This window comes from Teredinibacter sp. KSP-S5-2, assembly GCF_032773895.1.
Taxonomy (GTDB): domain Bacteria; phylum Pseudomonadota; class Gammaproteobacteria; order Pseudomonadales; family Cellvibrionaceae.
This window is the reverse complement of the sequence record NZ_CP120416.1, coordinates 485,343-600,685: the sequence shown is the minus strand read 5'-3', so window position 1 is coordinate 600,685 and position 115,343 is coordinate 485,343. Positions and strand designations below refer to the sequence as shown.

At 43.3% G+C, this 115,343-nt stretch carries 102 protein-coding genes, 1 tRNA gene and 1 pseudogene (2 of these 104 cut by a window edge); 53 read left to right on the top strand and 51 right to left on the bottom strand.

What is annotated here, in order from left to right; all coding sequences use genetic code 11:
- Positions 1-324, top strand: partial view of an SCP2 domain-containing protein gene (locus P5V12_RS02805; RefSeq protein ID WP_316955714.1) — the 3' portion only. Its footprint begins 177 nt before the window's first position; 324 of the gene's 501 nt are visible here — the last part of the coding sequence; the start codon falls outside the window, past its left edge; its stop codon occupies positions 322-324.
- Between the two features lie 113 nt (positions 325-437).
- Here the strand turns inward: P5V12_RS02805 and P5V12_RS02800 are convergent, their stop codons facing one another.
- The 5 genes from P5V12_RS02800 to P5V12_RS02780 form a co-directional block, all read right to left on the bottom strand.
- Positions 438-2,039 (bottom strand): peroxidase family protein, encoded by a 1,602-nt coding sequence (locus tag P5V12_RS02800; protein WP_316955713.1) that lies wholly within the window; start codon positions 2,037-2,039, stop codon positions 438-440.
- Between the two features lie 470 nt (positions 2,040-2,509).
- Positions 2,510-3,970, bottom strand: a complete 1,461-nt coding sequence (pyk, locus tag P5V12_RS02795) for a pyruvate kinase (protein ID WP_316955712.1) — start codon at positions 3,968-3,970, stop codon at positions 2,510-2,512.
- Between the two features lie 229 nt (positions 3,971-4,199).
- Complete coding sequence (locus P5V12_RS02790) at positions 4,200-5,513, bottom strand: sodium ion-translocating decarboxylase subunit beta (RefSeq protein ID WP_316957403.1); 1,314 nt, start codon at positions 5,511-5,513, stop codon at positions 4,200-4,202.
- 10 nt (positions 5,514-5,523) lie between these two features.
- Positions 5,524-7,314 carry a sodium-extruding oxaloacetate decarboxylase subunit alpha gene (gene oadA, locus P5V12_RS02785; RefSeq protein WP_316955711.1) on the bottom strand — a complete coding sequence of 597 codons (1,791 nt, stop codon included), beginning with the start codon at positions 7,312-7,314 and terminating at the stop codon, positions 5,524-5,526.
- Positions 7,315-7,367: 53 nt separating this feature from the next.
- On the bottom strand, positions 7,368-7,616 hold the full coding sequence (locus P5V12_RS02780; protein WP_316955710.1) for an OadG family protein: 249 nt from the start codon (positions 7,614-7,616) through the stop codon (positions 7,368-7,370).
- Between the two features lie 315 nt (positions 7,617-7,931).
- Between P5V12_RS02780 and P5V12_RS02775 the strand changes: the two genes are divergently transcribed.
- Complete coding sequence (locus tag P5V12_RS02775; protein ID WP_316955709.1) at positions 7,932-8,873, top strand: tRNA-dihydrouridine synthase family protein; 942 nt, start codon at positions 7,932-7,934, stop codon at positions 8,871-8,873.
- Here the strand turns inward: P5V12_RS02775 and ggt are convergent.
- The 4 genes from ggt to P5V12_RS02755 form a co-directional block, all read right to left on the bottom strand.
- A complete protein-coding gene (ggt, locus tag P5V12_RS02770; RefSeq protein ID WP_316955708.1) occupies positions 8,864-10,555 on the bottom strand; it encodes a gamma-glutamyltransferase in 1,692 nt (563 codons plus the stop codon). The two genes, P5V12_RS02775 and ggt, sit on opposite strands and share 10 nt — an antisense overlap.
- Before the next feature lie 429 nt (positions 10,556-10,984).
- A complete protein-coding gene (locus tag P5V12_RS02765) occupies positions 10,985-12,418 on the bottom strand; it encodes an alkaline phosphatase (protein ID WP_316955707.1) in 1,434 nt (477 codons plus the stop codon).
- A gap of 205 nt (positions 12,419-12,623) precedes the next feature.
- A complete protein-coding gene (locus P5V12_RS02760; protein ID WP_316955706.1) occupies positions 12,624-12,938 on the bottom strand; it encodes a hypothetical protein in 315 nt (104 codons plus the stop codon).
- Between the two features lie 441 nt (positions 12,939-13,379).
- Positions 13,380-14,804, bottom strand: a complete 1,425-nt coding sequence (locus tag P5V12_RS02755; protein ID WP_316955705.1) for a hypothetical protein — start codon at positions 14,802-14,804, stop codon at positions 13,380-13,382.
- Positions 14,805-15,387: 583 nt separating this feature from the next.
- On the opposite strand from P5V12_RS02755, the gene P5V12_RS02750 reads away from it, so the two are divergent.
- Both P5V12_RS02750 and P5V12_RS02745 read left to right on the top strand, forming a co-directional pair.
- On the top strand, positions 15,388-15,897 hold the full coding sequence (locus tag P5V12_RS02750; protein ID WP_316955704.1) for a hypothetical protein: 510 nt from the start codon (positions 15,388-15,390) through the stop codon (positions 15,895-15,897).
- A 129-nt stretch (positions 15,898-16,026) separates the two neighbouring features.
- Positions 16,027-16,350: pseudogene (locus P5V12_RS02745) on the top strand (IS481 family transposase); the annotation flags it as partial.
- Positions 16,351-16,493: 143 nt separating this feature from the next.
- Here P5V12_RS02745 and P5V12_RS02740 read toward each other — a convergent pair.
- Positions 16,494-17,207: a hypothetical protein gene (locus P5V12_RS02740; RefSeq protein WP_316955703.1), complete on the bottom strand. Its 714-nt coding sequence runs from the start codon at positions 17,205-17,207 to the stop codon at positions 16,494-16,496.
- A 624-nt stretch (positions 17,208-17,831) separates the two neighbouring features.
- On the opposite strand from P5V12_RS02740, the gene P5V12_RS02735 reads away from it, so the two are divergent.
- The 15 genes from P5V12_RS02735 to P5V12_RS02665 all read left to right on the top strand — a co-directional run bounded on the left by P5V12_RS02735 (position 17,832) and on the right by P5V12_RS02665 (position 28,703).
- A complete protein-coding gene (locus P5V12_RS02735; RefSeq protein WP_316955702.1) occupies positions 17,832-18,293 on the top strand; it encodes an Imm50 family immunity protein in 462 nt (153 codons plus the stop codon).
- A 169-nt stretch (positions 18,294-18,462) separates the two neighbouring features.
- Entirely contained in the window at positions 18,463-18,927 is a 465-nt protein-coding gene (locus tag P5V12_RS02730) for a hypothetical protein (RefSeq protein ID WP_316955701.1), read from the top strand.
- 16 nt (positions 18,928-18,943) lie between these two features.
- The gene (locus P5V12_RS02725) at positions 18,944-19,282 is read left to right on the top strand and encodes a hypothetical protein (RefSeq protein ID WP_316955700.1); all 339 of its coding nucleotides are present in this window, start codon (positions 18,944-18,946) and stop codon (positions 19,280-19,282) included.
- Positions 19,283-19,502: 220 nt separating this feature from the next.
- Complete coding sequence (locus P5V12_RS02720; protein WP_316955699.1) at positions 19,503-19,829, top strand: hypothetical protein; 327 nt, start codon at positions 19,503-19,505, stop codon at positions 19,827-19,829.
- A 267-nt stretch (positions 19,830-20,096) separates the two neighbouring features.
- A complete protein-coding gene (locus tag P5V12_RS02715) occupies positions 20,097-20,591 on the top strand; it encodes a hypothetical protein (protein WP_316955698.1) in 495 nt (164 codons plus the stop codon).
- A 153-nt stretch (positions 20,592-20,744) separates the two neighbouring features.
- Positions 20,745-21,176 (top strand): hypothetical protein, encoded by a 432-nt coding sequence (locus tag P5V12_RS02710; protein ID WP_316955697.1) that lies wholly within the window; start codon positions 20,745-20,747, stop codon positions 21,174-21,176.
- 352 nt (positions 21,177-21,528) lie between these two features.
- Positions 21,529-23,085 (top strand): rhomboid family intramembrane serine protease, encoded by a 1,557-nt coding sequence (locus P5V12_RS02705; RefSeq protein WP_316955696.1) that lies wholly within the window; start codon positions 21,529-21,531, stop codon positions 23,083-23,085.
- Positions 23,086-23,421: 336 nt separating this feature from the next.
- Complete coding sequence (locus P5V12_RS02700) at positions 23,422-24,321, top strand: hypothetical protein (RefSeq protein WP_316955695.1); 900 nt, start codon at positions 23,422-23,424, stop codon at positions 24,319-24,321.
- A gap of 88 nt (positions 24,322-24,409) precedes the next feature.
- Positions 24,410-24,712: a hypothetical protein gene (locus P5V12_RS02695; protein ID WP_316955694.1), complete on the top strand. Its 303-nt coding sequence runs from the start codon at positions 24,410-24,412 to the stop codon at positions 24,710-24,712.
- A 386-nt stretch (positions 24,713-25,098) separates the two neighbouring features.
- A complete protein-coding gene (locus P5V12_RS02690) occupies positions 25,099-25,416 on the top strand; it encodes a hypothetical protein (protein WP_316955693.1) in 318 nt (105 codons plus the stop codon).
- Positions 25,417-25,626: 210 nt separating this feature from the next.
- Positions 25,627-26,280: a hypothetical protein gene (locus P5V12_RS02685; protein ID WP_316955692.1), complete on the top strand. Its 654-nt coding sequence runs from the start codon at positions 25,627-25,629 to the stop codon at positions 26,278-26,280.
- A gap of 212 nt (positions 26,281-26,492) precedes the next feature.
- The gene (locus P5V12_RS02680; RefSeq protein ID WP_316955691.1) at positions 26,493-26,816 is read left to right on the top strand and encodes a hypothetical protein; all 324 of its coding nucleotides are present in this window, start codon (positions 26,493-26,495) and stop codon (positions 26,814-26,816) included.
- A 290-nt stretch (positions 26,817-27,106) separates the two neighbouring features.
- Entirely contained in the window at positions 27,107-27,385 is a 279-nt protein-coding gene (locus P5V12_RS02675) for a hypothetical protein (protein WP_316955690.1), read from the top strand.
- 161 nt (positions 27,386-27,546) lie between these two features.
- On the top strand, positions 27,547-28,122 hold the full coding sequence (locus P5V12_RS02670) for a hypothetical protein (protein ID WP_316955689.1): 576 nt from the start codon (positions 27,547-27,549) through the stop codon (positions 28,120-28,122).
- A 179-nt stretch (positions 28,123-28,301) separates the two neighbouring features.
- Positions 28,302-28,703 carry a hypothetical protein gene (locus tag P5V12_RS02665; protein ID WP_316955688.1) on the top strand — a complete coding sequence of 134 codons (402 nt, stop codon included), beginning with the start codon at positions 28,302-28,304 and terminating at the stop codon, positions 28,701-28,703.
- Between the two features lie 177 nt (positions 28,704-28,880).
- On the opposite strand, the gene P5V12_RS02660 is transcribed toward P5V12_RS02665, so the two are convergent.
- The 5 genes from P5V12_RS02660 to P5V12_RS02640 form a co-directional block, all read right to left on the bottom strand.
- Entirely contained in the window at positions 28,881-30,146 is a 1,266-nt protein-coding gene (locus P5V12_RS02660; RefSeq protein ID WP_316955687.1) for a hypothetical protein, read from the bottom strand.
- On the bottom strand, positions 30,134-30,796 hold the full coding sequence (locus tag P5V12_RS02655) for a 4Fe-4S dicluster domain-containing protein (protein WP_316955686.1): 663 nt from the start codon (positions 30,794-30,796) through the stop codon (positions 30,134-30,136). The genes P5V12_RS02660 and P5V12_RS02655 overlap by 13 nt, the downstream gene beginning before the upstream one ends.
- The gene (locus P5V12_RS02650) at positions 30,793-33,243 is read right to left on the bottom strand and encodes a molybdopterin-dependent oxidoreductase (RefSeq protein WP_316955685.1); all 2,451 of its coding nucleotides are present in this window, start codon (positions 33,241-33,243) and stop codon (positions 30,793-30,795) included. The genes P5V12_RS02655 and P5V12_RS02650 overlap by 4 nt, the downstream gene beginning before the upstream one ends.
- A gap of 92 nt (positions 33,244-33,335) precedes the next feature.
- On the bottom strand, positions 33,336-34,733 hold the full coding sequence (locus P5V12_RS02645) for a DUF3373 family protein (protein ID WP_316955684.1): 1,398 nt from the start codon (positions 34,731-34,733) through the stop codon (positions 33,336-33,338).
- Between the two features lie 21 nt (positions 34,734-34,754).
- Positions 34,755-35,081, bottom strand: coding sequence for a hypothetical protein (locus P5V12_RS02640; RefSeq protein ID WP_316955683.1), 327 nt, complete (start codon positions 35,079-35,081; stop codon positions 34,755-34,757).
- Between the two features lie 1,305 nt (positions 35,082-36,386).
- On the opposite strand from P5V12_RS02640, the gene P5V12_RS02635 reads away from it, so the two are divergent.
- The 12 genes from P5V12_RS02635 to P5V12_RS02580 all read left to right on the top strand — a co-directional run bounded on the left by P5V12_RS02635 (position 36,387) and on the right by P5V12_RS02580 (position 49,533).
- Positions 36,387-36,767 (top strand): hypothetical protein, encoded by a 381-nt coding sequence (locus tag P5V12_RS02635; protein ID WP_316955682.1) that lies wholly within the window; start codon positions 36,387-36,389, stop codon positions 36,765-36,767.
- A gap of 211 nt (positions 36,768-36,978) precedes the next feature.
- Positions 36,979-37,356 carry a hypothetical protein gene (locus P5V12_RS02630; RefSeq protein ID WP_316955681.1) on the top strand — a complete coding sequence of 126 codons (378 nt, stop codon included), beginning with the start codon at positions 36,979-36,981 and terminating at the stop codon, positions 37,354-37,356.
- A gap of 112 nt (positions 37,357-37,468) precedes the next feature.
- On the top strand, positions 37,469-37,840 hold the full coding sequence (locus tag P5V12_RS02625; protein WP_316955680.1) for a hypothetical protein: 372 nt from the start codon (positions 37,469-37,471) through the stop codon (positions 37,838-37,840).
- Positions 37,841-37,960: 120 nt separating this feature from the next.
- Complete coding sequence (locus P5V12_RS02620) at positions 37,961-38,389, top strand: hypothetical protein (RefSeq protein WP_316955679.1); 429 nt, start codon at positions 37,961-37,963, stop codon at positions 38,387-38,389.
- A gap of 538 nt (positions 38,390-38,927) precedes the next feature.
- Positions 38,928-39,281, top strand: a complete 354-nt coding sequence (locus tag P5V12_RS02615; protein WP_316955678.1) for a hypothetical protein — start codon at positions 38,928-38,930, stop codon at positions 39,279-39,281.
- Positions 39,282-39,499: 218 nt separating this feature from the next.
- On the top strand, positions 39,500-42,574 hold the full coding sequence (locus P5V12_RS02610; RefSeq protein WP_316955677.1) for a DUF2135 domain-containing protein: 3,075 nt from the start codon (positions 39,500-39,502) through the stop codon (positions 42,572-42,574).
- Positions 42,575-42,804: 230 nt separating this feature from the next.
- Positions 42,805-43,098, top strand: coding sequence for a hypothetical protein (locus P5V12_RS02605; protein ID WP_316955676.1), 294 nt, complete (start codon positions 42,805-42,807; stop codon positions 43,096-43,098).
- Between the two features lie 1,236 nt (positions 43,099-44,334).
- Positions 44,335-45,300 (top strand): radical SAM protein, encoded by a 966-nt coding sequence (locus P5V12_RS02600; protein WP_316955675.1) that lies wholly within the window; start codon positions 44,335-44,337, stop codon positions 45,298-45,300.
- A 293-nt stretch (positions 45,301-45,593) separates the two neighbouring features.
- Positions 45,594-47,300, top strand: coding sequence for a glycoside hydrolase family 9 protein (locus tag P5V12_RS02595; protein ID WP_316955674.1), 1,707 nt, complete (start codon positions 45,594-45,596; stop codon positions 47,298-47,300).
- 402 nt (positions 47,301-47,702) lie between these two features.
- Positions 47,703-48,011 carry a hypothetical protein gene (locus tag P5V12_RS02590; RefSeq protein ID WP_316955673.1) on the top strand — a complete coding sequence of 103 codons (309 nt, stop codon included), beginning with the start codon at positions 47,703-47,705 and terminating at the stop codon, positions 48,009-48,011.
- Between the two features lie 760 nt (positions 48,012-48,771).
- Positions 48,772-49,092, top strand: coding sequence for a hypothetical protein (locus P5V12_RS02585; protein ID WP_316955672.1), 321 nt, complete (start codon positions 48,772-48,774; stop codon positions 49,090-49,092).
- Positions 49,093-49,107: 15 nt separating this feature from the next.
- Positions 49,108-49,533 carry a hypothetical protein gene (locus tag P5V12_RS02580; protein WP_316955671.1) on the top strand — a complete coding sequence of 142 codons (426 nt, stop codon included), beginning with the start codon at positions 49,108-49,110 and terminating at the stop codon, positions 49,531-49,533.
- Between the two features lie 211 nt (positions 49,534-49,744).
- On the opposite strand, the gene glpX is transcribed toward P5V12_RS02580, so the two are convergent.
- A complete protein-coding gene (gene glpX, locus P5V12_RS02575; protein ID WP_316955670.1) occupies positions 49,745-50,767 on the bottom strand; it encodes a class II fructose-bisphosphatase in 1,023 nt (340 codons plus the stop codon).
- 695 nt (positions 50,768-51,462) lie between these two features.
- Here glpX and P5V12_RS02570 point away from each other — a divergent pair.
- The 3 genes from P5V12_RS02570 (at position 51,463) to P5V12_RS02560 (ending at position 53,251) form a co-directional block, all read left to right on the top strand.
- Positions 51,463-52,023 carry an N-acetyltransferase gene (locus tag P5V12_RS02570; protein ID WP_316955669.1) on the top strand — a complete coding sequence of 187 codons (561 nt, stop codon included), beginning with the start codon at positions 51,463-51,465 and terminating at the stop codon, positions 52,021-52,023.
- Between the two features lie 309 nt (positions 52,024-52,332).
- Entirely contained in the window at positions 52,333-52,785 is a 453-nt protein-coding gene (locus P5V12_RS02565) for a GNAT family N-acetyltransferase (protein ID WP_316955668.1), read from the top strand.
- 10 nt (positions 52,786-52,795) lie between these two features.
- Complete coding sequence (locus tag P5V12_RS02560) at positions 52,796-53,251, top strand: GNAT family N-acetyltransferase (RefSeq protein WP_316955667.1); 456 nt, start codon at positions 52,796-52,798, stop codon at positions 53,249-53,251.
- 127 nt (positions 53,252-53,378) lie between these two features.
- Here the strand turns inward: P5V12_RS02560 and P5V12_RS02555 are convergent, their stop codons facing one another.
- Positions 53,379-54,167, bottom strand: coding sequence for a GH12 family glycosyl hydrolase domain-containing protein (locus P5V12_RS02555; RefSeq protein WP_316955666.1), 789 nt, complete (start codon positions 54,165-54,167; stop codon positions 53,379-53,381).
- A 307-nt stretch (positions 54,168-54,474) separates the two neighbouring features.
- The gene (locus P5V12_RS02550; RefSeq protein WP_316955665.1) at positions 54,475-54,876 is read right to left on the bottom strand and encodes a hypothetical protein; all 402 of its coding nucleotides are present in this window, start codon (positions 54,874-54,876) and stop codon (positions 54,475-54,477) included.
- An 824-nt stretch (positions 54,877-55,700) separates the two neighbouring features.
- Here P5V12_RS02550 and P5V12_RS02545 point away from each other — a divergent pair.
- The 5 genes from P5V12_RS02545 to P5V12_RS02525 all read left to right on the top strand — a co-directional run bounded on the left by P5V12_RS02545 (position 55,701) and on the right by P5V12_RS02525 (position 61,091).
- Positions 55,701-58,697, top strand: coding sequence for a right-handed parallel beta-helix repeat-containing protein (locus P5V12_RS02545; protein WP_316955664.1), 2,997 nt, complete (start codon positions 55,701-55,703; stop codon positions 58,695-58,697).
- Between the two features lie 263 nt (positions 58,698-58,960).
- Positions 58,961-59,413, top strand: a complete 453-nt coding sequence (locus P5V12_RS02540) for a papain-like cysteine protease family protein (protein ID WP_316955663.1) — start codon at positions 58,961-58,963, stop codon at positions 59,411-59,413.
- Positions 59,414-59,634: 221 nt separating this feature from the next.
- Positions 59,635-59,985 carry a hypothetical protein gene (locus P5V12_RS02535; protein WP_316955662.1) on the top strand — a complete coding sequence of 117 codons (351 nt, stop codon included), beginning with the start codon at positions 59,635-59,637 and terminating at the stop codon, positions 59,983-59,985.
- 117 nt (positions 59,986-60,102) lie between these two features.
- Entirely contained in the window at positions 60,103-60,513 is a 411-nt protein-coding gene (locus P5V12_RS02530; RefSeq protein WP_316955661.1) for a hypothetical protein, read from the top strand.
- Between the two features lie 104 nt (positions 60,514-60,617).
- Complete coding sequence (locus tag P5V12_RS02525; RefSeq protein WP_316955660.1) at positions 60,618-61,091, top strand: murein L,D-transpeptidase family protein; 474 nt, start codon at positions 60,618-60,620, stop codon at positions 61,089-61,091.
- Positions 61,092-61,558: 467 nt separating this feature from the next.
- Here P5V12_RS02525 and P5V12_RS02520 read toward each other — a convergent pair whose 3' ends face one another.
- Positions 61,559-62,617, bottom strand: coding sequence for an acyltransferase (locus P5V12_RS02520; RefSeq protein WP_316955659.1), 1,059 nt, complete (start codon positions 62,615-62,617; stop codon positions 61,559-61,561).
- 906 nt (positions 62,618-63,523) lie between these two features.
- Between P5V12_RS02520 and P5V12_RS02515 the strand changes: the two genes are divergently transcribed.
- A complete protein-coding gene (locus P5V12_RS02515) occupies positions 63,524-63,949 on the top strand; it encodes a hypothetical protein (protein WP_316955658.1) in 426 nt (141 codons plus the stop codon).
- On the opposite strand, the gene P5V12_RS02510 is transcribed toward P5V12_RS02515, so the two are convergent.
- Both P5V12_RS02510 and P5V12_RS02505 read right to left on the bottom strand, forming a co-directional pair.
- The gene (locus P5V12_RS02510) at positions 63,924-64,262 is read right to left on the bottom strand and encodes a hypothetical protein (RefSeq protein WP_316955657.1); all 339 of its coding nucleotides are present in this window, start codon (positions 64,260-64,262) and stop codon (positions 63,924-63,926) included. The genes P5V12_RS02515 and P5V12_RS02510 overlap by 26 nt on opposite strands.
- A 204-nt stretch (positions 64,263-64,466) precedes the next feature.
- Positions 64,467-66,059 carry a metallophosphoesterase gene (locus tag P5V12_RS02505; protein ID WP_316955656.1) on the bottom strand — a complete coding sequence of 531 codons (1,593 nt, stop codon included), beginning with the start codon at positions 66,057-66,059 and terminating at the stop codon, positions 64,467-64,469.
- A gap of 599 nt (positions 66,060-66,658) precedes the next feature.
- Between P5V12_RS02505 and P5V12_RS02500 the strand changes: the two genes are divergently transcribed.
- Positions 66,659-68,248 carry a hypothetical protein gene (locus tag P5V12_RS02500; protein ID WP_316955655.1) on the top strand — a complete coding sequence of 530 codons (1,590 nt, stop codon included), beginning with the start codon at positions 66,659-66,661 and terminating at the stop codon, positions 68,246-68,248.
- 67 nt (positions 68,249-68,315) lie between these two features.
- Here the strand turns inward: P5V12_RS02500 and P5V12_RS02495 are convergent.
- Positions 68,316-68,392: transfer RNA gene (locus P5V12_RS02495), tRNA-Arg, on the bottom strand.
- 149 nt (positions 68,393-68,541) lie between these two features.
- On the opposite strand from P5V12_RS02495, the gene P5V12_RS02490 reads away from it, so the two are divergent.
- Positions 68,542-69,000: a methylglyoxal synthase gene (locus P5V12_RS02490; RefSeq protein WP_316955654.1), complete on the top strand. Its 459-nt coding sequence runs from the start codon at positions 68,542-68,544 to the stop codon at positions 68,998-69,000.
- 39 nt (positions 69,001-69,039) lie between these two features.
- On the opposite strand, the gene P5V12_RS02485 is transcribed toward P5V12_RS02490, so the two are convergent.
- The 5 genes from P5V12_RS02485 to glmS form a co-directional block, all read right to left on the bottom strand.
- A complete protein-coding gene (locus P5V12_RS02485) occupies positions 69,040-69,597 on the bottom strand; it encodes an outer membrane beta-barrel protein (protein ID WP_316955653.1) in 558 nt (185 codons plus the stop codon).
- Positions 69,598-69,700: 103 nt separating this feature from the next.
- Positions 69,701-70,429 carry an RES family NAD+ phosphorylase gene (locus P5V12_RS02480; protein WP_316955652.1) on the bottom strand — a complete coding sequence of 243 codons (729 nt, stop codon included), beginning with the start codon at positions 70,427-70,429 and terminating at the stop codon, positions 69,701-69,703.
- Positions 70,429-70,794: an XRE family transcriptional regulator gene (locus tag P5V12_RS02475; protein WP_316955651.1), complete on the bottom strand. Its 366-nt coding sequence runs from the start codon at positions 70,792-70,794 to the stop codon at positions 70,429-70,431. The genes P5V12_RS02480 and P5V12_RS02475 overlap by 1 nt, the downstream gene beginning before the upstream one ends.
- Before the next feature lie 200 nt (positions 70,795-70,994).
- Complete coding sequence (locus tag P5V12_RS02470) at positions 70,995-71,303, bottom strand: cytochrome c (protein ID WP_316955650.1); 309 nt, start codon at positions 71,301-71,303, stop codon at positions 70,995-70,997.
- Between the two features lie 109 nt (positions 71,304-71,412).
- A complete protein-coding gene (gene glmS, locus P5V12_RS02465) occupies positions 71,413-73,242 on the bottom strand; it encodes a glutamine--fructose-6-phosphate transaminase (isomerizing) (RefSeq protein ID WP_316955649.1) in 1,830 nt (609 codons plus the stop codon).
- A gap of 188 nt (positions 73,243-73,430) precedes the next feature.
- Between glmS and P5V12_RS02460 the strand changes: the two genes are divergently transcribed.
- Positions 73,431-73,625 (top strand): CPXCG motif-containing cysteine-rich protein, encoded by a 195-nt coding sequence (locus tag P5V12_RS02460; RefSeq protein ID WP_316955648.1) that lies wholly within the window; start codon positions 73,431-73,433, stop codon positions 73,623-73,625.
- A gap of 84 nt (positions 73,626-73,709) precedes the next feature.
- Positions 73,710-75,380 (top strand): ATP-binding protein, encoded by a 1,671-nt coding sequence (locus P5V12_RS02455; protein ID WP_316955647.1) that lies wholly within the window; start codon positions 73,710-73,712, stop codon positions 75,378-75,380.
- Between the two features lie 216 nt (positions 75,381-75,596).
- On the opposite strand, the gene P5V12_RS02450 is transcribed toward P5V12_RS02455, so the two are convergent.
- Together P5V12_RS02450 and P5V12_RS02445 are read right to left on the bottom strand one after the other, a co-directional pair.
- Positions 75,597-78,887, bottom strand: a complete 3,291-nt coding sequence (locus tag P5V12_RS02450) for a cellulose-binding domain-containing protein (RefSeq protein ID WP_316955646.1) — start codon at positions 78,885-78,887, stop codon at positions 75,597-75,599.
- A gap of 643 nt (positions 78,888-79,530) precedes the next feature.
- Entirely contained in the window at positions 79,531-80,517 is a 987-nt protein-coding gene (locus P5V12_RS02445) for a Gfo/Idh/MocA family protein (protein WP_316955645.1), read from the bottom strand.
- 408 nt (positions 80,518-80,925) lie between these two features.
- Here P5V12_RS02445 and P5V12_RS02440 point away from each other — a divergent pair, with 408 nt between their 5' ends.
- Together P5V12_RS02440 and P5V12_RS02435 are read left to right on the top strand one after the other, a co-directional pair.
- Complete coding sequence (locus P5V12_RS02440) at positions 80,926-81,777, top strand: helix-turn-helix transcriptional regulator (RefSeq protein WP_316955644.1); 852 nt, start codon at positions 80,926-80,928, stop codon at positions 81,775-81,777.
- Between the two features lie 308 nt (positions 81,778-82,085).
- On the top strand, positions 82,086-83,747 hold the full coding sequence (locus P5V12_RS02435) for an SGNH/GDSL hydrolase family protein (RefSeq protein WP_316955643.1): 1,662 nt from the start codon (positions 82,086-82,088) through the stop codon (positions 83,745-83,747).
- Between the two features lie 130 nt (positions 83,748-83,877).
- Here the strand turns inward: P5V12_RS02435 and P5V12_RS02430 are convergent, their stop codons facing one another.
- The 13 genes from P5V12_RS02430 to P5V12_RS02370 all read right to left on the bottom strand — a co-directional run bounded on the left by P5V12_RS02430 (position 83,878) and on the right by P5V12_RS02370 (position 96,910).
- On the bottom strand, positions 83,878-84,273 hold the full coding sequence (locus P5V12_RS02430) for a hypothetical protein (RefSeq protein ID WP_316955642.1): 396 nt from the start codon (positions 84,271-84,273) through the stop codon (positions 83,878-83,880).
- Positions 84,274-84,572: 299 nt separating this feature from the next.
- Positions 84,573-87,266, bottom strand: coding sequence for a glycosyl hydrolase family 18 protein (locus P5V12_RS02425; protein ID WP_316955641.1), 2,694 nt, complete (start codon positions 87,264-87,266; stop codon positions 84,573-84,575).
- 68 nt (positions 87,267-87,334) lie between these two features.
- On the bottom strand, positions 87,335-87,832 hold the full coding sequence (locus P5V12_RS02420; protein WP_316955640.1) for an MOSC domain-containing protein: 498 nt from the start codon (positions 87,830-87,832) through the stop codon (positions 87,335-87,337).
- A gap of 45 nt (positions 87,833-87,877) precedes the next feature.
- Entirely contained in the window at positions 87,878-88,333 is a 456-nt protein-coding gene (locus P5V12_RS02415; RefSeq protein WP_316955639.1) for a GNAT family N-acetyltransferase, read from the bottom strand.
- The gene (locus P5V12_RS02410) at positions 88,321-88,644 is read right to left on the bottom strand and encodes a hypothetical protein (RefSeq protein WP_316955638.1); all 324 of its coding nucleotides are present in this window, start codon (positions 88,642-88,644) and stop codon (positions 88,321-88,323) included. The genes P5V12_RS02415 and P5V12_RS02410 overlap by 13 nt, the downstream gene beginning before the upstream one ends.
- A 36-nt stretch (positions 88,645-88,680) precedes the next feature.
- On the bottom strand, positions 88,681-88,962 hold the full coding sequence (locus P5V12_RS02405; protein ID WP_316955637.1) for an antibiotic biosynthesis monooxygenase family protein: 282 nt from the start codon (positions 88,960-88,962) through the stop codon (positions 88,681-88,683).
- Between the two features lie 322 nt (positions 88,963-89,284).
- Positions 89,285-90,061 carry a PEP-CTERM sorting domain-containing protein gene (locus P5V12_RS02400; RefSeq protein WP_316955636.1) on the bottom strand — a complete coding sequence of 259 codons (777 nt, stop codon included), beginning with the start codon at positions 90,059-90,061 and terminating at the stop codon, positions 89,285-89,287.
- Positions 90,062-90,253: 192 nt separating this feature from the next.
- Positions 90,254-91,000, bottom strand: coding sequence for a hypothetical protein (locus P5V12_RS02395; RefSeq protein ID WP_316955635.1), 747 nt, complete (start codon positions 90,998-91,000; stop codon positions 90,254-90,256).
- 243 nt (positions 91,001-91,243) lie between these two features.
- The gene (locus tag P5V12_RS02390; RefSeq protein ID WP_316955634.1) at positions 91,244-93,208 is read right to left on the bottom strand and encodes a carbohydrate-binding protein; all 1,965 of its coding nucleotides are present in this window, start codon (positions 93,206-93,208) and stop codon (positions 91,244-91,246) included.
- Positions 93,209-93,261: 53 nt separating this feature from the next.
- Entirely contained in the window at positions 93,262-94,038 is a 777-nt protein-coding gene (locus P5V12_RS02385) for a DUF1566 domain-containing protein (protein ID WP_316955633.1), read from the bottom strand.
- The gene (locus P5V12_RS02380; protein ID WP_316955632.1) at positions 94,031-95,575 is read right to left on the bottom strand and encodes an ethylbenzene dehydrogenase-related protein; all 1,545 of its coding nucleotides are present in this window, start codon (positions 95,573-95,575) and stop codon (positions 94,031-94,033) included. The genes P5V12_RS02385 and P5V12_RS02380 overlap by 8 nt, the downstream gene beginning before the upstream one ends.
- A 316-nt stretch (positions 95,576-95,891) precedes the next feature.
- Positions 95,892-96,350 carry a hypothetical protein gene (locus P5V12_RS02375; protein WP_316955631.1) on the bottom strand — a complete coding sequence of 153 codons (459 nt, stop codon included), beginning with the start codon at positions 96,348-96,350 and terminating at the stop codon, positions 95,892-95,894.
- Positions 96,351-96,361: 11 nt separating this feature from the next.
- Complete coding sequence (locus P5V12_RS02370) at positions 96,362-96,910, bottom strand: flavodoxin (RefSeq protein WP_316955630.1); 549 nt, start codon at positions 96,908-96,910, stop codon at positions 96,362-96,364.
- Positions 96,911-97,403: 493 nt separating this feature from the next.
- Between P5V12_RS02370 and P5V12_RS02365 the strand changes: the two genes are divergently transcribed.
- Both P5V12_RS02365 and P5V12_RS02360 read left to right on the top strand, forming a co-directional pair.
- Positions 97,404-98,891: a serine/threonine-protein kinase gene (locus P5V12_RS02365; protein ID WP_316955629.1), complete on the top strand. Its 1,488-nt coding sequence runs from the start codon at positions 97,404-97,406 to the stop codon at positions 98,889-98,891.
- Between the two features lie 114 nt (positions 98,892-99,005).
- Positions 99,006-99,233, top strand: coding sequence for a DUF2492 family protein (locus P5V12_RS02360; protein ID WP_316955628.1), 228 nt, complete (start codon positions 99,006-99,008; stop codon positions 99,231-99,233).
- A gap of 48 nt (positions 99,234-99,281) precedes the next feature.
- Here the strand turns inward: P5V12_RS02360 and P5V12_RS02355 are convergent, their stop codons facing one another.
- On the bottom strand, positions 99,282-100,037 hold the full coding sequence (locus P5V12_RS02355) for a DeoR/GlpR family DNA-binding transcription regulator (RefSeq protein ID WP_316955627.1): 756 nt from the start codon (positions 100,035-100,037) through the stop codon (positions 99,282-99,284).
- 186 nt (positions 100,038-100,223) lie between these two features.
- Between P5V12_RS02355 and P5V12_RS02350 the strand changes: the two genes are divergently transcribed.
- A complete protein-coding gene (locus P5V12_RS02350) occupies positions 100,224-100,895 on the top strand; it encodes an HAD-IA family hydrolase (RefSeq protein ID WP_316955626.1) in 672 nt (223 codons plus the stop codon).
- Positions 100,895-101,176: a hypothetical protein gene (locus P5V12_RS02345; protein ID WP_316955625.1), complete on the top strand. Its 282-nt coding sequence runs from the start codon at positions 100,895-100,897 to the stop codon at positions 101,174-101,176. Before P5V12_RS02350 ends, P5V12_RS02345 begins: the two co-directional genes overlap by 1 nt.
- A gap of 327 nt (positions 101,177-101,503) precedes the next feature.
- On the opposite strand, the gene P5V12_RS02340 is transcribed toward P5V12_RS02345, so the two are convergent.
- The 8 genes from P5V12_RS02340 to P5V12_RS02305 all read right to left on the bottom strand — a co-directional run bounded on the left by P5V12_RS02340 (position 101,504) and on the right by P5V12_RS02305 (position 111,325).
- Positions 101,504-103,360, bottom strand: coding sequence for a hypothetical protein (locus P5V12_RS02340; RefSeq protein WP_316955624.1), 1,857 nt, complete (start codon positions 103,358-103,360; stop codon positions 101,504-101,506).
- 250 nt (positions 103,361-103,610) lie between these two features.
- Complete coding sequence (locus P5V12_RS02335; protein ID WP_316955623.1) at positions 103,611-104,402, bottom strand: RMD1 family protein; 792 nt, start codon at positions 104,400-104,402, stop codon at positions 103,611-103,613.
- Between the two features lie 35 nt (positions 104,403-104,437).
- A complete protein-coding gene (locus P5V12_RS02330) occupies positions 104,438-105,556 on the bottom strand; it encodes a GNAT family N-acetyltransferase/peptidase C39 family protein (protein WP_316955622.1) in 1,119 nt (372 codons plus the stop codon).
- Positions 105,557-105,650: 94 nt separating this feature from the next.
- Complete coding sequence (locus tag P5V12_RS02325; RefSeq protein ID WP_316955621.1) at positions 105,651-107,096, bottom strand: RimK family protein; 1,446 nt, start codon at positions 107,094-107,096, stop codon at positions 105,651-105,653.
- Positions 107,097-107,389: 293 nt separating this feature from the next.
- Positions 107,390-107,827, bottom strand: a complete 438-nt coding sequence (locus P5V12_RS02320; protein ID WP_316955620.1) for an ATP-dependent zinc protease — start codon at positions 107,825-107,827, stop codon at positions 107,390-107,392.
- A gap of 87 nt (positions 107,828-107,914) precedes the next feature.
- Complete coding sequence (locus P5V12_RS02315; protein WP_316955619.1) at positions 107,915-108,961, bottom strand: succinylglutamate desuccinylase/aspartoacylase family protein; 1,047 nt, start codon at positions 108,959-108,961, stop codon at positions 107,915-107,917.
- A 5-nt stretch (positions 108,962-108,966) separates the two neighbouring features.
- A complete protein-coding gene (gene rimK / locus P5V12_RS02310) occupies positions 108,967-109,872 on the bottom strand; it encodes a 30S ribosomal protein S6--L-glutamate ligase (RefSeq protein ID WP_316955618.1) in 906 nt (301 codons plus the stop codon).
- Positions 109,873-109,948: 76 nt separating this feature from the next.
- Positions 109,949-111,325: a magnesium transporter gene (locus P5V12_RS02305; protein ID WP_316955617.1), complete on the bottom strand. Its 1,377-nt coding sequence runs from the start codon at positions 111,323-111,325 to the stop codon at positions 109,949-109,951.
- A 286-nt stretch (positions 111,326-111,611) separates the two neighbouring features.
- Between P5V12_RS02305 and P5V12_RS02300 the strand changes: the two genes are divergently transcribed.
- The 3 genes from P5V12_RS02300 to P5V12_RS02290 form a co-directional block, all read left to right on the top strand.
- Entirely contained in the window at positions 111,612-113,141 is a 1,530-nt protein-coding gene (locus P5V12_RS02300) for a response regulator (protein WP_316955616.1), read from the top strand.
- 435 nt (positions 113,142-113,576) lie between these two features.
- Positions 113,577-115,145 carry a hypothetical protein gene (locus P5V12_RS02295; protein WP_316955615.1) on the top strand — a complete coding sequence of 523 codons (1,569 nt, stop codon included), beginning with the start codon at positions 113,577-113,579 and terminating at the stop codon, positions 115,143-115,145.
- Positions 115,146-115,190: 45 nt separating this feature from the next.
- On the top strand, positions 115,191-115,343 hold the start of the coding sequence (locus P5V12_RS02290; RefSeq protein WP_316955614.1) for a family 14 glycosylhydrolase. Its footprint extends 1,278 nt past the window's final position; only the first 153 of its 1,431 coding nucleotides appear in the window; it begins with the start codon at positions 115,191-115,193; the stop codon falls past the right edge of the window.

The following is a 115,343-nucleotide window of genomic DNA, read 5'->3' as shown; positions in this document are numbered from 1 at the left end:
CGTGATAAAACGATTTTACTTACAGTAAAAGATATCAATCAAAGTTGGGCATTTACCCTGGCAAGTGGAAAAATTCGTGTTTTTCAGAATGCTGTAGAAACTAACGCGACCATTAGCAGCAATTTTGATAATTTTTTTCAACTGTTCAGTCAAGAGGCGGATCCTGACACCTTGTTTTTCAGCCGGGAAATGTCAATTGGAGGTGATACCGAACTGGCACTTGAGTTCAAATCCTTTTTTGAAAACCATCCATTAATTGACGATGACGCCTTTTCCTGGGGAATTCTGCAGTCTTACATTAAAGCCATTCGTAGCAAACCCTAAGTTAACACGTAAAATACAGGGAATGGATAGCCAAAAAAAGCCACCTGGATAAGGTGGCCTATTTTTAAGCGTATACAGATACACGCCTACAGACTTAAACAATATAAATGCATTTACATTGAAAACTTGGCAATAATACCGTCTGGGTTTTGTAAGTTTCGAGTTGCCAAATCCTGCACAGATTGCGTCGCATCAATCAGATCCAGTCCGTATTGAGTCAATGTACGAGCATGATAGACGTTTTTAGACAACAAAGGGTTGGTATATATCTGCGTAAATGCGTCGTACGACACCATGGCATTTAATAAATCACCGAACAGCTGATCGCCATTTTTCTTCTCGGCAAACAACCCCACGGTGTACTCTAATTTATCAATATGCCCATACAGGTTTTCTAACTTATCTGCCAACTCCTTATCTCCGGTTAACTCCTGAAACGAACAAATAGGAGAAAGCTTAAACAACTTCCGATACTCATTATATGGTTTCAAACGGAAATCCCGTCCCATACGAATCATGGCGTATTCAGCTCCCAACATCCATTTTGGAGAGTTTTGCAAACCTATTTTTCCTGCGTTTTGCGTAGAGGATGCATGAATCGCTTTTGCTAATCCAATCTGCTCCAACAATCCATTATTAAAGCGATAATCGGTCTGACTAACCACCGCATCATCCACTTTCATACTGTCAGGAATTAGGCCGTGCCAACGATAAAGTAAGTCAAACTCCAAAGCAATCCACGGCAACCTGTACCAGGATTTTTTTTCTGCAAAGCGGGTATCAAACTCAAATAATCGATTACCCGCAATATGGTTAATGTAATCAACAATAGTTAATTTCATTAAAATTGCCATATTGATCAAACGTGCCGTTTGGAATAAACGCTCATCATCCCAATCTGGATTTCGTTTTTTCAACTCACCACAAATACGATTATGCTCGCGCATAAACAACGTACTTACCGCAACATAGCCAATGGATGAATTGCCTCTTTCCAAACCTGTGGCATACAGCTTTAATTTTCGTTCATCGGGTAAATTTTTAAATAGAAGCTCAGCGAGACCTTTTTGCACATACGGCAAGTCATGGTAATGGTCTTTTATCTGCACTTTCCCATTGCCGTTTTGCTCACACAAATAGTCCAGGAATTCTTCACCGTTGATTATCTGACTACGTAGTCGCCCTCCTTCATGCGAACGTAAAACGTTTGCTGCCGCTTCGGTCAAGCCATAAATCTGGCACAAATCAATATTATGATTCGAGGTATTTTGCCTTCTATCCAAGGGGTTTATTCGCAACACACTGTCGGTAAACCACTGGGCAAAAAACATAAACAACATCGAAGAACGATCTTTCTTCATTTCTCCCTGACGAAGGAACAACGAGGTAACCTCACCTTGCTTGTCCGCCTGAGGATTAAACTCTGTGTCTTCAGGCAAGCTATCGATATAGGTTTTTTCAGCTGGTGGCAGATGTCGGGCGGAGAATTTTTTATCGGTCAACATCGGCCAGGTCGTATACTCTCCTATCGGCCCTTGTTCATCGTAGGATAACGATGGCGGCTCTGGAGGCTTAGGAATATGCGACCATAAACTGAACGCTCTCGGCCTTCCTGGAATCTCCTTGCAAATATAATTTGTCGCAAATCGATTTACGTACTTATGAAGAAAAGGAATGTACCTGGTAATCTTCAATGCTATTTTTATTTTGCTCATCCAAAAATCCCTCCACCCTATTGAGCTTGCAACACTAAAAGGCTATGTATGAATAAAATGCCGACCGAAAAAAGGAAATCGATGACAATAATATGGTTTTAAGATGTCATCTCAATAACATCAGCAGATGTTTCTTTCTAATTAAAAACTTGGAGCACAGGCCGTATCCCCAAAGTATCTTTAAAAAAATAGCACGGATTTAATCCCTCAGCGGCTTTTCTTCACAGGTAGACACAACAACATCCCCCTGTGCCGTTTTCTCTGACAGATATTTAGGAAACAAGAATGACCAAACAACTTTGTTTATAAAAGTAAAAGACAACAAGAGAGGTGAGAAAGCCGTCGTTAGAGAAAGATAACAATCGCAGGCTCCGTCCCGAACAAACGTTCACATATTCTATTCAAAGCATTAAAAGCGGGACAAAAAAAAGCCCTGCATTGCAGGGCTTTTTAAAGGAAATAAAGCTATATTAGCCACCGTATGAAGGGGCAACATGACCCGCTTGAGCAATTTTCATGGTGTTCGTGCCTCCATGAATATTCTGATGGTCCCCTTTAGAAATGATAATAAAATCATTTTCTTCAATAATATTTTTCTCAAGCAATACGTCGATTGCTTTTTGGTTAACATCCGATGGAGCAATATTGTCACTGTCAAACCAAACAGGCTGTACACCGCGGAAAAGTGCAGCACGACGCAACGTGGAGTAGTTTCGGGAAAATGCAAAGATCGGCAATCTTGCACCAAAACGAGACATCAACAGTGGTGTAGAACCTGACTCAGTCATCGCCACAATACACTTCACTCCAGTCATTTCATGCGCGGCGTACATTGCTGCACGGGCAATCGTTTGATCACAGGAGGTGTAACCACCGGAAGGACGGCTAGGAGCCGATTCGGCTTGAGGGTGTTTTTCCGCCCCAAGGATCACTCGAACCATAGCTTCAACTGTTTGCACCGGGTATTTACCAGCAGCCGTTTCAGCAGAAAGCATCACCGCATCCGTACCATCAATCACCGCGTTAGCCACGTCGAAGACTTCCGCACGCGTGGGTAAAGGGCTGCTAATCATGGTTTCCATCATTTGTGTCGCAGTGATAACACAACGGTTCAGCGCACGGGCACGCTCAATAATGTGCTTCTGAACAGCAATAAGTTGAGCATCACCAATTTCCACGCCCAAGTCACCGCGGGCAACCATTACAGCATCAGAAGCAAGAATAATATCGTCCAGAACTTCATCAGATTCTACTGCTTCTGCACGTTCAACTTTCGCCACCATATAGATGTTGCCACCGGCTTCACGCACTAGTTGGCGAGCCAAATTCATATCGTCGGCAGAGCGGGGGAATGAAACAGCAAGATAATCAACGCCGATTTCCACAGCGGTTTTGATGTCTTCACGGTCTTTGGAAGTAAGGGCTGGAGCGCTCAAACCACCACCTTGACGGTTGATTCCCTTGTTATTGGACAATTTACCGCCAACCGTTACGGTTGTTTGGATGGCTGGACCATCAACGCTATCTACCTGAAGGATAACTCGACCGTCATCCAGTAACAAAAGATCCCCAGGATTTACATCGTTTGGTAACTCTTTATAGTCGATACCAACTTTTTCCTGGTTTCCTTCTTCACGACCAAGAGAAGCATCAAGAACAAACTTATCCCCTTCGGCCAACACAACAGGGCCTTCAGCGAAACGGGCTATACGAATTTTTGGGCCTTGTAAGTCACCCAAAATTGCGACCACCTTGCCATGTTTTTTGGCTACATCGCGTACAGCATTGGCTCTACGCATGTGGTCTTCTGGACTTCCGTGTGAGAAGTTCATACGTACAACATTGACACCCGCAAGGATAATCTTCTCAAGGATGCCAGGTTCGTCAGTAGCTGGACCTAAAGTACTAACAATTTTTGTACGTCGATACATAAAAAAGCTCCGGAATGTGGTACCAATAAAAAATCGTGCGGCATTCTACTACAAGTGGCCGCAAGTATGAAAAATAAGTCTGCAAAACGGGAAATTTCTACCCATATCCCCTAAATTATATAGGGGTTAAATGACTATCGTATTATTTCGAGCACTGAAATTGAGGTTTTGCAGAAGATTTCAGCGTTGAGAAGGGATAATCGCTGGGCAAAAGCCCAGCGATTCAAAACTACTGCCCCATTCCTGAGACCATTGAAATCATTACACCTGCTGCAACAGCTGAACCAATCACACCTGCCACATTAGGACCCATCGCGTGCATCAACAGGAAGTTATGAGGATTCGCCTCAAGCCCAACCTTATTCGATACCCTTGCAGCCATAGGTACAGCCGATACGCCAGCAGAACCAATCAATGGGTTGATCTTCTGCTTGCTGACCTTGTTCATCAGCTTCGCCATAAGCACACCCATCGCAGTACCAACGGCAAAGGCAATCACGCCCAGCACGAGAATACCCATGGTTTTTGGATCAAGGAACTTATCTGCAGCCAATTTAGAACCGACTGATAAGCCTAAGAATATGGTGGTAATGTTGATCAAGGCATTTTGTGCAGTATCAGACAAACGATCAACCACGCCACACTCTTTCATTAGGTTACCAAAACAGAACATCCCGAGTAGTGGGGCCGCATCAGGTAACAATAGCGCAACAAGAATGAGCAACAAGATAGGGAAAGCGATCTTCTCCCGCTTGCTAACTGTTCGGAGCTGGGTCATTTCGATGCGACGTTCTTCTTCGGAAGTCAAAGCCTTCATAATTGGCGGCTGGATCATTGGTACCAACGCCATATAGGAATATGCTGCAACCGCAATCGCACCTAGCAGATCAGGGGAAAGCTTACTGGCCACATAAATTGCCGTAGGACCGTCCGCACCACCGATAATGCCGATAGCCGCCGCATCCGCAATGCTGAAGTCCATAAGACCTGCAGCGGAAAGACCAACAGCACCAAGCACCGTAAAGAAGATCCCGAACTGGGCAGCTGCCCCCAGGAACAACGTTTTGGGGTTCGCCAGCAATGGACCAAAGTCAGTCATCGCACCCACGCCCATAAAGATAATCAAAGGCGCAGCACCACTGGCAATGGCAACCGAATAGAAGTTATACAACATACCGTTGTGATAACCCGCATTCACTGCAGCTTCAGCAACCGCTGCATGTACCGCAGGTGAAGCCGACTCATATGCCGCTATAAACGCTTTTAATGACGTTGCAGGGTCAATATTCAATAGCTGGGCCAGGGTTTTCAGAACCACAGGATCTGCCGCATAAATAGCACTCTCAGCGGCAGGCAAGGCCAAACCTGCACCGGGGATATTCGCTAAAATACCGCCGAATCCAATGGGCACTAGAAGCAAAGGCTCAAAGCCTTTGCGAATAGCGAGGAACAATAAAAGTAGGCAGATAACCATCATGGACAGCTGTCCAAAATGCATCTGATAAAGACCGGAGTCTTGCCAAAGGCCGATAAAATTCTCCATTGTCGACCCCTTAAGCGATGGTGAGAAGGAGGTCGCCAACAGCAACAGTATCTCCTTCTTTCACGCTGATGTTGCCAATTACGCCAGCCTTAGGAGCAGATACCTGCGTTTCCATCTTCATTGCTTCAAGTACCAGCAGGGTATCCCCTTCTTCAACTGACTGACCTGGAGAAACCATAACGCGGAAAATATTTCCGGCTAGTGGTGCATTCACAGGGTCGCCACCAGACACTTCTTTGTCTGAACCAGCGCTTGGACCAGCGTGAGAGCTGCCCAACTGCACGATGCCAGTTAGCTCGCCGCCATTGCTCACGGTCACGGTGTACTCTTTACCTTCAACAGTAACGGTGTAAACCTCATCGCCGTTGTCAGCATGAACAAGAGTGCTTTCGTTACCTGTTGGAGCCGGTTCGAATGCGTCCGGATTACCACGGTTAGTAATGAACTTAAGACCAACTTGAGGGAACAAAGAATAAGTAAGCACGTCATCAATTTCGCGCTCACCTTCCGCCAGCTTGAGGCCTTTTTCCGCAGCAATCGATTTCAGATCAGCAGCAAGTGTCTCCAGCTCTGGCGCTAAAAGGTCTGCTGGACGACAGGTCACCACTTCTTCACCTTCTTCCAACACCTTCGCCTGAAGCTCTTTGTTCATTGGCGCAGGAGCAACACCGTATTCACCGCGAAGAATACCGCGTGTTTCTTTTGAAATAGACTTGTAACGCTCGCCAGTCAGTACGTTAATAACCGCCTGAGTACCCACAATTTGTGAGGTTGGTGTAACCAAAGGAATGTAACCCAAGTCTTTTCGTACTCGTGGGATTTCCTCCAGTACAGCATCCAACTTATCTTCAGCACCTTGCTCTTTCAACTGGCCTTCCATGTTAGTCAACATGCCGCCAGGAACTTGGGCTGTAAGAATTCGAGAATCGATACCTTTAAGCGCACCTTCCCACTTCGCATACTTCTTACGCACATCGCGGAAATACAACGCAATTTCTTCAAGTTTGGCCAGATCCAGGCCGGTATCTCGTTCTGTACCTTGAAGCGCAGCAACAATCGTTTCTGTTGGGCTGTGACCATAGGTTGTCGACATTGTGGAAATCGATGTGTCCACATTATCAATACCAGCTTCTGCTGCTTTAAGGATTGTTGAATGCGCCAAGCCGGTTGTGGCGTGGCAGTGCATGTGAATAGGAATATCACAACTGGCTTTCAATTTTTTAACCAGTTCGTATGCAACATATGGCTTTAACAAACCGGCCATATCTTTAATAACAATAGAGTCTGCGCCCATGTCTTCAATGACCTTACCTTGGTCGACCCAGGCTGCAATATCATGGACAGGACTTTCTGTATAAGAAATAGTGCCTTGCGCATGCTTACCTTGTTTCTTAACCGCTTTCATCGCGGTTTCGATATTACGCATGTCGTTCATCGCGTCGAATACACGGAATACGTCAACACCGTTAACCGCACACCGTTCTACGAACTTCTCAACTACGTCATCAGCATAGTGACGATACCCAAGAATATTTTGGCCACGGAATAACATGGCGTGTGGCGTATTTGGTATCGCTTTTTTCAATTCACGAATTCGATCCCAGGGGTCTTCGCCCAAAAAGCGGATACACGCATCAAATGTTGCGCCACCCCAGGTTTCCAGAGACCAAAAACCAACCTGATCCAGCTTCTCTGCGATCGGCAACATGTCATCAATACGCATACGCGTAGCGAATAGCGACTGGTGCGCGTCTCGTAAGACTACATCAGTAATGCCCAGAGGTTTTTTTGTTTCAGTCATTTACATCTGCCCCCAATGATTTTATTTATGCCTAGGTCAGGTTAATACGGTGCTTACTTATGTTTCGCTCTATGCTCTTGAACTGCCGCTTGAATTACCGCCAATGTTCTTGGGCTGATATTGCCCGCGGGTTTCGCGCTGACTTCTTCAGGAGATTCTGCGAAATAATTTCCTACGATGTAGGACATAGCAAGGGTCGCGATAACGAGAAGAGTAAGAAAAACAAACACAGTGCCCATACCATAGATCATCAGATCCATACCATTTGACACTAGCGATGTCGTAGAAAGGGTTTCTTGCATCTGTCACTCCGAAAGGTAACTACCAGAAACAGTTTAAGATAACCGACGGGTTTTGACTGGCAAAACTCTTTAATTATCAATTAGTTAGTGGTTACACCGGTTAATAATATAAGCATTTTTATACGCGCCTGCTTGAGCACGGTCGCATAAGATAATGAAAAACGCCCCTATTGAGCAAGTGCAACATTCCATATTTTACTTGGGTTGCTGTCATAATGAGCCCGGTCTAAATCAAGTAAAAGCCCATAAATTTCTCAAACCAACACCAGGCTGATAGACTGCCCGTCCTCTGTTACTTATCCCCATATAAAAGCTATGAGAATTTTCCTTGCCCCAATGGAAGGTGTTGTTGACCACCACATGCGTAGAGTCATGCAAGTGATCGGGGGCGTGGATATATATGTCACAGAATTTGTACGGGTATGTGATCACACCCTGCCAAGAAAAGTGTTTATCAAATATAGTCCTGAACTCACGCAAGCGCAGCCTAAAATACCCACACGCATACAACTTCTTGGCAGTAACCCAGAAGCCTTGGCTTTAAGCGCCAGAAAAGCCGCAAAACTGGGAGCACCCGCAATCGATCTCAATTTTGGTTGCCCAGCAAAAACCGTAAACCGCAATCGCGGTGGAGCCTGTTTACTCGACGATACGGATCTAATCTATCAAATCGTTTCCCAGGTAAGAGAACAGGTTCCGCCTTCAATACCCGTCACCGCCAAAATTCGTTTGGGCTATCAGGAACGTGACAGCTACCTGCGCAATGCGCAAGCAATCGAACAAGCAGGTGCAAACGAACTTATCGTTCACGCGCGATCAAAACAGGATGGCTATAACCCACCCGCATACTGGAAATATATTGGCGAAATAAAACAGGCAGTAAAAATACCTGTGGTGGCCAACGGCGAAATATGGAATTTGAAAGACTTTATCCAGTGCAGGGAAGAATCTCTGTGCGAAGATTTTATGCTTGGCCGCGGATTACTTGCTCACCCCGACCTCGCAAAAGAAATAAAAGCCTACTGCCAGGGTCATGAGTATACTCCCATGCCCTGGAGTGAAATCGCCCAACACCTTCACCAGTTTTTTCTGGAAACCTGTGCCGCTTACCCCAAAAAATATACGGGTAACCGCGCAAAACAGTGGCTGCATTATTTATCTCGACACTACACGGAAGCCGCCGCGTTATTTGAGTCCATAAAAAAAACGCGGGATTTTTCTATAATAGACACTGCATTAAAAAATCATTATTCCTGATTATTTCGCTCGATCAATCTCGGTTCCGCCACAGCGGTAAAGCCTTTGTCTTCATCCCAACTAATTGCCTGGGTTGCACCAAAACCAGGCCAGTCACGCATTGCATGGCCTTTTTTCTTTAGCCCCTGTTTTAACTCGTCCGAAGCAAAACCATCAATCAAAAGTGTATCCGGTTTCCATTGGTGATGAACTCGAACCGACGACATGCTTTCTTCCAGCGGCATACCCAGCGCCAGCTGTTTCACAATTACCTGAAGGACTTGAGTAATAATGGTTGGGCCACCTGCTGCCCCCAAGGTTAAAACCGGTTTATCGCCTTTCAAAACAAGTGTTGGACTCATACTGGACAAAGGCCGCTTGCCCGGTTGCACCGCATTGGCTTCGGCCCCAACCAAACCAAACGCATTGGGCACCCCAGGAAGAGCAGAAAAATCATCCATCTGATTATTCATCACCACCCCCGTGCCGGGAATAATCACTTTACTGCCAAAGCTGGTGTTCACGGTCGTGGTAATAGCTACCCAGTTGCCATCTTTGTCTGCAGTGGCAATATGAGTCGTGTGTTTATTAAATATATCCGTATCAAATTTCGGCGGCATACCATGCTTTTCAACAATCGAAACCTTATCCAAGGTGATTTTTTTACTCAATTCATCCGCATAGGTTTTTGCCATTAACCCTTTTGGCACCTTGGCAAAGGCGGGGTCGCCCAACCAATAGGCTCGATCAGCAAACGCCAATTTCATGGTTTCAATAAGCAAATGGGTTCGATTAATCTCATCCAGTCTTGCAAAATCGTAGTTCTGCAAAATATTCAGCATTTGCGCAATATGCACACCACCAGAACTCGGTGGCGGAAAACCATAAATAGTGTATTCATGAAACTGCGACTGGATAGGCTGACGCATAATAATGTGATAATTTTTAAAATCATCGTAGCGAACCAGCCCATTATTTTTCTTCATCCAGCGGTCAACCGCTTTGGCGAATTTCCCCTGGTAAAAATAATCCGGCCCATGCTTACCAATTTTGCGATAGGTTTTGGCCAAGTCCTTTTGAATCAAACGGTCTCCCGCTTTAAGCGGTTCCCCTTGTTTATCAAAATACACTTGCGCTGTTGCAGGGTATTGTTTCACCGTATCTGCCACTCTGGCCAAACGCGCAGCAAAAACCTGATCTACTGCAAAGCCCTGTTCAGCCACACCTGCTGCAGGAAGAATGACATCCTTTAACTTCAATTTACCCGCTTGACGCTGTAACGCATCTAACGCGGCGACAGACCCCGGAATACCAATGGCAAGCGAGCCAGACTTACTCCATTCAGGCTGAACCTTACCATCCTTAAGAAACATATCCCGATGAGCCAATGCCGGAGCTTCCTCTCGACCGTCGATTGCTAACACCTCACCATTTGCAGTGCGAACCAAAATAAAGCAGCCACCACCAATACCTGAGTTGTGGCCATCCACCACCCCAAGGGTAAATGCCACCGCCAAAGCCGCATCCACAGCATTACCGCCATCAGCAAAAGCGTTTAAACCCGCTTGAGTCGCCAGGGGATTAACCGAAGCAATTGCGCCGTAGCCATCTTTTGTAACCTGCGCATAGCCTTGAGAATCCGCGTAAACACAGACAGCTCTGAAAAAAAACCACAAACAAAGTATTAACTTGAAAAGGTTCACTGCTCGACTCCATCACTGTTTTTTAGCGGCAAGTGTATCGGGAATAGCGCAGAATCCCAATGGCGAGAATATGAATTAAGAAGGGAAAGGTGCGGGGCAAAACCCCGCAAAAAGTTCGACAACTAGAACCAGAAACTACCGCTTCTTGCCCCAGAAATCTTCATTGCGCCACACATCCGACCACGAGAAATGATTTGATGCTGAAGCGCCAATAAGCGTATGTAACACATTTACACACCTCCAAATCGATACGGCAAAGCGGCATGGCGCCTTGCTCGACTTAAGAGTTGTACAGACCCTCACTCCACAACAACTCAACATATTCAGTAGAAAATAAGAGTTATTGTTATCGTTTCTTCTGTGCGGCGGCATTGTACGGATTTAAATAGCGTATACAAGGGCGAATCCCCTCCTCTCTGAGGGCAAACCCTATTTTTTTTGTTTTACCGCATATCGAACAATATGGAAGATGACATTTTGCTCCATCACCCCGCCCACTAAATGGGAATATGGCCCGATAGCATAAATCGGCACATCCTCTCCGCCATGGGTTTCACTCATATACGGTTGGCCATGATACTCATACCCCGTTGGAACCAGTGCTTGCTGAACAGCATGTAACCCGGTTTCAGGCTTTGCTCGCGCACCCTTTACCGCGCCAGGGCCATTGTAGTAACCGAGCGTGGTATAGGGCTGGTTGTCGAATGCCGTCTCGGGTTCAGTTTTCGGCTCTCCGTGTTCATCATTGCTTTTCACCACCCCCAAAATGGGATTGCCGCGTGTCGGGTAACCGCCCATGCTGAGTACGTGGCTATGGTCCGCCGTCACAATTACCAATGTCTCTGACAAATCCACCTTGGCCAGTACCGCCTTCACCGCCTCGGCAAACTCTTGAGCCTCAGCCAAAGCCTTACCGGCCTGGCCACTGTGATGGCCATGATCAATCCGGCCACCTTCAACAAGCAGGTAAAAACCCTTTTTATTTTTCGATAAAAGCTCAACCGCTTTGACGGCCATATCCGACAAGCTTGGAACAGCCGATTCCTCCTGGCGTTCAATCACATAGGGCATATGACTGCTGCTAAACAAACCCAAAACAGGGAGATCCTTACTGGACAAAGACGCCATTTGCGCCCCACTCTCCACCAATGTGCCGCGCTTTTGCCAATGGGCAAGCTCTTCCTCAGTAAACTCTTTTTTCCCGCCACCAAAGCTGACATCAATCGCACCCTTTTGATTAAACTCCACCAACTGCCGGGCAATAGATAAACACCCCGCTTTCGCCGCCTCTGCGGGAACGTCTCCGGAGGCTTCCCAGTTGCGATCAGGAATATGCGCATAAACCGAAGCTGGCGTGGCATGAGTAACACGCGTCGAAGTCACTACCCCAACTCGCTTGCCCTGCTTCTTCATCACCTCCGCCATATTGGCAACACGGTGTGCTTTTGCCGCCACACAATCGCCCCGCGGCGCATCGCCAGACACCCCCAAAACTCCGGCTCGAGTTTTTACTCCAGTATGAATTGCACTGGCAGTGCCGGCAGAATCCGGTACCTGTTGGTTAACATTGTAAGTTTTGACCAAACCAACATGAGGGAAGGTTTCAAACGGCAATACATTTTCTTCTCCCGATGCCCCTCGGGACTGCCCGTCAAAAATACGCGCCGCCGTGACCGTCGATACGCCCATGCCATCCCCAATAAACACAATGACATTTTTTGCGCGATTCGTATTTTTTGTTACCGCAAGACGCGCTTGGATATATTCCTCACCAGAGGCATACCACTCTGAAGAAGAGGCAACAGACTGAACAGCAAAAGACGAAGCAAAACACAAAGATAAAACAGCAGCAGAAAAACGCATGGGTTCCCCAAAAAACGAAGGCTAACAGTAAACACGAATAGTACGCTTTTTGAAGGAAAAAGGCGAAACAGCCAAACAACCTACTTGCTCGATTAAACAAGTAGCACATCAGCCAAATAAGGTGCCATTAAAGTAAGGAAGGAACAAACCACTTCGCCCGATTAGGCAAAGCGGTTTATTGCACGAAAACAGATATGCGGATTATTTATCCGCGATCATATAGAGAATCAGATATTTCACAAATTAACGGCAGAATTTTTTCGGTGTTATAACGCGGCTCGGTTTGAATCGGGTGACATCGGTTTTTCACATTCACTCCATACTCCAGGCCCTTGCCACTCAACACATAAAAACTCTTCATCTTTTCCACGTTTTTCATGCTTTGTCGATACATACGCAATAAATACCCTCGCTCAAAAAGCACCTGATTCACTTTTCGCGCACTGAGTGGAATATTGTTCTCCCGCAAAATCACAGACAGAGGTAAACAATGAGTGCTGGCTTTCATAAATTTAATCATAAACATTTCCCTCAAAGATACGGACTAAAAGAAAAAAACAAATGAATAGGCTGCCTCAAAAAGGGAAGGCGCTCGCGTTGGCGATTAAGACGATAATTGCAATAACAAACAGAAACGTCATTCGATTCATATATGCCCCGTAAAAGAACCGTCGGGTGGCACTCGCTTATCCATGCGGTGCTCACCCAGGTGTTTGATCAGCGTTTTACACTTCCCTTTTCGCTTGGGGTTATTATCTCGAATGGGTGTCTCATATCGTGAGACAGCTCATAAAAAAGGGCATATTTTTTCAATAAAATCCCACCAGAAAAGCAGTAAAAATCAGTGGAATTGGAACCCAAAAGAAAGGGAGAAAGTGCGCACAAAAAGCGCACAATCAGATGGTTTAAATAGAGAAAGGACGTGGCAGAAAGCGGCCAATGCGCCTCCTGCCAGAGAAGGTTAATTAATCGACTTTAATGCCTGAAGTAATTTGGGTGGTATACGAGTTTGCAATGAATCACTATGAGCCTCGGCTTCAATTTGGGCACGAAACTGAGCCATCATATCCGGCAAGGCCTCAACGAAGGCATCGAAATACGACTTATACGAACCAGTGTTTTTATCCCGAATGGCCAAGCGCCCTCTAAAGATCAGCTGCATCTCATTCGACATGGTATCAATCACATCCTGAGTCCCCCCTTCCGAGGCCATCCGCTGCTTTACTACCTCAACCAAACTCGGCGCTTTACCTTGCTGAATAAAAGGCACATAGCGTAACGCCACATACTCGCCACTAGGCATGGCCGATGTCCCGTTTTTAATAACGGCAAACACCTCATTCAAGGATTGATGTGCGGCTTGCAATGGCAGTTTTAATTGTGGATTTTTTTCTACAATACCCGACAATTGATCCGACCCCATTTTGCTAAACAACTGCTTATCACTTCGGCTCACAAACTGATGGCCAAGGCTATTGGTTACTGGCAGGCCAGTTAACGTCCCATCCAGATTATGTAGAAATTGCGTTAACGCACCAGAAATCGACGACCCTTTTTCCCGTTCATCACTTTGAATCAACGCATTATTTTTTACAAACTCATCAATCTGCGAACGCGGTACACGCATATGGCCAGATGAAAAGGCATCCGTTAAGAAATGGTCGGCAAACGCATTGGTAAATAACGCCGTTCGGATCAGCTTCTCCTTGGGCATTTCTTTTAAATAACGTTTGGTAAAACGCTTACGGGGGAACAATTCCGGTAAGCGACGGTATTTGGCTTTTAACTTATTTCGATAATGCGAAGCATCCACCAAACGATGCAAGGTCTCCTCATTTTTTTGGCAAAGTTTCGGAGTCATATCCCACTGATGCCTATCACACTTTAGATGGGCCAACTGGGCAAACCATAGCGCCCGTGTATGCTCCTCCACATACAGCTTGATATTATGCCAGGCAAAGTGCGAATAATTATCGTGTGCCAGCGCCACATAATTCACCCGCTTCTGCATCAACTTCATTTCCCCGCAACCACCGTACACCTGCTCGGTACGAATCGCGTGAACCTCCTCATCAATACACTTTTTTAAACCCTCACGGTTTCGGCCGTGAAACTCACTCAACACACTTGGGTCTTCAAACGCCAGCCGCTCCACGTTTTTAAAAAAGTCGCCAGACAACGCCACCAGTTGCCCATAAGTGTAATGAATCTTAGCTTCCAACCCTTTAATGTTATGCGCAAACTCCGGGTTGGCCAGCTTCAACGCCTCATCACCAATTACAGCGTGCTCACCGGAACTAAACGCCCACGCGCCCTGCCCGCCGAAAAACATACTGCAAACCAACAGTAACATCATCCATTTATTGCCGAAATGCTTGAATCCCATCGAACCACCTATTCTCCAAAAACTATCTGCCAAATTAACAAACGGCCTATTATGAAACCTAATACTGTTTTCGTCTTGCAGAAATGCGTGTAAATCAAGGAACCAACCTTACAAAAGCGATCATTCTTTAAGCAAAAGCAAGCATCAAGAAAACATTAAACGTCCGTATAAAACATAAAGCGCCAAAAGAATTTGGGATTGATTAAAAACTATTTACAGCGTTGTTTTCTAATATATGGTTGGGGTTTGGTCTGGGTTCGACACAACGTAGTCATTCAGGATGATCGTGGTTGAAAACGGTTGAACTGTAAAAGCAGATGTTATTTTTATTCAAGACTCATAAGCGGATATGAGTCTAAATATATACGATATTCGGAACTCACGGGTTCAGCTCGCCTCTATTCAACAAGATAGATATAAATTATAGATTCCGCGTAATTCTATAATCTGGGTTAGAACTAAATTTTAACTAAGAAGTGGCTGGAAAAATAGACGTGCAAACCTGCCTATCAATATCCTCCAAAAGTTCACTCTTTCGAGGTGACACTGAGTGCCAACCCGCTATAGTTTTAAGGAGAATCATTTGAGTCTACTCGTTAAATCAGCAGCTGTTGCAACAATAGTAGCAGCAGTATTTACAGTGGCCACTTATTTCGATAACGACAATGATGTGCTTATTGGAATTTTTCCAAGTCCCGCGATTGAGAGCGATGACTGGCAGCCTCCTGTAAATCCACATTATCCAGAAAGTGATATAGCAATTGAAGAAAAGGTAGATCCTAATAAGCGTGAAATGTCCCCAACAGAGGTTATTCGTGCCAAACATCAAGCAGCCCTAAGAATACCAAGCACAGTATCTAGATCTAGCGCACTTAAACAGCTGTCAGAAAAAACCGCTGATCTTGGTTATTTTAAGGAATCCTATGAAATTGGTCTCGATATACCAAGCACGGTAAGCCAATCAAGTGCTTTAAAATATTTGTCTGTAAAGGTCGCAAACAGTGGAGATATCGAGTTTGCCATCGAAATCGCAAATAAAATACCGAGCAGCGTTTCAAAAAGTAACGCATTAAAAGAGATATCTGGGATATAAATATAACAAGGCCAATTAACTCAAGCGTTACCACAAAGAATTGTGCACCGATCCTTTGTGCAGTCAAAACATAGAGCCTATATAATATTTTTTATTTCATTGCTAGTTACAGGGTACTATTGTCCACATCCTGTCTTGCATATTCTCACTGATAGAGGTAAAGAGTACTGCGGCAAAGTAGAGCAGCATGACAATCAACTTTATCTTTCTTTAAATGATACAAAATGAAAGTACGTCACCCACAAATGTGGACGTTTCCAGAAGACGGTTTTACAGGAGTTTTATCAACCCGCCTTCGGACGAAAAATCTATTCTACACTTGAGGAGGTTCAGACAGATCCGGACGAATGGTGAAAGAACGACCCCATCATGGGAAGATGGTGCTGCGGTAGAATCTCTATTGAAATGTTTCTCGTTGGAAAGCAAATCTGGCAAGGAAAGTGTGTAAACTAGACTTGACCTAACAGACATATTCTAAAAAATCGGTAACTGTTACATCAAGTCCGAACTACAGCCCTCCCTGTTAGCCGACTTCACCAGAAACACTCTTGACTCATAGTAGGAGAAAGATTCTATTATCTAACATCGACTCTATTTTATACGTCCTCATTCGCAACAACGGTTAACTGAAATGCTGTTGCCTTTTTGTTTCTAGCTGAAATTTCAATATAATAGTCCCCCGGCATAACAAAGTGTTCTTTAGAGCGAGAGCCATTCCCATAAAACCCACTATCAATTTTGGTTCTTTTCATAGAATAAAATGAAGCATCCACCATATTCGAGAGCTTAAAGAACTCAAAACGCAACATTGATGGCTTAGTTATCGACAATCGATAATAAATTTTATTTTCACCCTCAACAAACGACTTTACGGAGACCTGCTGTGGCAAATAACCCAAATATTTTGCATTTGCAAAACTATTATATGCAGGCAAGGAAGACAAATTCATATAGGAGTTATGAACATCTGGTGATGCCAGCAATGCATCTACAATTTTTCCTAGGTGCTTTTGAGTACATTCGCGTATGTTTTCATCCGCAATCAGCCTTAAATCTTCTTGAAAAGCTGTTGCACCATTTGCCTCTCTGACATTGAGTGTTACAGAACCGCTTCCACTCGGCTTTAGACTCTTAAAGGTTATATTCCCTTGAACATCTGCATCTACCTTATATTCTGATCCCGAAAGACACAAACTATTTATAACCTCAACCGCTTTATCGATATTACTTTGGTCTCCTGCAGACGTGTATAAAGCACTAGAAAATAGTATGCCTCCGAACGAAACGATTAAAACTCGAATAACAAACATAAATCATCCCCACCATTATTTCCATTCATCATATAAACCATATATTATGTAAACACGATTTAGAAAAATCACACATAATTATCATGTGAAAACAGAGAATATACAACAGCAACCATAAAATTGGCGCAACATCCATCTTTTTTATCACCCCGGGCATAAGAGCAAATAAATTTCCGCATTAAAAAACAGACTAACAGTACGCACTACCAGGATATCGGGTGACAGCCCCCAATTTTCGTTATTTTTTCATACTGTCTAAGCAGAATTGAAATTGAAAGTATCTCGTTATTTACATACTCATACGAGTTTCGTAAAGAAAATGAACCTGTTTCATTTTGGTCCATTGTGGGGTTAATTATGATGGGTAGCTTGATTGTTATACCGGTTTTGTACTATCGGGTATCTGCATAACAAATGACTACGGTATTTGGAATGAGCTGAAGCAGTATATCCTTCCATGTCTGCTTCTGACTTTAATATTAAGTTCGGCCAATAGGCCGCTCTTGGTCGGAAAATGACTTTTTTAAGAATTGAGCCGTGGTGTACCTCAATAAGTAGTAAGCACGCGCAGCGGATTAGTTACGCTGCGCTCCACAAATCGCTGGCGTAAACATAGCTATCCTTATGAAATTATCAGAGTACCTTGAAAATTATAATTCGGTTGAACAGGTGTATGGTTATTGGCCATCATTTCATGATGCTGAAATAAAAAGTGTTTTATTGGAGACGTATTACAAGGAAAAGGAAGACTATGTCTGTCCTTTTATAGAAATTACTTTACATTGTTTCGAAATGACATCAAAAGTATTGTCTAACGGTTTTTACGAATTGATTAAACACAACCTAATAAAGTTTCGATTCGAAGATGTACATGATTCAGAGCTAGTTGGATTTGACCATCAAAATGCGATTTTATCTTTAGAATTTGAAATTTTACCTAAAAATGAAAGAGGGTTTACTCCCATTTTAGTGGAAATAGACCCAGCAAATGGTTTAGGCGGTAAGTTTAAGGCATTTAGTGGTAAAGTAGTGGAAGTTTTTCCGTGTGATAGTACAGGGAAGCTAAAAAGTGACCGTGGTGTTTGAAATAGATAGAAATTGCCGATCCGCCAATGTCCGCTTCTGAGTATACGACTCTTCAATTCCGAGTTCGGCCAAGAGTCCGTTATTGGCACCGAAAAGCCATTAGAAGTATGCTATCACACATACGAGTCAAATTTTTGAGACGATATCGAACACCGATCTGTAAGTTTCTATGAAGAATAAGTTTATATTCCTAGTTTCATTGCTATTTTTGTCGGGAGCATGCCTTTCACATGAAGAAGAATCTCCACCAGCCGGATATTTGATCTTTGAAATTCGTAGCGCATATGGGATATCTTACGATTTCTTTGTTCAAATGGGAGTCGGAAAAAAGCACATCTCTTTAGAAAAGTATACACAAAAGGATGCATTTAGTGAAAGAAAAGTTGTTGAGAAAATCTACTTTGAGCTATCTAATAATCACTATAAGAAAATATTAAATTTACAAAGTAATGCTAGAAATATATCTGATTTTTCACCTAAAGAGGGTTTTGATGGTGAGGTATGGATATTTGAATCGGATGTTGAATTTTACTTGAAGTACGCTATATGGGAGCCAAAACTGCAGTCAAACTGTTGCCAGTCTCTTATAGATTTAGGAGAGTACTTGATTGAACTTAGTGAAACTAATAAGTAGGTTGGATTCCCGTTAGATGATTGAGGCGATAGGAACTCGAATTGTGCTAATAGTTGCCTTTGTATTTTTTGCTATTTTTGGGGTTTGTATCTCAATGTCTGGAGCTTGGGAAAGAAAATTTTGGGCTCTTCTCGAAGACCGGGAGCCGGAGGTTTACAAAAAGATTGGGGCTAATAGTTTCTATTCCCAAAGACATGTATCAATTGGTCTTGAGCAATCTTTGCCCTTTAAGGATATTTCTGATCAGGATGTTCTCGATGCTTTTTACAATGCTCAGCACAAATACAAAAAGATAGCCTATGCAGCATTCGCACTTGGTTTTATATCAATTGTTTTAGGGGGTATTCTTCAATGAGAAAAGTTCCTAACAAGCGACTGTGCTGTTTGAAAGGGGCTGATGTTGCTGATTCTCCTATGTCCACTTTTGAATCGAGAAAGCATCGATATTGAGCTTGGTCAATAGTCCGCTCCTGGCACTCAAAAGATATTGGTAGTACGCTATAAATACACATAAACTACACCCTGCGGGATGACATTGAGCACCGACCCGTTATGCGTTTTTTTAAGGAATGTAGATGAACAAACAGAAATTGGAGCAGTTGCTCGGTTTAGTAGTCATCGCGCTAGTAATTGAATTTATTTTGGGCTCTGGAGTGTCCTTATTTATAAATAAAATGGCTGCTTCTAGATCCTATAGTGATTCGAGCTTTTGGTTATTCACTGTTCTTCCAATCTTTAAACTATTCCTCGCTCATATAGTCGGCGCTGTTCTAGGATGGTGGCTGTATACCGTTTCTGATGTTAAGAAAAATCTATGGTTCTTCTTGGGCTTATTTGCAGTTTGGTGGGCGCTATTGGTTTTTGCTCTATTCAAGTATACAGAGAAAGAAAAGGTCGCATAACAAGTGACAGTGATATTTAGAAAGAGTTTAAACTGTATCTTCTTCTATGTCCGCAGCTTGGTTTATGATGCCCTGTTTTAGAGTACGATTGATAGTCCGGTAATGGCACGAAATAGACCTGACTGCACCAATAGAGCTAATTCGTGGAATGGGTAATTATGTTAAAAGGATATGGTTAAATATGAATCAACAACAAACAAGAAAGCGGCTTGTGGATAAGCATTTTCTATCGTGTGTTTTTCTAAAGGTTCGTTAGCGGTAAATAAAATGAGATATTTCTTACTTCTCATAATTTTGTTTTCTTCAGTTTCGTATTCTGATTCTCGGGAGAGGCTGGTCGCACTAGAATCTTGTAGTGAATTTTCGCGTACTTTCCAAGTTGCCGAGAATGAGAAGTTTGAAGGTGGACAGTCTTATATTAGTCGTGAGTTTGAATTTTATGGTGTTGATTCACAAGCGATACTTACGTGCAAGGAAGGAGTCTCTAATAGCTTGTTCATTATTGCGAAACATTCAGAATTCGCTTCTGCAAAATATCATTTCGAAGTTATTTATAATGAACTCAAGCACCTTTATGGCGCTGAGAGTGCCAAGGCATCTACAATATTAGCCGTGTTTGAGAACAATATTAATCCCCCAAGTAAAAAAGGCTTTGACAGTATTGACTACGAGAAGCAATGGGAAAAGCACGGTGAGAACAAGCTGTCTTTGAATAAGTATAGAGATTTTTATGCTATTGTTTATGGCTATGTTATTCGCTAACAAGCGGCTCATTTTAACCGGTATTTGCTTTGGCCAAAAATTAGTCCTCCACAAATACCGGGAAAAGAGCCTGGCGCTAAGTGAGTAGATCGAGTGTTTAATCTGAAAGTAGAGAGCGACAATATCTATATCTACGCTAATGGAGTTGAATATGTGATTCCAATGTCCATCAATGGTTGGAGTGAAATTGATGTATTACAGCATTGGGGGTATGAACTATATGATTTACTTGACCACTACACACTGAGGTTTCTACTTACAGGCTTAATCGAAAGTAAATGCGGGCAGGGTTATATCAGGGCATTCCGAGCCGTAAGAAATAGAGATAGTGTGCATTTTGATGATGTGTTGGTTGTGTCTCCATGGAATGTCCGAGGTTGGACACCGATTGAAGCTGTAGAGTATGTGTTATCTCCTGCTTCCCAAGCCGTTTATGATTATCAATTTGAAATTGACAATAGGTTGCCTGAGTTTTCAGTTTCATCAGAAGATTTATCTGTATGGATGTTTGAAACTCTAGAAAAGGAGGTTCCTGTAAACTATGAATCGAAATACAGATTGTATACTGAGGTTGAAAGCACTTAGCAAGGAAAATTACGCGACGAGTACATGTTTTCGACGTTATATGTAAAACGAAATAAATAAAGATGATGGGAAGTATTTCCAGGTAGGTAACCATGATCTGAATGTAAAAGAAATCATAGGGTTTTCTTTTCTCATTTTAGCTGTGCTTGTCTATCTCCTCGTAGACAAGGCCGGCTTTCAATATGCTTGGCTTGGTTGGGGTTTTCTGGTTGTTGGTTTTGTGCTGGTAGCGCTAAGTGTAGTTCAGAATGAGAAAAGGATCAACACAGAATAAGTCCATGAACGTTACTCCCTGTGTGACGTTAAATTATTCTAGTGTCAGCAATATGCTGAGTTAGCTTGTATTTGAAAAATGAAACAGCAATTGAACGAAATTGAAATTAAACTAAAAGAAGTATACTTGCCCTATCTAGTCGTATCGATTGGAGCTATCATCTTTTATGGCCTGTTTCGATGGTTGTTTGACATTAAACTCAGTGTTCTTCCCTTAAAAGAAGATTTGATCAATTTTTGGATACCTTTCGCTCTTCCTTGGATACCAATTCTAATTTGGCTTAGAAGGAGAATTCGAATTCTAAACGCAAACGGAAGGGATGGTAACGGATTCTTCTTATATCAGTTTGCAATGGCGGGAGCTATCGCAGTTCCTATAATTCTAAGTCAGAATTATCTTGAAAAGATATCTTATGACCTTGTTTCAATAGAAGAAATTCATGAAATTCAAAATCTCAAGAGTGAAAAGTTTTTTAATGTTCAATCATTTGGCGTGGATAAAAAGGAATGCCTTCATTACGTAACCGTTAGAGCTTCGGGCAGGTACAATGAAAACTTGAACCTGTATTTGTACGTGACATGCCCTTTTGATAACGCCAAAAATATTTGGTACGGTGTGAAGTATACCAAGAGCTTGAGTAATCGTATCAGTGATGACAAAAAGAACTCAGAATATAGAAGCTTCTTGGAGATGTCAGAAAAGAACTTTTCAACTTACGATTTTCAAAATATAAAGTACTTCGAAAAGCTTGGTTACACGGATGATAGAGATGGTTTTTTTAAGGCAATCAGAGAGGGGAAGTCACATCTAGACAAAAAGGAACAAGTTATTTTGGTTCCTAGAGCCGAGCATTTTGACCAAGACCTTGGGAATACCTATTTTTGGATTTTTGGATCGTTTGGCATTGGAGCATTCGTGATTTTTTGGATGGTGATTATCCCAGGAATTGACGTGAGAGAGCTAAACCATTTTAAAGACGGAAGACCGTTAAAAGAGGATGGTTTGAAGGATATTTTGGAGTTTCTCGATCCAAGAGGTCCTAATAAAGTGACGGCGATCTTACTTTTGACAAACATCGCTGTTTTCGTCGTGATGATACTTATGGGATTAAACATTATCTCGCCGACTCCTCATGAACTTTTGGAAATCGGAGGGAATAGAAGGTTTGAAGTATTGGCTGGAGAATATTGGAGGCTTTTCTCTTCCATGTTTATACACAGTGGAATAATGCACTTGTTTATGAACCTATTTGGTTTGGGTATAAGTGCAAGCTTATTGGAGGCAATACTTGGGAAAACCAAGCTGATGTCGATTTATTTAATCTCTGGTGTGTTAGCGAGTTTAGCCAGTATTTATTGGCATGAAAATACTGTTAGCGTTGGTGCTTCAGGAGCAATTTTTGGGCTTTATGGTTTGATTTTGGCATTCACAGTGTTCAAAATTTACCCGAGTTACATGCGAGGAGTTACCTGGATACTATTGGGTTTATATGCGGGTGTCAGTTTATTGTTCGGTTTTTTGGATGGAATTGATAATGCGGCACATATTGGTGGGCTAACAAGTGGATTCTTTATTGGAGGAATCCTGATATTGACTGGAAGAGATAAATTAATAAAAAATACATCCTGGATCTAAAACGTGTTATGTAAGCTAATTCTTGTCCATGGTTGTTTTTTTTAGATATACGCGACGAAATAAGAATGCAATATTTACCTTTGCGCGTGGCGATACACGGCCTCGCTCGCTGCGCGACCTCGGCCATGTATCGGGTCGGTGCTCAATTTTTTGTCGCAGATAGTTGTCCGCGCAGTGCGATTAATTGAGTAAGAATTAAATTTTATTTATGAAGTGGTTGGCAAGGATAGGCGAGCGCGTCCGCCTATCAATCTGCTCCAAAAGTTCACCCCTTCGGGGTGAAATTGAGCACCGACCCGTTAGCTTCTATAGTTGAACTCTCAGTTAGGAAGAGATATGTCAGTAAATACAAATTCAGCATTAACAAAGAAAGAGCTTTCTTCGATTGTTCGGAAATATGAAGATGCTTTGGCTTGGCTCAGTGAAAAGGGCCTGAATATAGGACCTACTAGGCTAAACAAATATCATACACATTATAGATCCCTACTTGAAAACTGGGGAAAAGAGACAATTCGAGAAATTATTAACAATAAAAATTATGCAAGTGCCATTTATGAAACTTATGAAGTTATCGAAATAAAAGAGAAGCTTGAAGAGTTTGATTGCAAAGAGGTTCATGAGAGCCTAAAGAAATCTCTATCCGGTTTAGAGTTATATAGTGCTGATGCAAGCAGTTCCAAGCCTAGCTCGGCTAGAGATTTTTCATTTGAGTTGTTTATGGCAAGGTACTTCAAACGTGCTGGTTATAACTTGAGCTTTAACACTGTTGCAGATTTTAATGCTCATGATAGCGACGATTCAATTTTCGTAGAGTGCAAAAGACCCGTTAAAGAAGAAACAGTAGGGAAAAACATTAAGAAAGCCCTCAAGCAATCAATAAAGCGCTTTATTGAAAATGACCCGAGGAACCAAAAGGGTATAGCTGCTATCGACTTGACCGCGCTTTTGAATCCAAGTCAAGAGTTTCTTGTTACCGATGATCTAAATGTCATATCTGAAGCATTGAAAGAGGCTGACAAGGTATATTCACCTGAAGTAAAAAGGCACTTTGATGAGTATGGTGAACATTGTCTGTCTGTAATATTTCATTGGCGAGTACCTCTTTTTCATCTTAAAGAAGAAAGTGTTGGGCTATATGCGAGGTGTTTTAGTTTGCCAATTTATAAAGCCGGAACAACCTCTGAAGATGTATTTAACCGATCAAATAAAAAACTAATGGGCTCAGTGGGGCTATAAGCTAACAAGCGCATTTTGTCGGACTGGTTTTCCGCTGCGCTCCAAACCAGCCGCAAATGCGGACGTTATGTGTAAACAGGTTTGATTTATGGAAGAAGAGCTTTTAGATCTTCAAAGAAGGCTTAACTCTGCTGAATATGTAGCGGAGGAAATATACCGCCGAAATGAAATTAACTATCCACTAGTTTGTTATATAAATAATATTACAGGTTGTTACATTTCAGGAAACTATGAGGTTATAGTTCTTTTTATTGGTCGTGCCAGAAAGCATATGAAAGAGAGCCGTGAAAAGCTAAGAGAATCTGGATACTATTCCTTAGTAGAAGAATATCTCTCAATAATGGAAAGGTATCTTAAAAGCAAAGGTATTGAACCGGAGTATTCTTTTTAGCATGCAAACACATAACAAACTAATCAATGGCGCCCCTGTGGGACTGGACCTCCACTTCGCGGCTTCGCCGCTACGTTCCTGCCCATTATTGAGGCGACACACGGCCTCGCTCGCTACGCGACCTCGGCCATGTGTCGGGTCGGTGCTCATTTTTTGTCGCAGATAGTTGTCCGCGCAGTGCCGTTAATTGAGAGAGAATTAATTTTAAACTAAAAAGTGGTTGGCAAGATTAGGCGAGCGCGTCCGCCTATCAATCTGCTCCAAAAGTTCACCCCTGTGGAGTGACATTGAGCACCGACCCGTTAGGCAACCGAGTTACCCACGAAAAGTAGACACCAGTTAAGCGTACTTTTTGTGGGTAAGACCAGCACCAAAGCTACATTTGTATGGAAACTAAGTACACTGAAATTGAAAATAACTTGAACTCTATTCTGGCGGAGTGCTTTAGGGAAAAGTTTTACAGCGAGGGAGTTGAAGAGCTACGTACGTTGTTGTCGAACAAAGTTCGCTACTTCGAGTGTTGGGAGTCTATTGTGAGGTGTGTTTCTGGTAGGCAGCTTGAAGTAGGTCGGGCATTGGCACTCGTTCACAACTCGGCTAATCTTCCGTTAGATGAAAATACTGAAGAGGAGGCATACCGTTGGCTTGTGCTAATGGTCTTAAATGCCTCAAGAGAGCCTGGCTCAGGAATTTACGAATATTGAAGTTATGCATAACACCTATATGACCGAACCAGCCAAAGATCAATAGGACGTAAATCTTTACGTCCGCTTTGAGGTTTGAAGACCCTATTGACTGATCGGGCTTTTAGTCCGGTATTGGCACCAAGAAGCTCTAGATAGAAGGCTATTATCGTACATAAACTGCACCCTGTTGCGTAATATCGAACTCTAGTCCATTTGCGTAGATTAAATATGAATAATGTAGTTGAAGAGTATAAATTTTTTAAAAATATCAATGCCGTATTGGATATTGCGAGATTTCCAGTTAATGAAAATGCAACCTCTACTGACCCCAGATTAATAATCAATGCTTTAGAGGAGTTCGGAAACCGATATAAAGCAATTTTTCAAAAGATTAACCCAGATTTAGATATCAAGGAATATTTCAATATTCAAATTGATTATCAATCAGCCAATGGTATCAAGGGTAGAGAAATTGAGATACACGAATTTTGGGGTGAAGGTTATGATATTACCAATAATACTGTTAATTTATTTGAATACTCCAAGAATTGTATGAGTACAAGCGTAGACTCTGGATTGGCACATGCCCTTCTTGATCCACCATATTGTCTTAAAAGACCACCATCCGTTCCATCTAAAATATCTATTGAAAGAAAGGATCCAGAAAGAAAGTGGATGACTGATCTTGTTAATAGGTTTAATAATGAAGTATTGAAAATTGATGTAAATTCCTCTTTAAATCATATTATTATTGAAGAATGGCCTACCAATTGGTCAAATTATTTTGACGCTGGTAATGAGTGGTGGGGTTCATTTTTATGGTCCGTATTGGATAAAAAGAATAAATGGGTAACTGTAATCGGTGCATCCACCACAGATTAAAATAGATTGTAAAAACGTAGAGAAAAGAAAACCAAGAAAAGACAGTCGTAATGTGATTGTAAAATGTCCGCTTTGGAGAATGCATGCTTCGACGCCTGGATAGACATATATTCCGCTTCTGGCACGCAAAAGCTATTAGCAGTATGCTATAAACAAACAGAAACGAGGCCCCGCCGGGGTGACATTGAGCACCGACCCGTTAGGCGAAAAGAATGTTCACAGTAATCGTCAAGAAACCAAGGCCCGATTTTAGGGTGTTTATAGATCTTCTATTTGGCGAAGGCAGAAGTGTTGATTCAGAAGGAGATGCTAATTCTGTTCATAGTAGAGATTGGCGTGATTTATATCTTAAAGATAGAGAGTCGGATGATCCAAAAGTGGAGTTGTACTCAGAGGCTGTTAGTCCTCTGTATTTCGAGGTCGAGTCTGAATCCCAACGGCTTGAAGAATTAGCAGCTTTGTACCTGTATTTATATTGTGGGGATTCAATTCAGAGTGATACCGGGTATTGTCTGAAAAAGCTGTGGCGGCACTAGAGCATAAATATAAAGAAGAGCTGCATCGGGCAAGCAATTCAATTTGGCATAAATCTAATGAAGATAACCCTTACCCAAACATCGCCTAACAAGTGACTGTGGTATTTCGATAAGGTAGAGACTGTATATTATGCTATGTCCGCTTCTGGGTTTGTGAAGCTTCGATTTTGAATACAATCAACAGTCTGCTCCTGGCACCCAAAAGCCATTAGCATTATGCTATAAGCACACATAAACGATATCCTGTAGTGTGGCATAGAGCATCGACCCATTAGGCAATAAAGGAAGTTATGAGAATCTACGGAACAAAAAATAATGTTTATGACGCTGTTGATACAGTGCTAGAGCACGGGATAGCTGCGGTTGAGGGGACAAAGATACCAGCTGTTGAGTACGCCAATCGAATTATTGAATGTCTAGGTATATACCCAGATGTTTCACCAATAATTAGTTATCAAAACGTACCAAATGCGGGCTACCTCTACTATGTTTTTGACATTAATAGGTTTCCCATCGGTGAAAAAGCACTTGAAGACATAGTGTTAGAAATAGATCTGGAAAATGCCTAACAAGTAACTATGGTAATAGCGCATAACATGTTAACGGAAGCATAGATAGGATGTCCGCTTTTAAAGGTGAAAGCTTCAATACCCGAGTGGACATCTAGCCCGATAATGACACAAAAACGATATGGGGAAATTACCCCATTAATTAACTGATAAATCACCTCATGATTAAAAGTCTTGCCAAATTTTGGGAGAAGGAATTCGAAGGTTTTATACCGAAGGCTCATAACTTAAAGCATGAATATAAAAATCGTTGGGTTCGCTTCCACTCATTACCTGAATCTAAGAGATACCCTGAAACTGAAGATGAATATGTGGAGATTTTGCGCAGGCATAATCTCATCTTGCAGGAGATCGTTGGGGATAAAGAAGACTTGTATGTGATTTTGCCAGAATATTCTGAGTCAGGTGTTCCAACAAAACCAGAAGAAAATCTAACAAATCTAGTTCCTATCTCAGAATACTGGTGTTCAATTCAGCCATTCAAAGACGAAGACTACGATGTATTTTGGCATCTCCATGCTTCTAAAATAGTTTTTACTGGTAGTGAGCTAAATGACTTGTTTCGTTTAGTTGCCAACGATGAAGTGCGCAATATTATGATTGTTTGTTCTTCTACGAAGGTAGTATTTCATCCCTATGACGGTGGTGCTGATGTCGTGTTAGCATCAACAAAAGAAAGAGATGAGCTAAAGAAGAAGCACTGTGATTGGCTATCTACTCATCCCGAGGGTTTTTAGACTAAATGAGCTGGGTGGCTTGATATTGCACACCGCCCGCTTTTCTTCTTTCGAGGTGGACTGTTATTTTTGAACTTTATTTCTGCTCCTGGCACGCATAGACCATTAGCAGCATGCTATAAACAAACATAAACGCCCCCTACTGGGTGGCATTAAGCACCAATCCGTTGCATGTCAGTATGAATAAGTACACTATAGCTAGTATTATGTTTTTCTTGTCATTGCCGAGCTTTTCAGCAGAGTGGATTGCAGTTGGTGAGCAGCCTGAGCTGTCTAAAACTGACGAAATTGAAATTCGACTTTGGGAATATTTGAAGGAAAATAGTGAATCAGATTTTGAGCCTTCAGAAAATTATAGGTTTCAGTATAAATTTATTAGTGAATCTAAAATATTTATTAATGCGCTTTGTGTCCAGGCTCTCAATGACGAATCTGAACTTGGAGCTCTCCCTGGCCCTACTACCGAAAAGCTGAAGAATGAGCTATATCTAGTACTCGACGGCGGAAACTGTTTTTTTAATGTTAAATACAATATTGAAAAGGCCAAATTTTATTCTTTGTCTATTAATGACAGAGGATGAAGGTGGAACAAGCAACTGTAGTGTTTGAAAGAAATTGGAGCCGCTGAACCAACTGCGGAATTATACCGACAGCGCTGGAGTATTGAAGCGATTGAAGCTTTGCTACCTAGGCATGTTGAGCTTGACTAGGATACAGATGGTTTGGCGCTTACTATGTAACCCTCAGGATTTCAAAAGTTAAGAATGTTCTCTTAATTTTCCTACAGAAAAAAGACCATCGAATACTTTGTAAGTAATAAGTGCAACACCGATAGAGCCGATGACAATCAACACTTCTCCAAGGTGAGGAGAAACATAGATAAAGGATTTTGCTACCCCGTACATTTCAGTTTTTTCAAAACCCGTACCAAAGCGATTGAACATTGGCACGACGTTGCCACCGTACACGAAAATAAGTCGCCCGACATAGCCACCAATAATGACAAAGATTGATGCAATGACAGTGAGCATAGGTTTTCCAGCCTTTAGGCTCAAAAGAACCGATAGTACGAATATAGGCAGAACGTAGCCTATAAAGTAAAGGGGAGCCAAAGGTCCAAACAGAATTAAATTAGTCCAGTCTTTCTCAACGTGCAGGTAACCAATAACCTCAAAGAGGCCCAATATAACAACGGCTATCAACATTGTGCGACGAATAAGATTCATCAGAGGGGCATATTCAGTTTTATTTCTGTGTACCAGAAAGGTATAAACCCCAATAATGCCAAGCGAAGCAACAAAGGACGATACAATAAAATAGAACGTCAAGGCGGGAAATTCAGTCCATAAATGCCTTGCGGTGTTCATAGCAAAGAGGTTTGCTTGAATATAATATTCAATTAGATCAACACCTATGCTCATAATCACAATAATAAGCGCTAACTTTCTTGCTAAAGCTCTATTGTTTGTGAGTAAAAGGTAGATTTCAAATAAAACAAAGGGAATGTATATCAGGTAAAGTGGTAACATCATCCACATGGCTGCTCCGGTATTTGGGGTAAGCAGCATCCAGGGAATATTTAATACATGTAAGTCTGTTGTAATGGTAAACAGTCCGGCAAAGACCATAGAAATACCGACGACCATAAAACCAACAGCAAGGTTTTTAATAAGATTAACGCGAAAAAGTTCAGCTAAGGCAACGAGAAAAATAATGCCGCTGCCAGTGTAGAGCATAAACATATAGTTGGAAATTAAAACAGTCCAAGGCGAATTCCTATCTATTTCGCCAACGGTGCCAAAAATCGCCTGGCGCATTGCCTCTTTTAGCGCTGGATTAGTGGGATCTATTCCTGCGTCATGTGCATTCAGCGTTGCACTGAAATACCGAAGATCATAAAGCTGATAGAGACCCAATATCGCAATAAACAAAAGAAAATAGGCCAGCAACATCGCTTTATTTAAAAACATGGCTTTAAAAGACACTTTATTAATGTCTAAACCCGCAAAAGCTATTGTTTCCATTCGAGGCTCCTTTTTTTAGCGGCGCGCTCATATTGGGGTTGTATCTCTTCCCAGGAGTGTATTTTGGTGTTGGGGCCAATACTTTGCTTGGCATAGGCATCATTTTCTGGCACCAGGTAGAAAAGTTTTGGCAGTGTACCAATTTCTTCTTTTTGAAAGAAAAACCGTCGTGTTTTAAGTAACTTAACAATATCACTATTAGGATCGTCCAAATCACCAAAGGTGCGAACTTTGGTAGGGCAAGTTGCCTGACAAGCTGTCGTTCCGGTTTCTTCAATTTGGTGTTCGCAAAAGGTGCATTTGTCTACTGCATACTTAGTGTCATCGACAAATCTAGCGTCATATGGGCAGGCTTCCATGCAACCTTTGCAAAGAATACACTGATCTGCTTCAACCTTGACGATCCCACCAGCAATGTAATGACTTGCATTTGTTGGACAAACTGAGACACAGGGAGCGTCGATACAATGATTGCATTGTGACGGATATAGATTTACATAAGGTATTCCGGCGTTACTGCCTTCCACAATGCCAACCCAAATGCGTTGTTTTCCCGCACCGAGTTGAACGCCGTTTTCTTCTTTACAAGCAACTTCACAAGCGCGGCAATTTATGCAGTTTTGATAATCTAGCGCCATTGCATAGTTCATACTGACACCTTCTTAACGGTAACTAGTGTTTCGTGCATGATGGCAGCACCATAGACCGGTTCAATTACACCTTCTATGATTTCGTTGTCGCTAGCTCCGTTTCTATGGGCGAACGTTTGACCATCAGATTTTGCACCAAATCCGTGAACGTAAAAAATTGTCTCGGGGATTATTTTAGGCGTGGGATAAGCTTTGATACGAACAGAGCCAACACTACTGGTGATTTCAATAGTATCACCATGCTCGATGCCACGTTTTTTTGCTTCATCATCGTTTATCCATGCAAAGTTTTCTCGCATGAGTTCTAACAACATCACATTGTTCTGGGTTGCATTTTGAGTCTGTAGCGCATGACGCCCGGTAATAAACTTAAATTTTCCAGCGGGAACATCGACATGCTCTTCCTGTCGCCAAGTAGGCATAGGGTCGACACCTTTTCCGGCAAGATTACCCAAATAGCACTCGATTTTTTTACTGGGGGTGTTGAAGGTGCGCTTCCATAATGCAATGTCAGCTGGATTAGAGCAGGGGTCGCAGGATTCATAAACATCGTCGGCAACTACCTTAGAAGCTGCTTGCTCTTCAATAGGAAGCATAGAGTATGCTTTTTTATCTTCAGGATAATATTGATAGCTATTGTTATTAATCTTCTTGAATGACTCTGCCATTTCCGGGTAATAGACCCCTTTTTCGCGGAGTATTTTCCATGCGTTTTCACCATACTTGTCAACAAAAGCATGTTTATTGAGTGCGTCCTGGGAATGTAAGTAAGGCTCTGTGAGATCAAAGCCATTTTCTTTGTAATAAGTCAGTTCATCTTCTTCTTGCAGCTCGTCTTGCACATCTTCATCATGTTTCTTGGTAATTTCCCAAAGTGGTTTGGTGAGTTTTTTACTGAGACCCTGCATAATTTCAATGACAGGTTTGGTATCGTACATCGGCTCTATGACTTTTTGTCGTAATCCGATGGCAGGCTCTATACCAGGGAAACTTCGTATTGGATCTTCGCGCTCAAGATAAGAGCACTCAGGTAAAATAACATCGGCAAGCAATGCGGTATCACTTGGCATCGTATCGATAACCACAAGCAAATCCATTTTCTCAAACATTCTTCGGGTTTTGGCGGTGTCAGGTATAGAGAGCATCGGGTTTTGTTTGTAAACAAACATGCCCCTAATCGGATAGGGCGTTTCACCTGCTTCTACCCTATTGCGCCATGCAATCCACGAACCGCTTGAACCTATAATAGCTGCATCGTCGCCTTCAATTCTGGACTCAGCATTCGCATACAAAGGCGTATTAATTTCATGAGCGGTTAAGGGCAGTTTGTTACCGAACACAATGCCACCTTTTACGTCGACTCCACCACCTAAAGCAGTAAAAAGCGCCATTGCCCGGCGTAGTTGGAAATCATTTTTTGCCCAGGTTGATCGCCGCCCCTGATAGTAAACCGCTTGTGGTGCTGCAGCCATAAAGTCGCGCGCTATTGTGCGGATAGTTTTTGCTGACACGCCGGTGATTTTTTCAGCCCACTCGGGGGTGTATTGATTCTCTAGAATATGTTGCTGATATTTATCAAAATCATTGAAGTTATTTTTGACATATTCCTTGTTATACAACTGCTCTGATAGAACAACATAGGTAAGTGCTAAAACGAATGACAGATCTGTTCCCGGCTTTATTGGCACATGAAGATCGGCATGCATTGCCGTGTTGGTGTAGCGCGGATCGACAGAAATGAGCGTTGCACCTTTTCCACGAGTTCGTTTAAAAAGATCCATTGTATCGGGCGTAATAATAGCCTCTGCCCGATTAGCACCTGCCATAATAATATATTTTGCATTTTCAAGATCTGCCTGACCATAACCACCCAGCGTGAGGGTATAGCCGGCTGTGGCTGTCTGCAAACAAAGACTGGCGTGATTGAGAAAATTCGCACTACCGAATTTATCAGCCATAAACGTTTTAAAGGTGTGCTCAGCCAAACCTTCACCAGCGCAATAACCTATACAGGAACGATTATCTTTTTCTTCATCAACAATCTTAACCAATTTGTTTTTAATGTATTCAAAGGCTTCCTCCCAAGTGGCTTTGACATATTTACCATCCCCCCGCTCTCCCACGCGGATTAAAGGGGTTTTTAACCTATCTGGATCATAAAGCGCATGAATACCGGCAACCCCTCGGGCGCAGAGCATATTTCTTGATTTAGGAAAAAGAGGATTGGGGTTGAGCTTTTTAACTATGCCATCTTCAACATCGGCAATGAGCCCGCATTTGTTGACACACATCTCGCAAAGCGTTGGCACACTATAGCGGGCCGGCTTATCGGAATTGACATGCTGACTCAAAGCAAGCACTTCAGGACCAGACAGGGTAACCCCACCTAACACTGAAAGTGCGACGCTATTTTTTAAAAAACGTCTACGTGAGAGTCCTATTTCCATACCTGCACCTAATCATGAATACGTACTGTTTGAAAACCGAGTTATGTTGTGTTTCTCAAGGCATGCTTCAGCCGTTTATGTGAGTACTCGCGTTAGAATTTATAACGAAGCGTTGCACGAATATCACTTGCACTTTCTACAGGTACTGGCATACCAAGCATTTGAGACATGGCATAAGCCTGCTCAATCGTCATAGGCGTACCTGTCGCAGAGCCGAAGAAGCCATTACTACCGGTGTAGTCATAGTCAATTTTTGTGTATCTGAGCTGAAATGTTAACGCTTCATCTATGATTGGGTAGTTATAATAAACTTCAAAGGCATCACCACGTGCTGCAATTTTGGAACCGATCATGGTGTCTTCACCATAGGTGAATGAACGCCAATATTTTGAACCATGGTTAAATTCAATACCAAAAGAATCGCCTTCAAAGGGGCCCGGCACATTGACACCAATCCAATATGAATTTCCGGTTTCTGATTCCGTAGAACCAAGCATTGCCATGCCATCATCAGGATCTGTTTTTGACATTGAATAAGAAATAAATACACGTGTATCGTCTAGAAAGTCACTAATAAACTCACCAATACCATTAACTTCTAATGAGATGGTGAAGTTGCTTAAGTTACCGAAGTCATAAAATGAGTAATCACCATCGCTCATGATCCTGTTCATGTCCAAACCGATCATGTTGTTAGCGGTATAGATTTGAGTTTGTAGGTTATATTGACCGTTATTATATGGCGTTACAATAAAGCCAAGCATATCAATATCGTCTGTTTGATTATCGTTAGTAGCATAATCTAAGCCCGCAGGATCAAAACGACCATTAGCATTCGTTAAACCACGACCAGCACAAAGCTTGACAGAACTACCTGTTAAACCGATAACTTCTTCTAACTTGGTGTTTAGGCTTAAACCGTCAAATTCAACGTTAATTGAATGCGCTAGTGGTGATTGAGCCTCTTCAAAACCCTCACGATTATTCGCTAAAAATCCGTTAGTCGAAGGCCGACGACCCAGGCTGAACGTCCATGGAATATTGCTGTTTCCCAGGAACGCATCACCTAAATATAAAAAATACGCTTCTTTTACGCGTAACGTATTGTCTTGTAGGTTTTCATTATTTACCCAATCAAAGTCGTCATTGCTTGGCGTAGAATGTGAAGGTGCTTCACCGTAAGCTTTGCTATAAGACAGCTGACCTTTAAAGACAAGGTTGTCGTTGTACTTATAACCCATATTAAGCAATAAACGATTAGCAAGTAATCCGTCATTTTCAGCCGTTGAACCGTCGGCTAGCGTGTATTCTATGCTGTCTAAAGTGACACGATAATCGACACTAAAGTTGAGATTGTTGCCACCTGTTTTTATTTGTAGATCTCGAACTTGTTTTTTCAATAATTCAATGTCTTCACTTTGATCTGCAAATGCCGGAAAAGTTAAACCAAGGCCAACGACTATGGCCAACGATAGTGTTGAATGCTTCATGATATTCACTCTTCAATCCCATTAATTACAATTAGGAAGCTCACCGCTATCTGCGGCATATTTAATAGCAAAGTCACCAATGTGTGGCGCCATCTTTTGGAACTTTTCACTCGCTAAAAAATCAGCTGATTCCGGGTGCTTCGCACTAAATTCACTAATAAATTGTTCAGCGCCGTTTTTGAAGTAAGATTCCCATTCTGTTTGGATATGTTGACTGGCAAACACTTGGCCGTTGTAGACAAAGTAAGGTCGTAAATATTTAAGGTAATATTTCTGCCCTTTAACCGGATCGGCCATTACCGATGTTGATAACATCAGCGCAACGGCTAAAAGTATGAGTTTTTTCATACTGCACCTCGTCGTTATAGTTCATTAAAGTTATATGCATTCATCAATTTGTCTTTACCAATGATCATGGCTTTCAATTGATTGTTAAGCGCTAACCAAAGGTCATTTAATAAGGATTCATGGTTAAAAATGCTATCAACGAATAGGCAGTAATTTTGCTGCTAAGATCTATTACGCCCTATATATAAGACTAGTCTAAATTATTTATATCTAATTGACCTGCATCAAGATAGTGACCTATTACAGTTGGAAACAAGCTGTTTGGTAGCTTGCTGTTTGAAATGCTCCGTTGTTTTTTTATAAGCCTGTCCAGCTGAAAGAACATGGATTCAGCCTGACAAAGGGACGGCAAGCCAAATGGCAAGAGGGTCATCGGCTAAGGTTGTGATTTGAACGAAATCAAAGGTACAGAGCCAACCGTAACCTGTTTCGGCTACATTGGTGTGGGTCTCCCAGGTTTCACTAGACAGGGGGCTTGGGGATTGCAATTCACGCTGTAGAGCCCGGTACACCTGGCCAGTAGAAGGTTATTTGTTTAAATCTACCTCAATTTGGGGTACCGCAAATCTCAGCCTATCCTGCTAAACCCCGGCTTGAAATCCTTGCAGGATGATCAGTCATTCATTTCTGCACTTTATTTTAAGGGCCTGAAATACCGTCAATTTAGCCCGAAAGCTGATCAGAAATCTCGATTATACGAACGTCTACTGCTGTTACTTGGGGCTGCTAATTGGAATAATATGAACATCAGGAAGGGCTGGTTACCTATCTACCTGAAAGGCCAATAGCTGGGCGGCACCGCGAGCTATTTTTGATGCGACCATCGAATACCTAGCTCACAACAATATAGCCATTCCCACTCTCAGATTACAGTCTTGCCATACCGTTGAAGCCAGTTTTTTCTATTAGCTCACCGCAGACCATGAAACTTTCCTTTCTAATCGAAAACATCTCCTACGCTGTTATACTTTCCGTACCGTACAACTACGTAATATCACGGTTTATCCGACTTTCCACTTCGGTACTAGCACCTCTTGCCCTTGTATACTGTCTTTTAATCTATGCACTCTGGGAATTGGTTGATGGTCATGGGTTTAACCTGTTGGCAGGGGCCACATCCACTAATCAGCAGCTAGTATGTGTATCCCTGCTTATATCCACGGTACTATTTGGTAAAATATCTAAATCAGCAGCATAACAATCCAATTAGGGCTAACCCAGTAAGCGCCGCTGGGTTTGGGCGAAACAGCAACCAAAAGTGGCGGCGCTCACTGGACAGCTTATTTTGGCGTTAGGCACTAAAATATGAAGCTCTTACTAGTAATCGCAACACTGTTATTTTCAAGCTACGTTATTGCATGCGGTAATCGATCCGTTCCGATTAAGCTTGAAGTTAAACGAGGCTATTCTGGCCAAATATATATTTCCTTTAAAGCGCCGCTAAATTACGAAGAGTTTTACTTGCTTGGCGCTCAATATAATAACGGTGAAAATATGATTCCTATGTATAAAGGGTATCAGGAAGATGACAGGCATGCATACTATGAGGTCAATGGCGAGGACGACTTTTTTAAAGATGCTGAAATAACCATCTCATATGCAGTTAAAGGAACACTGTGCTTTCACTCAGAAAAATATATCTGGGAGCAAATATTAAAAGCATGCAAGAATTGTAAAAAAGCCTAACAAGTGACTGTGGTGTTTGAAAGAGGTTGACGTTGCCGACCCTCCAATATCCGCTTCTGCGTAAACGATTCTCCGATTCCGAATTCTGCCAATAGCCCGCTCTTGGCACCCAGAAGCCATTAGTAGTAAGCTATAAGCATACGTAAACGACACCCAGAAAGGTATTTAAAATCGATTTGTTAGGCGTTAAAAGAGCTAGCCAGGAACAACCATGAAGCAATTCGCACTTAGAAGACTGTATAGTTATTTTGAGACAGACTCTCAAGATATCGAAAGTGGATCGTTTGATGAAAAACTAGAAGCCCTCGATGAAGAATTAAAGGCATTACTAGAAAAGTACGATTTAAAATTACTAAGCCAAGATACGAGATTTATCCCATTGGAGAAATTGTCAGCTAGGAAATGTGAGCAATGCGATAATCTAATGATTAATAGAGATAAAAATCCCGCTCGGTTTGATAAAGAAGATATGTGGATAGATTTGGATACGGATTACAACGGTATTATTTGGGATGGAGGAACGCATGAAGATCAAGAGCTTTGTATGGAGTGTTTGCCAATAGAGCATCGGTGGGGTTATTACTCGTAAGCGCCTTCAATGTAAGGAGTTCGATTAAAGGTAGCCACAGTACTAAATATAAAAACTTTTATTTTGCACCATTTTTTTTCGCCCATGTTCTGAGTATAAGACAGTTTCTAGTATGAAATTATTAAGGTTACTAATTCTTCTTGTCATTTCAAGTTCAGCTTGCGCTGAAAACTTCGACGCAAGAGTTTTCTTTGCTGAAGCGGCAATGCAATCAGAAGAAGGAAAGAAATACGAGAAATTGGTAAGAGAAAGTACATGGGATGTAGATGGCGAGTGTTTTCATGCTTCAGCAAAAATTAGAGCAACCCCTGGTTACTATCAGCTAGTTGCCACTATAGATCGAGATGGCAAGGCTAAGATGGTTGAGGTTCGCCCTGTGCACCATTACTCATCGTGCGTGGCGATTTGGTTTGCGAATAACAGGTTTCCAAAACCCCCACGAGATAATTGGCCCATTCGCTTGGAGGTAGATAGTCAACCATAGATTCAGAGTAAGAGAGATTGCCCAGTGTTGGCACGTAAAAGCCATTAGCAGTATGCTATAAACAAACTTTAATGACACCCTGCGGGGTGATATTGAGCAACGACCCATTAGAGATCCATAATGAAGCTAATCATATTTTTACTATTGATACCTTTGGTTTCATGTGCGATTAATGAAACCATAAAGTTTAAAAGTGATGAACTCTTCATTGGAGTAAACTGGGAAAAACTGTCTCCTGACCAATTTAGGGTACTTAAAGAATCATCGGAAGACTATTTTGCAGTATTAGAAGGTAAGAAGCCTATCTATGCCAAGTTGGATGAGAATAGGTTTGTGTTGGACGGAGGAACAAGATTTTACGACGGGTACAAATATCGACTGACTGTTGTAATGAGTATGTCTTCCTTCGGTGATGTGCGAGGATATGCGTACGGCCCTTCAATTCAATACGAAGAAAGTTTCGCCCCAGGTAATATATCGAAGCTTTCTAACATTAAAATGTACACATCAGAGTCGCTTGGTGAATTACTAAATTGGAATAAGCTGTGAACTCTAAAAAAGTGCTCCTTCTGACGCAGCGGTCTACGTTTCTATTTGTGCATTCCGCTAGCACTACATTGTTGCACAAATATACATACAACCGCCGCGCAGCAGAGCAAGGCGTTATACCTGATGCTAAAGAAGCAGCTTAATGGAAGATTTTGATGGGGACTATGGTTACCGTTCGAAGCCGAAGGGTCCTGCACTTGAGCCAAAGTGCCCAACCTGTGGAATTGGGGTGCCACTTAGGAAAAGCCATAGAAGGTGTTTAGTCTGTCATGGGAAATCAACGTCGGAGATTGAAAAATTAAAACAACAAAGAGTATCTGGTGATCAAATATCGGAACAATTAGGATTATTTTTTTTCCTAGTTGGAGGAGTATGCTTATTTGTTATTTTGGCCAGCATTATCTTTTTCTGAATAGTAATAGGTTGTATAGGTATAACAAGCGGCCGTTGCCCCAGCGGGGGTTGGGAAAGCCTTTTCGTGGCTTCGCCACTACAGCTCGCTCCTAAGCCGAGCGATACACGACCAGTTAAGATCTGTATGAGAAATTTTCTATTAACTTTATTGCTTATGTCCTCAGTTAGCTGGGCGCAACCAGACTATGCGCCAACATGTAATGAAGAGGCTTTTAAGAAAGACCTAGAAGCGGATGATAGGTTCGTTGAACATCATCCAATCGATGTTGATGAAATAGAACCGTATATGGAAAAGTATGAAGATTTGGATGGTAGCAATAAAAAATGTGCAACTACAATTTATACAAACTATCTTCAGGCTTACATAGAGCATTGTACAACGCATGAATGTTTTTCAAATATTGGTGGTGGCTGCTTTCATATGGCGGGACAACAATTTTGGTTATACAAATATGCTTATAATCAGTGCAAGCCTTAACAAGCAACAGTTGTGTATGAAAGAGGTTTTTATTACTGATCCTCCTATGTATGCTCCAGGGGTTGCAAAGCTTCGATTTTGAGCATGTCTTTTAGTCTGTTCCTAGCACCTAGAGGTCATAAAAAAATAATAGTTATATGGCTGGTTGTAACTTAGCGAATTGTTTGGGTAAGCTAGTCGTAACTGGTGTCCGATCTTTTGAAAAGGATTTAATCGTAATGAAAAGCATTCTCCGCTGTGGATTTTATTTGGTTTTTATAAGTTTACTGTCCTGTACCTCGAACAGTGAGTTGATGGAAGAAGAGGTCATTGTTACAGGTATTAGGGCCAGTCAAGCTGACGATAGTCGACGTAGACCTGATTCTGAGGTAGTGGCATACGATATTGGTGGTGTTGAGTCAGCCTCTGTTGCTAAAAATAAGAAAGATAAGATTGAAAAAACTTGGCGTATCGCTAGTGCAAATGCTAATTCTGCTGTGCTCTCGGTGGGAGATGAAGAAAATATATCACCAAATGCATTGGATATTAAGGTTCGGATAGATGGGTTTCGAGCTAGAGTTGTCGTAGATGGTTTATACATTAACCCTCACAATGAAACCTTGGAGGGAGATTTTAAATTCAGGTTACCCGATGGAGCAAAACCATACTATTTCGCATTCGGGGAGGCTCTAAAGCGTGATCAGAATTTACTAGAAGATAAACACCATATATCACTTGAATCGCTTGAGAAAGGTTACTTGAGCACGAAGGAGTTAGGCAGTCGGTATAAGGGGTTATGGAAAGAACCGAAAGAAGCGATAATGGTTTCCAAGCAGAAGGCAGCATTTGCTTATGAAGATACCGTTTCCCAACAAATTGACCCTGCTTTACTAGAGTGGTCTGGCGCCGGAATTTTCTCAGCAAGCGTATACCCCTTACAGCCTAAATCGCTTAACCGGATCGTTATCGGGTACGACATAGATCTTCAACGTTTGAATAACGACCTTTACTTAGATTTTCCTTTAACTCGTGAATCTATAGACAAGCGTGTTCATGTAACCTTCGGTTATCTTTCCCCTGATGCAGTGCAAATCCAGCGAAATATAAACGGAGAGCTTAAAACTCCATATCGGCCCGGAGTTGTAAATGGAGTTTTACAAGAGGCTTTACACAGTGAATTGCTCTCTGGAATAAGGGTAAAGATTGATGCAGAGTATTCTCCAACATTGGTTGGGATGGATGAGGTGGGGGAATATTTTGCAACCCAATGGCTTGCGGAGTTACCTATGGTACCCGCGAGAAATCATTCGAGAGCGGTTTTCTTACTTGACACTTCTCTGAGCGCTTCAAACGATAGTTTTCATCTTTGGGTTGAGCTGTTACTCGAGACACTCACACAAAATGAAGCGGAACTTCATGAGTTTGCATTAATGAGCTTTAATACCGAAGCTCTTTGGTGGAAAAACTCATTTGTAAACAATAACGAAGAAAGCCGAAGGGAACTCAAAACTTATTTGTATAGTTTGATTTTGGAAGGTGCTACAGACTTATCCAATGCTTTGGAGTTTGCAACAAATATTGCATGGTTGGAAGAACAATCGTTGTACGACTTATTTCTATATAGCGACGGGGCAGCAACATGGGGTGAGCGGAATGCTTGGATAATAACGGAAAGCGTTAAGCAAAAGTTCAATGGTAAAGTGTTCTCATATCGGTTAGGTATAGAAGGTGAGGATAAAGCACTTCTTGAGCATCTAGTTCGTGAGCTTGGGGGTGCAAATTTTCATGTGCAGGATAAAAGTGAGATCAGTTCTTTAGCTACTGCACATACCTCACTGCCTTGGGCAATAGAGAAAATTGAACTTGCAGGTGCACGGGACATCTTGTTGGAAGGACGGCCTAGTGTTATTTATCCAGGCCAGGTATTAACTATCGCCGGTCGTAAAATTTCTAACCTAGGTGATGAATTAAACCTTTCTCTTGCTAGTGCCAACCGAACAATTGAAGTGAAAATACCTGTTAATCAGGTGTTGCCTTCCTCCTTGACAGCGCGCACATATGGTCAAATAGCCGTCAATCAGTTGGAGGGGCTCGGTGAGCTCAAAGATAAAGTGGCCGCATCTTACGCCAATCATTTTAAAGTGCCTGGGCGCACAAGCTCGCTCTTAATGCTGGAATCATCGGAGGATTACAAGCGCTACAACATCGTTCCCAAACAGGATGCCTACGTTGTAAAAACAACGCTCATTACCGATGTATTTCGCTCAATCCGGGGAGATATAGCATTGCAACTGGGAAATCCAAAAAATCAGTTTATCTCACTCGTAGAAAAGCTAAGCAAATTAAGTAGTGTCAATATGGAATTACCTCACGCTGTAACATTATTAATGGAGCGCTTACCCAGTGAGGCGTTTAACAAGCCTCAGAACCAGTTTAATAATAAGGTTACCTTTCAAAATCAAGTTAGTTCATCCTATCTAAGTGGACTAGCCGAGGAAAATATATATTCGCTCATTGTGGAGGAGTCTAAAAGACGTTTAGAAAAATTCGGCACAGCAGATGCGATTAAAGTGATGAGCAACTTGGTTGAGCGTGCTCCTTCAGATGTGACCGTACTACGAAATGTTGCCTATTCGGCTGAAGCCTGGGGACAACCTATAGCTGCATTTGAATTGCACAAACAAGCTCTCAACTCGCGCCCTTTTGAACCTCAGTCATATAGCTATTTGGCCAATCTTGCTGAAAAAATTGGTAAGTACGATCTTGCTCTTTTGTTTTTTGAAATGGGCTTAGCAGGAAAGTGGGATAACCGTTTTAGGGACTATGAAACCATCCACAAAATGGACTACTTGAGTTTTATTGAGCGCCGCTTAGAGAATGGAAAAGGCTTTTTCAGTAGTGCCTACGCCCAATTGAAGCTAAAAGCGCTTAAGAGCGAACTACCAGATTCGCTTGATATGCTAATCGCTGTCAGTTGGAATACTGATCGTACCGATGTTGACCTTCATGTTATTGAGCCAAGCGGAGAAGAGTGCTCTTACCAGAACAAGGTTACTCGTTCTAAAGGTGAAATTTCGGACGATGTAACTCAGGGATACGGACCGGAATTCTACAAAAATAAGCACGCACCAAAAGGAAAGTACGAGGTGTATGTAAAGTATTTTTCGGATAGCCCTAACAAGCTGGGCTTAAAAACTAAAGTGAATATTCGCATAATCGAAAATTGGGGAACACCACAAAGAACGGAACGTTCATTAAATGTTGAGCTTGAAAAGGCGAAGCAAAAACAACTAGTCTCCAAGGTGAGAATTTGATGAGGAATGAAATATTCTGAAATGGCAGCTTATGATTAACACTGACGTCCGATTTCGGCGGCTTCTATGTCTGGTACAGACCTGGCTACATCAATAGCGCTATTTCACTGAATGGATGATTATGTTAAAGGGACATGGTTAAATATGGATCAACAACAAGAGAGAAATCAGCCTGTGGATAAGTGTTTTCTATCGAGAATTTTTTTTACCGGATCGTTAAGTGATAATTCATGAACGATCAAAAAAAGCAGAATAACGACTATGGAAAATGGGTCGTTCCAGACACATGGGGAGGCTTTGGCCCAACACTATTCGGCCCATTTTTAATAATGATGGGAGTCAGTTTTTGTGTGATTGGTATTTTTGGCGTTTATCGAGGTTACCATCTTAGCTGGGACTATTTTTTAGATTTCAATAGCTATGAAACGCATCCGGTTCGTATGGTTATGGCGGGGACAGTATGTTTCTCGCTCTACTATTTGTTGTGCGTTAAGCTCAAAAAGTATTTAAACAAATGGCAGTGAGTTGATTTACTCAACAACGACTATGATAATAGAACGTAACACTTGTCGCAGAAGACATTGACGGAAACATATGTCGGATATCCAATCTTGAGAAATAATGCTTCGACGGTTCGAACGGACGTATAGTCTGTTTTTGACACAACCAGAAAACTCACCCCAATAAAAATAGAAGTATCGCAATTTGTTACGTCCTGGTGTTCGTAAAAAAACATAGAGAGGCAATATATAGAATATGATAGATTGGCTTGAAAAATATTCCGGATCTATATTTTTTGGCATGATTAGCTGGTTTGTTTCTTATCGGATCTACAGCACCAAGAGTATCAAAGCAAAAGGCCAGTATTTTTTAGTTACGGATGAGCAATCATTATACTTATCAGCCGGATTTTTTGTTATAGGATTATACTGTTTTTACTTGGTTTTTCGAGGAGAGTAATTTCTTATTAAAAATCAGCCCTTAAAAAGCAATAAAGACGCAAGTTGGCTACCTAACCAATTAACTATTACGCATATACAAACAAACCAAAACCCAAGACATTAAAGGTGTTACCTACGTTGGCAATGACAATTTTGTACTTCAGACACTAGAAAGAGAATTGGCTAAAAAGCATCCTTAACAGACTAATTTCATATTGCACAACGAACGCAAGGCATCTCTGCCAAACAGCAACGCCAAACAAACCTTACATATTGGTAACAAAACTGCGCTGCCATATCAAAACTGATCGAATTTCCTTTGAACACGCCGAAAATTAAATAACAATTAAAAACCACCTCCCCTTATGCTTTTAATTTAGCTTTTCGCCTTTTGTACTTCATGTTCCGTATTACTAATTATTCTCATTCTTTTTCTATTTAACGACCTACCTAAAGGCAATTATAGTTTGTCGGTAAAACCGCACCTAAGGCGTTAATAACGTTTACTGAACACAAGCCCAATTCCAACAGAAAAACCAACAATAAATTTTAAAAAACAATAATGGGCAACAAGCATGTCACTAACGACCAACTTAAGCGCGGACTTACTTCACCCTAACCTTCGGTTTTTTGCTTTGATGAAGACGTCGCAACAAAAAACAAAGAGAAGCAAGAAGGCGCTTTAAATAAGGGCCTAATCAAGAAGAGGATCAAGCACGACAGTAATTTTCACCTAGTAATTTATCTTAATTTTTGCTCTTTGATTTTAATTACAGCTTCGATATTAATTTTAAAAATACTTTAGGAGTGCGTTATAACATGACAAATAGCAACCATTTAACAACACCATCAAGTGACACGTCAGGTCGAATACAGCGAGGCGGATTGAGCTATGAACTAACGGAGCATTGCAATCTTCGTTGTGCAGGATGCGATCACGCGGCACCCTGGTCTGATGAGCACTTTGCATCCCCAGCAGAATTTGAACGTGATTTAACGGCCTTAGCCAAAGTACTGTATGTGGATGAACTTAAACTCTGTGGTGGCGAACCTCTATTGCATCCGCAGTTGTTGGATTTTCTTCGTATTGCAAAAAAAGTGAATATTGCTGAAGGTATTGTTTTGCTCACAAACGGCACCTTGCTGCATAAAATGCCTATTGATGCCTGGCAGTATTTAGCTGAAGTTCGAATTAGTGTCTACCCTGGTGTTCGTCGTCGCTATGATGCTCAAGCGCTGTCTGCTATTGCCGAACGCTACGGCTGCTTATTTGTCGAAATGCCAATCGAGACATTCAATGAAGTCTTTACGCCAATTAAGGAAACCGATGAAACATTAGTGGAAACAATACACCGGGGGTGTTACTCGGCGGTGAACTGTCACACCGTATTGGATGGAAAGTACTATCGCTGTTCTCGCGTGCACAGCATTCGAAAACGATTGAAAATGATAGGCAAGCCAGACAGCCTGGAAATGGATGGCCTGGATATACACAACAGCCCTAACCTGTTTCAGTCACTACGCCAGTATCTGGATAATGATAAACCCCAATCGTCATGCCGATATTGTTTGGGTATGTACGGAAAAGAGGTTAAACAAGAACAACTTAACGCGAAAAAACTGAAAGAAGAAATAAATCGCCCACATTTAAGTGCGCTGGACTTACTTGATCCGACGACGCCAAGAACCAAAGACTCAGCCGTTCGAATAGAAGAAATACGAACTGAATTTACACAGAAGAAAAACTGGCTGCATCTTCAGCAGGATATTATGCATTGCGAATAAAATCGGGAGCAGTAAACCTCCTTATTTAACATATAGACTACACATTATTTATGTGTAGTCGTACACCAGCCAAGATATACAAAACAGGCAATAACATAGCTATTAATTACAAGTGAAACATAGCGAGATATAGCCGTTTTTCTAATAAAAAACACCCTTATTAAATAGTGGACCAAAACAGAGAGCTTTCTCGTTCTCTTCATAAAAATTTCACCATCCCTTGGTCAATATAGATTTGTGGTCTAAGTTATGTAAAGCTAGAACACAATAACGCACAATTAGGGGGTATCCTTATGTTACGCTTTTTCATTTTCCTCTTTTCTATCATTCCATTGCTTGCACATGCCAATGAAGAATCGATTCGTATCAATCAGATCGGCTATTACCCCGACGCGCCAAAAATTGCGATCGCAATTGGCGATACAAAAACGGATGCTTTTTCTCTACTCGACGAAAGCGGTAAGACGGTTTTCGAAGGCAAACTGGGGAAGCCCATCTACTGGGCAAAGTCTGAAGAAACAGCAAGAAAAGCCGATTTCTCTGAGTTTTCAAAAAGTGGGCGTTATCGCTTAAAAGTTGGCGACAACGTGTCCTGGCCTTTTTTCATTCAGCAGGATGTTTGGAATGAGGTGTCCATCGCAATGATGAAATCCTATTATCTCCAGCGCGCCTCTATGTCTCTAGATGAAAAATATGCAGGAATATATAAACGTAAGGCCGGCCACCCAGATACAGACGCGGTGTTTCACCCATCAACGGGTAAAAAGGGTCGGTTAAATGCCCCTGGAGGCTGGTATGACGCAGGGGACTTTGGCAAATATATTGTGAGCGCTAGCTTTACCATCGCCAATATGATGAGCTTAATGGAGCTGGTTCCGAATGCGTACCCGGACAGCAGCCTCAATATCCCAGAATCTGGTAATGGTATAAGCGACTTGCTTGACGAAGTTCGCTATGAGCTTGAGTGGATGAAGAAAATGCAGGACACAGACGGTGGTGTGTTTGTGAAAATGACCTCCGACATTTATCCAGACATGATGTTTCCTCATACTGACCCGTTACAACGTAACGTGTATGGCAAATCTACAGCGTCTGCTCTCAATTTTTCAGCGGCCATGGCAATGGCCTATAGGCTCTTTACCCCAATCGATGCCAAGTGGGCTAAGGATTGTTTAGAGCGATCAGAGCGAGCTTGGAAATGGGCGCGAAAGAACCCAAATGTGATCTTCACAAACCCTGAAGGAGTACTTTCCGGTGCATACAGCAACAGCGACATGAGTGATGAATTCCTATGGGCGGCCTCCGAACTTCTTATTTCGACAGAAAAGTCGAAATATAAAAAGTATCTCGCAAAAAATATTGAGGCCCTAAAAAGTTACGAAAAACCAACGTGGCCAAATGAAAAGGGCTTAGGCATCATGAGCCTAATTGTGCACCGGGAAGCACTGCCTAAGAAGCTGAAAAATGTCGTAGAAAAATCGATAAAGGAATGGTCAGATAAAACGCTTCAGGATATGAATGCTTCGGCATACCAAGTCCCGGAAATAGAATTCACCTGGGGCTCAAATGGCGATATGGGCTCAGCGGGGTTGAGCTTTATTTACACATACCAAATCACTGGCGATCAACAATACCTTGATGCCGCAGCGGCGGTAGCTGACTACATACTGGGTAAAAATGCAACGGGTTACAACTTCGTTACTGGCTTCGGCTCAAAGCAGGTGGTCAACTTGCATCATAGTGTCTCGATTGCAGATGGTATTCCCGGCTCGTTACCAGGATACATTCCAGGTGGGCCAAACGCTGACTTAGAGGACGCAGTAACAGATGCCCACGGTGAAGCGGCTGCCTACGCCAGCACCTTACCAGCCAAAGCCTATGTGGATTCTCAGTTAAGCTATTCCTCAAATGAGAATGACATTTTATATACCTCGCCTAACCTCGCGTTGATCACTGCGCTTCATCACCATTACAGCGCGTTAGCAACCAAGCAGAAATAGTAGGCGAATTAGGGATAACAGGGGCAGATCTATTGCCCCTGTTATCTCTTAGATATACGGATGAAATCAGGCAGCCCAAGAACCGGCGGCTACTTTCCCATTAACACGCTCACTTCTGAATCAAGACAGATTAAAAGAAACACACCAATAACTACCAGCAATGATTGATCGACTTAATGGATATCAATATTATTATTGGAAAAAAGGAGTAAAATTGCGATAATGCAACAGCAAGCCGGACGGTGCAGATAATAGCAAACATATAAGCAGTGGAAGCTAAACCTATGAAACTAAAACCTTTTTTCTTCTTTCTTTGTCTTCCTCTGCCTCATACAACCTGTTATCGGGCAATCTGCCACATTATTCAGATGTTATACAAAGTTTAAATAAGAGTTTTTCGCGATGAAAAAGATATTGTTCATAATTATCCTTGTTACCCTATCCATTCAAGCCAAAGCCTCCGGATCAGGTCTTTCAATAGAAAGCGTATTCTATTGTGGGGACGACTTTTCCATGGTTATGAGTAATGGAGAGCGATGGGTTGTAAAAAAATCGCAAGTTGGTGAGCAGAAGCTTAATCACTTTATTTCAATGGCTTTATTTATGATGGCTTCAGGGAAAACTACGCTAAACGTGTTTCCTGGCACTCCAGAAAGATGGTGTGGAAATGACAACACTCGGCCAATCACAGTGTTTAGCTTTAGTAAATAGCAGCTGCATAAAAAGGCTCGCCAATAGGACAGAGTTTTCATTGTCTGTTTTATAAAATTTTCGCCACACCGGCACAAGACAAACTAACAGCAAAACCGTACGTGTAGCTGGCACTAAATTTATAGCATCAGAACTAAGAAACTCATATAAAATTGGCGTTATAAATATTAAGCAATATTTATAACAAAACATTTCACTAAGGCAGAAGTACCTTCAACATAGGCAAGGACTCGCAGAAAATTACGTCCTTCGCTTGCAGGCAAGTATACACATTAAAACATTGGAGAAATAAAATCGTGAAAAAAGTAATTGCTGTATTTATCCTATTTCTAATATCTGTTAATTGCATCTCCGAAACGGGAGAAGTTAGCGGTAATGTGATAAAAATAGTTAACCACCAGTATTTGGATGGAATAGGTTGGGATAACCAGATATGGTTTTGCCTTGACAGCCAATCAAGCGTAGGAAGCTGTCCAACTTCTTCGTCGTGCAACAATAAAGCTGTATTTGTGATATCAAAAGATGCAGCTCCTTCCATTTTTTCAACGGTGCTAGCTGCGAAATTAAGCAACACTCAAATTACGGTTGGTGTAGACGATTCCAAGAGACTAATGGGACTCTGCGTGGCACGGATAATAAGCATATAAAACAGCGAATGCAGAGTTATATATCTTGACATAAAAAACTAAATCGTATGCATTTTTTAGTGTTTATTTCATACCGACCCGACACTTTAGACCATACATATCAAGGAAAAGAAATGAAATTAAAAATACATATATTATTAATCGGTCTTACACTAACTTATAGCTTCCCAACCTTAGCCAAAAGGTATTGGTCACCTGATGTTCTGACTGAGTGGACATTATCATTAAATAACGGGGTTGCTTATATAACATCGCCGCAATTTGTCAGCCACTGCTTATATTCGAGAGGGCAGATCGACATGGACGGCACCGAGTTCAATAAAGCTCAGTATGCTTTTGCCATGTCAGCCAAAGCACGTGGAAAGAAAATAAAGTATGTTGTAGATGACACCCAAACTGTATGCATTATCACTGGCTTGGAAGAGATAGATTAGCACACCCTTAGATTCATGCCCGAAAACGAAATTGCGAACTTATTGAGTATAGAATTTTTAGAAACGAAAGGAAAATTAGATATGCTGAGGAAAATACTGGTCATTGGAATGTTATTTATAGTTTCAAACGTACACGCATCCGGGTATTTAATTAATTTAGGTGACGGCATAACGATAAACAAAATACATGCACATAATGGAGGAGGCGTTACTTTATGGGTAGACGGTAGCAAATTATCAAACCCAGACGGATGTCATAATATGAACAAAGTACACCTTCCTTCATCCACAGCGGGAATTGCCACACAAACCTCCATTGTATTATCAGCATATATGGCTGGAAAAAAAATAGGTATGTGGAGTACTAAATGTGATGTTATTCCGTTTTGGGGAGGGACAGTTAAATATCCTATTGTCACTGAAATATGGATAACCGAGTAATTTCGATTCACTAACAAACACAGCTTTCGTTTGTTTTTTAAACTCAGTTCAATACTCAAGCTTCAGGAAATCAATCAGACGTAACATCAAATACAAGTCTATCTTCTTGAAGGAAATATTACAGATGATAACGTTAAAAAGCAGCCGTAAAAGACGGCTGTTTACTTAATATTTGTGTAATTTTAACCGCGAGCAGTTCGCCTGCCGATATCTACAACACAATCTCTTTGATTTTATCGTCTTTACGTTCAAGATAATGCGTCGACTGAATTTTTCGAATCGTGCGCGACCGCCCTCGTATGAGCAGGGTTTCGCTGGTAGCGAGATTTCCTTTACGGGTTACCCCTTCTAACAAGTCGCCTTTGGTGATCCCGGTTGCCGAAAATACCACATTATCGCTTTTGGCAATGTCGTTTAAACGCAGAATTTTATTTGGTTCCACACCCATTGTTTTACAGCGTTCTCTCTCTTGTTCGGCGAGTTTTTGGGATTCATCGTCCGCACCTTTGACTTCGGTACGCAGTAGCAGGCGCGCGTTCATGTCACCGCCGAGCGCCCGAATTACCGCCCCTGTTATTACACCCTCGGGGGCACCGCCTACGCAATACAGCATATCTACGTCACTTTCCGGCATACAGGTAAGGATAGAGGCGGCAACGTCTCCGTCTGGTATAGCGTAAACTTTGCAGCCCAGGCGATGCACTTCTGAGATCATATTCTGGTGACGGGGTTTGGCAAGGGTAACCAGTGTGATGTCATTGAGATCTTTCTTTAATGCCTTGGCAACCGCGCGAATATTGTCCTCAAGGCTGTGCTCTAAATTGATCACGCCTCGCGCACCAGGGCCGCAAACCAGTTTCTCCATGTACATGTCGGGCGCACTTAAAAAACTGCCCTTTTCACCTGCCGCTAACACGGCGACGGCGTTGGATTGCCCCATTGCGGTCATGCGAGTCCCTTCAATAGGGTCAACCGCGATATCAACATTACAGACTGTAGCACTGTCGGCTTTGACGCCCACCTTTTCGCCAATATAGAGCATGGGAGCTTCATCAATTTCTCCCTCTCCGATTACTATTTCGCCAGCAATATTCATCTTGTTTAGCATAATGCGCATGGCTTCCACAGCCGCATTATCGGCGATGTTTTTGTCACCTCGGCCAAGCCATCGGTATCCGGCAAGTGCGGCAGCTTCGGTTACACGGGAGAAATCAAAGGCTAGTTCACGTTTCATGGGGTCTCTTAAATCATTCGTCTGTAATCACTATAGCCGGGTATTATATAGTGTTCCTCCTAAAGAAGGTCTGATCCTCACGGCTTGACATGGCGATTTCACCAACCCAATGCAGTGCCTTTGATTTAGTTTCGACGGGGATAGATGACCGCTTTGTTACTTGAGCCTAAACTTCAGTCGCGAGAGTGAAACTGAAGCAACGCCACAGCCTGCTTTCTTCAGTGATATCATTTTGTGATTGACGAGGCTATATACCCTAAGATGACGATTTCCTATAAGTCTAGGCACTCTTATTATAAGCCTATCGGAATAAAAAAATTAAACGACCGGACAGAAAACTCCCGCAAACATTAACAAGAATCATTGCCAAGAAAAAGGGTTAGAAAGACCAACAATTGACAATGATTTTTCCGGGTGATATAAGACAGACTCGTTTTGTCAATTTTCTATTCAAGGATTTTTTTGTTTTCTAAATTATTAGATATTGCGCCAATCGTTGCTGATAAAAAATAATCAGAACTGTACTGGTGTAAATTTTTTCTTAATCCTTCTATGTTTTCGAACATGGGCGTATTTACATTTTCCGCTCGGAAATAATGTAGCGCCATCCCTTTCTGTATTATCTTTCATTGGCAACATCTCTTAATTTTCGCCACACATCTATTCTATTTAGTAAAAATCGAAAGGAAAGAACATTGAAAATTAGACTCTCAAACAAAAACGAACAGGCAGAAATTGAAAAAATACATGAATTGGCATTCGAGAAAACTGAAGGCCCAGAAAAAGCTCAAGGTATAGCCAAGCTTGTGCACGATTTATTTGAAGATGAGACGGCGATGCCAATACACTCCATTGTCGCGGTCGAAAATAAAAAATTGGTAGGGCATATCCTTTTTACAAAAGTAACCATTACCAATTGCCCTGTAGAAATTGAAGCACAGATTCTGGCACCCCTTGCAGTATTACCCGATTATCAGTCAACAGGAGTTGGGGGGCGCCTAATCAAAGAAGGATTACGCCAGCTGAAAAAAACAGGGGTCGATCTGGTTTTCGTATTAGGGCATATCGATTACTACCCTCGATCAGGCTTTATCAACGATGCTAAAAGTCTGGGATTTGAAGCCCCCTATTTCATTCCAGAGGAGTTTTCCAATGCCTGGATGGTAATGGAGCTATCTACCGGTGTTCTCGGTCAAGCTCAAGGCAAGGTAAAATGTTCAGATGTACTGAACCAGCCAGAACACTGGAGAGAATAATAGAAACAGAATCAATTCACTCCACGTTAAATCTGACAGGCAAACAGAAGTAGCCGCAAAAATAAGTGGGAGGGAAACGCCCTCCCCGCTCATTTAATAGCAATAATTCATTTCCACATTAGCAATATAGACAAAGGGAGATTCGAGTAATGTCTTATAGTATTATTTTAAAGAAGTTAATACTGTATGGCTCTCCATATCTTCTTCTAAGCTTACGAAACTTCGATTTTGACACTGCTATAATCCAATACCGTCCCCAATATATATGGGCACACCACTCCATTAATTAACTATTGCGTCTAACTGATTATGGAAATACGCGAATTAAACGAAAGCGAATTAGACCAGCTTCTAGAGCTATATAAAGACCTTCATGAATCGGATGATCCATTACCAGATGAGACAATCGTCCAGGAAGTATGGGGGCACATACAGAACAACAAAGACTTTTTGTGTTATGGCCTTTTTGATAAAGGCAAGCTTATTGGCTCTTGTTGCTTGATCATTGTCGCCAACTTAACAAGAGGTTGCCGGCCCTATGCTGTGCTCGAAAATGTAGTGGTTCATCGAGACCGGCGCGGAAGAGGATACGGCCGCAGCATGCTGGAACATGCGTTAAATACAGCCTGGTTAAAAAACTGCTATAAGGTCATGCTGTTAACTGGACGTTTAAATGAAGACACGTTTAAGTTTTATGAATCCGCTGGTTTCGATCGACACGCTAAGCAAGCCTTTATCGCCAAGCCATCAGATACAAAATAAAAGAGCACATATGAACACAATACAATATAAAGAAGTTTCTCAAAGTTGCGCACCCATGGCGCTACTGTTATTGGCAGACCCCAGTGAGGAGAACATACATTCATACCTCAATGATTCGTGGGTTTTCGCTGCGACGAATGGAGAGGAAATTATTGGTGTATGTGTTGCAAAAAAAATCACTGATGCGCTAGCTGAAATTTATAACGTCTCTGTTGACCCGAGCAATCAAAAACAAGGCATAGGTACAAAGTTACTCAAGTTCACTCTTGAGCTACTCGCTCAGAAAGGAATAATAAGAGTAGAGCTTGGTACAGGCACATTTGGTTACCAACTAACATACTATCAACGTGCGGGATTTCGTGTTGACTCGGTGATAAAAAATCACTTTATCGAGAATTATTCGAAGCCAATTTATGAGGATGGCATTCAACTTAAGGACATGCTAAGGCTCTATATCGAGTTTTGAGGTATACACCTATCAGGCGAAACTGTCCGACTATCCCCCATTTCCGTTTATTCGATTTTAAATCAGACATGTAGCATGTCGTTCACTTTTAAGCCTCTTTTGAGCGAGAAATGTTTAGGGATGCTTTTCACTCGATCACGACAGAGAATAAACTCACTCGAGTTTCACCGAAGCCCGCATGAACTTCATTGCCAAACTCTACAGAGGCGAGATAATGGGACTCGGTGATGTAACCTTTCTCGATCAGCCGGGTGAGAAACGACTGAATATTGAGTGACAAATCGTAAGCGGGCGTTTTTCTTCGAAAAACAATATAAGGGTTTTCCCAGCCGTTGTAATAGTAAAAATCGTAAAGAACACCGTCCACAGTCTCTTCGCTGATGGGAGCAAATGGCGGGAGCATTTCTCCGCTAGTCCAGATCATCAATTCCGCTTCAATGTGTTCAGTCTTGGATTGAGCATCATTGGTTATCCATATATCGTAGGCAGCGTTGATCTTATCCGGCTCCGAAGCAAAGGTACGGTAAACAACTTGCGTGATAGCCGATTTAAGCTCGGAAATTTTCTTTGGTAAAACCTCTGAGGTACTCCACTCCTCCCAAGGTTTTTTACCAAAAATAATCTGCGGATAAAGGGGCCGCTCAATGGGGCGAGAGAGATCCCACTTCCATAAATATGTTGTCTCCTCCCCAGATGTATCGAGGGCAATACACTGTTCAAACTCGGGAGCGCTCTGCTCAGAATAGATTCCGGTGACGTTATTAAAGAGCCAATAAGGTACGGCGATGAGGTGCAACTCCGTTTCACACAGCCACGGAGGCTCCACTACCACTGCTTTTTTCTCTGCATTCGTAGAAGCGTTGTCGCCCGAACAGGAGAGCAGTAACGAGGTAAGTAGTATGAATAGAAACTTCATAATAACTTCTCACTATAGGCATTGATCACGGGAACGCGCGACAGTTGAGTCTGTAGAGGTAAAGGACTAAAGCTATTGACGGCAAAGCTTGCCTAACAATTGCACTCTAGAAGTCGCGCCGAGATATTTTGGGTTACCCGACGCTGTTATGATAGGCAATTCAACACGCCCAAAACAGTGCTTTTTCTAACCAAAACTTGCATAGTTTGCACTATTTCTATGCTCTTTTTTAACAAAAATATAAGCCCGCATCCCGTCATAGTAAGTGAACGCGGTTACACAGAGGATAGGTTAGAAAATCGAGAATTTAATTATTGAATGGACGATCTTCAGCGACAACCTCCCCCACAGCCGCTTCAACCCATTCAATAGCGGGTTGCATATCAAAGAAGAACTTTAACGGCTTGATATCAACAATCATTGCCTCTATTTCGGCAATAATTTTAGCATTTCCTGAATAACCAACAATTGCCCCGACAACCAAGCCATCAAGAGAAAATAATTCCTTTACTGAGATTGGGTTTACGGAGTACATATTTATCCGATTTGTTATCACCCCAAACGGTCTTTGACCATATACCTTTTCTAACGTATTTCGCATAACGTCAATTTCAGACGCGTCAATCTCCACCCCCTCATTACACACAATTACAGCATAGCTGCCCACCATTTCCATAAAGCCAAAACGAAAAACATGCTTAAGATACATCTACACTCTCAACATCAAATTTTAATTATAACCAACCAATATTTTTTGTTATTTTTGATAAAACAACTATTGCCTTGCGAATTTCGTACAATCACCCCCGACAACCATCAGAACAAAGTAGTAATTCTTAATGATAGCACCACTTTTTGTTTTAGCATGAACACGATTATTATGCATCACAATCAAACTCATAACTTTAACTGCCACCCACCAATCACGTTTTATTAAACTGGATCAACAAATTAAAAGTTAAATTAAGACTAAAAACCAAATAAAAACAAAACAACTTATAAAACTTTTTATTATTTAAACACTTTACACATTGCCTTTCATTTACACCCAACAAAAACCACAATCAAAAATATCACCACCTACTGAACAACTCTTTACTGTACGCGCCTTATATTTTTAAACACCTTAAACAACACTATCTAAACCAGTTTTTTAGGTGACTGCCGAACAATTAAAACACCGATTCAGCAAGCGCCCTAAATCAAATTATTTCTCTATAAAAAATAAAATCGTTTGTTAGGATCTCCATAAAAAGACAAGCAGACCAGACAACAAGCAACTAACACATCCCTCGTAGACAGAAAGAACACCATCAAAGACTAACGACATCACTTTCTTTCACTCACTAGATGTGTTGTACATTTATTTACAAATAGCCTTAACGTAAATGTTAACCCCACCCCACTTCTTGCCAAACTTTGGTGTTATCTTTTTCGCAAATCTTGAGAATAGTGGCGACGATAACGGATGCTCCTCAACCACCCAAAATCCAGACAATGCTTTCGGTGCCATCGCAAACAAGAGAGCATCAAATGCTTTCTCCAACGTGCGATATCGGACCTCCTCACCAACCAGAATGTATGCAGGAAGAAATACAGATGATGAAGTTATACCCCTCGTTCAGGTGGCTGTTTGCAGCTGCTATGTTCACATTGTTGGCTGCCTGCGGTTCTGGCTCGTCTGGTGGTGGCGGAATCGATGGCGGCGCCAGTTCCAGTTCCAGTTCCAGTTCCAGTTCCAGTTCCAGTTCCAGCTCAAGCTCAAGCTCAAGCTCAAGCTCAAGCTCAAGCTCAAGCTCAAGCTCAAGCAACAGTAGCAGTTCAAGCAGCAACTCGAGCAGTAGCGGTAACCCCAATACCTGTACTTCCGGGGACACTCAAACGGCGACATGCACCGTTGGTGGGACCGCAGGCAGCCGCACTCGTACCTGCGGTGGAAATCTATTGTGGAGCGAATGGAGCATTTGTGTAGCCGACCCAATCGAACCAAGCCCAACGGCCAGTACTTACTATGTGTCTATAGCCGGAGCCCACGTAGGCAATGACGCTAACCCCGGTACTGACGAACAGTCTTGGCGGTTTCTGCAAAGCTCGGTAAATAAACTGGGCCCAGGGGACACACTCATGGTTCGTAGCGGTTACTACAGTGGCCAAATCACCATCGCGAACAGTGGCACAGCAACAGACCCCATTGTTATCCGTGCAGAGGTGCCTCTTGAAACCAAGCTCAAGGGTGGCTTTGTCATTAACGGCGACTACGTAAAGATTTACGGGTTCGACATTGAGCAACCTCTGCGAACACCCGCAATTACGATCAATGCGGCCACGGGTACGGAAATTCTGGGCAACAAAATCCACGATTCACCCTACCTTGGAATCGACGTGAACTCTTCGGCCTCGAACTTCAGAATCGCGGGTAATGAGTTGAGTTACGTCGGTCAGATTGGCATCGCCGTTGATGGCAATGGAGGCCAGATTCAAGACAATGACATCGTGGAAGTCGTCGCCTACCATCCAACACTCGCCCCTATGGATTACCCGGCCGGGGATGACGCAGATGGAATGCTGTTACACGGATCAGGCCATACGATAAGCGGCAACATTATCGCTAACTATGCAGACCCGCTGGACAGCCACAACTATGATTTGGCCGAGCCCATTCACAACGCCCATGCTGATTGCTTTGATACGCGCGCGTTCCATAGTTCGGTTATTGAAGGTAACCATTGCTGGAGTAACTTTCATGTCAGCAAAGGCATAATTTTTAATGGGCCTGCGTCGAATCGACCCAACATCATCATTCGCAATAATATTTTTGAATACCGTGATATCGGGTTAGCGGCCTACGAATACGGCACCATCAGTGACCTATACATCTACAACAACCTGTTTAAATCGCAAATCGATGACGTGATCGATTCGTATTTCAACCCGGGTACTCAGGCTGCCATTCCTGGTAACGCCATTCACATTGCCAATGTCACCGATTACGCGATCTTCAATAACATTACTCTTGATTGCGACAACCACAACGCACCCAACCTGACCGCAACGCCCTACGACATTGATGGCGGTACAGGTATCCTCGATTACAACTTCTCCTGGAATTCTGACGGCGCCCCATTTACCACCGGGACAGATCCCGGCCCGAACGGCAGTCTGACGTTGAACCCAACCTTTGAGCGTTATGACACCGGCGTGCATGGCTACAATGATTATCGCCTGCAATACTTCTCACCTCTGATAGGCCTGGGTACGGAATCGGTCACAACCCCCGGCGGCGATGTGGTATCAGTCACCGATGATATACAGGGAACACTACGACCTCAGGCTACAACCTTTGAGCCCGGCCCCTTCGAGTACCTCACCAGCTCTTCACCGCTGCGCCGAGCCTCAATATCCGATCACGTCGACGACGCGCGGTTAACACTCACACCCACCAGCTGCTCCGCACCCACAAGCCCCGTGAGTGTCGAAATCGCCCGCTGGCAAGGCAATCGCGAAGGTGCGATGGTCATTCGTTTTGACGACAGCACACCTGGCCAGGCCTTGTGTGGCCTTGAAGCACTGCACAACCGAGGCCTCACCGGCACCTGGTATATCAACCCGGGAAGATCCGCGTTTCAAAGCAATCGCGCAATGTGGGATCAGGCACCGGCACTAGGCCAGGAACTCGCCAACCACACCATGAACCACGCTAACGTGTCCGGCTATACCGCTTGGCAGGCCGAAGTCGCCGAAGCCGCAGATGTGATCTGGGAAATCCGCCACGGCATACCACTGCAACAAAATGCCTCGTTAGTTGCGTTTAACTCCAGTTCGAGCACCTCCTGGAACTGGGCTCCCTCTGTAGAAGTGGAAATCCTCAATCAGGTCAATCACATCGATCGACAGACCTACATGGGCCCGCCCTATCAGGCAACCGCCAACCCAAGCAACCCCGTTCCCCAGCTGGCGTCTGCCAACGCCATGTATTGCACCTCTTCGAATTACACCATTAATGCCAATGGCGATTGTGTATCGGGCGGAGCCGTTGCAAACGTGGGGGTAACAGGCGCCCTAGCGAATAGCAGCGTATATACGGTTTCTTTTCACGGCATACTCAGCACTGACACAGACGCCTGCACAGACTATGAAAGCGGTGTTAACACATCAGGCGACCCCGTTGATAATGGCGTAGGAGGCGTATATTACGAAGAGCTTGAGTCGTTCCTGAACAGCGTTGCCACCATCACCGATCGAATCTGGGTTGCCGGCCGAATAGAACTCTACAAATACACGCAAGAAGCCCAGCGTTCAAATATTCGAATGCATCAGGAGTGCGATGATCGCATCTACTTCGACCTGGCCAGTACCTTGAGCCCACTTTACGATGAACCCCTGACGCTCTTGATCACAGTGCCGACCAATTGGACTGCATGCACGGCGATGCAAGGGGCTCAGACCAAACCCTGCACCATTGGAACAGATGGCCGCGTGATGCTGGATGCAATCCCCAACCAGGGGCGAATTGCACTGTTCCGGCAATAGAACTGGCTTTGATAATACATTTGAACAGGGGCGTGTTTTCATGAATGAATTGTGACAGACAGCCCCTGAGCCCCCCTTTTAAAAACCTGCTATATATAAATATCAGCGCCTCTTTTTTGCAGGGCCAACTGATAACCACCACCCTTAAAATGACTCAGCCATTGGCACCGTTATGCTAATGGTAGTAGTCTATGAACATGCAGTAAGCACTGCCCATTCCGGTAGGCGTTGAACTAAAACCATAAAAATACGGGGAAACCGATATGAGTGTGAGATTAAATGTTCCACTAGTAAACCAGTTACGTTCCATGTCTTGTTGGTATGCATCTGCCTGTATGGTTGCTTATTTTCGTGAAGCCGGCCCGCGCCTGGGTCTCCCAGACAAATGGAACGCAAACTCTGGGATCAATCTCAACGATTTTATAAGGCTGGCACAAGCTGAAGGCCTGCAATCTGTAAAATCACCTACATCAAACCTGACCGAACAACAGCTCGAAGTACTACTAAGAAACTATGGCCCTATCTGGTGTGCAGGCAGATGGGATGGTGTACCCCATATCGTCGTTTTGACTGGGGTAGAAAATGGCCAGGTTTATATAAATGACCCTAACCCGGCGAAAGGAAAGAGAGTGGAAACCTTAACCTGGTTTAATCAGAAGTTGGATAATCACGTCGCAAACTGCATGATGTATAAGCCACCCAGAAGTGTTAACTAGCATATTCAAGACAAAAACGGATTCACCTGAGCAAAAATCTTGACTCGATAACACCTACCTCCACACAATCTATCGTGTGGAGGTACTCGAAGCAAATATCCAGGTACGACCCTCTACCCTTGCACGGTTAAGTCGTTACAATTCCCTCTAAATAAAACTCAGTACTGCTCCACAGGCAAACATCAAGGCGATCTCGCCCCAAATAATGAAAGAAACAGAGAATGAAAACACAAGAGTTACTGTCCACACCAGAAGCTGCATTAGTCTCCATATTGAAAGACATGAAAGTTAAAGAGCTGGAGAAGCACGGAAAAAAGATAGCAAAAAAAATGGGGCTCGATGATTATCAGGAACTAATACGCCATTTAATCAAAGTGTTACCTCAGCTCAACCAGGAAGACAATCGATTCGAAAAAATCAAGGAGCATATATCTGCTCTTATTAAAGAAGAGAAAACGGATATTGATCTCGAAACACAGAACGAATCAGAGAAAGGAATGCTGGATAGACTGACGATAATAACGACACTATTGATTTCTAAAAAATTGAATGAAATTAAGGCCTCTTTGTAATAGAGGCCTGACATGCTTTTTTGATTACATATTTGAAATATTCGCTTTTGACACATAGTCCGGTAAAAATTTTAAACCATCCATTGAAAAAATTAGAAATTACTGAACATTAGCATCATGAACAAATTAACACTTATTGTTTTATTGAGTTGCCTTTGTAACTTAGCGAAAGCAAAAGATGATTTCCCCGTAACCTTCACCCAAAAAGACATTTCTCCCCCAAATGCGCCATGTAGCCATTCCGGACCAACTCAGATTGAAGCGAGGTACATAGGAGATAAAATTGTAGCGACAGTTATTACTGGGTTTAGTGGTAGTTCTATCGCAAGAAAACCGATTGTAACCAATACTGAGCAAAATTTTGTCCTATTGGTTGAAAGCGATTACCCTAAGAATCAAGGTACTCTTTGTGTTTACAGCAATAAACTGGAAGTTGAATTTGAAGTACCGGACGACATCAACTTTAGAGCACAATATTTGTACTACATGCAAAACGGTGTAGTTAGAAGCCACACACAAATTAAATAGCAATATTTATACGTGCTATATAGATACCAATAAAAGAACTAGTTTAAGTTATCACACTATTACATGATACGCAGACCATACCGTGTATTCGAGAGAGGCATACGATGAGACATGCTTGTTTTCTAATACTTTTATTCTCGCACCTATCTCTTGCAGAAGTAACTCTCGTAAAGGTGGACAAGTCGCTGAACACCATGTATATCATAAATGGGGACAAAATTGTAGAAAAATTCCATGTCGTTTTTGGGAAAAACCCGGTCGGACACAAACAGCAGGAAGGAGACCAGAGAACACCCGAAGGAAGGTATTTTTTGGATTACAAAAAAGAGGATTCTTCATTTTATCGAGCAATGCATATTTCATACCCCAATAAAAAGGATAAAGAGAACGCAAAAAAGAATGGCGTTTCACCAGGTGGTTTAATTATGATTCATGGGCAAAAAAATGGATTTGGATGGCTTTCATACATTACCCAGAAGTTTAACTGGACAGATGGCTGTATTGCCCTAAGCAATAAAGAAATGGACACATTTATGGAACTGGTTAAGGTTGGCACACCGATTGAGATAGATCCATAGATACAATATTTTTAAACTGAAAAAAAGACCAATTACCACAGACAATAAAAACCATATTTTAGATAACACCTTAAACCATATTAAAAGCATCAGAAGTTACAACAAAGAACCATGAAAAGACCTACCATTTTGATTCTTCTCCTCGTGGGACTAAATCTAACCTTTGGCTTTTGCTCTAATCTGACATATATGAATGAGCACCTCGCGGTACTATTAGGTGCTCTATATATCATTCTTTTTAATATTATTGTTTACGAATGGTGTGAAGTGAACTCCAGAAGCAAAAGCTTACCCATACCTTCTGGAGCAAAAATGTTAACGGTATGCTTTGCACCGTTAGGGTTAGCCTATTACTTCTTCCGTGTATATCGGTTTCTTCCAGCACTTCGAGCGTACACTCTATCAATTTTAGTTATGATCATTGTATTGCTTGCACCAGGTATCCCCGGCCTTTTGATATGAACAATCTAATTTGACACCCTCAGAATTTTTTGCCCAAAAGTTTTAAACAACGGCGCCAATCGCTTTTCAACCTGAGTATGCATAAAGTAAGCAATCACCAGCATTACCACGATCATGCCCACAACCAAGTAACCAATATTGTCTTCTGTTCCAAATTGGTTAAACAACATATAACCAAGGTGCTGGTGAATAAGGTAAAGCGGATAGGTCAGCACGCCAAGATGTAGACACCACTTTTTCCTGAGGATGTTGTTTTCCATAAAAGCGATAGCGCAAAAGAAGAAAAAGAACGCAGAATTAAGTACAACAATGACATCCGCTCGAAACTCGTAATTCAACCACCCCGTCATCAACTCACCAAATAAAGTCGATTGTTTCAGTATAAAAAGGTACGAAAGCACAACAAGCGAAACCCGGTACAAACTTGGGCCATCACGCTTCACTAAATAAAGCGCGCTGCCTGCGGCAAAGTAACCACTCCAGTGCGGAAAGATGTGAAGAAAAGGCTCCGAACTTATCCCTAAAGGAGAGAACAATGCGGCCAGAGAGCCAACCAATACAATAGCAATAATATGTTGATAGTATTTCATCAAGCCCAGAAGAAGCAGTACATAGATAAGTAAATAAAACTTAAGCTCAATAAATAGCGTCCAATAGGCGCTCTCAATGGGTTTTTGACCGAACAGCTCATTAATCATGGTTATATTTGCAATAAAGCGGACCCAGTTAATATCAAAGACCTCGCCTCCCAAATAAACAGTTGCAACCGATGTTACAAGCAGCGCAAACCAATAGGCAGGAAACAACCGTGTAAACCGGGAAATCAAAAACTTTTTTGCACTCCCATTGGAAACACTCATAAAAATAACGAAACCGCTGATCAGGAAAAAGAAGTTGATTCCCATATACGCGTATTTAGAGAAATAGCGAACCGCCTCAAAGTTAGCTACAGGGGAAAAGTTTTCGACGCTAGCAGTGAAAGTATAATGAAAAACAACAACAAAAAATGCGGACAAAAAACGGAGAAAGTCAATTTCGTAAAAACGTGTCTTGGTACTACTCATAAACACCTCATTGCACACCAAAAAAAAGCATTTTATAACGGCGCCAGGTATATATAGGTGAGCATACATGCAACCAAGCTTCATAACATAAACATTATGCTAACGACCATATGACAGGGATTTTTCACGCACAGAAAAGAGCCAAGCTCTAGAATATGCACCGATAGTATCACCCATCCTGATTCGATTTTTTTAAAGTATCCTCTCGCTCTATAGCAGAGCCCTTTCAAATTTTCCGCCCAGAATAAGAATGAGGACTAGCGCTAATAAACTATTGGTTAGCTATATTTAACTTTGACGACATACCAAAACCAGCATACAGCATTATACCCCTTCGTCTTTTGTACTATTTTTCTCAATAAAACATTACTCAGTCCAGATCTATTCTGACATCATTGGCATTGCAAAGGAGAACACGCAATAAAAGGAAAACCTTTCCAAATCCTACTTATACTTCTCGCTTCTACCTATTGCGACGTTGACAAATGCTGAAAAGCAAGAGGAAAGCTCGGATTTAGGAACTACGACCTTAATTGGAATTCTGGATCTCAGCACAATTGATGAAGGCCACTTAACCTCTCCAAATTTGGCTAGAAGTCTTCCATACTCCTGGCAATACGAAGCGACAATTTGATAAATATTGGAACGGGAAACGCACTCTATTCGAGCTTATAGACACCCCAAATTCGCATCATTAACAAAATGAATATTGCTATTCATAAATTTAGTGCTGGAGCGTATCATCGGTTTCAAACATAGGATCAAGAGGGAGAGGCTATCCTAACGATGCCGCAAAGTATGGCCAACCTATGATCGCTCCACACGTATTTAAAGGCGTTTCGAAACACATACAATCAGCTATTCCCACTAAAGAGCTTTAAAAAACACAGCCTAAGGACATGAAATATGAGCAGGGATCCAAAAAAACCATATATAAACACGATAAACGCTTTATTATTGTTATGCTTATCCCAAACTGCCCTTGCGCGAGGCATCCCTCATGTTGTTGTCGATATTGCACGCGGTGATACGGTGGTCATAAAATCACGCACAGAAACAGAGCGATGCAAAGACAAACTAGAGATATCTATTCGAGACTTCTCTGGTAGTAGTCCCTCAGGAACACTGGTTCGTACCGAAGTGGTCAATGAGCAACTTGATACAACTCTATACGAAGCAGAAGGAATGAAGGCGGCAAACAATATTATCTTTTGCACCACAGAGGATCAAATTGAGTACCTGAGAGTTATGTGGTATTACGAAGGAAAGAGTAAAAGTAGAATATATGTAAAAAGAATTGAAAACATTAGGGAAGGACTAAAAAGGCAATAACAGTATAATAATTCCTGAAAACACCAAAACCACATTGAGACATAAAACCATAAGAACTGAAAAACGACATGCTTTTATTGACTTTATTTATCCACCTATTATTAGGATACAACATCTGCATCTGGCTTGTACGTAAAAGCCCTCTTCGATCATCAAAAGGAAGAGTTTTTCTATACTCTATAGCCACGTCAGCAATATCTATCCCTACGACAATATTGCTATTTATTTTTACCCCAGGATTAAACGGCTTACCCGGTAGTTTTATGGAAGGAGCGCTATTCATCACACTGCCATTATTTTTTATAGTTTTCACAGTGATTTATTGCTTTGTAGCAAAGCTAATCATTAATCAAAAGAGCAAAAACTATCAACAAGAATCAGAATAGCTACTTGAAACTCTAGAGGGAAGTAGTCAACTCAAAGACAATCATCGAAACTTTAATATCACCAAAGTTCACCGAATCGAAGGCATCCCGAAAAAACAACGCCTTCGAATCATCATATCACCCCTCCCCTTCTACATTGGATTACATCTTTCGACATTACCAGTAGGATGAGACTGTATATCACCATACTCATTATATAGGGTCGGCCTCCACCCCAAAGGCAGATCTACAGTAGAAGCACTTCTTTGCCAATAAACAAAACCGTGTTCTGTGCGAGTATCCGTTACTGTATTAGCCTGAGTGCCGTTAAAGCTAAAACCATCGTAAGAACATGTTTGATGTAGATTATCTGGGCTGCTCATATCCACCTTAACACCGCCATGACCCACAATATAATGCTGAGGAAATATCGCATTATTATTTGAGTCAATAAAATTCAGATGTTGATAGAGGTGTTGGTGGCCAAGCAAAAATAACGAGGGCGAACACTTTCCAGCCAAACACAATGGGCCACGTTCTGTTGTCGCATCGCTTAATGCGTTGCGCACTCCAGTATCACCAGTATGAAAACTGCCACTATAATAAAGCAGGTCATATGCAGGAATATGCGTTAACCACCAAACACTTTTTGGCCCTGCAGGTTCGCGGGTCATGTTTATCGCATTTTGGTAGTGGCGGGTTAAGCTTTTTGCCTTGTCATCGTTGGTATCAATAATGACAAAACGATGCGGCGCATTGTTCGATTGCAAACCACCAACAGCAACATCAAAGAACCAGGGAGAAAGGCTTTCTACGCACTCATTTTCTGATTCAGTTCCAAACAGTTGAAAATACCCTCGACCAAAATAGCCACTTTGACACATCTCATGATTACCGCGACCAAACACCCAAGGCGCCTCTAGAAGCAATGGTTGTGCAGCGGGGAAGAAATCTTTTTGCCAATATAACCAGCTGTCTGTACTGACTTCTTCTTCCAAAAAATATCGATAGTCTCCAACATGTAAAACCAAGTCAGGATTTAATGCCGCAGCTGATTCAGCAATTGTAGATAGAGGCCAACTTTTTTCATCACAAGCTTGCATCATGCGAGCGGAACTGTTCTTTGGCAAACCACGACAGCCAGTATCCCCTATGCTTATCGCCGTTATTTCCCCTTTTTGACGTTGTCCAATCGAACCGGGGCCGTACACCATCGCAAAAGAGTTATCCGCCTTACCCGATGTAAAGCCTTTACCAACGGTTTGCCTGGTATCGCCTTCAACCAATTTTGAGTCAAGCCGCACAACGGCGCCCTTGTACTCAAGGCGTGCGGCAAACCACTGAGTTTTTAACGAATCAGGAACAGATACTTCACATACCGTTATATCATTAAAAGGGTTGTCTGTATTTATGCGCGGCTGGAGTTTGATTTCCGGCATGTACATCCATGTCGTATTTTTTTGCTTTTTTATTGACACGGAAAACACACTGCAAACAGAAGGGTCGGCATTCGCACCCACCACAAAACGCATTGCCACTTGCGGCAAAATCAAACCGGTTAATGCGTTATCTGACGACTCCCCAACAACTTGACTCCATACAGCTAATACACGTGGAGGTTCGGATAAATGACTCTCAGTAACAGACGAGTTATTTTTCTGCACAGATGTAGGGGTACAGGAAACAATAAAAACACTTAAGGCGAGAACGAATAATATTGAAAAATGGAAGTGATTTTTTATCATAAGATTTTCTCTATAACCTAACGAGGTCAATCATTGGGCCACTATCCGTTTAGTAAATACAGGAAAACACGCCCCGAACCAACAGCGCCACCAACATCATTATGTTTTATCAGCAAGTATAACTGGGCATCGCGTACTTGCATTTTCAATAGAGAAGTAATGTTAAATTTAGCAATTATATTTTTTATTTGGCACCCGAATATCTATTTCCCCTTATTCAACCAACAGAAAATCTTTTCTATTTTGGCCTGACATATCAGAATACACATAATCCAAGCCCCAAACAGAATGAGCTTTATTCAACACACAGCTTGCCAACACTTCATATAAGTATCAATAACCAAGTTCCGTGGAATGAAACACACCTGATTCGTCAGTTTTATTTTTGTGACCACCGTACATATACCCCATTCACTATTGCGTAATACAATGCCAATACCAACACATATCGGCAGCATATTGTTAAGCGAGAGTCGACAAGTTCAACACCGAGCAATATTAACGCTCGCTTAATTAGTACCTATTCAAACGAATGAGATACGCAAGGGCTGGACATATTTATTTCGTGTTGGATAAAACGTTATTCAGGAGAGCGCTAAGTGGCTTTGTACTCAGGAAAAAAAATATTTTTACTATTACTTTGTATCAGCATGCTGGGTTGTGGCGGCGGCAATAGCGAACAAAGCGCTCCGGGAACATCTCAACCCACTTCTCCACCTCCTCCCACCGATCCAACTCAACCAGAAAACCCCGACGCTTATGGCAGCGAGCCCATAATATTCTGGCCCAAACCCGCATATGCACACCCAGACATACCATTCGACTTCACGATGATTGCAGCCGATATGGAAAATAACACGATTATCTATCAACTAAAAAACGCCCCCTCAGACATGAGCATAGATTCCCAAGGGAAAATTTCCTGGCCAGCTCAATATCAAACTAAGAATGTTGATTTTTCGGTATTGGTGGACGATGGGCGCCAACAACCAATCGAAATCCCAGTTCATTTATCCGTTGATAGCAGCCAATTTTTATTTGTCTCGCCTACAGGAGATGACACAAATGACGGTTCAATAAACACGCCGTTTAAACGAATCGACAAAGGTCTGAAAGCATTAGCCGAAAAGGGTTATGGTCATTTAATGATTCGCGGCGGAACCTATCAGGAAACTTGGAATTGGGAAGTCAACGGCGTTAGAGCACCAACTTTTGGCGCAGCAGGTAGTGCGGATAAACCTTATATTGTGTCCAGCTTCCCAGGAGAAATGGCCATTCTGGATACAGCAGGCGGACATGGTTACTGGAGTTACAACGCAAGTTTTTGGTTATATAAAGACCTTGAAATAAAAAACGCAGGGATCGGCGAAAGAGGCGGCATGATGGTTACCCATACATCGAACGCAGCCCAGAATATTACCGTCCGGGATTCGAACTGGTCTCGTAGTGAGAACTGCACAGGTTTCTATTTAAACGGTAGCCAAGCAATCTGTCATCGGTGTAAAGCGTTTAATAATTACGATCGAAACTCTGACCACTGGAACAGCAGCAATTATCTGGTTTACACATCAGGGCAATCATCCGATGCGTATATTTTGGATAGCTATTCAGAAGGAAGTATTAGCGGATATAAAATTAAGCATTCAGGCCCGGGGAAACTGCTTATTCATAACAGCAAAGATGTCGGAAGCCATATTGGTTTTGGCGGCATGGATGACGACTCATCAATTACCTTTAATACCTTTGTGAACAATAAAACCGCGCTCTTACTCGGTATTACCGACCCTCATCCTCCATACACTCAGGGCAATATTCGGGTAGCCCACAATACCGTAGTGGAACCCGCTGATGTGGGTATTGAAATCCAAACCAGTTACGGTGCGGAAAAAAAAGTATTTATCGAAAATAACGTATTCCAATCCGCAGCTGGCTTTAGCAACCAAGCAAACTCCCCACTGGCAATAAGAGTCTGGGAATATACCAACAGCACAAATCTAAATGAGGAATTTGTACAAAGCAAAAATAACTGCTGGATATCCTCATCAAACGATATTGCTTTCAAATGGGGGAATGAAGAAGCCTATGACTTCGCTAGCTGGCAGCATATGGGGAAAGATACACAATCTCTTTGGACAGATGTATTGCTTGATGAGAACTACCGAATTACAAACCAATCACCGTGCTATTGAGAGCACTCACTTACTCAACGGAAACAAAAAAGCCCCATCCTTTCGGATGAGGCTTTTTTGTTTTATATGGCGCGCTCGAGAGGATTCGAACCTCTGACCGCCTGGTTCGTAGCCAGGTACTCTATCCAGCTGAGCTACGAGCGCGTACTCATTTGAGGGCGCGTATGTTAGTAATTTGCTGGCGCGGAGTCAAGCAGAATTATCGGGTTATTTTTGATATCACTATTTGACTCTCGATGACTGAGGGCCCACACTTTGGCCCTTTCTCTCTAACCCGATACTTGGAGACCCAGGTGAAAAGTAAACCCGCAAAACTTCACCAATCAAAAAATATTGCCCTGGTAGCCCACGACAACAAAAAGAACGAGCTTTCTCAATGGGTAGAAAGCCATAAGAAAGAGCTTGGGGCTCACCGCCTATTTGCTACCGGCACAACCGGTTACAAACTGGAGAAAGAAACCGGGCTTCCGGTAGTGAAGTACGTAAGCGGCCCGCTTGGCGGCGACCAGCAAATTGGGGCCAAGATATCTGAAGGGGATATCGATGTTCTGATTTTCTTTTGGGATCCGTTTGAACCCATGCCTCACGACCCGGACGTAAAAGCCCTACTGCGCATCGCTGCCGTTTGGAATATCCCTGTCGCCTGTAACCCCTCGTCCGCAGACTTTATTATCTCTTCGCCGCTGATCGGTCAGCCCTATGAGCGCCAGGTTCCAGATTACGACGCGTATATTCAAGAAAGAACATCATAGTTTTTATGGGCCACCTCGACTGGTGGCCACAAACGGTTTTTAGAAATGCAGGGTGATACTGGCTCCGTAGCCAAAATACGTGTCGGTATTGGTGTGAATCAGATTTTTAGCTTCAATATTGAAGTAGAAGCTATCCCCGACAACCAGCCCGCCACCAATGCCATAAGATAGCCCGTTTGACGTGTTGGTCACTTGTGTGCCGTCCTCAAATTCTGAGGTCACACTCATTCTCGCAGTGCCCAGCAGCATATAGAGTTTGGCGATATCGTTTTTCAACTCTGCGCGATAATAAATCGACTCGAAGTGATCAATATTTGCTTCAACCACATCCTCTTCACCAGAAACCGGATCCTCTCGAACCAGGACATTTTCACCTCTCACAGAAGCGCCAATTCGGCTTTCTACCCCCAGCAGGGAGTTATACCGGTACCCGATAATGCCTTCGACAACTTTAAATTGCACTTCTTTGTCATAGGCATCCTGCAGGCCTATTTTGGTTAGCATGGTACTGCCACCGATGTACACACCCCGATCCGGCCCTGCCAACACAGGCATAGCAAACAGCATAAGGCTCGCTGCAACAATTATGCTTTTCAAGTAACCACCTTTATTGTTTTACTTTTTACGTAAAGATACAGAAGCCCTATGAGATAAGAAAGACTCCTGACGCGTGTTAAATCACAGAATTTAATGATGACAGTTAGAGCGCAGGGTGCAGCAACTTGCCGTCAGATTCAAAGTCAGTACGCCGAAACTCGATGTTTTCCAAGTCCGCGCGACCAAACCAGCAGGAGTTGGTGCTTAAGCGAAGATTCCAGTTTTGCTGCTCTTCGGGCTGGGTGGTATAAAAAGCTTCCGGCGAGATCACTGCAGCATTGACTCCGCCTTCAAAACGGGCAGAAGGATACCAAAAGAAGTGCGCACCAGCCTCCCTGATTTTACTGCCAAGTTGTTGCGAGAACTCCCAGGAATCTGGTGATTTTATTTTTTCCCGGTCTTGTTCGAAAACACCTGAACACAGATCCAGAGCCTTTGAGCTAGCCAGTTTTACCGAAAATGCGGTTCGCTGATCGCGGATGTACTCCAGCGGACCAAGCTCTTGCAAACCTCGTTGAAACAGCCATAAGTAAACTGCCGATTCTGCGAAAGCAGTCTGTATATCTGCGGCGGCGTAAAAGATTCCCCGTTCGTGAGTACTTCCAAACCTGGAACCATAACGGAGAGGGGGATAACGAAAAGGGGTCATGAGCAGATAGGACAATCCGCCACAATCTGATGGAACTTTGGGTTTAGAGGCATCCAGTAGCTCCTCTAAACGGTGCTGTTCTGCAGAGGATTGGGTGATGTCCCTTGTGGCTGCAACCTCTTGTGTTTCCACTACTCGCCACACAAGGCCAATCTGGAGAGACAAATGTTTTTCTATTTCCATTAAATCCGACCGCGCATTGCGTCCAAGTACCAAACCAGTTGAGAAATACCGTCTACTTTTTGAATCAAATCGTTCGGACACTCCCCTGAAAAGTGCTTATTAGGGGTAGACATCCAGTGCTTCATTGAGGCGTTATCCCCACCAACAATGGCGAATAATGCCCGATATATTCGAATCACCATTAATGACAGTTCAAATGGTTTATTACCAGGAACTGCACCGCCACTTTTCATCCGAGCCACAGTTGGAACGGAGACACCAATCGCATTAGCAAGCTGCTCTCTCGTTAGGCCTAACGCTTCCGCAGCACCTATTACGCTCTTCCCTACCAAGGCTTCATCAGATATCGCAAGTGTTGCTGTCATAAACTCACCTCAATGACAAATCACAGGACACATTAAAGATAACAATGTATCCCATGATACATATCGTACAAAAAATAACAATAGCCAAAAACTACAGAATCACGAAAACCAGGTAGCCAGGTAAAAAGCAATGAGAGAGACAAAGGAACACTCTCCCCCCTGAAACGACCAGAGGAGAGCGATGAAAGGACAGTAAGTATTTACTTCAAAGAGGAGTAATACGCTGAAAGGTTCGCAATATCATCGTTAGTCAGCATTTTGGCAAAGCCTTGCATGGCAGGGTCTTTGCGGGTACCACTACGGAAATCTTTTAGCTGCTTCTCCAGGTACATGGTATTTTGCCCGGCTAAGTGCGGGTATAGAGGAATCGCGGCCTTGCCTTCGGGGCCATGGCAGCTCTTACATAGCTGATCCGCTTTGGTTTTACCCGCTGCAACATCCGCCGACAGTGCCGGAAGACTCCCCCCACCCAAGACAACAACCCCAAGCGCCAGTATCATTTTTTTCATGCAATCTTCTCCTAACATCAGAATACAAATCTTATTCACTCCTACCTTCCAGGCATATGATATACGACAGACAGAAACAGATATGTACTCAACCTAATAGAGATCAACCTCATTCCACAGTTACCGATTTTGCCAGGTTCCTTGGTTGGTCGACGTCTGTTCCGCGCATAACCGCCACATGATAAGACAACAGCTGCAAAGGTATGGTGTAAATAATGGGCTCTAATATAGAAGGAACATGAGGCAAAGAAAACACCAAGCAGTTTTCATCCGCCTCAAAACCTGCGGTTTCATCAGCAAATACATAGAGCTTGCCACCTCGTGCTCGCACCTCTTCCAGGTTGGCCTTGAGTTTCTCCAGCAACTGATTGTTGGGTGCAACGGTGATCACCGGCATATTGTTATCCACTAATGCCAATGGGCCATGCTTTAATTCACCCGCCGGATACGCTTCAGCATGAATATAGGAGATTTCCTTGAGCTTTAATGCGCCCTCCAAGGCGACCGGGTATTGAATCCCCCGCCCTAAAAACAATGCATGCTCCTTATCAATAAATTCCTCACTGATGGTTTCGATTTCCTGGTTGAGCTTAAGTACCTTGTCACACAATTCAGGTAACTGCTGCAAAGCGCCAACCCATTCCGCTTCCTTCTCAGGTGTCAGGCCTTTACGCCGTCCAAGCACAATCCCGAGTATCTGCAGTGCCGCAAGTTGAGTGGTAAATGCCTTAGTTGAAGCCACACCGATTTCCGCTCCAGCCAGGGTCATTAGCGTAAGGTCAGACTCTCGAACAATCGAACTATTGGCCACATTACAAATAGCCAGAGTCGCCAACACACCTAAATCCTTTGCTATTCGCAATGCAGCCAAAGTGTCCGCCGTCTCCCCTGACTGGGAGATAGTGATAAACAGGGAATTAGGGGGAGTAATCACTTTTCGATAGCGGAACTCGGAAGCAATATCCACATAACAGGGGATATTGGCCCATTCTTCAAAAATATACTTCGCCACCACCCCCGCATGATAACTGGTACCGCAGGCCACAATCTGCACAGCATCTACCCGATCAAAGATTTCCGCAGAATGTATACCAAAGGCTTCTTCCAGTACCTTGGTGTCACTTAAACGCCCTTCAAGGGTTCGTTTAATCGCCACCGGTTGTTCATTGATTTCCTTCAACATGTAATGACGATACTCACCTTTGTCGCTGTCATAGGTGGTATCGGATATTCGGGTGGTTTTACGATCAACCAACTGGCCTTCGGCATCAAAGATCGCCAGACTATTTGATGTCAAACGAACCAGATCCCCCTCTTCCAAATAGATGAACCTATCCGTTACCGGACGCAACGCAATTTGATCTGAAGCGACAAAATTCTCTTCGATCCCCAAACCAACGACTAAAGGGCTGCCGCTTCTGGCGGCAACCAAAGTATTGGGCTCTTCCACACACACCGCCGCAATGCCGTAAGCGCCACGCAATTGCACCACAGTTTGGCGTAATGCAAGGATCAGGTCCCGAGCAGTTTTATATTCTTCATTCAGTAAGTGAGCAATGACTTCTGAGTCCGTTTCCGATTCAAAAACATAACCCTTACCTTCAAGCATGGACCTCACGGATTCATAATTTTCGATAATACCGTTGTGTACAACGGCAACCAGATCAGATTTATGCGGGTGGGCATTTTTTTGACTCGGCTCGCCATGTGTGGCCCATCGAGTATGGGCAATGCCAATGCTGCCACGGAAGTTTGCCTCGAGTAATTGTTCCTCAAGACTGTGTACTTTACCCGCCGCCTTATTTAACAAGAGCTGACCGTCGGAACCTATTGACGCCATTCCAGCTGAATCGTATCCGCGATACTCCAGGCGTTTTAAACCTTCGAGCAGGATACTAACCACATTTCTCTGAGCTACTGCACCCACAATGCCACACATAATTCTGTCCTCTGAAAAACTGGCGATACCTTCAGTAAAGACCGAAATAGCGTCATCCGCAGTAGCAGGCAGACGTTTTGCCTCAATAAATAAAAATCTATTGCTTAGTTAAAATTTTTATCTATAACAGCCTATATTTATAGATTGAAGCAAACTTAACTTCTCACCCGAGACACGAATAAGCACACATGGAATTACAACAAGAAGTGACAGACTACTGCCCGTATTGCGGAGAAAAAATTACTTTGTTAGTCGATGCAAGTAATACAGAGCAAAACTATATTGAGGATTGCGAAGTCTGTTGTCGACCAATAAACATTCACATAGAGGTTTCATCTGACGGCAATATTAACCTATCACTGGCGCACGAGAACGAATGTTAACGAGGTAAAGAATCAAAAAAAACCACACCCAATTAGGATCTATACTAAAAACTAGCATTCTTTTGTTTATATGAGTTCTAACGATTGAGAATTTTTCAGCCTAAAGATCACGACACCCGAGTTTTCGAAAACTCCATCGGTCTCAGATTATTACGCTATGTATTTGGCTGCTATCTGATTGTGACCATCGTTGTCACAACCGCTCAACTACTGGCAGAATATTCTCACGTTAAAAAAGGCATTTTCGTCGAACTGGTTGGCCTGGAACAAACCTTCAAGCACAGTATTGCTGAATCGGTCTGGACCTTCGATAGCATTCAACTGAGCTCAACCCTCAAAGGGATGAACGAAATCGACTTTGTCGTCGGCGTAAAGATTGTCGATACCAGAGGTCAAATACTGGCGTCTATCGGCACCTACGACAACAACGCCGATAATACTCACCTTCTATCCAAAATACCTGAGCAAAATATCAAACACAAGAAGACCCAAACGAACTCGGGAAGCAAGGTGTTATACGAGTACACTTTTCCAATTATTCACGATAAAAACAACTTATCCCAGAACCAATATATTGGTTACGGACATATCTACTCAGATAACGATACCGTAATGGAGCGGGTTAAATATGGTTTCATCCTGATCATTATTAACTCTGTCATCAAGACCCTCGCACTCTGGTTGATTTTTCTCTATTTCACACGGAATATTTTGGCAGTACCGTTAAGAGAACTGGCCGAACGAACACGAGACCTTACCCCGTCAAATGTCAAGAAAGAAACCGATGACAACCACTACGGAGATGAACTCGAGTGCCTGGCCATAACCTTCGATAACATGCGAGAGGCCATACTGGAGAAAATCAATATTATTGAAACCCACAATCAAACCCTTGAAGACAGAGTCAACCAACGTACTGCTGATCTACTGAAACTCAATGAAGACTTATCGAACACACTGGAAGAACTCAAATCAACGCAAGAGAAATTAATTCAATCCGAAAAACTGTCTGCACTTGGCTCACTGGTTGCAGGAATATCCCACGAGTTAAATACGCCTGTCGGCAATGGTTTAACAGCCATAACGTTCCTCAACAGCGCCACTCAGTCCATTCAGGATAAGATGAAAAAAGGTATAACCAAAACCGAATTAGATTCTTATCTAAATGAAATGAAAGAAGGCGCAGAGATTGTAGAAACCAGTTTAAATCGAGCCTCCTCACTCATTAGCAGCTTCAAGCAACTCTCCATCGACAGGGTCACATCACAACGACGAACCTTTATGATTGACGAAGTCATTCACGATATTAAGCGCGCCTTTATGCCGCAACTTCGGGAACACGGAATACAGCTTGATGTGCACTTACCCTACCCCATTGAGCTTGATAGCTACCCCGGCCCATTAGGTGAAGTGATAGACAGCTTAATACAGAATTCCATTGCGCATGGATTTAAAGAAAAAGAGTCTGGCGTAATTAAAATCAGCATTCACGAATCAGCCGGAAAAGTGTTTATTGATTTTAAAGACGATGGCATCGGTATTGAAGAGAAAAATATTGGTAAGGTTTTTGATCCATTTTTTACCACCACCCTTGGACAAGGGAATAATGGTTTGGGCTTACATATTATCCATAATATTGTGACAGGCCCCTTGGGCGGAAGCATTATTATTGAATCAGAGCCCGGCGTTCATACCACCATTCATATGGAATTTCCGAAAAAATCTCCACGAGAAGAAACAGAATCGGCCGCTTAAGCTTAAGTGCTTGCTTTTATTTTACTTAACAAAAAACCAACGGAATACAGCGAGAAATATGACCGGACTTGCCCGCTATGCCATCCAAAAAACATCCAAGTGGTTTAGTTAAGAAAAGAAAAACCTTTCCATTGGAAATAAATAGTTCAGACCGAATAAAAAAACCCGCCGGGATCCTCCGGCGGGTAATCTAAGACAGCAAAGGTACTCGTACCGTTATTTTGTAGGGTTGAGTCCCATTGCCTGCAAAGCTTTGAAGAAGTTTTCTTGACGTTTATCCAAGCCATCAACCGGACCGCTGATTGGACACGTTTTATCTGGACAACCACGGTTTACAATACCGGAGATATCATCGATAAACTTGGTACCAACCAAACCACCGTCAACATAAGCTTTAAGCTGTTCGAAATAGTTCCAGTCAGCATAAGTACCGCCAACATCGTTGTAGCCTTGAACTTCATTCATCCAGTAGAAGATACCTGCAATCCACTTAATTTCACCGTGCTCTTGCGTACTACACACAAGCTCAGGATTGAAACACAAATCCATGTCGGCATAGAGTGGACTTTCTGGCGCAGCCTTCACATCAATACCTTCAACCGTTGTACCTACGATATCCGGATCAACATGGCTTCGTCCCATGAAGTGGTTCAACTTACCGAAGTTGTATCGTCCAGTGGTTTGGATAACACCACGGCCCCACCAACCACAACCTTCAAGCGATTTCTGTGCAGAACCATCCCACACAAATTTACCGGCTTTCTGGTCTTGGTAGCTGGCGCACGACTCACGCAAGTACACTTGTTTGGATGGATCGAAGGTGGGTTTATCACCGTAGCAATCCTGGTTGTCACCGTAATTCCAGTAACCCACATTGCCATTCACTAACAAGCCCAAATCATTCAATACACGATCAGGAGCAACAAACAATGGAGCAGGTGCGCCGTACCATTTCGCATGAGTAATCGCTGTCATTTCCATTTTGGGGTTGCGAGGACAAGAGTAAGGCAAGTCGTTACCGGTTGCAGGGTTCACCCCATACTCTTCGTAGTTTTGCTGTAACTGTCCACAAGAAGCGGAAAGAGGATAATTCACTGGATCGCCAGTATTAATCGACCAGTTATTTTCATCACACGCATCGTATTGGATGGTTTCCTTCATACTTTGTGCAAGGAACGAAGCAATCGCCACCTTGGCGTATTTGATGTTAGTTGCATCATCCACACCTGGTTCGGTTAACCAGAACTTCACATTTTCAACGCCCACGTTGTGCATGGAGTTAAGTGCCGCCAGGAAGTCATTCCACTTATAAATCGTAGAAGGAATCCAAGAGTTATCTGGCAATTGAGTCAAGAAGACTTCATTGTTCATCTTGGTTTCCAGGCTTTCCAACTCTGTATTCAATGCAGGAAGTGACGTAATGGGGGTTGTAGCAGCGCCACCGCCAACATAGTAAAGAGGAACGCGTCCTTTAGTTTGGTAAGACACCACTTTATTTTTCAGCCAGTTGTTATCACCAGGGCCATTGGTCGCAATAGGCACAACAGCCGTAGTCGAACCACCACCCCACATAATGGAGAACACATTGCTGTAAGCTGCTCGACGCAATTGGCTCACACCCCAATCGTAATTAGGTGTTTGTTGCAACAATGCCTGAACAGAAGTTGCTCCGTCATAAATGGTTGCATTCAACGGAATGCTCAACACTTCACTGCGGATGTTGGAAATATCTTTACCGACATTTTTATCGCCCATGAAGTAAGTGGCACCACTGGCAGAATGATTCGCTAAGTCGTATGTACCGATGTCTTCACCAACGGTTGCCATATGGCCACCTGGGATTTGCCAGATCATGGCAGGGGTATCGATATAGTCGGTAATCTGCTTAACGTAGTTGAGATAGTTTTCCCACTCTTTTGCACCGAAAGCATAGTTGCCACGTGCAGCAGGAGAGAAGCCATCGCGCTCATACTTATCAAAGGTCAGGAAGTCTGGACGGAACTCATCATTGTCATAAGCACCGATAAACTCAACAAACCCGGCAGTACTTTGTGAGGCCGCATCCCAAACAGCTTGTTGACCAGAGTAGTCTGTGTGTACCCAGTTTGCGCTACCGGGGTTCCACAAATTTACTACCCAACCAAATGCCACATCCGGGCTGAAACGTGTCATCACCAAGTTTTGTGATTTCACCCAACCTTTAACGTTGTCTTCAATTAGAGTGTCGATCTCGGTTTGCAACGCAGTTAGATCATACAAAGTACTGAGCGACTGAGCGCCATTAACTTTGTAATCCGCTTCTTTGGTTATCGCTTCTTTCAATGCTTGTTTAACCAAAATGGGTGTCCAGGCACTGGCATCACCGTAAGCCGCCTTAAACATTGACGTCCGGCTTGCTTGCCACTCTCCAAATAAGTCCGCATTTAATACAACCGAGCCGGCAGAAGCATCATTTGCGTCTTTGCTCGCCTGCATTGCAGCACTCATACGAATCAAGTTTTGATAGTGCATGACCAAATTGTCGTAAATCAGAATATCTTCTGATGCGACACCACCACCGCTGGCGTTCGCCGTATAAACCACCATGGTTGGGTTTACATCGCCACCACGGATTTGCTCGATATCGTTTGCCTGCTGAATAGTTTGCAAGGTCACAGTTGGCTCGATCACCGCACCACGGTTACCCGCACCATCACCAGCATATTTGAAGATTGCATCCACTTGAGAAGACGCTAAATCAGCATTACGAGAGAAGCTATTATCGGTAATTGTTCCCATCGCCAGATATTCTGGCCAGCCATGTACTTTAAGGCTGACAGGGTCTGCGCGGTTTGGAAGCGTTGAGCCACCACCGGAGGAACTTGAACCACTGCTGGAAGAAGAACTGGCACAGGAGAAACTGAATGTCCACGATCCATCACTGCCAGGAACAGAAGCGGTCCACCAGTTTGCTGTGTACGCAGAACCTTCGTGCTGCATTTTATCGCCGGCGTTGGCGTGGCTTGGGTTACCCTGCCAATCTGTTTGCGGCCAATCCGGGTACGCATTAATACCATCACACGCGCTACCACCCGAACTGGAAGAGCTTGAACTGCTGCTCGAAGATGAGCTGGAGCTACTTGAACTGGAGGATGAGCTGGAACTGCTTGATGAACTGGACGAGCTGCTTGAGGAGCTACTGGAACTCGAAGAAGACGAGCTGGAACTGCTACTTGAAGAAGAACTGGAGCTTGAGCTTGAGCTTGAGCCACAGTTTTCCAGGAATTCCCAGGATTCGTCACTACCGGGAGCGGATTGAGTCCACCATTTCGCTTTATAAGCAGCACTTTGGTAAACCATGACATCGCCACTCGCCGCATGGCTTGGATCGCCCTTCCAGTCTACCTGCGTCCAGTTAGGGTAAACATTTGCATCGCAATTACCCACCGCTTGAACTTGGCTCGTCACCATAGCGCTCAATGCGATAGGAATAGCGACACAGAGTTTGCATCGTTTAGAAATAGACATTGCTATTCTCCTAGAGAAAGCCACTACGCAAAAACGCGATCGCGATTTAGCCAATGGCGGTTGCATTGTTAATTGTTATTAGAGTTATTCGGTGGGCTACAGCCCCAACCAAGAAAACCCGATGGAGTGAATCGGATTTCCTAGCTGGACTGCACTTAGGTCAGGCATATTTATTCGTAGTTATTCATTGCCATGAACCAATCTTGCCAAAACACAGTTCCAGCCCAACCGAGGTTAGCGCCTTCGGTAAAAATTTTGTGTGACCCTTGCACGGGTTTTTACGAGAAACACGGAACAAAATAAAAAAACATTTAAAATCAATAAGTTAAATACTTATAATCAATTTATATTTTCACGAACAGCAACCAAATAAGAAAAAAATCGATCTATCTGGATGAAAAATCAGAACCTATAAGGAGGTGTTTTTGGAAGAATACGAAAAAGACGTTGAGTAGATAGAGCATTAGCAAGTGCAGCATCCAGGCTAGCACTCGCTATTTAACAATCTTCAGTCACCCCATTTCTTCATATAAAGGAGGCGATAAGATTTGCCATTTTAAGGGACGAAACAAGAGAAAACACAACTCTGGCAAAAGAGCCTGCTGAATGTAATTCATACAAGCCCGAAAAGCAGTACCAGCCCCTACTTTCCTTTAGTCACCTTCTCCAACTCAATCCATGCACCATCATTCAGCCTGCTCAATTGCGCCGCTTTCATGAAAGCATAAATTTCAAGCGTTTCCTCAGCTGCGACAGGCGATTTTTTACTACGAAAGAACTGAACAATCTGCTCCACCAGAGGACGATAACCTTCAAACGGCCCGACATTTACCACACCCTCGCGGCCATAAGCCGTGCCACCATAGAACTGTGCGCCATTTCTATCGGTTCTGACCGTACCAATTCGACCGTCTTGCCACTCGCCGATAATCATATCGCTGTGCTGGCCAATAATTCTTTTCACCCGCTTACATCCCGGCCCCATCAAGGTGTAAACAGTCTCCACAGCATGAATGCCATACCAGTAATAGTCACTATGCTGAGCCTCTTCATAGTACGGGCTATAACCATCGGCACCTAACACCTCCCCAACCAAGTTCTGGTGACGAACCGCCTGGGCTTTACTTTGGTAACGAAGTGCTGAAGCCGAAAAAACAGGAACCTGATGTTTTTTGGCCAGTGAATATATTTGCACAGATTCAGGAAAATCCGCCGCAATGGGTTTATCCAGAAATATCGGCAACCCAGCTTCGATAACGGGTTTAATTTGTTCCAGGTGCAAAAGTCCATCGTTGGTGAGTAACATCACTCCGTCCACTTGTTTTAATAAAGCTTCAATGGAATCCACCAGAACAACGCCATAACCCTGAATTTCTTTGCTGAACTGCACAATTTCCCTGGCATTGCGCTCCATCCGGGTAGAACCGTAAGGGTAGGCTGCTACCACACGGACATCAGACATTGTTGCGTCCTGAGGGTCATTGATCATTGTGGTAAATGCAGTGCTGTGCATAGTATCCAGGCCAATAATTCCCAAACGTAATTCATCCGCTTGAATACTGGAAACGTAAAACAAAGAAAAAATACAGACACTGGCAAGCCTGACGCAATAGTAGAAAACGGTTTTCATAAGCCCCCCTTAATGGGAAAAGAAAAAACCCAACCTAACGGCTGGTCATTATCATTCAACGCCAAGCACTTCAGGAGACAAGAAGGTTAAACGATATTTTTTTAATTTTTAAAACAATATTAGAAAAATTTAATTCTATAAAACAGTAAGAGAAAAAGCGGTCAACAAAACAAAAAGTCGACTCCAGTCAAAAAGCGCACCTAAACTGCCAACTATTCATACCGGTCGTAACAAAAAAATGATAGCATCGGCAAACCTTTGCACCAGATTTAATTAATTTCATAAACGCGGCCTAGAGCACGACTCACGATACAAGAAAACATCGCTATAAAGCGTTCAACGTAATAAATATATAGCCCATAATTTTTACTACTAACTAACATAAGATATAAGAATTGGAAATTAACAGTGGATGAAATTCTTTTTTCTCTTGAAGGGAAAAAGCAACGTGTAAAGCACCTGAATTTTTCTGAATTAGAACAAAATATTGGTTTAATCATTGGACAAAACCTGAAAAAGTACAGAGAACTACGGGGTTACACGCAACATCAACATGCTGAGCTGCTGGGCGTTTCAATATCTCAATACCGGAAATACGAGGCCGGCATTGATATACCGAAGTACCACACTTTATGCCGCTGGACGCTTTGGACAGGCTGCAGCTTATATAGCCTAATACGCGGTAGCCAGTATTCCGACCTTTTCCCAGACCAGCTTACCTCCTGGCGGTTAACACCGTTTAATTTTTTACTCGGTCGTTTAAAACAGGAACCGTTTAACGCCCTCCTGCAACTTATCTATTCCCTTGGTTTTGTTGAGGATGTTCATGTTTTTAAAACACTCCCTGAACCGAAACAAATGATAAATATCGAAGCCGCATTTGAGCAGATTGAGCAGAACACCTATCTGATCATTGCTGAGAACCTTCGAAAATTTCGCGCAGAACAGGAACTGTCGCAGGAACATATCGCAGATTTACTCGGGGTAAATTTGAATACCTACCGCAGTTACGAAAGCCTCACCTCACCGCCCAAGTTTTCCTACCTTATTGCCATTCGATTTATTTTGGTATTTGGTCGGCATATGTCTTCACTAATGCCAGACACCCATTTCGCCATTTTTCTGCGGCACTATATCCATAGACTCAGCCATATTGCCCCAATTCTTTATGCTGTGTCCGACGCTCAACACAAGCAATTGGAAACCATTTTTAAATCCATCGAAGGGATAGCTAAAGATAACCCGCTATATCTATTCTAAGATTCGGTATTGAATACCAGAGAAGAATCCCTGGCAGACAGAGGCAATCCCTCAAAAATCCCTCTGTCTATCTTGTCCCTTGGTGAATTTACCTCGCCCACATCAATTCATTTTTCCTATAAAAATCAGTAAGTTAAGCTATTCGATACGCCCCTACATGATATCCTCAACCATACCCGCTATCCCGCGACCGGTTCCTGTTTCTAAAATCCGCCACTCATGGATTGGAATTACCACTAGTAAAGGATTCATCAGTCCAGCCATGCTGGACGGACTCAAATCAATAACAATAACAACGAGGAAATTTCATGCGGATAAGAAAATACCCCACACTACTTACATCGCTCGGCATCGGTCTGGCCATTAGCGCAAATAGTATTGCTTACGACTGCACTAACCTGGCAGGCTATTCCGATACAGCAAACTATGTTGTGGGCAACCAAGTCACAAATATAAACAACCAATCGGAACACCATGCTTACGAATGCACCAACGGTTGGTGCAGCATTGGCGGCCCATACGAACCCGGCGTGGGTTGGGCGCAGGAATATACCTGGAAAGATCTTGGCGTTTGCAGTGGAAGCTCGAGCAGCTCAGGCTCTTCTTCCTCAAGCACCTCTTCTTCCAGCTCATCATCGAGCAGCAGTTCAAGTTCATCCAGTAGTAGCTCCAGTTCGTCCAGCAGTAGCTCTTCCGGTGGCGGCAGCTGCGCAACACTCAGTGAGTGGAATGAAACCACAGCCTATTTGGGTGGAAGTGAAGTTAAACATATCAATACTCACTATAAAGCCAACTGGTGGACTCAAAACCAAAACCCGGAAACAAACAGCGGCCCGGTTGGAGCAGGAAAACCCTGGACAGCGATCGGTACTTGCAGCACATCCAGCAGCAGCTCCTCGTCATCTTCGTCGTCTTCGTCCTCCTCCAGCAGCAGTTCCAGTTCCGGTGGACATGTCGGCCCGTATTTATCCGATACCCATATTGGCGGGCGCCTTGTCGATGAAGGCGGCACCATCACCTATGGTTGGCCCGGTGTGTATTTCGAAGGTAACTTCACCGGTACCAGTGTCGGCCTGGGCTTTTTGGCAGACGGCAACAACCATTACGATATTGAGATCGACGGGCAGTTCCATAGCAAGCTGGTTAACCCTGGCACCACCACACACTGGATCACTGGTTTAACTGACGGCCAGCACAGTATACGTGTCGGTAAGCGCACTGAATCGGTTTGGTCTATCAGTCGTTTCTCCGGGTTTATCGCCGGTAATGGCGGAGAAATACTTCCACCCCCCGCCCCAAAAACTCGCCAAATCGAGTTTATTGGTGATTCATACACGGTTGGTTATGGCGTTGAATCTACTGGTAGAACCTGTACTGGAACGGAAATCACCGCGTTCACTAACACGAACATTTCCTTTGGTGCATTAACGGCGAAACACTTTGATGCGGATTACCATATCAACGCATATTCCGGACTAGGGTTGGTGCGAAACTACTCGGGTAACCAACAAAATCATAATTACCAAACCTATGCGCTCAGCGCACTCCCCCACGACGGCACTAATATCTGGCAGCGGCCTGCAAGTTGGCAGCCGGATGTGGTGGTGGTCGGTTTAGGAATCAATGATTTTTCCACCTACGTTGGCAGTGGAGAGCCCTGGACTCAAGACTCGCTACGCGTACAGTTTAAATCTGACTACCATAACCTACTTGACCGTGTTCGAATCGATTACGGCCCGGATGCACTTATTGTGTTAAGTGCCACACCGTTACAAACCGGCAACTTGTTTAAGGATACGGTCAATGAGATCGTCACCGAACGACAACAAGCCGGGGACAACCGTATCGCTTTCTGGTTTTACTCCACGTTGGACAGCATGGGTTGTCAATGGCATCCATCCAAAGCGGATCATGTAACCATGTCACAAGAGCTTATCAATATCATTAACAGCAACAATATGACTTGGTAATTCCAGCTTGGTGCAGAGTGCAATATGACTCTGCACCTTTTTTATCAACAGAATCCAAACAAAAAAGCGCCCGTTGGGACGCTTTAGCGTGAATAATCAGTATGCGGCTACATGACTCCGCCAGGATGTTTTAATCCGTGTAGGAACAGTGGGTAGATGCATTACTCGTAGCAATCCAGGAATACACCTCTCTGCTCGCTGTATCGCTTACTAATACAGCTTCACTGGGCACGGTCACATCATCAACCCAACGATCACCTGGGTCATTGGGCGAACAGGATAAAACAACAATATCGTTCACGTTACAGGTCATAGAACATGTTCTTGGTCCAGCATGATTATCACGATTCCCAATAACCCGACATGCTTTTCCTGAATTAACACACCACACTTCACTTTCTGCTTGCATGGTATTGTTTCCACCGGAACCGATAGAGATTGTTACTTGCTGGGCGAAAGCATTCGCACATGCAGCGGAAGCCAAAACACCAAAAACTACAGATTTTATCAACGAGCTTACTTTCATAACGACTTTCCTTAAGTTGCTTTTCGTACTAACTATTTTTAATTTAATTAAAGAACGAATAAAGCCCAAAACCGTCGGGCGCAACAATAATACTTAACAATCCAATTTCTCATAAATGATACCAGCGCCAAAAAAAATCATTTTAGAAAAGTGTTTGCTAGCGCACAGAGTAATATTTATGAAACAAAAAATATCAAAATAAATTCATCAAATGGTAATAACATCTACATTTAATGCAACACAACCATTAAAAAACACTCAATATTCACCCATCAATCTTACATCTGAGAAACACAGACCTATAAAAACCAGTAATTATATCTTTGCTGAAGAAGATCAATATATGAACGCCCGACAGGCAAAGATCGAGCATCCAAAATCAGTTCAAATCGTTTTAAATTAGCCTTCCGAGCAGAAACAACTCGTTTTGGATTAACCAAATATGAACGATGAATACGAAGCAGCTCATCATCATCAAAATATTGTTTTATCACTCTCAACCGCATAGAGATACACTTAGGTTCTTTCCGATCTGAAAGATAAATAAAGCTGTATCCTTTATCTGCTTGTATATATTCAATCTTGTCTTTATTACTGGCAATTTCGTACAGCTCCGATAATTGCGCAGGTTTTTTCACCAACTCTTTAATTGATTTATGTATCAACTGAATATGACCAAACAGGATAGAAAAAAACTGCTCATCCACATCCGTCAGGTTAGTTTCAGATCGAACTTCAAACTGCAGGAGATCATATTGATAACGACGTAAATCCTGTTGTTGAATGGAAGTCGCGCCATAGACAGAAACAACCTGCTCGCCTTGTGCAACAGTTAAACAAATTGGCTTCGAAGTCTTTACCAAAAAAAACTGACCTATTTGCTCAATAAATTTTGGCAGATCAGATACAACCAAATCCGATTCAAAGAACGATTGCAACGAGCTCATATATTGCTGAGAATCAGTCAACACCGAATCTTTGACGCCTATAGATTCGACCTTATCTACCTCGTTATTTTCATCTTGATTATCCACAATCAACGGCAAACAAATATCTTGTGCGGCAGGCAGAAACAGCCTAAACAAACCACCCGGAGTGGAAAGCTTCGTCACACGAATATTTAACTTCGATGCCAACTTTGAAAGATCCCGATAATCACTGATATGGTTTATTGAAAGTTCCCTTAGGTCTGAATCGAGACAAGAGATATCCAACTGATGAAAAGCTGTTTCCTCTCCAGCAATAGATATGGTTAATGGGCACTGAACATCCTGACAACACAATAAAATCAGTTTCTCCAAAAACTGCTGCAAGTAAACCGCATCAGAATAGATCACAACATTTGATGCCTCATTCATATCTGCATGAACTTCCAAGCCATAACGAGATTTAACTAGATAACAAAGCTGTCGAACACTATCGTTCAGGTTCAACATCTGCCAGAGTACTGATCGTTCTCGCTCTGCTAAACGCGTATGTTCTAATAATATATGGACAGGCCTCATCATTCCCTGAATCATTTGGTCATAAGCAAGATACCCACCTCGAACATAAAGCGCTTTACGCAACTCAGAACCTAACAATAATTGGTAAGATTGATTTAACGCCCAGTCCATTCGACTCAGACCCGATTGAAGCAGCAAGAAGGTTTGCTTTTCTTCTGCAATCCGGGATCGTTTTTTTCGCCGTTTTACATCCATCAAGACAAGAAAAAAAACGAATACAAGAAATACCACAACACTAACAAGGAACGCTGACTGATGTTTAGTGTAAGATGAAATCAATACAAACTTTATGTTCTGCAGCGGATAGAATCGATTAAAAATATAGTGGACAACGGAATAACTATCATCACCATCTGCGTGCAAACGACCAATACCCATTCCACCTAACTGTTGCTGTACAACATAATCGACTTTTTCATTTAAGGACGCACGACTTTCAAAGGAAACGAAGTGCCCACCTAATTTATTCGGATTGTATAAATAGCTCGCTTTACTCACATCATCCCAGTATTCCTGATAATCAGGGTTAGACAATAAACTGATTAAATAGTCGCGACTGTAGACGCCTGTTGCACCAATTTCCTCAGTATCCCAACTCCCCCAACTCAAACCTGAGAAACCCTGCCCCAATCCGTTGGTATTTTTTACTCCCTGCCAAGCAATCGCATGGGGTGCCACGTCAAGAATCACCTTTTCACGGGGAAACCCAACAGAAATCAGTCGGGAAACAAAACCGTCGACGCTGGCACCATCGTCAGAATAAAGAGGGGAAAAATGCCGGGTAGCAGGAACATGCGTATGATTGACAACCTGAGCTGTTGGACTGACAAAATCCAGAACGTTTGCCATAAGTACGGCTTGCTCTGATGTAACGTTCATTGACGGATAGAGTGTTGTGCTTAGCCAGTACTGTTTGCCATCTATATCAGCCAATGAGTTCAGACGTTGGCGAAGTGTCTGCAAACAGGAAATAAATCCTTCTTCATTTTTACGTTGTATTTCAGGGTTATTATCTCGAACAAAAAACCATTGGAAATCAATACCATCAAACTGATACCGCGCCATAAACTGAACAGCAGACTCAGCGAGTTTTCGCCTTCCCTGTTCAGATGAACAAAGCTGAGCAAAGTGGTTCGAATAAACATATCCACCTAATGAAATTAGCGTGTTTAATTTTGGAAAAAGAGGACGAACATCATTTAACTCGTCAAAATTTCCAGCGTAATCTTGCAGACTAAGATCATCATCGGGATAAATATGTTGAATATCTGCATAGATATCGCCAACTAATACCTCACCCTTTTCGGTAACGCGGGCGTTTTGATAGATTAAATGCGTCAAACGACTTAACGGCAAATCCCGGACGTGTACATTCGGGCTATAAATCCCCCAACTCTCATAGTACCCGACGATCATTGGTGAGGCATGAGCAGAAACAAAAAATGGCAATAACAAACAGGTAAAGAGAGAAAAAACGAATCTAATCATTATTATTATTTTTTATAGTCGACAAAGCACTCCATCATAAATCAGACTTTACCAACAGAGAAGAACAATCAGACGGGGAGTAGAGTGACAGAGTCCCCAAGCTGAATTCTTCCTGAGTTAACAATTTTTGCACATAGGCCACCATGCCCCATCATCGCCGCTATCGCGCCGCTTCCCAATACTTCTTCCATTCGAGAACAAGGATGGCACCAGGCTGTTGTTTCAATGATCGCCTCGCCTATTTGCAGACGCTGATGTCGAACAACATTTAAATTCATGCCAGATATCACAATATTTCGTCGTAACAACGCCGGATCAATGCATTCTTTAGCCATAAAGTGGGCTATTTGCGCAATAAACTCGGTGCTGATAATTGTCAGCTGCCGAGCGGAACCAGGTGTTTTACCTATTCGGTGATCTCCTGTTAAGCCTAACCCTTCCAAAGCCTCCACACTCTCCAAAGCACAAACCGCCTCTCGCCGTTTTGGCCGCACCCCAATCCACTCCACACGACCAGGCGCGAGCTGAGTGGTATAACGGCTGAGTAAACGTCCCGTAGCTTTCATATATATTTTTTTATCCAGAGATACCGAAATCGACAAATAATTTAATTAAACATAGGTTCGATAAATGCGCGTTCGCCGACCGTCCACACTATACCCATCCTCCATTCGTTCCCAGCCAAATTTTTCATATAAACCATCGTGATCCGTCACCAAATATAATGCAGACTGGCCAATAGATTTAACAATCTGTTTGGCATGTTGAAAAATTGTTTCAGAAAGCCTTTTCCCCCTATGCTCAGGCTCAATAAACAAACTACATAACCAAGGGTACAAATCATGTCGGCTTATTCCGTCATTGGTAATCAAACCATAACAGCCAACAATTTCATTGCGGTTTAACATCAGATAAAACTGCGGGATAGCATCCGCTGTAGCACTCGAATGAGAAATGGCGTCAAGGTAGAAGGGATAGTTATCAGGCGAACCCCATTTCGAGTAAAAATAATCTACCGCAGTTGGAACGCCACCACTGAAATCATGCACGTTAACTAATTTATACATTTTTTCACCTGACTTTTCTTTGACCGCTCAATAAGCGTAAGGTATTTATTTTCTTCAGAGAGTTCTTTATCTGTGAGAATCGAATCAATCCATTCACACTGAATATCGTTTAGAAACTGGCGATACCCTGCCATGTCAACCAACCCGGCAAGGTCAAACCGACCTTCACCACCTCCTGCCGCCACGCCACTTCCAATAACCTCTCCGGCATAAAAGCAGTACTGACCACACTCTTCCGCCACGTACAAATAATGGGCTTCACGGGGGGAACGATCCGTATAGCAAACCATGGAAATTAAATGTCGTTTCATTATCGGTACGACGCCTCAGCGAAATCCTATTTAAGACTAAACAGTGTAATAAGCTCCAACAGGAGGTGCGCCAAACAGAACCATTGCCGCTTGCATATCCTCCTTAGGGAAGTTCGCCACCGATTTTTTGTGCGCCGCCTCTGAGTCCCATTTCTCAATCACAACAAATTCTTTTTCTGCACCAAGTTTTCTCAATACTTCGCAACCTAAACATCCTTCTGAGCCGGAGATAAAGGGGATGAGGGATTGTAAAAACTCATACAACTCTTCGGATTTTCCATCTGCAGCGGTAAATTCATTGATTCTTGTGATACTCATCCTGATTTCCTTAGGTAATCTGCTTTTTATTTAAGTGATTATTGTAATCGTAGCTGACGCTGTTCGAATAGCATAGCATGAGCACTCTGTATGTCTCTCCTGACAATTTCTGTCAAAAACAGAGCCAGTAATGCTTCTTATCATTTACGTTCAATTTATGGAATATTGATGCGAGTGAGCACGAATAAAGAACAGGAGGGAAAATACGGCATCCCTTATGCACAACACAGGTTAAACAATCTCTGTAACCGTTAAGGAGATTGGAGAATAAAAAAAAGCCCGGTATATCGCTATACCAGGCTTTTTTATGCGTACCCGAAAATTAAGCTTGCTCAGATTGTAGGTTTCGTCGACGCCAAAACATACCCAACATGCCCAATCCAAGTAGTACTGCGCTTGAAGGCTCTGGTACAGAAGCCGTTTCACCACTGAAGGTAAAGCTATCAACGTTCAGATCGCCAAATAGCGAAACATCAGCACCATCATTATAAGCGTAGTTCCAAAATTCAATTTCAACCCGGGTCAATAAAGAACTGGAAATATCTGATAGCAACTCCTGTCCGTTCCAATTGACAATCATGTTGTCACCGCTTCGACTAATATCCACCTGACCGTCACCCGCTAACGCTTGCGAGCCATAGCCTGAATGAATCTTTCTACCTTCAATTTCGGCGAAAGCAGCACCGCTGTATTTTACCCAACCATCAAAGTAACCAGTTCGGGCAACCAGGTTATTATCAGTACCATAAAATGAAACCAATAGTCCTTGCATTGCACTGTTGCTTGCATCTGATCCCCAGCTAAATGCCATGCTGGAATTAAAGTCAGCGACTGCGTCGAATGACTGACCGATTGAAGCTATCCCCCATGTACCGCCGCTAACATTATTTGTAATCGAAGACTGCACATTCGATACGTTTAAAGAACCACCATTTTCTGAGTATTCCCATGCCAGGGCATCAGACAACTCTTGCGTCCAGGCGGAGTCTAAAACACCGTCGTTAAACTGGTCTTCAATAACAACCGCAGCAAATACTTTTATTTGCCAGGAAAACAGCATTGCGCCTAGAACAAGTGAAGATATAAGTGTGGATTTCATCAGGTACTCTCCCTTTTAATATGAGTTTAAAAAAGCCTCCTCGGCTTTAGCGCGGATACTATTCTCCGACGCCCTCTCAAACAATTACTTAAAGATGAATGACGTTCCAAAATTGGCGTTACTTGATATAAATACTTTTATGGAAATATTTGCGCATTTTGTGCATTACGCGCATATTCCAGGCTAAAGCCGTTAGCGGGCTAGGTCTTCTACACAAAACTCGGGGAGGGTATCAATAAGCTGAATTAACACTTCGGTCAAACGTTCAGAGGCATAAGATAAGTTTTTTATGAATTCTTCTTCGGATGCATTATCGTGATCAACCAGATTGGTAATGGATTTCACTGCAATTAAGGGAACAGAAAATAGCTGGCCTATCCAGGCTTCCGCGGCAGCTTCCATTTCTTTTGCCACAGCGCTATGACTATTTATGGTCATGATATCGTCAGCACTTTTTTTCAATGATGACCCAGTAGAAACAATACCTGTTGACACCCCAAGCTTGGTCGCCAAGGCTTTCACATTCGGCGCACGATACAAACCTATAGCAGACTCATGATAACCGGGAATAGGGACATGACGATCATGGTAAACATAATACTCGTCACTTAAATAGACCGTTCCAATATCCGCGCCCTGCTCAGCAAAACCGCCAGCCGTCCCGGCAGAAATCATCACATCCGGGTTCAGTTTTGTTACCGCTTCATAGGCCATAATTGCTGCGGCTTCACTGCCAATATAATCCACGTGGTGTCGCTCATCCTTACCAGAAAGTACAACAGAAAGTGCTAAAGAATTATGGGTTCCCTGAAAACATCTCATGGGTAATTTAGGATGCAGAATAGCAGTGTTTTCCTTCAGCCCCAGAAACTCAATAAGCGGCAGAGCTTCATCCTCAACGGCAACTAAAATAACAACGGATTTTATTTCTGTTTTCATTAGGTAACGCGGTACACATTGAATATAAATCCAGCGCTTCACTAACAGAAGCCCGGGCGAGACTAAATATTAACAAAGTCATCGCATTCGCGCATGAGAGAAAAAAATAAAACGAGACTAAACGGCAATAACGGGGATAAAAAACCAGACACCGGATCAAATCAGGTGTCTGGAAAAAATAGGAAAGTACATAAAAAAACGACAAATCACAGGCTCTACGTGAGTAAAGCCTGCTATTACAACTTAGTTACACGCACCTAGCTGTTCCCAGGCAGAAGACCACGCCCAACCACTACCAGGAGCGTATGGTCCACCAAGAGAACACCAGCCGCCGACTTTACATCGGTATTCGTTGCCCACATTGGACACAACATCACCGGTGTTATAAGACGCGCCATCAACATAAGCCGGTGCACAGCTGCCGCCAGAAGAACTGCTGCTGGAAGACGAGCTACTGGATGATGTTGAGCTGCTCGAAGAACTTGAAGAACTACTTGAAGAACTTGAACTGCTGCTTGACGACGAGCTACTGGAGCTGGACGAACTGGTGCCACAATTGCCGACCACAGTCCAGGCAGACCAAGGACCCGAATTGGTTTCCGGATTAGACGTTGTCCACCAATTTGCTTCGTAAATTACGCCGTTCAGTACCACTTGCTGACCAGAGGTATAAACCTTGCCCGCTTCATAAGCTGGAACGCCACCACAACTACCACCAGAGCTTGAACTGCTGGAAGATGAACTGGAAGAACTGCTGCTTGATGAAGAGGAAGATGAACTGCTGGAACTTGAAGAGCTGCTTGAGCTTGAAGAACTGCTCGAAGAAGAGCTACTTGAAGAACCCGTGCCAACACGCGAGAAACCGGAAGAATCTTTGGTCAACTCGTACACAGTACCAACGCTACCAGCACTCCATAAACTTAAACCACTGGGCAACGCCAATGGGTTGGTGTCACGCTGTGCCTTGCTCAGACTGCTCGTACCACTTTCACCAGAGAATCTCACAGTTCGAATTGCTAAATCGTCACCGGTAATCTGGATAACTTTAAACTGAGCAAAACTGCTTTGATCCGCAATCCAGCTAGAATAACGGTTAGCTGTTCGTGTTGGTGCACCCCAACTACCTTCACCGATGTATACCGTACCGGCATCTGTTTTCAGATAGTCGTTATACTCAGGTACCACTGGCCAAGTGTATTTCACCAAGTGACTGTCTGATTCCACCACAACATTCATATGGTAGGTTTCAAACGGTGCAGCCCACTCAAACATTTTCTCGTAAATAGCAGGCTTACTCGTAGTACGTGGAAACATAGGTTTGTGGTATTGCGCAAAACGCCAGTTAGCACCGACACCAGAACCAGCCAAATCGCTGGTTAACCAGCTTTTTTGTTGTGACCACTGAGTTGAATAACCAGAATTTCTAAACTCGGTATTCAGAGTATAAAAACGTGCCTGGTTGCCACCGATAGAAAATGAGAAATATGTATCGCGTAGGGTACAACTGCCATTGCCATCGGGGTCGGTACCAAAAACTTTACACATAAATAGATGGTCATTGTTTTCATGGTTACCCACTGTTGGCACAAGCGGATAAATACGCTTGTACGCCTGACCATTTATTGAGTCGCTGGAATACGTTTGTGTCCAATCGTCAAGCCATTCGTCCAACTCATAGGGTTGGTTACCGTCGGTAAAGTCGCCACCAAACAATACAAATTCAGGACGAATTTTACTGACTAAACGCATACCTTGCAGACGAGGAGTCCGGTTTGTACGCGAGTCACCCCCGGCAATAAAAGTGACATCCTCTGCGGTTGCAGAAGCGGTCTTAAACCAGAACTTATCACCACAACCAGTATTATCACAAACCTGGAAATAAATATTGGTGTCAGCGCTGAGGTTAGACAAACGCACAAAACTGCTGCTTAAACTTCCGTAAGAGCGGCTGTAATCCGTTGAATGCATTTGCCAGGTAGAAGCGTCTGGCGATGTACCCGCCATTACATGTCCACTACCACCACTTGTGGTTGTAGTAAAACCGATTACCGCTTCGCTAGTAGGATTCTTATCCCATACTACTCGCACTTGAGTAGGTGCAGCTTCGGCAGTAATCCCCACCGCAGCGCACAGGGCAAGAGTAAATGAGCTAAGGGTTTTTGGCAGCCCCTTAAGCCCTTTACTCTTTTTTTGAGTAATTAATTTCATTTAGTTCACCATTATTGAAAAGGACTCAGAAATAAACGTTATAGTTATTATGACTACTCCGTGGTGGCCACTAACCGAAGCGTTGCAACTAGATCACTTGGCAGAGCCTGTACTTCTCCATTGTAAAAATTCAGGGTAAGCACCCTAAACTCCTCTCCTGCTCCATCAGCGTTAATATCAAATTGTGAGGAGCTCTGATCCGGTGAGTTATTATTGTTATCATTCGAACCAGCGTAATTTTTGTGTTGAATAATTTCAGACGTCCAATAAGGCGTTCGGGCCGTTCTGGGAAACAGATATTTATTCACCTTGGCCTGCCCGGGGTGAGCCTTTTCATATAAAAGTGAACTCAACTCCTGCAAAGTCGGTATCCGCCATTTGGCAACACCACATAAGTTGGTTTGACGTACATGCTCAATTAAGTTGGAAGTATCACAGGGGTATATATTCCGGCCGACGTGACACGACCCGGAGTTTTGCTTTCCCATAACCGGGAAATCTTCAACAGTTTTTCCATTAACAATTTGTGGTTTGGCAAACCAGGAGTATGTAGCTTTGTAGTATTGGCGCTGCTCCTGCCAGGATTTAACTTCCCACAACAATCCGGTTTTTTTATCCAACACACACGCCCAAGGCCCCATTTTATGGTGAACTGGCATTCCGTCTTGGCTGATTTTCTGCCAGCGTTCAGCCTCATCCACGCTGTTTATTTCTTCTGGCTTTTCAGCCAATGCGTTAATGGATAAGAGACTCACCAACACCAAACAGCTCGATGTTAAAAAATTTTGTAGCGAATTTTTTCGCCCAGCAATGCGCACTAAACTAATCATTCGACACCTCCGCTTTGCCATTATTTTCGACGCGTATTTTCAATGGTCGGAAGTGATAACTGTGACGGGTTTGTGCATGATCAAACGGAGCAAACCAAATATAAATACCATCTTTGACGGGTAAATCATAAGCAGACGGCGTTTGCAGCGAGCGGGCAATTTCCAAATACCAATAGCCGTCTTTCCACTTTCCTTTGGCTCGCACATCACCGCGGTCGCCGTTGAGAATTTCGCCAATTAAAACCGACGGCATTTTTGTTCCCACGGGGTAATTGTCCTGCTCTGGGCTATAGACAGTAGTACGCCGCCAACGAATTGCATCGTCGGTAAATGTTTTTTGCGTTATTTTTTGAATATCTTCCGGATACTCAGGCAATCGTATTGGTATCACTCCGGCAGGTTTAAACCATTGCCAATTATGTCGCACTGCACCCGTTTCCTGCGGGTCAGGATGGTAACCAGCAGTATAACGAGGGCAGTGAGCACAATCCGGCGACGGCTCACCAAAGTGGTCGTCATCCAAAACCGACATGGTATTCACCCTCAGGGCTTTCCAGTGCCATACATCCCGCACAGAACCATCGGTTGTATAATGAAACCCTCGACCGGAGCGACTGGCCGGTTTATTTTTTAACGGCTTGCGGCCTAAATGTGTACTGCCCGCACCACCCACTTCCGAAGTTTCCGAAAGCATAATTGCCATCTTGTCTTCGAAGTAGCGGCGCTCATCATCGCGCTCGAAACCTTCCTGTAACACTTTCCAGCCCTGCTCGGTTTTTACCATCGGTAAATGTTCATAGTCTTCTGTAGCATCTGGCCAACGTATGGCCATATACACTTCAAAGCCGTTATGTACCGCTTTCACTTCCACTGGAACAGACTGGGTATAATCATTCCCCTGAGCAGTCACAACACTCACCGAATCCACACCCTGCCAAAATGCTTCAGAAAACTCGCCATCGATATCTACATTAATGTCCGGCGAGATGCGTTTTATATTCAGCGACCGTACCGCATCCTTGTCCCAAGCAAAAAAGCCGGCAACAGAAACAGTAATCACAAGGCAGAGACTAGCAACACCGATGATCGACGAGTTACGAGGCAATAGCACTTGCCATAAATAACGGCAGCGTTTTATCAATAATTGCTCGAATGAGTGGTAAACAACCAGAGCAGTTAAAACCAACGCAGACAAATAGTGAAAACCAATAAGCAATGCATTTAACGAAGGGAGAACCGATAGATAGAGCAGCAAACCGCTGACAAGCTGGAGTGGAATCAACCAATACATCACCTGAATAAACAGATTTTTCCTCTTGGGCGGTAATCCAGTACTGTTGCCGTTGCCCGGTTTATTTTTCAGCCGAATACTTCGGATGAAATAATACATTGCAATCAGAGCAAGAATTAACCAGCCATAAGCCGCCCACTGATGGACGACAAACATATCCCCTTGAGGGACAATGCTTAATTCACTCAACCATACCCACTGCATTGGGTTGTCCGTAGCAAGGCGAAGGCCGCTTAGGAAACTCACACATAACAAACCAATCGCCGCGAGATGGCAAAAGACCCGAACAAAAGTAAAAACAGGGAAAAACATAATGTTAAAATCTGACTATTGTTATTTTTAATCTGCGTATAGAGAAATTATCTCCCACAAGGACGAATCACCGGTGCGCTTCCTCAAAGGTTTTGTACAAAAATGTTAAATGCCGCAGAAACTGGCCCACAAGAAGCGATATAAGCACTCAATGGGACGCCAATGCTAATTGCGAAAGATGACAGTTAGGAAAAAATGGGGAGCGAGATATGACTGCGGTAAAGAAGCCCGGTGAGACCGGGCCGGAAGATTAGTGTTTAGTATGTAGCCGGGATTCATCGGCCGCGAAAAGCATCTGCATCCAGGCATCCACCTCGTTCATGGGCGAATACGCCACCTTGTGAAAGATGGCAAGAGCGTATTCCGCGGGCTGGCTGATTGTTCGACCAGCCAGGCTGTGTTTAACCAGAGCCATCAACGCTGCAGCATTCTTATCATCGGCACTTTTACGCAAGCAATACAGGTATTCCATTCCTATACGAAGGTATTGTCGAATCAACCTGGTTGCGCAGTTCTGACAACGGCTCATGTTCATCATGGTTTCAGCAATGCAAAATGCCGGGTAGTAAGAGGCGATGGCCTGTGTCCAGTCCTGCTCATCCAGAGCCCTTCGGGCATCGGTTAACAGCGCATCCCCCTGCTGTTTTAACTTTTGCGCCCCCTGTGGCGTGATCGAATGAGTTTGCGTTATCGGTGAAATGTCATTCATCACTACACTCCCTAGGCAGCATTTGTCTGAGCGTATTCACCAACCAACTGCGCAACCCAAGAGGCAACACGCTGATCAGTCAGATCAAATTGCTGATCTTCATCTATCGCCAAACCACAGAAATGTGTTTTGGTTTCGTTGGCCGCCAGGGAGGCAGCAAAGTCGTAGCCATCGGTAGGCCAGGCACCAATCACCCTCGCACCGGTTTTGAGTATTCGCTGATACAACCAACCTACCGCATCAATAAAGTAGTCGCCGTAACCCAACTGATCGCCCAAACCATAGAGGGCAACCGCTTTACCAGATAAACGCAAACCGGCTATCTGCGATTCAAAATCCTCCCAATCTTCCTGAATTCCACCAAAATCCCATGTGGGAATTCCCATAATCAGCATGTCATAGCATTCAAAATCTTGCGGCTCAACATCCGCAACATTCTTCATTTCCACCGCACATCCGTAATTCGCCAGCGCCTCACAGATCTTATCGCCCACTTCTTCGGTGTTTCCCGTGTCCGTGCCGAAAATCAACCCTATACGCACATTTGCAATATCACTCATACCCAAAAACTCCTGATTAGCTTTTCGCGAATGATAACGCTTATTATTTGCGTTTGTAAATTAAATAGGGAATAATGACCGCATCCATGACGAATTCAACGCGTATTGTGGTTTGCTCGTTGATCCAGCCCCTCGTCATGGATGCTCAGACTTAGCCTAACGGATACATGTCACAGACATAGCCAGGGACTGGCCACCTTATTTTTACCTCACCCTAACGGAAACAGTAGACCCCCAAGGATGGGCTTTTTTAATTACCTTTACTCTCGGTTTCTTAAATCTTACTACGTGACAGACTTCACAACTTTATGACTGAAAACACAGAAAATGGTGTAAATGGCGTTTAATGCAAAGCGCCCTCTCGCAAAATGAAAACGATGTAATATGAAGGTGATACAATTTGGGTCGATGCGTCGACGGCAAACTACAGCAAATTTTTGCGTCCAAAAAATTAAATAAGCGACATTAGTTAAAAGCTATATCCGAATTGACTATGAACGACACCCTGCAAATCCCCGGTTATACAATTCATAACGTGCTCGGTGAAGGCGGCATGGCGACTGTGTATCTGGCAACACAGAAATCACTTCATAGAAAAGTCGCCCTTAAACTTCTGCGTAAAACGGATAATAAAAAATTTAATGAGCGATTCATTCGGGAGGGGCAATTTATTGCATCACTCAACCACCCGAATATCATTACTATTTACAATATTGCCAAATTAAAAAACGGCCACTACTACATCGCCATGGAATATTTGGAAGGTGGAGACCTGACCAAATATCGGGATCAAGCAGTAGACCCTCAACTTGCACTTTCACTAATTAAACAGATCGCCGAAGGTCTGACAATTGTCCATAAAAAAGGCATTATTCACCGCGATATTAAGCCCGCAAATATTTTATACCGGGACGAAAACACCGTGGTGTTATCTGACTTTGGCATAGCCAAAGACCTTACTAAAGACCTCGAGCTTACCCAGGTAGGCATTACCGTCGGCAGCCCCATATACAGCAGTCCCGAACAATCGCAGGGAGAAAACCTCGACCCACGCAGTGATATATACAGCCTGGGCGTTGTCTTTCTTGAATTACTATTAGGTGAAAATCCATTTCGTGGAAAAAGTTTTTCAGACACAGCAATCCGGCATATTAAAATGCCGATTCCCACATTGCCTGAACACCTAAAATTGTTTCAGCCGCTTATTAATAAAATGCTGGCAAAAGAACCGGGAGATCGTTTCGCCAGTTGCGATGAGCTGATCCAAGAAATACGCCAGCATGCGCTGTACTTTACCAATCATGCAAGTACATCCCAAATAGACCGGACAATACAGATTGATTGCGCACCGAATACACCGTCCGACCAACACGATGTGCAACTCAAAACCCTGGCCAGTAAAAAAATCAAACAAACATCCATATTCCTTACCGGTATTGTTGCTGTTGCAATGGGCATTTTCGCGCTCACCTACGAAAGCGAAACTGAAAGAAAAATTAATGAATTTCTCGAACAAGCTGAACAAAAAATTACCGAGAATAAATTAATCTCTCCAGAATCGGACAATGCGCGTTATTTTTATAATCAAGTGCTGTTAATGGATGCGGAAAATAAAGAAGCACTAAAAGGGATCGAAGAGGTGCGTAAACTGCGCATTGAAAGGTACCTCAAACTGGCCGCCACCCGGTTCGAAGAAAAAGCGTTATATCACCCCAAAGAAGACAACGCCCAGTATTACTACCAAGTGGTCTTGCAACTCGACCCCGAAAACGATGCAGCCGCCCAAGGCATGAAACTCTTGATCGAGGAACACACTCGCCTGGCAAAACTCTCGTTTGCCAGTAAAAACTACCGTCAGGGTATGCGCCACGTTAAGAACGGACTTGAACTCGACCCGGAAAATGAAGAACTGCTGGCCTTACGAAAAAAATACGCAAACTCCAGTAACCCGATTAAGCGCTTTATCAATAAACTGATCTAAGCGAACTCCATAATACGCAGCCAAAGGCCTGAACAACGGCCAATTGATGCAAATCAGCGTACAATTTTTTGGCTAATTTATTATGTGACGCTCTTATCGGCAGAGAGTGACACAATGCAATCTATCCATATCCACGAAATATACGAACTCATCGCACAAAACCAATTACCACATACCATTGATTCTGCTCGTGAGGTTGTTCAAAACTTTGATGCTGAGCAGCGCTTTCATAGTTGCTCCGTAACCGACCTGACGAAAGACACCGTGATTGAATTTTTGTCCAACAACGGCAAGCTTTCATCAAATGGCAACGGCGGATGCGCCTGCGGCCATTCCGGGTAAAACACTACCCAATCGATTCGGTAGCCGTCAGAAAAACTGGCGGCTATATCAAACCTGCAAAACCCTTAAGCCCCGCGCTCGTAAACTCTGCAACATCGTAGACTCCACCTTCTGATCTGTGATCAACACATCCAGTTCCTGAGTACCCGTCACCTGATAACTGGCTACGACTCCCAAACGGTCATGCCCACCCATAACAACCGTCTTATCCGCCTGCTCGATGGACAACCGAATAATTTCCGCCTCTTCCAGATATTTTGCCGAAATACCCCGCTCCGGGTGCAACGCACACAAGCCGGTAAAACAGATATCAAACCGCATACGCCGAATCATTTCCGCACATAAAGTGCCCACGCAACGTAAACCCGGCTTGAAAAACGTCCCACCCAACAGCACCACCTCAACGTTATCGTGATGAGACAGTTCACAGGCAATCAACGGGCAAGCACTGACCACAGTAAGTGGTATATCTCTCGGCAACGCCATCGCCAAATACCGGCAGGTTTCGCCGGAATTAAACATAATGGTTTGCCCCGGTTCGATAAAACTGAGCGCTGCATTAGCCAGTTTTTGCTTGTCCGGGTTACGCTTCTCCAGCCGGTCGGCGTAATCGGGCAAATCCAATTGCAAGGGCAAAGCGCCGCCATGCACCCTGCGAAGAAGCTGCATATCCCCCAACTTATTCAAGTCCCGGCGTACCGTATCCTCCGAGACATCCAGTTTTTCAGCCAGCTCGCTGGCATACACCCGCCCTTTGAGATTCAGCTCCTGCAGAATCAACGTCTGCCTTTCCGCCAATAACATGTTTACCACTCCGAATATCTGTTTTTACTGGATTTTGCATGTTTATGCCGAATTTTACTTGAAAAGCGGCATACTTCAAGCGTATATTTTGCACGAAGACGCACGAAACAGCGTAAAAAGACTAAAAATTATAGCTTTCACGTATTTTTCATGCAAAAACATGCAAAACTATTGAGAACACGCACTATGGAACACTCAATTCCCAACCTAAGCCAATACAGCGGCCTTATTTTTGATTTAGATGGCACACTGGTGGACTCCTCTGCCGCAATCGCAGAAGTGTTTAGCCGCTGGTGCGAATCACACCTCCTCGACTTTGAAACCATTATTCAGGCATGTCGCGGCTCCCGCGTCAGCGATATCCTGCCGCAAATTGCCCCTCACCTGGATGCACAAAAAGAGTCGGATTTCATTGAAGCCGAGGAAGCAAAAACCAGCACCGGTTTGGTCGAAATCCCTGGCGCAAGCCAACTACTGCATCACTTACAAAACACCCATGCTAACTGGGCAATCGCAACATCATGCAGCTACCCGGTTGCCGATCTTCGTATGTCCGTTGTTGGACTTCCCAAACCCGAAATATTTGTCACCTCGGAAAAAATACTACACGGTAAACCCGACCCCGAACACTTTGTGACCACAGCCAGCTTTCTAGAGCTACCACCCTGGCGCTGCCTGGTATTTGAGGATTCAAACAACGGTGTCCGCGGCGCACTCGATGCAGGCTGCGATGTTGTGGTTGTCGGCAAACACGCAACCATTGAACATCCACGTATTCGGGCAAGAATCGATAACTACTTACCTGTGTTAAAACAACTGGGCATAGCGAGTTGTTGTTTTGACAAGGAGACAGAGTAATGGAAACAGGTGTAATTCAGTCAAAATATCGTAACGAAAAAGCGTGGGATTTTGCCGGCATTGTTATCGGCCTGCTTGGCTGTCTGGCACAACTAACACAAGTGATCAGTGAATGGCAGCGAGAAGATCCCAGTGGTTTATCCATTGGGTTTGTTTTTGGTTATTTGCTGGTATTTGGGTTTTGGTTGGCATACGGTGTATTTTTCAGAAGACCGGCCATCATCGTTACCAACGCCATCGCCTTAATACTGCAAACGTTTTTATTTGTTGCGGTGTTTTAAACATGCATCGCCATTAAAAACACAAAGTTCACTACGTAATTGACAACCTTTTTGCCACGGCAGAAAAGGTTATCGAACAAAAAACGAGGTCTATAAAAATCCAGATCGCACACAAGCTCATAGCAAACCCGGTACTATGAATGCGACCGTCGACAGCAGGGAAGCTGGCGACGAGCCTACATGGACGTATCCACGGCGTGTCGCGAGAATAGTAACGGGTTGGATACAAAAAGACGTTTTTCAAAAAACGTCAGTAAACCTGATGCCATAAACATCACCAAATTTTCGGTGCGCTCACAACACCAGGTTTATATCGACCAACACTTCTTATGGCGTCAATCCCAAACTCAAAGAATACGGCCCCTGCTGCGCCAAAGAAGAAAATCGAACCACAACCGTGTAAGTACCACTCACAGGCAAAGTAACAAGCTTACTATTATTGCCATATGTCCAATAAGAACCATCCGGCTTATACAAAAAAATCTGCCCATAACTGGAAACCGATTCACTCATAGAAAGTGAGGCAGTGAAACCACCAATACCAGAAAAAGTATAACTATCCATATCATACGTATCTAACGTAGCACTGCGCGTCTGCCCACTACTGATACTGCCTTTTTCAACAGCATCGCCACCACGAACATAATGCAACTCGTAATTACCATATTGCACTAACGAACTAAAGCGAATCGCAACCGTGTAACTTCCAGAGACAGGCAAAGTAACGTGAACGGCATTATTACCATATGTCCAATAAGAACCATCCGGCTTATACAAAAAAATCTGCCCATAACTGGAAACAGATTCATTCATAATTAAAGTAATGGTTTCTCCCGCATTACCACTAAACGTATAGCTATCCAAATCATAGGTAGATAAGCTCCCAGTATGGGTTGCACCACTGGTTAACGAACCCGAATCAACGCTGTCACCACCACGCATATAGCGAAGTGTGTAATCACCATTTTGCGTCAATGCCGAATAGCGAACCACAACCGAATAAATACCAGTCTCGGGTAAGGTCACATGAAGAGCATTATTGCCATACGTCCAATAAGAACCATCGGGTTTGTATAAAAAAATCTGCCCATAACTGGAAACAGTTTCGTCCATTAATAAAGTAATGGTTTCTCCCGCATTACCGGAAAACGTATAACTATCAAAATCATAAATGGCCAACGTAGCAGAATGATTTGTACCACTTATCAAGGAGCCTTTTTCCACTGCCTGTCCGCCACGATAAAAACGCAACAAATAATCACCGTTTTGAGTCAACGCAGAAAACCTGACTACCAAAGTATATGTGCCAGTTTCAGGCAAGGTAACGTGTAGGGCATTATTACCGTAAGTCCAATAGGAGCCATCTGGTTTATATAAATATATCTGCCCATAACTGGAAACATTTTCATCCAGGGTAAGCGTAATTGTTTCGCCGGTCACTCCATCAAAACGATAGCTGTCCATATCGTAACTCGTTAAAGAGTCGGAATAACTATGCGCACTCAATAACTCTCCATTTTCTACCACATCCCCGCCCAACACATAATGCAGGGAGTAGTCACCATTTTGAGCAAGTGCAGAATAACGAACCACAACGGTATAAATACCCGTGACAGGTAACGTAATATGCAACGCATTATTGCCATAAGTCCAATACGAACCATCGGGCCGATAGACATACATCTGCCCATAACTGGATACGGCTTCATCCAGAATTAACGTCGCAGTTTCTCCCGCAGCAGCAGAAAAAGTGTAACTATCCATATCCCATGTATCCAGGTGCCCGGTATGGACCGATCCGCTGGCTAGGCTTCCATTTTCGACACTGTCACCGCCTCTTTGGTAATGCAGTTGATAATTGCCATACTGTGCTGTGCTGGAAAACTTAACCACGACAGAATAGGTACCTGTACCTGGTAAGGTGACATGAAGTGCGTTATTGCCATAAGTCCAATAAGAACCATCCGGTTTATACAGCACTATTTGCCCGTAGCTGGAAACGGTTTCATCCATAATCAATGTGATTGTTTCACCACTGTTACCACTAAAGCTATGTAAATCCGTTGAACCGGCAGTCAGATATCCACTCACCGACCCACCGCTTGGGAGCGTCGCGGCAGTAACGTGACACGCTAATAGAAAAAAAACCGAAAAGAATAATATTTTGACTATTTCTTTTTTCATTGTTGCAAATCCTTTGTTAGTGAAAAACAGAAAACAAACGTTTTATCAAATTGTAAATATTTGTTTAATTTATTTTTAATAAAACGTAGAGATGTGATAGACAAGTGTAGACAGCCTTGGCCAACATGCAGCCAAGGTTAACAAGAAAATGCTTCTAATTAATGAAATGGCACAGTAATAATCCCCTGCCACATATTAACCGGAGATTAAATATGTGATTTCGTTTCGCCTAAATTCACGAAAATGAAATTTAGTCAAAAAAGTAGATTACGATGTCTACGGCAATTAAGATAATAATAATCCACTCAAGAAAGGCAGAATGTTTGTGATACTGCTGCTCAGCCAGCATGTCCAGCAATCGCTGGATTGTTTCCAGCTTTTTATTCATAATTTCTATTCTTGGCATTAAATCCAGATACTTCGCCATTCTGAGATAATCGGCTTCCAGTTCAGGGTAATCCCAAAAGAATTCCGGCGTATCCAACAAATTAAAGTGCAAAGTAATATCACTACTGGTATCAAATAACACCCCCCGCAGTTTTGCTAAGTCACGTCGATTTAGAGAAACCTTACCGGTTTCAGCTAATTGTTTGGAAATATAGGCATTTTCCTGAATTAACTGCAGAGCCTTTTCTTCAAAAAAACCTAATTTAGCAGACTGGGCAAAAGCATGACTCAGTCCCAAGCGGGTTAATGGTTCGTCGTTGGGGATGTCCAGAGAATCATGATGGATATTGAACGGTCGGGTAATGTCGATTGAATAAGCATACTGTTCCAGAACCGGACGAGATTCCGCACCTTCAATTATTGCATTAATTTCGTAACAAAATTGCTGACGGTCGTGCTCTTCCAGGTCCCAACCAACTAACACACCGTATTCAAACAACCAGATTTCACCCACCGGTTTTTTAATATAGTAGGCATCCCGGTAACGAACAGCCCCCATACCTAACACCAAATGTTGCTCGCACATATCAAGATTTAACTGTTTGCCAAGCAAAGCAATGGTAATGCGTTTCAAGTTTTTATTTATTTCAACCATGACAAATCTCGATATAAAAGAGAACGAACAAACATTTACCGGGCTTTGATGGCCACGGCTGTGCGTAATCGACTGCTACCAAAAGTGGACATACGATCAAAATCTTCTCGGGCAATTGGAATATGTTGCGCATCCAAAGCGAGTTGACGCTTTTCATCAAGATCCGGATCATGAACATATAAACACATGGCATCCATCCCGGTAATAACCACCCAGTGAGGCGCTTTTTTTCCGTCCAAACGGAACGTGCTGATTAACATTAATACCGCATATCCCTGGCTCAACCAGGATTCCACTTGATACTGCGTCACATCCTGATACGCAATGGCAATATCATTCAGCGCACATTGCTCAACAAATTGATTATGCACAACCGTCATGACTTTTTTCTTATTCTCGGCACGCACACCATCAATAAATAAAGGCTGATCGGTGTTTAGCCAAACACAGCTATCAAATGATCGTCTAGCGGCAGCCAAGGCCAATCCCAATGGATGACAACCACCGTGACCGGAAGTCATAAAAATCGTTGTCGCTTCCCGCCAGATATCCAGCTCCAACTCCTGTTCACAACGAAGGCTTTCATTCAAACTGGTCATCGCCATCATTAACGCCGCCGGGCCACAGGTAAACTCGGTGGTTTGTTGATACCAGGGAGTAAAACGATTGAAGTAAGAGGGTTCAACTTTGCGAATGGTTTTTTGCATTCGCAACGCATCGCTGTGGTCTTCGTAGTAATCCGAGTACTCACCAAAAATACGATAACCACAAAGCTCATATAGACGAATGGCTGCCCGGTTATTTTTTGCCACCTCAAGGCGCATATATAACCGTCCATTTTGCACAACAGTTTTCTCTAGCGAATTGAGTAAATTTTTTGCTATGCCCGAACCACGAGCATCGGGATGGACCGCCAGGGAATATAAACGCGCCAAACGTGTTCCTTTTTGACGCAGGCTTAAACCATAACCAAGAATTTGCAGACTACCTGCATCGCACTTTTTTTCTGCCACGAGCAGGTCGCTATGTGCAGCAAGAATATGACGTCGAAAACTGCGCTTACTTAAATGATCGCTTTGAAAGCACTCTTGCTCTAACTGAGCGAGTGCGCTTAAATCGTCTAAACCGGCTTCTCGAATAGAAATGTTATCCATCGTTTACCCCTGAGCAATGCTTACAAGGAACAGAAGCAAAGAAGCACATAATGATGAACACCGAAAGCGCCACTCGGAAATATGTTGGCGCACTCTAGCGCCCTCTCGATTCAAGACGTCGTAAAAACTCCGACATAATTTGCATGTACAACTCTTCACCCAAGTATTTATCTTCAACGCCGTGATCAATACTCGGGTTATCGTTGACTTCCAATACGTATGCCTTACCGTCGACCTCTTTAATATCAATACCATACAAGCCATTGCCCACCACCGCTGCCGCTTTTAAGGCAACCGATAGAACCTGTGACGGTACTTCAAAAGTCGGCAGCGCATCAAAGCCACCGGAGAAGTGTCGTTTTGAACCGTGGTTATATATTTGCCAATGGTTTCGCGCCATATAATAACGGCAGGCATACAAAGCTCGACCGTTCAATACACCAATACGCCAGTCGTAATCGGTGAAGACATATTCCTGTGCAAGTACCAACGCCGAATCATTCAGTAATTTTTCCATTACCTCGATCAACTGCTCCCGCGAGTTGACTTTAAATACCCCCTTGGAAAAAGACCCTTCTGGCATTTTCAAAATCAGGGGATAACCAAAGCTGGATTCCAATGCATCCAAAGAGGCAACACTGGCATTGTTCACAAATTGAGTACGTAAACTAGGCACCTTTTGATAATTAAACGCGTCATGTAAAAAAACTTTATTACAGCAGCGCAAAATAGAATCCGGATCGTCAATCACCACCAGTTCCTGCTCTTCTGCTTTACGTGCTAACCGATAAGTGTGATGGTCAATAAAGGTGGTTTCGCGAATAAACAACCCATCATACTGATTTAAATAAGGTAAGTCTGAAGCCGAAACGGTGTGGACACGTAAACCTAACTTTGCACCAGCTTTAACAAAACGCGAAATCGCTCCCTTGTTACTCGGCGGGACTTTTTCGTTCGCATCGGTAAGCAACGCGATATCCCAACGGTATTTTTTTTCGGAGGTGCGTTTACGCCAGCCTTTTCGGGAATGCTCCTGTAATACATTTAGGCAAAACGCTTGCTGCTCTTGGGTTAGCTCCGTCAAATTGCACTGTTGCACATGCACCCGAAAACCCTTTTCTTCTCGGATCAAACTCATGGTGAGTAACGGAGAAGGAAAATCCTGGAAGACCCTGCTCGCCAGTTTTCGGCAACGAGGTTCAATCACTTCCCCTAAACACAAAACATGCTGCTGGTTAAAATCTTCGTCCCGCAGTTCCTTGTCCAGGCAAGCATCATTGAACCACTGGCTCACACCGTCGGTACGTAAGGCGTTAATCACTTTCACGCTTGGCAATACGTCATGACGTCTCGCCTCAGCTAACAGAGAACAATAATAGCCATTACTTAAGTAACGCGTGGTGTTGCACAAATTAATCACACGGGATTTAGGTTCGTTGAGCTTTGGGTAGTCCCGTAGGTAAGCTTCGAAGCTTATTGCGCTTAATGGTTGTAACAACGACGACTCTTCATCGTCAACAACATACAAGGTGGTCAGCATAGATCAGTCCTTAAGGGGTGATGCTTGGGCACATCAGGAACTGACGGTTTGGGCTCCCCAAAAAAAAGGGTAAGTATGGTTTTGCTATTTACACCTTTTCAGAATAGCCAGCAAGTATTTTTTTGCCCAATTTTTTTATTAAACCCCCTTGGGGTAAAAAGAGCGATGGAAGGAAAACAAGGCATTTAAAACAGGACGAACGGCGTCACAAAATCAGGAAGGAACAACACGAACAAATCAGGCAAAGCCACTTACGTAAACTAGACGCAAGCGGCTTTAACCAAAGAGGGGGTTTAACTATCCGAAGAAGTCAGTAGAAAAGTTTGCGAAGGGTCAACCAACACTTTGCCCGCCATTCCCTGACGCCCAAGCAACATCAAGTAGCTCATATCCGAGCGGTCGGTTAACGTAATTTCGATTGGCCAGGATTTATCCCCCAACTGCAATAACGTTTTTATCACATAGCGCTCTTCCGAAACCCCATTGGAGGATTTCACACTACGCACATCAAATAACGCCGACTCACACTTAATCACATCCTCTACGTTATACGCATCGGGATGGATATCAAACCGAATCCAGGGTTTTCCTTTTTTGGAATATTTTTTAACGTGGTCGACATGTAAGGACGATGTTTTCGCCCCGGTATCTACCCGGACTTCCAGGTTGTGAATACCAATATCAGGAAGGCTGCACATTTCCAAACAACCAACAGTCAGTTTTTCCGTCATCGTTCACCATTCTCTATCTGTCATTAATTGTTCATGCATTTAGCAAATGATTGAGCTATGCATCAAAGGCAAAACTCACTTGTTCAACTATCGCGAGCCGTCAAAGGGGTCAAGCTTCTCCGGCAGTAAAATATCTTGCATGGTTTCGATATTGTCGACGATCTCTTGTTCCGCCTCGGTAAAATACGCAATGTGGAACATGGCGTCGCCTTTTTGTACCAGAGGAATATTTTGTTTACCAATAATAATGCCGGTGCGATTGGCACTGACACTGTCAAATACTTCACCGAAAGGATTACCAATCCTGGCTAACAAATCTCCTTGCTGTACCTGATCTCCCAAACCTTTTAAATCATTCACAATACCGCTGGCACTTGCACGAGTCCAACTACTGGTGTTGGCAATAAACGGTTTAACCGGGGATTTTCGGCTTGTCGATCGGGAACGCTTGGTCAGCATTCCCAAGTGAGTCAACACATTTTGGATACCGCGAACTCCGGCGCGAATAGATAACTCATCGAAACGAAGCGCCTGCCCTCCCTCATACATAAGTACCTTGGTTCCCAACTCCACTGCGGCCTCACGCAACGAGCCATCGCGGACACTTGCGTTCAGTAACACAGGCACACCAAATGCTTCTGCCAGTTCCAATGTTTCCTGATCAGATAAGTCCGCCCGAACTTGCGGTAAGTTGGAACGATGGATCGCACCAGTGTGTAAATCAATTCCATATTGGCAGTGCTGCACAATTTCCGACAAGAACTTGTGAGCAACAATTCCGGCCAGGGAACCTTTGGGCGAACCAGGGAAACAACGATTCAAATCACGCCGGTCTGGCATATAGCGGCTCTGACTAAGCACACCATACACATTGACCATAGGCACTAAAATCAGGCTGCCATGCGTAATACGCATTCGCTTCTGACTAATGATCCGTCGAAGAATCTCGATACCATTGAGTTCATCACCATGAACGGCAGCAGAAACAAATACCGTTGGACCTTCCTTTTTGCCGCGAATTACATGCACCGGCATGGAAATATCCGTATCTGTATAAAGCCGAACTACCGGCATTTCTATTTGGACCGTTCTTCCCGGCCCAATCGTCACACCACCGATTTCAAGGTTTGTCATTCAGGTCAGCCTTTACCTCGTGTACGGGTTTGATTGGGCTTGGCAAACTGTTCAATAAAACCGTATATCATGCCCGCAACATCTTTGTGGGTCGCGGTCTCAATTCCCTCAAGCCCTGGGGACGAGTTCACTTCCATCACCACTGGCCCATTACTTGAACGCAAAAGATCCACACCACACACATTGAGCCCCATCACTTTTGCCGCATTAACTGCTGTAGCACGCTCATCTTTCGTCAGTTTGGTTAAAGTAGCACTACCACCGCGGTGTAAATTAGAACGAAACTCCCCTTCTGCGGCCTGACGTTTCATTGCCGCCACCACTTTATTACCAACAACCAGGCAACGGATGTCTGCCCCGCCGGCTTCTTTAATGTATTCCTGCACAAGAATGTTGGCTTTTAAGCCCATGAAGGCCTCAACGATACTTTCAGCGGCTTTATTGGTTTCCGCCAACACCACACCAATACCCTGAGTACCCTCCAGCAGCTTTATCACAACCGGTGCGCCGCCCACATTTTTTATCAAGTCTTTAATATTATCCGGCTTATTCGCAAAGCCCGTTCTCGGCAAACCAATATCTTTACGAGACAACAATTGCAACGACCGGAGCTTATCCCGAGAACGACTAATGGCCACGGATTCATTTACGCAAAACGTGCCCATCATTTCAAACTGCCGAACCACCGCTGTACCATAAAAAGTAATGGATGCACCGATGCGTGGAATAACCGCATCGTAATGCGGGAGCTGCAAGCCTTTGTATCGCACAGACGGACGACTGCGCGTGATATCCATATAGCAATGCAGCGTATCAATGACATCCACCTCGTGTCCCCGCGCCTCCCCCGCTTCTTTTAATCGGCGTGTGGAATACAAGTTCTCGTTTCTCGATAAAATCGCAATCTTCATTTTTACTTCCAAAAATCAGGGAATACATTTAGTGCGTATGCGCTCTCAACAAGGGTCATTCCTATAGTGTAGACACCTAGGTAAGAATGATGGCTCCTGCACCTAAAAACACAACAAACCCGACAATGTCTGTCACAGTAGTCAGTACCACGGATCCAGATAACGCCGGGTCAATTTCAAATTTATCCAATAACGAGGGAATCAAAACCCCCGAAACAACGGCGATGACAATATTGACCAAAATCGCGAGCGCAATAGTAAAGCCAAGCATCATATCCGCAAACCAGAGATTGACACTAATGCCAATTATTAGTGCCCATAACACACCATTTACAATGCCGACACGCAACTCCTTATGCAACACCATTCTTCGGTTACCGTCAGTTATCTTACCCAGCGCCAAAGCACGAACAATCACTGTCAGGGTCTGACTGCCGGAAATGCCTCCCATTGAAGCCACAATGGGCATTAAGATCGCCAGAGCCACCACCTGTTGCAACGTCGCCTCAAACAGGCCGATACACCACGATGCCAGGAACGCGGTCAACAGATTGATCCCCAGCCACAGTGCGCGGTTTTTACTACTGCGCCAAACCGGGGCGAACAAGTCTTCGTCTTCCGCCAGACCACCGGCAACAGAAATCTGTTGCTCGGCCATTTCTTCACGGTGCTCAAACGCCGTGGTTAATAACATACGCCCGAGAATACTTCCGTCACTCTCCACCACCGGCAATACCATTCGATTAGATTGAATCACTTCATCCGCAACCTGATCCATGTCGTCTTCAGCATGAATCACATTTTCAACTTCTGTTGCGATGTCCGCGAGTTTCATATTGGGTTCGGCAGAGAGTAAATCCGCAATTGCCACTTCCCCGATTAAACGATTCTGTCGGTCAGACAAATAAATGCTCTCAACATAGGCATACCTTGAGCGTTTCAGTAACTTAACCGCACTCATGACTTTGAGGTTGTGATAAACAATAGGAAACTCAAAGTTAACCCAATGCCCAGCCATTTCCGCCGAGTACTTTGACGCCCGCTCAAATCGCTCTCGCTCGACAGAGTCCAGTTTCTTGTAGGCTTCGTTTAAAAAATGATCTGGCAACTCCTCTGCCAACTCAAGTAAGGCTTCAGCATCAAAGGTGTTTAATAAGCCTTCGATCTCCGCCATATCCAGTTGCGTAATCAAGGAACGCCTGGACTCTTCCTGCATCGCCAAAAAGATAGGGTTCTGCAACTCCACCGATAACTGCTGGAAAACAAATTTCCGTGGCAGTGAAGGCATGGATTCCAATAACAACGCTAACTGTTCTGGAGCAAGAAGATTAATGGCTTCGTCAATCAAATAAACAAATGCCGGCGGCCCAAAAACCTCGTCAGAGTACTTGTCGAAGTCCTCTACGGTATCAGTAATCTTGGCGACTAATTCACTGAAATCTTCAAAAGACATATATGTGCTCACTAAACCCGGTTAACACGCATGGCGCGATACGCTGTATACGATAAAGTCTAGGCAAATGATATGCATATTTAAGCGTTCCTTATAGTAGGCAAAGTTATTTCAGTGAAATAGATGCCAAAGCAAACGGGATAACTTACCTATTAACGGCTTGATCGTTACGGTTATATTAATTCCAATCAGTTTATTTATGTGTCAAAAATTTACAAATGGCATTTGTTGAACCACACTTTTCTCTAGACGTCACATCCAGACCAGAAAAGCTGTATCCCCTCCCATGCCAAATACCCTAGATCAAACATATTCCCAGGAGCGCTTAAAACTGGTTCTGGATAGTACTCGACTGGGCATGTGGGACTGGAACCCGCAAACTAACGAAGTGTTGTTTGATCAGAACTGGGCCACCATGCTCGGCGTCACCGTGGACGACCTGACCATGACCCTAGACGACTGGTCATCGAGAGTCCATCCAGACGATATGGAAAAATGCTTTCAGGATATTCAGGCACACCTTACGGGAGAAACCGACTTTTACGAAAACCTGCACAGGATGAGACACGCAGACGGACATTGGGTATACATTCTTGACCGGGGAAGAGTGGTCGAGCACGATGAAAACGGCAACCCGGTTCGTTTCACCGGAACTCACGCCGATGTTACACCATTGAAAAATGCAGAATTTCAGGCCTCTCTGGCGGTGAAATCCAAAGAGCGTTTTTTCTCTGCCATGTCCCACGAGTTACGCGCACCACTTCATGCCATGCTGGGCATAGTCGAACAAGTGCAAAAGCAACTCACCGAACCCAACCTGAAACACAAACTGCATACAGTGCAGGATTCAGGTCGACATTTAATGCTGCTAATAAAGGACATATTAGACTCCGCCCAACTTCAGCAAAACGCCATTACGCTTCGTCCGGAAACGTTTAACCTCGGCGAAGTGATAAAGTCCATCCAAAATCTATTTGAATTCCGCGCAACCGAAAAGGACATTCAACTCACAACAGAGATATCGCCAACGGAAACGGCCTTATTTATTGAAACAGACCAATCACGTCTTTCTCAAATACTGATCAACCTGGTATCCAATGCCATTAAATATACCGACGCTGGCCAGGTATGTGTAAGAGTGACGGAAGATGACAGCAATTTAATTGTTTCTGTTAAAGATACCGGTAGAGGTATTGAAAACATCGATGCCATCTTCCAACCGTTTTTTACCAAGGATTTTCAGGATCGACTCGACGACGCCCACTCAACGGGGTTAGGGTTAACCATAACCAAAGAATTAATCGAAATTATGGGGCTGAAGCTCAATGTCAAATCAACATTGGGTGAAGGTTCGGTATTCAGCCTATACATTCCCGCGCGCTTCAGACGCGACGCAGAAAAAACACACAAAAATGCTCACGCCGAAGAAATTGATATTCAGCATTGGCCAAATGCATCCGTTCTGGTGGTCGACGATACACCGGTAAATACCGAGCTGGTTAGCATGATGCTGGAGGAAACACCGCTTAACGTCGAAACCGCGGCTAATGCAAAAGACGCATTGGCAAAACTTGATCAACAAACTTTTGATATCGTGGTCTCCGATTTACACATGCCGGAATGCGGAGGATTGGCACTCAGTAAACAGATTCGCTCAAACGCTCAGTACCAACAACCGGTGATTATTATTGCATCTGCGGATGCCTATAACGATATCTGGGCATACTGCGAAAAAGCCGGAGTAAATGACTACTTGGAAAAACCTTTTGATGAAAACCAACTACTGAATATGATTCACAAACATCTACATAAATAAACTTAGTCCTTCTCCATCATCCCTGGCACATCAAACACATTTCAACAAACAATATTCATTAAATCTAATACGTTCTCATGTATTGTATTTTGCATGCACAAAAACAAATCGTGGAGCTATAAACAACTAATTGCGTAACCGACAAATTATGAATCAGATAGTCATTCAAGTTTACATAACGACACCATAAATATTTATTCAAATAAACACACATAAAACCATTAAACATCGAGCTTTTACAACTTAATCAAGACGATACTTAAGCCATCAACTACTCTCGATTTTTATTCCATCCAAACTACCGATTACACAATCCTGAACTACAATCTCTACATCATTTATTTACTGACAAAAAATAAAAACAAACATTTTTAATGGCATTAAAAACAACAACCAAAAATAGAACGAAAAAACCATATCGTATGGGAGTTGAACATGGACAAAGCAAAAATCAAACTGGCGTTTTTATCTACATTATTTTGTCTCGCATTCTCACCGGCACTATTCGCCAATACCGTCCCCGTAAATCCGGAAAATAAATTTCCAGTTGTTAATGTTCAAAAAATAGTAAACAACCTGCCCCAAGGTGAAAGATGGATAACTCATCTAAAAGATGATTTACTAAAATTTTGGGATCAGGAAGCCGCACTCGGTACGCCGTTAGGAAATTTTCCAACATACCGATGTAATGACGGTTCGCTATATCAACCCAGTGCACCTTGCCCAGAATTAAAGAATGCCGACCCTGGTATTGTAAAACTTGACCGGGATTATGTTCGCGCCAAGAGCCGCCAGGTATTTGCCTACGGAATCGCGTACCACTTAACCGGCGAAGAAAAATACCTGCATTACGCCGTAGCCGGTGGCGAATGGATAATCAACAATGCAGTAGACAACTATGGCGCAGCAAGTTGGTTCACCAGCGGCAAAGCAGAACCGGAAAATTTACAACGCACCAGTCAGGACATGGCTTATGCGGTTTCCGGCATCGCCTTTCTCTATTACCTGACCCGCGACCAACGGTTTTTAGACCATGCAGTGGCCATTAAAAACCATATCTTCTCAACTTATTTTGATGAAGGCTGGAACCTGCTGCGTTGGGTAAGGGAAGCGAATCAGGATGGTGACTCACCAAAACAAAAAGAACTGGTTTCTCAGTTGGATCAAATCTATGGCTACATGTTATGGACAACCATGGCTCTCCCGGAAGGAGAACTAAAACAACAATGGCTGAACGACCTGAACATGATCGCACATCAAATGCGCAACCAGTTCTTCGGCGAAACCTACGGCCTCTATTGGGGTGCCATCACCTCCATGGAGCAACGCAATATTGTTGACTATAAAGGCAAAGAAAACCCCCATACCGATTTTGGCCATTCAATAAAAACCCTTTGGTTGACCTATCGCGTGGGCATACTCACTGGCGATATGGGACTGGTTAATTTTGCCCGTCCTCATATGTATACCATTATCGACCGTGCATATATTAAAAAAACCGGCTCTTGGGCGAGAGGGTTTAAAGCAAAATCGGAAGGCAGTAAAACCTGGGTTCTAGATCAAAACAAGGAATGGTGGAGCCTGGCAGAGCTGGATCAAACATCGGCCACCTTAGCCTTAGTCGACCCCGTATTTGCCCGTCGCTTATCCCGCACCTACGATTACTGGTTTACCTACATGGTTGACCATGAGCATGGCGGCGTTTGGCATATGGTGAATGCCGACGATAACAAACCCGATTTAAGTATGCCCAAACAACATTCCTGGAAAAATGCGTTCCATACATTCGAACACGCACTCATCGGGTACTTAACCGCGCAACAGCTTCACGATCAACCGGTCGCATTGCATTACGCTTTTGCACAGGACATACCCAATACAGAAATTCACCCTTACTTATATCAGGCAAGAGTGCAAAGCAAGAGACAGTTAAAGTCCATGTTCAAATACGACAATATAAAACAATACAGTCGAGTGAACGTAACCTTTACAGACCTTCATTAATTACACGGCTTAATGATGTTTAGCCATCAAGACAAGGGGACAACTATGAACAGTAATCGACCGAATACTCTTCATACTTATCGGTGGCTAAACATCTTTTTCATCTTTGCTAGCTGCTTCTTACTTAGTGCATCACTTTTCACCCAAGCCAAACCGTTCGAGCGTCCTGCGGTTATGTCCGAGCTGTTAATCTCAGAC

Excerpts from the sequence above, each read along its gene's own strand:
- P5V12_RS02350 (WP_316955626.1), top strand. The coding sequence starts at position 100,224 with ATGGAACACTCAATTCCCAACCTAAGCCAATACAGCGGCCTTATTTTT.
- P5V12_RS02395 (WP_316955635.1), bottom strand. The coding sequence starts at position 91,000 with ATGAAAACAGAAATAAAATCCGTTGTTATTTTAGTTGCCGTTGAGGAT.
- P5V12_RS02445 (WP_316955645.1), bottom strand. The coding sequence starts at position 80,517 with ATGAAAACCGTTTTCTACTATTGCGTCAGGCTTGCCAGTGTCTGTATT.
- P5V12_RS02715 (WP_316955698.1), top strand. The coding sequence starts at position 20,097 with ATGAGATATTTCTTACTTCTCATAATTTTGTTTTCTTCAGTTTCGTAT.
- P5V12_RS02760 (WP_316955706.1), bottom strand. The coding sequence starts at position 12,938 with ATGATTAAATTTATGAAAGCCAGCACTCATTGTTTACCTCTGTCTGTG.
- P5V12_RS02525 (WP_316955660.1), top strand. The coding sequence starts at position 60,618 with ATGAGACATGCTTGTTTTCTAATACTTTTATTCTCGCACCTATCTCTT.
- P5V12_RS02535 (WP_316955662.1), top strand. The coding sequence starts at position 59,635 with ATGAAAACACAAGAGTTACTGTCCACACCAGAAGCTGCATTAGTCTCC.
- P5V12_RS02295 (WP_316955615.1), top strand. The coding sequence starts at position 113,577 with ATGGACAAAGCAAAAATCAAACTGGCGTTTTTATCTACATTATTTTGT.
- P5V12_RS02505 (WP_316955656.1), bottom strand. The coding sequence starts at position 66,059 with ATGATAAAAAATCACTTCCATTTTTCAATATTATTCGTTCTCGCCTTA.
- pyk (WP_316955712.1), bottom strand. The coding sequence starts at position 3,970 with ATGTATCGACGTACAAAAATTGTTAGTACTTTAGGTCCAGCTACTGAC.
- glpX (WP_316955670.1), bottom strand. The coding sequence starts at position 50,767 with ATGAAACGTGAACTAGCCTTTGATTTCTCCCGTGTAACCGAAGCTGCC.
- P5V12_RS02600 (WP_316955675.1), top strand. The coding sequence starts at position 44,335 with ATGACAAATAGCAACCATTTAACAACACCATCAAGTGACACGTCAGGT.
- P5V12_RS02605 (WP_316955676.1), top strand. The coding sequence starts at position 42,805 with ATGAACGATCAAAAAAAGCAGAATAACGACTATGGAAAATGGGTCGTT.
- P5V12_RS02450 (WP_316955646.1), bottom strand. The coding sequence starts at position 78,887 with ATGTCTATTTCTAAACGATGCAAACTCTGTGTCGCTATTCCTATCGCA.
- P5V12_RS02375 (WP_316955631.1), bottom strand. The coding sequence starts at position 96,350 with ATGAATGACATTTCACCGATAACGCAAACTCATTCGATCACGCCACAG.
- P5V12_RS02720 (WP_316955699.1), top strand. The coding sequence starts at position 19,503 with ATGAACAAACAGAAATTGGAGCAGTTGCTCGGTTTAGTAGTCATCGCG.
- P5V12_RS02415 (WP_316955639.1), bottom strand. The coding sequence starts at position 88,333 with ATGTATAAATTAGTTAACGTGCATGATTTCAGTGGTGGCGTTCCAACT.
- P5V12_RS02545 (WP_316955664.1), top strand. The coding sequence starts at position 55,701 with ATGCTTTCTCCAACGTGCGATATCGGACCTCCTCACCAACCAGAATGT.
- P5V12_RS02325 (WP_316955621.1), bottom strand. The coding sequence starts at position 107,096 with ATGCTGACCACCTTGTATGTTGTTGACGATGAAGAGTCGTCGTTGTTA.
- P5V12_RS02400 (WP_316955636.1), bottom strand. The coding sequence starts at position 90,061 with ATGAAATCCACACTTATATCTTCACTTGTTCTAGGCGCAATGCTGTTT.
- P5V12_RS02335 (WP_316955623.1), bottom strand. The coding sequence starts at position 104,402 with ATGGTTGAAATAAATAAAAACTTGAAACGCATTACCATTGCTTTGCTT.
- P5V12_RS02565 (WP_316955668.1), top strand. The coding sequence starts at position 52,333 with ATGGAAATACGCGAATTAAACGAAAGCGAATTAGACCAGCTTCTAGAG.
- P5V12_RS02520 (WP_316955659.1), bottom strand. The coding sequence starts at position 62,617 with ATGAGTAGTACCAAGACACGTTTTTACGAAATTGACTTTCTCCGTTTT.
- P5V12_RS02515 (WP_316955658.1), top strand. The coding sequence starts at position 63,524 with ATGAGCAGGGATCCAAAAAAACCATATATAAACACGATAAACGCTTTA.
- P5V12_RS02665 (WP_316955688.1), top strand. The coding sequence starts at position 28,302 with ATGAATAAGTACACTATAGCTAGTATTATGTTTTTCTTGTCATTGCCG.
- P5V12_RS02755 (WP_316955705.1), bottom strand. The coding sequence starts at position 14,804 with ATGGGATTCAAGCATTTCGGCAATAAATGGATGATGTTACTGTTGGTT.
- P5V12_RS02800 (WP_316955713.1), bottom strand. The coding sequence starts at position 2,039 with ATGAGCAAAATAAAAATAGCATTGAAGATTACCAGGTACATTCCTTTT.
- P5V12_RS02480 (WP_316955652.1), bottom strand. The coding sequence starts at position 70,429 with ATGGAAATAGAAAAACATTTGTCTCTCCAGATTGGCCTTGTGTGGCGA.
- P5V12_RS02610 (WP_316955677.1), top strand. The coding sequence starts at position 39,500 with ATGAAAAGCATTCTCCGCTGTGGATTTTATTTGGTTTTTATAAGTTTA.
- P5V12_RS02725 (WP_316955700.1), top strand. The coding sequence starts at position 18,944 with ATGATTGAGGCGATAGGAACTCGAATTGTGCTAATAGTTGCCTTTGTA.
- P5V12_RS02420 (WP_316955640.1), bottom strand. The coding sequence starts at position 87,832 with ATGAAAGCTACGGGACGTTTACTCAGCCGTTATACCACTCAGCTCGCG.
- P5V12_RS02560 (WP_316955667.1), top strand. The coding sequence starts at position 52,796 with ATGAACACAATACAATATAAAGAAGTTTCTCAAAGTTGCGCACCCATG.
- P5V12_RS02670 (WP_316955689.1), top strand. The coding sequence starts at position 27,547 with ATGATTAAAAGTCTTGCCAAATTTTGGGAGAAGGAATTCGAAGGTTTT.
- P5V12_RS02410 (WP_316955638.1), bottom strand. The coding sequence starts at position 88,644 with ATGAAACGACATTTAATTTCCATGGTTTGCTATACGGATCGTTCCCCC.
- P5V12_RS02425 (WP_316955641.1), bottom strand. The coding sequence starts at position 87,266 with ATGATTAGATTCGTTTTTTCTCTCTTTACCTGTTTGTTATTGCCATTT.
- P5V12_RS02765 (WP_316955707.1), bottom strand. The coding sequence starts at position 12,418 with ATGCGTTTTTCTGCTGCTGTTTTATCTTTGTGTTTTGCTTCGTCTTTT.
- P5V12_RS02585 (WP_316955672.1), top strand. The coding sequence starts at position 48,772 with ATGAAATTAAAAATACATATATTATTAATCGGTCTTACACTAACTTAT.
- P5V12_RS02580 (WP_316955671.1), top strand. The coding sequence starts at position 49,108 with ATGCCCGAAAACGAAATTGCGAACTTATTGAGTATAGAATTTTTAGAA.
- P5V12_RS02340 (WP_316955624.1), bottom strand. The coding sequence starts at position 103,360 with ATGAAAAAAGAAATAGTCAAAATATTATTCTTTTCGGTTTTTTTTCTA.
- P5V12_RS02390 (WP_316955634.1), bottom strand. The coding sequence starts at position 93,208 with ATGAAATTAATTACTCAAAAAAAGAGTAAAGGGCTTAAGGGGCTGCCA.
- P5V12_RS02740 (WP_316955703.1), bottom strand. The coding sequence starts at position 17,207 with ATGTTTGTTATTCGAGTTTTAATCGTTTCGTTCGGAGGCATACTATTT.
- P5V12_RS02660 (WP_316955687.1), bottom strand. The coding sequence starts at position 30,146 with ATGGAAACAATAGCTTTTGCGGGTTTAGACATTAATAAAGTGTCTTTT.
- P5V12_RS02435 (WP_316955643.1), top strand. The coding sequence starts at position 82,086 with ATGCGGATAAGAAAATACCCCACACTACTTACATCGCTCGGCATCGGT.
- P5V12_RS02680 (WP_316955691.1), top strand. The coding sequence starts at position 26,493 with ATGTTCACAGTAATCGTCAAGAAACCAAGGCCCGATTTTAGGGTGTTT.
- P5V12_RS02475 (WP_316955651.1), bottom strand. The coding sequence starts at position 70,794 with ATGACAGCAACACTTGCGATATCTGATGAAGCCTTGGTAGGGAAGAGC.
- P5V12_RS02735 (WP_316955702.1), top strand. The coding sequence starts at position 17,832 with ATGAAATTATCAGAGTACCTTGAAAATTATAATTCGGTTGAACAGGTG.
- P5V12_RS02405 (WP_316955637.1), bottom strand. The coding sequence starts at position 88,962 with ATGAGTATCACAAGAATCAATGAATTTACCGCTGCAGATGGAAAATCC.
- P5V12_RS02655 (WP_316955686.1), bottom strand. The coding sequence starts at position 30,796 with ATGAACTATGCAATGGCGCTAGATTATCAAAACTGCATAAATTGCCGC.
- P5V12_RS02315 (WP_316955619.1), bottom strand. The coding sequence starts at position 108,961 with ATGACAAACCTTGAAATCGGTGGTGTGACGATTGGGCCGGGAAGAACG.
- P5V12_RS02365 (WP_316955629.1), top strand. The coding sequence starts at position 97,404 with ATGAACGACACCCTGCAAATCCCCGGTTATACAATTCATAACGTGCTC.
- P5V12_RS02590 (WP_316955673.1), top strand. The coding sequence starts at position 47,703 with ATGAAAAAGATATTGTTCATAATTATCCTTGTTACCCTATCCATTCAA.
- P5V12_RS02695 (WP_316955694.1), top strand. The coding sequence starts at position 24,410 with ATGGAAGAAGAGCTTTTAGATCTTCAAAGAAGGCTTAACTCTGCTGAA.
- P5V12_RS02320 (WP_316955620.1), bottom strand. The coding sequence starts at position 107,827 with ATGACGGAAAAACTGACTGTTGGTTGTTTGGAAATGTGCAGCCTTCCT.
- P5V12_RS02730 (WP_316955701.1), top strand. The coding sequence starts at position 18,463 with ATGAAGAATAAGTTTATATTCCTAGTTTCATTGCTATTTTTGTCGGGA.
- glmS (WP_316955649.1), bottom strand. The coding sequence starts at position 73,242 with ATGTGTGGCATTGTGGGTGCAGTAGCTCAGAGAAATGTGGTTAGTATC.
- P5V12_RS02620 (WP_316955679.1), top strand. The coding sequence starts at position 37,961 with ATGAAGCTAATCATATTTTTACTATTGATACCTTTGGTTTCATGTGCG.
- P5V12_RS02460 (WP_316955648.1), top strand. The coding sequence starts at position 73,431 with ATGGAATTACAACAAGAAGTGACAGACTACTGCCCGTATTGCGGAGAA.
- P5V12_RS02640 (WP_316955683.1), bottom strand. The coding sequence starts at position 35,081 with ATGAAAAAACTCATACTTTTAGCCGTTGCGCTGATGTTATCAACATCG.
- P5V12_RS02540 (WP_316955663.1), top strand. The coding sequence starts at position 58,961 with ATGAGTGTGAGATTAAATGTTCCACTAGTAAACCAGTTACGTTCCATG.
- P5V12_RS02635 (WP_316955682.1), top strand. The coding sequence starts at position 36,387 with ATGAAGCTCTTACTAGTAATCGCAACACTGTTATTTTCAAGCTACGTT.
- P5V12_RS02330 (WP_316955622.1), bottom strand. The coding sequence starts at position 105,556 with ATGGATAACATTTCTATTCGAGAAGCCGGTTTAGACGATTTAAGCGCA.
- rimK (WP_316955618.1), bottom strand. The coding sequence starts at position 109,872 with ATGAAGATTGCGATTTTATCGAGAAACGAGAACTTGTATTCCACACGC.
- P5V12_RS02790 (WP_316957403.1), bottom strand. The coding sequence starts at position 5,513 with ATGGAGAATTTTATCGGCCTTTGGCAAGACTCCGGTCTTTATCAGATG.
- P5V12_RS02385 (WP_316955633.1), bottom strand. The coding sequence starts at position 94,038 with ATGATTAGTTTAGTGCGCATTGCTGGGCGAAAAAATTCGCTACAAAAT.
- P5V12_RS02550 (WP_316955665.1), bottom strand. The coding sequence starts at position 54,876 with ATGTATCTTAAGCATGTTTTTCGTTTTGGCTTTATGGAAATGGTGGGC.
- P5V12_RS02780 (WP_316955710.1), bottom strand. The coding sequence starts at position 7,616 with ATGCAAGAAACCCTTTCTACGACATCGCTAGTGTCAAATGGTATGGAT.
- P5V12_RS02305 (WP_316955617.1), bottom strand. The coding sequence starts at position 111,325 with ATGTCTTTTGAAGATTTCAGTGAATTAGTCGCCAAGATTACTGATACC.
- P5V12_RS02470 (WP_316955650.1), bottom strand. The coding sequence starts at position 71,303 with ATGAAAAAAATGATACTGGCGCTTGGGGTTGTTGTCTTGGGTGGGGGG.
- P5V12_RS02555 (WP_316955666.1), bottom strand. The coding sequence starts at position 54,167 with ATGAAGTTTCTATTCATACTACTTACCTCGTTACTGCTCTCCTGTTCG.
- P5V12_RS02355 (WP_316955627.1), bottom strand. The coding sequence starts at position 100,037 with ATGTTATTGGCGGAAAGGCAGACGTTGATTCTGCAGGAGCTGAATCTC.
- P5V12_RS02705 (WP_316955696.1), top strand. The coding sequence starts at position 21,529 with ATGAAACAGCAATTGAACGAAATTGAAATTAAACTAAAAGAAGTATAC.
- P5V12_RS02370 (WP_316955630.1), bottom strand. The coding sequence starts at position 96,910 with ATGAGTGATATTGCAAATGTGCGTATAGGGTTGATTTTCGGCACGGAC.
- P5V12_RS02690 (WP_316955693.1), top strand. The coding sequence starts at position 25,099 with ATGGAAACTAAGTACACTGAAATTGAAAATAACTTGAACTCTATTCTG.
- P5V12_RS02360 (WP_316955628.1), top strand. The coding sequence starts at position 99,006 with ATGCAATCTATCCATATCCACGAAATATACGAACTCATCGCACAAAAC.
- P5V12_RS02430 (WP_316955642.1), bottom strand. The coding sequence starts at position 84,273 with ATGAAAGTAAGCTCGTTGATAAAATCTGTAGTTTTTGGTGTTTTGGCT.
- P5V12_RS02675 (WP_316955690.1), top strand. The coding sequence starts at position 27,107 with ATGAGAATCTACGGAACAAAAAATAATGTTTATGACGCTGTTGATACA.
- P5V12_RS02300 (WP_316955616.1), top strand. The coding sequence starts at position 111,612 with ATGCCAAATACCCTAGATCAAACATATTCCCAGGAGCGCTTAAAACTG.
- P5V12_RS02775 (WP_316955709.1), top strand. The coding sequence starts at position 7,932 with ATGAGAATTTTCCTTGCCCCAATGGAAGGTGTTGTTGACCACCACATG.
- P5V12_RS02345 (WP_316955625.1), top strand. The coding sequence starts at position 100,895 with ATGGAAACAGGTGTAATTCAGTCAAAATATCGTAACGAAAAAGCGTGG.
- P5V12_RS02630 (WP_316955681.1), top strand. The coding sequence starts at position 36,979 with ATGAAGCAATTCGCACTTAGAAGACTGTATAGTTATTTTGAGACAGAC.
- P5V12_RS02530 (WP_316955661.1), top strand. The coding sequence starts at position 60,103 with ATGAACAAATTAACACTTATTGTTTTATTGAGTTGCCTTTGTAACTTA.
- oadA (WP_316955711.1), bottom strand. The coding sequence starts at position 7,314 with ATGACTGAAACAAAAAAACCTCTGGGCATTACTGATGTAGTCTTACGA.
- P5V12_RS02650 (WP_316955685.1), bottom strand. The coding sequence starts at position 33,243 with ATGGAAATAGGACTCTCACGTAGACGTTTTTTAAAAAATAGCGTCGCA.
- P5V12_RS02645 (WP_316955684.1), bottom strand. The coding sequence starts at position 34,733 with ATGAAGCATTCAACACTATCGTTGGCCATAGTCGTTGGCCTTGGTTTA.
- P5V12_RS02625 (WP_316955680.1), top strand. The coding sequence starts at position 37,469 with ATGAAATTATTAAGGTTACTAATTCTTCTTGTCATTTCAAGTTCAGCT.
- P5V12_RS02685 (WP_316955692.1), top strand. The coding sequence starts at position 25,627 with ATGAATAATGTAGTTGAAGAGTATAAATTTTTTAAAAATATCAATGCC.
- P5V12_RS02700 (WP_316955695.1), top strand. The coding sequence starts at position 23,422 with ATGTCAGTAAATACAAATTCAGCATTAACAAAGAAAGAGCTTTCTTCG.
- P5V12_RS02615 (WP_316955678.1), top strand. The coding sequence starts at position 38,928 with ATGAGAAATTTTCTATTAACTTTATTGCTTATGTCCTCAGTTAGCTGG.
- P5V12_RS02595 (WP_316955674.1), top strand. The coding sequence starts at position 45,594 with ATGTTACGCTTTTTCATTTTCCTCTTTTCTATCATTCCATTGCTTGCA.